Origin of the sequence: Streptomyces sp. NPDC093260, assembly GCF_040683715.1 — a bacterium.
GTDB classification, from domain to species: Bacteria; Actinomycetota; Actinomycetes; order Streptomycetales; family Streptomycetaceae; genus Streptomyces; species Streptomyces sennicomposti.
Genome location: NZ_JBFBEK010000001.1, coordinates 115,344 through 230,686 on the forward strand (window position 1 = coordinate 115,344; position 115,343 = coordinate 230,686).

The 115,343-nt window shown below is 73.4% G+C and carries 91 protein-coding genes (2 of these 91 cut by a window edge); 41 read left to right on the plus strand and 50 right to left on the minus strand.

Features of this window, described 5'->3' with window-relative positions; genetic code table 11:
* Positions 1–1,786 carry the 3' portion of a GH92 family glycosyl hydrolase gene (locus AB0N63_RS00395; protein ID WP_365521969.1) on the plus strand. 1,499 nt of this gene lie to the left of the window's left edge, so only the last 1,786 of its 3,285 coding nucleotides appear in the window; the start codon falls outside the window, past its left edge; it ends in the stop codon at positions 1,784–1,786.
* Positions 1,787–1,882: 96 nt separating this feature from the next.
* Here the strand turns inward: AB0N63_RS00395 and AB0N63_RS00400 are convergent, their stop codons facing one another.
* Positions 1,883–5,686 carry a GH92 family glycosyl hydrolase gene (locus AB0N63_RS00400; protein WP_365521972.1) on the minus strand — a complete coding sequence of 1,268 codons (3,804 nt, stop codon included), beginning with the start codon at positions 5,684–5,686 and terminating at the stop codon, positions 1,883–1,885.
* A 474-nt stretch (positions 5,687–6,160) separates the two neighbouring features.
* Between AB0N63_RS00400 and ngcE the strand changes: the two genes are divergently transcribed.
* The 9 genes from ngcE (at position 6,161) to AB0N63_RS00445 (ending at position 18,610) form a co-directional block, all read left to right on the plus strand.
* Entirely contained in the window at positions 6,161–7,606 is a 1,446-nt protein-coding gene (gene ngcE, locus AB0N63_RS00405; protein WP_365521975.1) for an N-acetylglucosamine/diacetylchitobiose ABC transporter substrate-binding protein, read from the plus strand.
* 82 nt (positions 7,607–7,688) lie between these two features.
* Positions 7,689–8,615 carry a sugar ABC transporter permease gene (locus AB0N63_RS00410; protein ID WP_365521978.1) on the plus strand — a complete coding sequence of 309 codons (927 nt, stop codon included), beginning with the start codon at positions 7,689–7,691 and terminating at the stop codon, positions 8,613–8,615.
* 2 nt (positions 8,616–8,617) lie between these two features.
* Positions 8,618–9,538, plus strand: a complete 921-nt coding sequence (locus tag AB0N63_RS00415) for a carbohydrate ABC transporter permease (RefSeq protein WP_365521981.1) — start codon at positions 8,618–8,620, stop codon at positions 9,536–9,538.
* 315 nt (positions 9,539–9,853) lie between these two features.
* Complete coding sequence (locus AB0N63_RS00420) at positions 9,854–11,053, plus strand: ROK family transcriptional regulator (protein ID WP_169436448.1); 1,200 nt, start codon at positions 9,854–9,856, stop codon at positions 11,051–11,053.
* A gap of 134 nt (positions 11,054–11,187) precedes the next feature.
* On the plus strand, positions 11,188–12,297 hold the full coding sequence (locus AB0N63_RS00425) for a sugar ABC transporter substrate-binding protein (RefSeq protein WP_365521984.1): 1,110 nt from the start codon (positions 11,188–11,190) through the stop codon (positions 12,295–12,297).
* A 200-nt stretch (positions 12,298–12,497) separates the two neighbouring features.
* The gene (locus AB0N63_RS00430) at positions 12,498–13,289 is read left to right on the plus strand and encodes an ATP-binding cassette domain-containing protein (protein ID WP_365521987.1); all 792 of its coding nucleotides are present in this window, start codon (positions 12,498–12,500) and stop codon (positions 13,287–13,289) included.
* A complete protein-coding gene (locus AB0N63_RS00435) occupies positions 13,286–14,575 on the plus strand; it encodes a sugar ABC transporter permease (RefSeq protein WP_365521989.1) in 1,290 nt (429 codons plus the stop codon). Before AB0N63_RS00430 ends, AB0N63_RS00435 begins: the two co-directional genes overlap by 4 nt.
* Before the next feature lie 324 nt (positions 14,576–14,899).
* Positions 14,900–16,831 carry a 1-deoxy-D-xylulose-5-phosphate synthase gene (dxs, locus tag AB0N63_RS00440; protein WP_365521991.1) on the plus strand — a complete coding sequence of 644 codons (1,932 nt, stop codon included), beginning with the start codon at positions 14,900–14,902 and terminating at the stop codon, positions 16,829–16,831.
* 216 nt (positions 16,832–17,047) lie between these two features.
* Complete coding sequence (locus tag AB0N63_RS00445; protein ID WP_365521994.1) at positions 17,048–18,610, plus strand: amino acid permease; 1,563 nt, start codon at positions 17,048–17,050, stop codon at positions 18,608–18,610.
* A 94-nt stretch (positions 18,611–18,704) separates the two neighbouring features.
* Here the strand turns inward: AB0N63_RS00445 and AB0N63_RS00450 are convergent, their stop codons facing one another.
* The 6 genes from AB0N63_RS00450 to AB0N63_RS00475 all read right to left on the minus strand — a co-directional run bounded on the left by AB0N63_RS00450 (position 18,705) and on the right by AB0N63_RS00475 (position 26,481).
* Positions 18,705–19,085, minus strand: coding sequence for an NTP pyrophosphohydrolase (locus tag AB0N63_RS00450; RefSeq protein WP_365521997.1), 381 nt, complete (start codon positions 19,083–19,085; stop codon positions 18,705–18,707).
* A 77-nt stretch (positions 19,086–19,162) separates the two neighbouring features.
* Complete coding sequence (locus AB0N63_RS00455; protein ID WP_365521999.1) at positions 19,163–21,292, minus strand: 3-hydroxyacyl-CoA dehydrogenase NAD-binding domain-containing protein; 2,130 nt, start codon at positions 21,290–21,292, stop codon at positions 19,163–19,165.
* Positions 21,289–22,509: an acetyl-CoA C-acyltransferase gene (locus tag AB0N63_RS00460; RefSeq protein WP_365522001.1), complete on the minus strand. Its 1,221-nt coding sequence runs from the start codon at positions 22,507–22,509 to the stop codon at positions 21,289–21,291. The genes AB0N63_RS00455 and AB0N63_RS00460 overlap by 4 nt, the downstream gene beginning before the upstream one ends.
* Before the next feature lie 592 nt (positions 22,510–23,101).
* On the minus strand, positions 23,102–24,397 hold the full coding sequence (locus AB0N63_RS00465) for a ribonuclease D (protein ID WP_365522004.1): 1,296 nt from the start codon (positions 24,395–24,397) through the stop codon (positions 23,102–23,104).
* A 326-nt stretch (positions 24,398–24,723) separates the two neighbouring features.
* Entirely contained in the window at positions 24,724–25,380 is a 657-nt protein-coding gene (locus AB0N63_RS00470; protein WP_019981737.1) for a response regulator transcription factor, read from the minus strand.
* A gap of 426 nt (positions 25,381–25,806) precedes the next feature.
* A complete protein-coding gene (locus tag AB0N63_RS00475; protein WP_365522007.1) occupies positions 25,807–26,481 on the minus strand; it encodes a DUF3000 domain-containing protein in 675 nt (224 codons plus the stop codon).
* A 125-nt stretch (positions 26,482–26,606) separates the two neighbouring features.
* Between AB0N63_RS00475 and hemE the strand changes: the two genes are divergently transcribed.
* Positions 26,607–27,677 carry a uroporphyrinogen decarboxylase gene (gene hemE / locus AB0N63_RS00480; protein ID WP_365522010.1) on the plus strand — a complete coding sequence of 357 codons (1,071 nt, stop codon included), beginning with the start codon at positions 26,607–26,609 and terminating at the stop codon, positions 27,675–27,677.
* Positions 27,678–27,812: 135 nt separating this feature from the next.
* On the opposite strand, the gene AB0N63_RS00485 is transcribed toward hemE, so the two are convergent.
* Positions 27,813–30,128 carry a glycosyl hydrolase family 18 protein gene (locus AB0N63_RS00485; protein ID WP_365522012.1) on the minus strand — a complete coding sequence of 772 codons (2,316 nt, stop codon included), beginning with the start codon at positions 30,126–30,128 and terminating at the stop codon, positions 27,813–27,815.
* A gap of 292 nt (positions 30,129–30,420) precedes the next feature.
* Positions 30,421–31,497 carry a YncE family protein gene (locus AB0N63_RS00490; protein WP_365522015.1) on the minus strand — a complete coding sequence of 359 codons (1,077 nt, stop codon included), beginning with the start codon at positions 31,495–31,497 and terminating at the stop codon, positions 30,421–30,423.
* A 370-nt stretch (positions 31,498–31,867) separates the two neighbouring features.
* Here AB0N63_RS00490 and fes point away from each other — a divergent pair, with 370 nt between their 5' ends.
* Positions 31,868–33,136 (plus strand): enterochelin esterase, encoded by a 1,269-nt coding sequence (fes, locus tag AB0N63_RS00495; RefSeq protein WP_365522018.1) that lies wholly within the window; start codon positions 31,868–31,870, stop codon positions 33,134–33,136.
* A gap of 782 nt (positions 33,137–33,918) precedes the next feature.
* On the opposite strand, the gene AB0N63_RS00500 is transcribed toward fes, so the two are convergent.
* From AB0N63_RS00500 to AB0N63_RS00530, 7 genes are read right to left on the minus strand one after another with little or no spacing between them, the layout of a single operon-like run.
* A complete protein-coding gene (locus tag AB0N63_RS00500) occupies positions 33,919–37,851 on the minus strand; it encodes an amino acid adenylation domain-containing protein (protein ID WP_365522883.1) in 3,933 nt (1,310 codons plus the stop codon).
* The gene (locus tag AB0N63_RS00505) at positions 37,848–38,075 is read right to left on the minus strand and encodes a phosphopantetheine-binding protein (RefSeq protein WP_365522021.1); all 228 of its coding nucleotides are present in this window, start codon (positions 38,073–38,075) and stop codon (positions 37,848–37,850) included. Before AB0N63_RS00505 ends, AB0N63_RS00500 begins: the two co-directional genes overlap by 4 nt.
* Before the next feature lie 5 nt (positions 38,076–38,080).
* Complete coding sequence (locus AB0N63_RS00510; RefSeq protein ID WP_365522023.1) at positions 38,081–38,713, minus strand: isochorismatase family protein; 633 nt, start codon at positions 38,711–38,713, stop codon at positions 38,081–38,083.
* Positions 38,714–38,726: 13 nt separating this feature from the next.
* The gene (locus AB0N63_RS00515; RefSeq protein WP_365522026.1) at positions 38,727–40,364 is read right to left on the minus strand and encodes a (2,3-dihydroxybenzoyl)adenylate synthase; all 1,638 of its coding nucleotides are present in this window, start codon (positions 40,362–40,364) and stop codon (positions 38,727–38,729) included.
* Positions 40,361–41,575 carry an isochorismate synthase gene (locus AB0N63_RS00520; RefSeq protein ID WP_365522028.1) on the minus strand — a complete coding sequence of 405 codons (1,215 nt, stop codon included), beginning with the start codon at positions 41,573–41,575 and terminating at the stop codon, positions 40,361–40,363. The genes AB0N63_RS00515 and AB0N63_RS00520 overlap by 4 nt, the downstream gene beginning before the upstream one ends.
* A gap of 57 nt (positions 41,576–41,632) precedes the next feature.
* A complete protein-coding gene (locus AB0N63_RS00525) occupies positions 41,633–42,439 on the minus strand; it encodes a 2,3-dihydro-2,3-dihydroxybenzoate dehydrogenase (protein WP_365522031.1) in 807 nt (268 codons plus the stop codon).
* Positions 42,436–43,422 carry an iron-siderophore ABC transporter substrate-binding protein gene (locus tag AB0N63_RS00530; RefSeq protein ID WP_365522034.1) on the minus strand — a complete coding sequence of 329 codons (987 nt, stop codon included), beginning with the start codon at positions 43,420–43,422 and terminating at the stop codon, positions 42,436–42,438. Before AB0N63_RS00530 ends, AB0N63_RS00525 begins: the two co-directional genes overlap by 4 nt.
* Before the next feature lie 186 nt (positions 43,423–43,608).
* On the opposite strand from AB0N63_RS00530, the gene AB0N63_RS00535 reads away from it, so the two are divergent.
* From AB0N63_RS00535 to AB0N63_RS00550, 4 genes are all read left to right on the plus strand, one after another.
* Entirely contained in the window at positions 43,609–44,667 is a 1,059-nt protein-coding gene (locus AB0N63_RS00535) for an iron ABC transporter permease (protein ID WP_365522036.1), read from the plus strand.
* Positions 44,664–45,941 carry an iron chelate uptake ABC transporter family permease subunit gene (locus AB0N63_RS00540; protein WP_365522039.1) on the plus strand — a complete coding sequence of 426 codons (1,278 nt, stop codon included), beginning with the start codon at positions 44,664–44,666 and terminating at the stop codon, positions 45,939–45,941. The genes AB0N63_RS00535 and AB0N63_RS00540 overlap by 4 nt, the downstream gene beginning before the upstream one ends.
* On the plus strand, positions 45,938–46,741 hold the full coding sequence (locus tag AB0N63_RS00545) for an ABC transporter ATP-binding protein (protein WP_365522041.1): 804 nt from the start codon (positions 45,938–45,940) through the stop codon (positions 46,739–46,741). Before AB0N63_RS00540 ends, AB0N63_RS00545 begins: the two co-directional genes overlap by 4 nt.
* Before the next feature lie 175 nt (positions 46,742–46,916).
* Positions 46,917–47,636 carry an FAD binding domain-containing protein gene (locus tag AB0N63_RS00550; protein ID WP_365522886.1) on the plus strand — a complete coding sequence of 240 codons (720 nt, stop codon included), beginning with the start codon at positions 46,917–46,919 and terminating at the stop codon, positions 47,634–47,636.
* A gap of 45 nt (positions 47,637–47,681) precedes the next feature.
* On the opposite strand, the gene AB0N63_RS00555 is transcribed toward AB0N63_RS00550, so the two are convergent.
* Positions 47,682–48,500, minus strand: coding sequence for a rhomboid family intramembrane serine protease (locus tag AB0N63_RS00555; protein ID WP_365522044.1), 819 nt, complete (start codon positions 48,498–48,500; stop codon positions 47,682–47,684).
* A 145-nt stretch (positions 48,501–48,645) separates the two neighbouring features.
* Here AB0N63_RS00555 and AB0N63_RS00560 point away from each other — a divergent pair, with 145 nt between their 5' ends.
* Positions 48,646–48,993 carry a hypothetical protein gene (locus AB0N63_RS00560; protein ID WP_365522047.1) on the plus strand — a complete coding sequence of 116 codons (348 nt, stop codon included), beginning with the start codon at positions 48,646–48,648 and terminating at the stop codon, positions 48,991–48,993.
* Between the two features lie 177 nt (positions 48,994–49,170).
* Here AB0N63_RS00560 and AB0N63_RS00565 read toward each other — a convergent pair whose 3' ends face one another.
* Both AB0N63_RS00565 and AB0N63_RS00570 read right to left on the minus strand, forming a co-directional pair.
* On the minus strand, positions 49,171–50,571 hold the full coding sequence (locus AB0N63_RS00565) for an FAD-dependent oxidoreductase (RefSeq protein ID WP_365522050.1): 1,401 nt from the start codon (positions 50,569–50,571) through the stop codon (positions 49,171–49,173).
* A 67-nt stretch (positions 50,572–50,638) separates the two neighbouring features.
* The gene (locus tag AB0N63_RS00570; protein WP_365522053.1) at positions 50,639–51,811 is read right to left on the minus strand and encodes a DUF4349 domain-containing protein; all 1,173 of its coding nucleotides are present in this window, start codon (positions 51,809–51,811) and stop codon (positions 50,639–50,641) included.
* A gap of 262 nt (positions 51,812–52,073) precedes the next feature.
* On the opposite strand from AB0N63_RS00570, the gene hemG reads away from it, so the two are divergent.
* Together hemG and hemQ are read left to right on the plus strand one after the other, a co-directional pair.
* Positions 52,074–53,540: a protoporphyrinogen oxidase gene (gene hemG / locus AB0N63_RS00575; protein ID WP_365522056.1), complete on the plus strand. Its 1,467-nt coding sequence runs from the start codon at positions 52,074–52,076 to the stop codon at positions 53,538–53,540.
* 4 nt (positions 53,541–53,544) lie between these two features.
* A complete protein-coding gene (hemQ, locus tag AB0N63_RS00580) occupies positions 53,545–54,276 on the plus strand; it encodes a hydrogen peroxide-dependent heme synthase (RefSeq protein ID WP_365522059.1) in 732 nt (243 codons plus the stop codon).
* An 81-nt stretch (positions 54,277–54,357) separates the two neighbouring features.
* On the opposite strand, the gene AB0N63_RS00585 is transcribed toward hemQ, so the two are convergent.
* From AB0N63_RS00585 to zapE, 12 genes are all read right to left on the minus strand, one after another.
* Positions 54,358–56,028 (minus strand): alpha/beta hydrolase, encoded by a 1,671-nt coding sequence (locus AB0N63_RS00585; RefSeq protein WP_365522062.1) that lies wholly within the window; start codon positions 56,026–56,028, stop codon positions 54,358–54,360.
* 231 nt (positions 56,029–56,259) lie between these two features.
* Entirely contained in the window at positions 56,260–57,057 is a 798-nt protein-coding gene (locus AB0N63_RS00590; RefSeq protein ID WP_365522065.1) for a TIGR04222 domain-containing membrane protein, read from the minus strand.
* A gap of 97 nt (positions 57,058–57,154) precedes the next feature.
* The gene (locus AB0N63_RS00595; RefSeq protein WP_365522068.1) at positions 57,155–57,955 is read right to left on the minus strand and encodes a DUF4142 domain-containing protein; all 801 of its coding nucleotides are present in this window, start codon (positions 57,953–57,955) and stop codon (positions 57,155–57,157) included.
* A 263-nt stretch (positions 57,956–58,218) separates the two neighbouring features.
* Positions 58,219–59,646, minus strand: a complete 1,428-nt coding sequence (locus AB0N63_RS00600; protein ID WP_365522071.1) for a DUF692 family multinuclear iron-containing protein — start codon at positions 59,644–59,646, stop codon at positions 58,219–58,221.
* A 345-nt stretch (positions 59,647–59,991) separates the two neighbouring features.
* Positions 59,992–60,723, minus strand: a complete 732-nt coding sequence (locus AB0N63_RS00605) for a peptidyl-tRNA hydrolase (RefSeq protein WP_365522074.1) — start codon at positions 60,721–60,723, stop codon at positions 59,992–59,994.
* 65 nt (positions 60,724–60,788) lie between these two features.
* Positions 60,789–61,016 carry a hypothetical protein gene (locus AB0N63_RS00610; RefSeq protein ID WP_365522077.1) on the minus strand — a complete coding sequence of 76 codons (228 nt, stop codon included), beginning with the start codon at positions 61,014–61,016 and terminating at the stop codon, positions 60,789–60,791.
* 60 nt (positions 61,017–61,076) lie between these two features.
* The gene (locus tag AB0N63_RS00615; protein ID WP_365522080.1) at positions 61,077–61,958 is read right to left on the minus strand and encodes a polysaccharide deacetylase family protein; all 882 of its coding nucleotides are present in this window, start codon (positions 61,956–61,958) and stop codon (positions 61,077–61,079) included.
* Between the two features lie 180 nt (positions 61,959–62,138).
* Positions 62,139–63,161 carry a slipin family protein gene (locus AB0N63_RS00620; protein ID WP_365522083.1) on the minus strand — a complete coding sequence of 341 codons (1,023 nt, stop codon included), beginning with the start codon at positions 63,159–63,161 and terminating at the stop codon, positions 62,139–62,141.
* Between the two features lie 146 nt (positions 63,162–63,307).
* A complete protein-coding gene (locus tag AB0N63_RS00625) occupies positions 63,308–64,813 on the minus strand; it encodes a SulP family inorganic anion transporter (protein ID WP_365522086.1) in 1,506 nt (501 codons plus the stop codon).
* Positions 64,810–65,385 carry a carbonic anhydrase gene (locus tag AB0N63_RS00630; RefSeq protein ID WP_365522089.1) on the minus strand — a complete coding sequence of 192 codons (576 nt, stop codon included), beginning with the start codon at positions 65,383–65,385 and terminating at the stop codon, positions 64,810–64,812. Before AB0N63_RS00630 ends, AB0N63_RS00625 begins: the two co-directional genes overlap by 4 nt.
* A gap of 180 nt (positions 65,386–65,565) precedes the next feature.
* Entirely contained in the window at positions 65,566–65,970 is a 405-nt protein-coding gene (locus tag AB0N63_RS00635) for a hypothetical protein (RefSeq protein ID WP_365522092.1), read from the minus strand.
* Positions 65,971–66,182: 212 nt separating this feature from the next.
* Complete coding sequence (gene zapE, locus AB0N63_RS00640) at positions 66,183–67,289, minus strand: cell division protein ZapE (RefSeq protein WP_365522095.1); 1,107 nt, start codon at positions 67,287–67,289, stop codon at positions 66,183–66,185.
* A 37-nt stretch (positions 67,290–67,326) separates the two neighbouring features.
* On the opposite strand from zapE, the gene AB0N63_RS00645 reads away from it, so the two are divergent.
* From AB0N63_RS00645 to AB0N63_RS00680, 8 genes are all read left to right on the plus strand, one after another.
* Positions 67,327–68,154, plus strand: a complete 828-nt coding sequence (locus AB0N63_RS00645; RefSeq protein ID WP_365522098.1) for a pyrimidine reductase family protein — start codon at positions 67,327–67,329, stop codon at positions 68,152–68,154.
* 448 nt (positions 68,155–68,602) lie between these two features.
* A complete protein-coding gene (locus tag AB0N63_RS00650; RefSeq protein WP_365522101.1) occupies positions 68,603–69,076 on the plus strand; it encodes an indole-3-glycerol phosphate synthase in 474 nt (157 codons plus the stop codon).
* Between the two features lie 73 nt (positions 69,077–69,149).
* Positions 69,150–70,541, plus strand: coding sequence for a UDP-N-acetylmuramate--L-alanine ligase (gene murC / locus AB0N63_RS00655; protein ID WP_365522104.1), 1,392 nt, complete (start codon positions 69,150–69,152; stop codon positions 70,539–70,541).
* A 14-nt stretch (positions 70,542–70,555) separates the two neighbouring features.
* Positions 70,556–70,963, plus strand: a complete 408-nt coding sequence (gene msrB / locus AB0N63_RS00660) for a peptide-methionine (R)-S-oxide reductase MsrB (protein ID WP_365522107.1) — start codon at positions 70,556–70,558, stop codon at positions 70,961–70,963.
* 205 nt (positions 70,964–71,168) lie between these two features.
* Positions 71,169–71,534: a DUF6479 family protein gene (locus AB0N63_RS00665; protein WP_019981783.1), complete on the plus strand. Its 366-nt coding sequence runs from the start codon at positions 71,169–71,171 to the stop codon at positions 71,532–71,534.
* A gap of 169 nt (positions 71,535–71,703) precedes the next feature.
* Positions 71,704–72,834 (plus strand): ABC transporter ATP-binding protein, encoded by a 1,131-nt coding sequence (locus AB0N63_RS00670; protein WP_365522111.1) that lies wholly within the window; start codon positions 71,704–71,706, stop codon positions 72,832–72,834.
* On the plus strand, positions 72,831–73,550 hold the full coding sequence (locus tag AB0N63_RS00675; RefSeq protein ID WP_365522114.1) for an ABC transporter permease subunit: 720 nt from the start codon (positions 72,831–72,833) through the stop codon (positions 73,548–73,550). Before AB0N63_RS00670 ends, AB0N63_RS00675 begins: the two co-directional genes overlap by 4 nt.
* Positions 73,547–74,215, plus strand: coding sequence for an ABC transporter permease (locus AB0N63_RS00680; RefSeq protein ID WP_365522117.1), 669 nt, complete (start codon positions 73,547–73,549; stop codon positions 74,213–74,215). The genes AB0N63_RS00675 and AB0N63_RS00680 overlap by 4 nt, the downstream gene beginning before the upstream one ends.
* A gap of 99 nt (positions 74,216–74,314) precedes the next feature.
* Here the strand turns inward: AB0N63_RS00680 and AB0N63_RS00685 are convergent, their stop codons facing one another.
* The 4 genes from AB0N63_RS00685 to AB0N63_RS00700 are packed head-to-tail and all read right to left on the minus strand — an operon-like array spanning position 74,315 to position 78,904.
* Complete coding sequence (locus tag AB0N63_RS00685; protein ID WP_365522120.1) at positions 74,315–74,920, minus strand: ATP/GTP-binding protein; 606 nt, start codon at positions 74,918–74,920, stop codon at positions 74,315–74,317.
* A complete protein-coding gene (locus AB0N63_RS00690) occupies positions 74,917–75,324 on the minus strand; it encodes a DUF742 domain-containing protein (RefSeq protein ID WP_365522123.1) in 408 nt (135 codons plus the stop codon). Before AB0N63_RS00690 ends, AB0N63_RS00685 begins: the two co-directional genes overlap by 4 nt.
* A 35-nt stretch (positions 75,325–75,359) precedes the next feature.
* A complete protein-coding gene (locus tag AB0N63_RS00695) occupies positions 75,360–75,836 on the minus strand; it encodes a roadblock/LC7 domain-containing protein (RefSeq protein ID WP_365522126.1) in 477 nt (158 codons plus the stop codon).
* Positions 75,833–78,904, minus strand: coding sequence for an ATP-binding protein (locus tag AB0N63_RS00700; RefSeq protein ID WP_365522129.1), 3,072 nt, complete (start codon positions 78,902–78,904; stop codon positions 75,833–75,835). The genes AB0N63_RS00695 and AB0N63_RS00700 overlap by 4 nt, the downstream gene beginning before the upstream one ends.
* Positions 78,905–79,239: 335 nt before the next feature.
* Here AB0N63_RS00700 and AB0N63_RS00705 point away from each other — a divergent pair, with 335 nt between their 5' ends.
* Positions 79,240–80,208, plus strand: a complete 969-nt coding sequence (locus AB0N63_RS00705) for an ABC transporter substrate-binding protein (protein WP_365522132.1) — start codon at positions 79,240–79,242, stop codon at positions 80,206–80,208.
* A gap of 263 nt (positions 80,209–80,471) precedes the next feature.
* On the plus strand, positions 80,472–81,929 hold the full coding sequence (locus AB0N63_RS00710; protein WP_365522889.1) for an aromatic amino acid ammonia-lyase: 1,458 nt from the start codon (positions 80,472–80,474) through the stop codon (positions 81,927–81,929).
* Positions 81,930–82,063: 134 nt separating this feature from the next.
* Here the strand turns inward: AB0N63_RS00710 and AB0N63_RS00715 are convergent, their stop codons facing one another.
* Positions 82,064–82,519, minus strand: coding sequence for a TerB family tellurite resistance protein (locus tag AB0N63_RS00715; protein ID WP_365522135.1), 456 nt, complete (start codon positions 82,517–82,519; stop codon positions 82,064–82,066).
* Positions 82,520–82,936: 417 nt separating this feature from the next.
* On the opposite strand from AB0N63_RS00715, the gene AB0N63_RS00720 reads away from it, so the two are divergent.
* From AB0N63_RS00720 to AB0N63_RS00740, 5 genes are all read left to right on the plus strand, one after another.
* Positions 82,937–83,584 carry a ScbR family autoregulator-binding transcription factor gene (locus AB0N63_RS00720; RefSeq protein WP_365522138.1) on the plus strand — a complete coding sequence of 216 codons (648 nt, stop codon included), beginning with the start codon at positions 82,937–82,939 and terminating at the stop codon, positions 83,582–83,584.
* Between the two features lie 120 nt (positions 83,585–83,704).
* Positions 83,705–85,996 (plus strand): germacradienol/geosmin synthase Cyc2, encoded by a 2,292-nt coding sequence (gene cyc2, locus AB0N63_RS00725; protein WP_365522140.1) that lies wholly within the window; start codon positions 83,705–83,707, stop codon positions 85,994–85,996.
* 47 nt (positions 85,997–86,043) lie between these two features.
* Complete coding sequence (locus AB0N63_RS00730) at positions 86,044–86,943, plus strand: PDZ domain-containing protein (RefSeq protein ID WP_365522142.1); 900 nt, start codon at positions 86,044–86,046, stop codon at positions 86,941–86,943.
* Positions 86,944–87,265: 322 nt separating this feature from the next.
* A complete protein-coding gene (locus AB0N63_RS00735) occupies positions 87,266–88,393 on the plus strand; it encodes an aminopeptidase P family protein (protein ID WP_365522144.1) in 1,128 nt (375 codons plus the stop codon).
* Positions 88,394–88,439: 46 nt separating this feature from the next.
* Positions 88,440–89,387: an aminoglycoside phosphotransferase family protein gene (locus tag AB0N63_RS00740; RefSeq protein ID WP_365522147.1), complete on the plus strand. Its 948-nt coding sequence runs from the start codon at positions 88,440–88,442 to the stop codon at positions 89,385–89,387.
* 131 nt (positions 89,388–89,518) lie between these two features.
* Here the strand turns inward: AB0N63_RS00740 and treZ are convergent, their stop codons facing one another.
* On the minus strand, positions 89,519–91,273 hold the full coding sequence (gene treZ / locus AB0N63_RS00745; RefSeq protein WP_365522150.1) for a malto-oligosyltrehalose trehalohydrolase: 1,755 nt from the start codon (positions 91,271–91,273) through the stop codon (positions 89,519–89,521).
* A 252-nt stretch (positions 91,274–91,525) separates the two neighbouring features.
* Here treZ and AB0N63_RS00750 point away from each other — a divergent pair, with 252 nt between their 5' ends.
* Positions 91,526–91,978 (plus strand): SSI family serine proteinase inhibitor, encoded by a 453-nt coding sequence (locus AB0N63_RS00750; protein ID WP_365522152.1) that lies wholly within the window; start codon positions 91,526–91,528, stop codon positions 91,976–91,978.
* An 85-nt stretch (positions 91,979–92,063) separates the two neighbouring features.
* Here AB0N63_RS00750 and AB0N63_RS00755 read toward each other — a convergent pair whose 3' ends face one another.
* The 3 genes from AB0N63_RS00755 to glgX form a co-directional block, all read right to left on the minus strand.
* Positions 92,064–93,314, minus strand: coding sequence for a M14 family zinc carboxypeptidase (locus AB0N63_RS00755; RefSeq protein ID WP_365522155.1), 1,251 nt, complete (start codon positions 93,312–93,314; stop codon positions 92,064–92,066).
* Positions 93,315–93,409: 95 nt separating this feature from the next.
* Positions 93,410–95,776 (minus strand): malto-oligosyltrehalose synthase, encoded by a 2,367-nt coding sequence (gene treY, locus AB0N63_RS00760; RefSeq protein WP_365522158.1) that lies wholly within the window; start codon positions 95,774–95,776, stop codon positions 93,410–93,412.
* Between the two features lie 136 nt (positions 95,777–95,912).
* Complete coding sequence (glgX, locus tag AB0N63_RS00765; protein ID WP_365522161.1) at positions 95,913–98,030, minus strand: glycogen debranching protein GlgX; 2,118 nt, start codon at positions 98,028–98,030, stop codon at positions 95,913–95,915.
* Positions 98,031–98,339: 309 nt separating this feature from the next.
* Between glgX and AB0N63_RS00770 the strand changes: the two genes are divergently transcribed.
* Together AB0N63_RS00770 and AB0N63_RS00775 are read left to right on the plus strand one after the other, a co-directional pair.
* Positions 98,340–99,578: an SAV2148 family HEPN domain-containing protein gene (locus AB0N63_RS00770; protein ID WP_365522164.1), complete on the plus strand. Its 1,239-nt coding sequence runs from the start codon at positions 98,340–98,342 to the stop codon at positions 99,576–99,578.
* Positions 99,579–99,706: 128 nt separating this feature from the next.
* The gene (locus AB0N63_RS00775) at positions 99,707–100,429 is read left to right on the plus strand and encodes a 3'-5' exonuclease (RefSeq protein ID WP_365522167.1); all 723 of its coding nucleotides are present in this window, start codon (positions 99,707–99,709) and stop codon (positions 100,427–100,429) included.
* Positions 100,430–100,667: 238 nt separating this feature from the next.
* Here AB0N63_RS00775 and AB0N63_RS00780 read toward each other — a convergent pair whose 3' ends face one another.
* Positions 100,668–101,531 carry an aminoglycoside phosphotransferase family protein gene (locus AB0N63_RS00780; protein ID WP_365522170.1) on the minus strand — a complete coding sequence of 288 codons (864 nt, stop codon included), beginning with the start codon at positions 101,529–101,531 and terminating at the stop codon, positions 100,668–100,670.
* A gap of 99 nt (positions 101,532–101,630) precedes the next feature.
* Between AB0N63_RS00780 and mgt the strand changes: the two genes are divergently transcribed.
* The gene (gene mgt, locus AB0N63_RS00785) at positions 101,631–102,875 is read left to right on the plus strand and encodes a macrolide-inactivating glycosyltransferase (RefSeq protein WP_365522172.1); all 1,245 of its coding nucleotides are present in this window, start codon (positions 101,631–101,633) and stop codon (positions 102,873–102,875) included.
* Between the two features lie 177 nt (positions 102,876–103,052).
* On the opposite strand, the gene AB0N63_RS00790 is transcribed toward mgt, so the two are convergent.
* Positions 103,053–105,311: an MMPL family transporter gene (locus tag AB0N63_RS00790; protein WP_365522175.1), complete on the minus strand. Its 2,259-nt coding sequence runs from the start codon at positions 105,309–105,311 to the stop codon at positions 103,053–103,055.
* Between the two features lie 255 nt (positions 105,312–105,566).
* On the opposite strand from AB0N63_RS00790, the gene AB0N63_RS00795 reads away from it, so the two are divergent.
* The 3 genes from AB0N63_RS00795 (at position 105,567) to AB0N63_RS00805 (ending at position 107,954) form a co-directional block, all read left to right on the plus strand.
* Positions 105,567–106,121, plus strand: coding sequence for a DUF1697 domain-containing protein (locus tag AB0N63_RS00795; protein ID WP_365522177.1), 555 nt, complete (start codon positions 105,567–105,569; stop codon positions 106,119–106,121).
* A 137-nt stretch (positions 106,122–106,258) separates the two neighbouring features.
* Positions 106,259–107,278, plus strand: a complete 1,020-nt coding sequence (locus AB0N63_RS00800; protein WP_365522179.1) for a 2-dehydropantoate 2-reductase — start codon at positions 106,259–106,261, stop codon at positions 107,276–107,278.
* A gap of 43 nt (positions 107,279–107,321) precedes the next feature.
* On the plus strand, positions 107,322–107,954 hold the full coding sequence (locus AB0N63_RS00805; RefSeq protein WP_365522182.1) for a DsbA family protein: 633 nt from the start codon (positions 107,322–107,324) through the stop codon (positions 107,952–107,954).
* A 179-nt stretch (positions 107,955–108,133) separates the two neighbouring features.
* Here AB0N63_RS00805 and AB0N63_RS00810 read toward each other — a convergent pair whose 3' ends face one another.
* The 8 genes from AB0N63_RS00810 to AB0N63_RS00845 form a co-directional block, all read right to left on the minus strand.
* Positions 108,134–108,874 (minus strand): sirohydrochlorin chelatase, encoded by a 741-nt coding sequence (locus tag AB0N63_RS00810; RefSeq protein ID WP_365522185.1) that lies wholly within the window; start codon positions 108,872–108,874, stop codon positions 108,134–108,136.
* Between the two features lie 6 nt (positions 108,875–108,880).
* A complete protein-coding gene (locus AB0N63_RS00815) occupies positions 108,881–109,771 on the minus strand; it encodes an ABC transporter permease (protein ID WP_365522188.1) in 891 nt (296 codons plus the stop codon).
* Positions 109,758–110,537, minus strand: a complete 780-nt coding sequence (locus tag AB0N63_RS00820) for an ABC transporter ATP-binding protein (protein ID WP_365522190.1) — start codon at positions 110,535–110,537, stop codon at positions 109,758–109,760. Before AB0N63_RS00820 ends, AB0N63_RS00815 begins: the two co-directional genes overlap by 14 nt.
* Positions 110,538–110,570: 33 nt before the next feature.
* A complete protein-coding gene (locus AB0N63_RS00825) occupies positions 110,571–111,683 on the minus strand; it encodes an aliphatic sulfonate ABC transporter substrate-binding protein (RefSeq protein WP_365522193.1) in 1,113 nt (370 codons plus the stop codon).
* A gap of 226 nt (positions 111,684–111,909) precedes the next feature.
* A complete protein-coding gene (locus AB0N63_RS00830; protein ID WP_365522196.1) occupies positions 111,910–113,265 on the minus strand; it encodes a GTP-binding protein in 1,356 nt (451 codons plus the stop codon).
* Between the two features lie 2 nt (positions 113,266–113,267).
* Positions 113,268–114,206, minus strand: a complete 939-nt coding sequence (gene cysD / locus AB0N63_RS00835) for a sulfate adenylyltransferase subunit CysD (RefSeq protein ID WP_365522198.1) — start codon at positions 114,204–114,206, stop codon at positions 113,268–113,270.
* On the minus strand, positions 114,203–114,763 hold the full coding sequence (cysC, locus tag AB0N63_RS00840) for an adenylyl-sulfate kinase (protein ID WP_365522201.1): 561 nt from the start codon (positions 114,761–114,763) through the stop codon (positions 114,203–114,205). The genes cysD and cysC overlap by 4 nt, the downstream gene beginning before the upstream one ends.
* A 4-nt stretch (positions 114,764–114,767) precedes the next feature.
* Positions 114,768–115,343: the 3' portion of a phosphoadenylyl-sulfate reductase gene (locus tag AB0N63_RS00845; RefSeq protein WP_365522203.1), read on the minus strand. Its footprint extends 135 nt past the window's final position; only the last 576 of its 711 coding nucleotides appear in the window; the start codon falls outside the window, past its right edge; it ends in the stop codon at positions 114,768–114,770.

Consider the following 115,343-nt stretch of genomic DNA (forward strand, 5'->3'; position numbering starts at 1 on the left):
GCGGCCCTCCCTCGACAAGTACCTGAAGCTGCACTACATGCCGTCCGTCTCCAACGCCTGGGGCGGCGCGGCGGAGACCCTGGAGATGTCCACCGCCGACTTCTCACTCTCCCAACTCGCCTCCGCGGCGGGACGGAAGAGCACCGCCCGGACCTTCGCCGAGCGCGCCCAGTGGTGGCAGAACAACTTCAACATCGCCGCGGACGACACCGGCGGCTACATCGCCAACCGCAAGGCCGACGGCAGTTGGGTCACCGGCTTCACCCCGGACACCGGCAACGGCTTCGTCGAGGGCACCGCGGCCCAGTACACCTGGATGGTCCAGCACGACCCGGCCGGGCTGTTCGCCGCGATGGGCGGCCGCGACAAGGCCCTCGCCCGTCTCGACGCCTTCTTCCACAAGGGCGACGGCAGCTGGGCCTTCACCGGGGCCGGCGGCGACAAGGCGGCCCTGGACAACGAGCCGTCCATCAACGTGCCGTACCTCTACGCCTACGCGGGCGCGCCCTACAGGACGCAGGAGACCGTCCGCGCGGCCATGCGGCAGCTGTGGACCACCGAACCGGGCGGCATCCCCGGCAACGACGACCTCGGCGCCATGTCCGCCTGGTACGTCTTCTCCGCGCTCGGCATGTACCCGCAGGTCCCCTCCCGCGCCGAACTCGTCCTCGCCTCACCGCTGTTCGAGCGAGCGGAGATCCACCGCCCGGGCGGCAACGACATCTCCGTCCACGCCACCGGAGCGGCGGCCGGCTCGCCGTACGTCCAGTCGCTGAAGGTGAACGGCCGCGGCAGCGACCGGCCCTGGCTCCCGGCGTCGTTCGTCCGGGACGGCGGGCGGCTCGACTACACCCTCTCCTCGACTCCGAACACCGCCTGGGGCAGCGCCCCGTCGGCCGCGCCGCCGTCCTTCCGGGAGGGCGAGCAGCCGTACCAGATCGGCGTCGGGCCGACCACGGCCACCCTCGCGCCCGGCGACAGCACGAAGATCGGCGTCCGCGCGCTGTCGCTGAGCGGCGGGCAGGGGCCCGGGGTGCGGTTCCGCGTCGAGGCCCCGGCCGGAGTCACGGCGACCCCCGCCGAGGGCACGGTGACCGGCGGCGCCCAGGAGATCACCCTGGCCGCCGCGCCGGGCGCCCCCCAGGGCTACTACGACGTCAAGGTCACGGTGACCTCGGACGGCCGGTCCTACGGGCAGCCGGTCGCCCTGACCGTCGCGGCCCCCGGCACCCTGCTCGCCGCCCGCGACAACACCGGCGTCTCCGACGACGAGGGCGACCACGACGAGGCCGACTACGACGGCGGCGGCTGGAGTTACTCCCGCCAGGCCCTGGCCGCCGCCGGACTCACGCCGGGCGGACAGGGCACGGTGGACGGACTGGCGTTCACCTGGCCGGCCGCCCCGGCCGGCCGCCCCGACAACGTCTCCGCCGCCGGTCAGGGCATCACGCTCGCCGAACCGGCCGCCGCGCTCTCCTTCGTCGGCAGCGCCGTCAACGGCGACCAGCGGGCCAAGGCCACCGTCACCTACACCGACGGCAGCACGGCCCCGGTCGACCTCGCCTTCACCGACTGGACCGTCGGCGGGGGCGGCGGCACCGTCCAGTACGGCAACCGGGTGATCGCCAGGACGGCGTACCGCAACGTCGCCGGGGCCGACAAGGACCCGGTGGCCACCTACGTGTTCGCCACCCAGCCCTTCGAGGCTCCCGCGGGCAAGCGGATCGCGTCGGTGGAACTGCCGGCCGACACCGATCTGCACGTCTTCGCCCTCGCGGTGAAGTGACCGGCACGCACACCGGCTGAGCGCACCGGCCGGCCGAGCACGCGGAAGGGGCGGGTCCCGGAAAGGACCCGCCCCTTCGTCACCCGGGAGCGCCCGTCAGGCCAGCAGCTCCACCTCCGCCAGCGTCGCGGGGCCGTCGAACACCAGCCGGTACCGGGTGCAGCCGCCCGGCGAGGCGATGGTGAACGGGCGGGTCTGCCTGTCCCAGGCGAAGGTCTCGCCCGAGCGCCGGTCCAGTGTCTTCCAGTGCGTGCCGTCCGTGGACCCCTGGAGCGTCCAGCCGGCCGGGGCCTTGGTGCGGTCGGCCGACGAGGTCAGCGTGTACTGGACGGCCTTGGCGGAGCCGGTCACCGGCAGGTCCACCGTGCTCACCGTGGCGTCCGTCGCCGAGGTGTCGTCGAACAGCGCTCCGTCGCCCTTCAGCACGTCGGCGCGGGGCGTGGGCGCCTTGTCGCCGGTCGTGATGGACACCGGTGCGGCGTTCTTGCCCGTGCCCCACTTCGAGGGCCGCGCGCCCATGTCGAACTCCAGCACACCGCCCTCGGACAGCAGCGAGTGCGGCAGGTTGGTGGAGTTCCACGCCTTGCCGTTGAACCGCACGCCCTGCACGTAGATGTTCTTCGCGCTGTTCTTCGGGGCCTTGACCACCAGGTCGTGGCCGTTCTCCAGGTGGACGGTGGCCTTGGTGAACAGCGGGGAGCCTATGGCGTACTCGCCGCTGCCCATGACCAGAGGGTAGAAGCCGAGCGAGGAGAAGAGGTACCAGGCGGACTGCTCGCCGTTGTCCTCGTCGCCGTGGTAGCCCTGGCCGATCTCGCTGCCCACGTAGAGCCGGGAGAGCACCTCGCGGATCTTCTCCTGCGCCTTGTAGGGCTCGCCGGCCGCGTCGTACATGTACGTGACGTGGTGGGCGACCTGGTTGGAGTGGCCGTACTGGCCCATCCGCACGTCCCGCGCCTCGGTCATCTCGTGGATGACGCCGCCGTAGGAGCCGACGAACTCGGGGGAGGCGGTCTCCGGGGTGGCGAAGTAGGTGTCGAGCTTGTCGCCGAGCGCCTTCCGGCCGCCGTAGAGGTTGGCCAGGCCCCGGCTGTCCTGCGGGGCGGTGAAGGCGTAGCCCCAGCCGTCGGTCTCCGTGTAGTCGTAGCCCCACACGCGCGGGTCGTACTTCGCGGAGTCCACGCGCCAGTCGCCCTGCGCGTCCTTGCCCTGGAAGAAGCCCGCCTTCGCGTCGAAGAGCTTCACGTAGTCCTGGGCCCGGTTGCGGAAGTACTGCGCCTCGTCCTTGTAGTGCTTCTGTCCGGTCTTCCTGTAGAGGGCCTCGCCCATCTGCGCGATGCCGTAGTCGTTGACGTATCCCTCCATCGCCCACGACAGGCCCTCGCCGGTGGCGGTGCTGGTGTAGCCGAGGAAGGGGGAGGTGCTCATGCCCTTGCGGCCGACGCCGGAGGACGGGGGCACCACGGTGGCGTTCTTCAGGGCCGCCTCGTACGCCGCCTTGGCGTCCATCGGGACGCCCTTGACGTAGGCGTCGGCGAAGGCCACGTCCGAGGAGGTGCCGGTCATCAGGTCGGCGTAGCCGGGGGAGGACCAGCGCGAGGTCCAGCCGCCGTCCTTGTAGCCCTGTACGAACCCGTCGACCATCTCACCGGCCTGGGACGGCGTCAGCAGCGAGTACGCCGGCCAGGTGGTGCGGTAGGTGTCCCAGAAGCCGTTGTTGACGTAGACCTTGCCGTCGACGATCTTCGCGCCGGTGTGCGTCGGCGTGTCCTGGCTCGTCATCGCCGAGAACGGGGAGGCGTACTCGTCCTTGCCGCCGACCTTCTCGAAGCCGGAGTTCGGGTACAGGTACAGCCGGTACATGCTGGAGTAGAGCGTGGTCAGCTGGTCGGGCGTGGCGCCCTGGACCTCGACCTTGCCGAGCAGCTTGTCCCAGGTGCGCTGGGCGCGCGCCTTGACGGTGTCGAAGGAGGTGCCGCCGGGGATCTCCTGCGCCAGGTTGTCCTTGGCCTGGTCGACGCTGATCAGCGAGGTGGCCAGACGCAGGGTGACGGTGCGGTCCTTGCCCGCATCGAAGCGCAGGTAGCCCTTGACGCCGGAGGCCGAGCCGTCCTCGACGGGCTTGTCGAACACGCCGTAGACGAACAGCCGGGTCGCTCCCGTGGACAGCCCGGACTTGACGTCCGAGTAGCCGGTGACGACGCCGTGCTCCTTGTCCAGGGTGAGGCCGGCCTGCTCGGTGACGTTGTCGAAGAGCACGCCGGCGTCGTCGCCCGGGTAGGTGAAGCGCAGGGCGGCGGCGTGGTCGGTCGGCGTCATCTCGGCCTTGAGGCCGTTCTCGAAGGTGACGCCGTAGTAGTAGGGGCGCGCGGTCTCGTTCTCGTGCCTGAACGCGAGCGAGCGGGCGGTGCGGTCGGTGGACGGGGTTCCGGCCGCGGCCGACGGCATCACCTGGAAGGTCTGCCGGTCGCCCATCCAGGGGCTCGGCTCATGGCTCGCGCTGAAGGCCTGGATCGTCGGCAGGTTGTCCGTGTTGTTCGCACGTGCGTATTCGTACAGCCAGCTCAGGGAGGACGCGTTGGTCACCGGCGTCCAGAAGTTGAAGCCGTGCGGCAGGGCGGTGGCGGGGAAGTTGTTGCCGCGCGAGAAGCTGCCGCTGGAGTTGGTGCCGCGGGTGGTGAGCGCGTAGTCGGACAGGTGCGCCTTGGGCTTGTCGGGCGCCGCCTTCCGGATCGTCACGTCGTCCAGCCAGCCGCGGAACTTCGCCGGGCCGGCGGGGGAGTCGTAGGCGAGCAGGACGCGGTCCACGGTCTTGCCGGCCGCGACCGAGCCGATGCGCGAGACGACGTTGTTCCACTGGTTGACGTAGAGCGTCTTGGCCGCGCCCTGTGCCTGCGGGCTCAGCCCGAACCCGTGCTGGTCGACGGCGCCGAGCTGGCTCAGATAGGTGCCGTCGGTGAAGGCGAGGTCGACGGCGACGTTCGTGGCGTCGTAGTCGCGGTCGCCGTCGGCCATCGACGGGTAGAGCCGGTAGGACAGGGCGGTGTCGCGGTCGACCTTGACATGGACGTCGAAGATCTTGTTGTACGAGTAGGCCCGGCCCTTGGCGGTGTGCCGGCCGGCGTAGCGCAGGGCGCGCTTGCCGGTGAAGCCGGCGCCGGACTTGGCGGTGGGCGAGCCGCTGGGACCGCGGTCGACCAGCGAGAGCATGTCCTTGGGTACCGAGCCGTCGCCGTCGCCCGTGGAGAACTGGACGTCGGCGAGCTGGAGTATGCCCGAGGCGCCGTTGTTCCCGGTGACCTCGAGCCGGAAGTGCTGGTACTCGGCCGGCGCGGCCAGATCGTACGTCTTCGTCTGGAACCGCTCGGCGAAGCTCTCGCCGGTGCGGGAGTCGACGCTCTTCCAGTCCTTGCCGTCGGCGGAACCCTGGAGGGTCCAGTCCCTGGGGTCCCGTTCGGCGTAGTCGTTGGCGGAGGTGAGGGCGTATCGGGTGATCTTGACGGGTGCGTCGAGGTCGAACTCGACCCAGCCGGTGGACTCGAAGGTGAGCCACTTGGTTCCCGACTCGCCGTCGACGAGGTTCTCCTTGACCTCGCCGCCGCCGGTGTTCTCACTGCTGGCCCGCAGGTCCGTGACGTGGTCGTCCACATTGCCCGGGATGCCGGTGCTGTAGCCGCCGTCCACGCCCGAGGCGCGCTTGGCGCCGCCGGGGGTGGTGTCGACGGTGTTCAGCCAGTCCGGCGCCGGGTCGCCCGCCTCGAACGAGGAGCTGAACTCGCGGTCGGCTCCCGGGGCCCTGCCGGGCAGGGCGATCGCCGCCCCCTGGGAACCGACGGCCATGACGAAGGCGGCCGTGAGGACGACCGCCGGGCTCCATCTGTGCCGTGCTCTGCGTTGCATACGAGGGCACCCTCCCTGGTCCCTGAGCACCGGACAACGTGCCGGACAACGTTGTCAAAATCGGCGCAAGCTCCAGTAGGGAGTCAAGTGACCAGTGGTGTCAAGGGTGTTGGGTGCGGCATTCGGGCGTGAAGTCGCGGATATTTCCGACGAGAGGCCCACAGGCGGTTCATATTTCCGCGAGGTCTCAACTCGGAAAAGACCGACAGGGAACCTTGTGTTCGATCTTGCTCCGCTGCCTGAAAGTGGACTATACCTGTCGGCGTCCGCGCAGCCGTTCTACCTGGCGGCGTGCGGTGCCGGGGGGAGCCGGAAAGGTGGTTCGGCGTGCGAAACGCGCCCGCCTCCTTGTTTTCTCCGCAATCCCGGTGGATGACGCACGAAGTACTTCCTGCACGACCCAGCTTGGCCTACCGCGGTGCCGGGGAGGATCCGGTTCACCGCCTGAGTCCTGGAGAAGGCGAGGACTTGCGCATGGGATCCACTTCCGCCGCACACCACGGGGGCGTCGGCCGCCGCGACCTGATCAAGAGGTCCGCGGCCCTGGGGCTGATCTCCGTACCCGCGATGAGCCTCCTGTCCGCGTGCGCCAGCGGTGGCGGCGACGGGCAGGACAAGGCCAAGGCGGGCAAGAAGACGGCGAAGAACCCGCTCGGCGTCAATGACACCGCGCAGATGGAATTCGTCCTGTTCGACGGCGGTTTCGGCAAGGAGTACGCCGAGGACGCCACGAAGATCTACCAGAGGAACTTCCCCAAGGCGAAGGTGAAGTTCGCCACCACCCAGAAGATCCAGTCCACTCTCCAGCCCCGCTTCAACCAGGGCAACCCGCCGGACCTCATCGACAACTCCGGCGCCGAGCAGATGGACATGGGCGTCCTGGTCGGCAAGAACCAGCTCGCCGACCTCACCCCGCTGCTGGACGCGCCCTCCTACGACGACCCGCAGAAGAAGGTCCGCGACACGCTGCGGCCGGGCATCGTGGAGATGGGCCAGTTCGACGGCAACCCGGTCTGGATCCTCTACTACGCCTACACGGTCTACGGCGTCTGGTACTCGCAGAAGGCCCTGGAGTCGCTGGACGCGACGTACCCGGAGACCTGGGACCAGATGCTCGCGCTGTGCGAGAAGGCCAAGAAGAAGGGCATGGCCGGCTGGACCTACGCCGGCAAGTACCCCTACTACCTCCCCTTCTCGCTCTACCCGATGATCGGCAAGGTCGGCGGCCGCGAGGTGCTGGACGCCATCGACAACCTGGAGCCGAACGCCTGGAAGCACCCGGCCGTCAAGGCCTGTCTCGAGGCGTACTACGAGCTGTACAAGAAGGGCTACATCCTCCAGGGCACCCCGGGCCTGGACCACATCCAGTCCCAGACCGCCTGGGCCAAGGGCAAGGCGCTGTTCATCCCGAACGGCTCCTGGGTGGAGAACGAGTCGGCGAACGTCATCCCGGCGGACTTCGACCTCGCCGTCTCGGCGCCGAGCGGGCTCGACGGCTCCGACAAGATGCCCTTCGGCACCATCTGGGCCTCCGGCGGCGAGCCCTTCATCGTCCCGGCCAAGGCGGCCAACACGGCCGGCGGCATGGAGCAGCTGCGGATCATGCTCAGCGAGGCGTCCTCCAAGAACTTCACGGCCAAGGTGAAGTCGCTGACCGCCTACAACGGCGGCACCGACGGCATCGACCTGACCCCGGGTCTGAAGTCGGGCGTGGCGGCGCTGGACAAGGCCGGCTCCAATGTGCTGAACCCGCGCCTGCAGGACTGGTACGTGCAGCTCCAGAAGGAGAAGATCGGTGTGGCCGGCCTGGGCGAGATGATGGCCGGCCGCGCCACCCCGGCGGAGACCATCAAGAAGATCCAGGGCTTCGCCGACGAGGCCGCCAAGGACACGTCGATCAAGCACTACAAGCATCAGTGAGGGTCCGTCGCCAGGGACCGCCCGGCCGGCGCCGGGCGGTCCCTGGCGACGCCGTCCGCCCTTCAGATCGGGGTCACCAGCAATGCAGCACGGCAAGTACCGGTTCATCGTGGGGTTCCTGGCGCTGCCCCTGGCGCTGTACGCGCTCTTCGTCGTCTGGCCGTTCATCCAGTCGATCTACTACTCCTTCACGGACTGGACCGGCCTGAGTCCCGACTTCAAGATGGTCGGCTTCGACAACTACAAGAGGATGCTCGACGACGAGATCTTCTGGAAGTCGCTTCAGCACAGTCTGCTGTTCGCGCTGGTGCTGCCGGTGGTGACGCTGAGCCTGGCGCTGTTCTTCGCCTTCATGATCAATATCGGCGGCCGGCGCCGGAAGGGCGGGCCGGTGATCACCGGCGTCCGCGGCTCCGGCTTCTACAAGATCGTCTACTTCTTTCCGCAGGTGCTGTCGATCGCCATCGTCGCACTGCTGTTCGCTTTCGCGTACAACCCGGACAGCGGAGCGATCAACTCGCTGCTGCGCGGGCTCGGGCTCGACAGCCTCCAGCCGCTGTGGCTCGGCGATCCGGACCTCGCCCTGTGGTGCGTGATGGCCGTGCTCGTCTGGTCGCAGGTCGGCTTCTTCGTGGTCCTCTTCTCGGCCGGTATGGCCTCCATCCCGGCCGATCTGTACGAGGCCGCGCTGCTGGACGGCGCCAGCCGCTTCACCACCTTCTTCCGGATCACCCTGCCGCTGCTGTGGGACACCGTGCAGTCAGGCTGGGTCTACATGGGCATCCTCGCCCTCGGCGCCGAGTCGTTCGCGGTCGTGCAGATCATGACGACCGGCCCCGGCGGCCCCGACTACTCGACCACCGTCATGGTCCTGTACGTGTACCAGAAGGCGTTCCGTGACGGTCAGGCCGCCTACGCCACCACGATCGGCGTCGCCCTGCTGCTGGTCACCCTGGCCTTCGCGGCCGTGGTGATGCGGCTGGGCCGACGCGAGCGGCTGGAGTTCTGAGCATGAAAACGACCGAGCCCCCCGCCCCCGTACCGGCCGAGCCGGCCGCCGTCGCCGAGGCCGGCGCTCCGGCCGGGGCCCCGTCCCGCAAGGCGAAGGAGGGCGGCGCCCTCAACGTCTTCTCGCACGGCATCCTGATCATCTGGGCGATCATGGTCGTGATGCCGCTGGTGTGGGCGGTGATGACGTCCTTCAAGAGCGACGGGGCGATCTTCGGCTCGCCCTGGGCGCTGCCCGACAAGCTGCACTTCGACAACTGGTCGCGGGCGTGGACCGACGCCCACATGAGTGACTACTTCCTCAACACCGTCCTGGTGGTCGGCGGCTCGCTCGTCGGCACCCTGGTGCTCGGGTCGATGGCGGCGTACGTCCTGGCCCGCTTCGACTTCCCGGGCAACCGATTCGTCTACTACCTCTTCATCGGCGGCATGAGCTTCCCGGTGATGCTGGCGCTGGTGCCGTTGTTCTACGTCGTGAACAACATGGGGCTGCTGAACACGATCCACGGCCTGATCCTGGTGTACATCGCCTACTCGCTGCCCTTCACGGTGTTCTTCCTGACCGCGTTCTTCCGCACCCTGCCGGCCTCGGTGGCGGAGGCCGCCTTCGTGGACGGGGCCTCGCACACCCGGACGTTCTTCCAGATCATGCTGCCGATGGCCAAGCCCGGCCTGATCAGCGTGGGGATCTTCAACTTCCTGGGGCAGTGGAACCAGTACATGCTGCCGACCGTGCTCAACACGGACCCGGACAAGCACGTCCTCACCCAGGGCCTGGTCCAGCTGGCCGTCAGCCAGGGTTACAAGGGGGACTGGTCCGGGCTCTTCGCCGGCCTGGTGATGGCGATGCTGCCCGTCCTCGCGGCCTACATCATCTTCCAGCGCCAGGTGGTGCAGGGGCTGACCGCGGGCGCGCTGAAGTAGCCCGGGGCCCCCAGGGCCCCCGCCACGGCCGCATTCCGCGTCCTTCGCGATCGAGCCGCCTCCGGTCCGCCGGGGGCGGCTCCGGCGTGTTCCGGGGGGCTCACCCGGCCCTGCCTCCGCGGCCGCCCCGGCGCGTCCGCATCACATCCGGGTCCTGTCGGCGGCGTGTCCGTATCACGCCCGCCCGGGTGTCTCCCCGTACCCGGAAACGGTTCAACCTCTTGACGGGAGGCAACCCGAACGGCTCATCTTAGAGTTCACTTGTTGGACATGGACGGGGCCTCACCGAAGCGGCCCCGCGCTCAGGAGGTCGTCGTGGAGACTCCAGGGTCGCAGTCATCGCTGCACCGAGCCAACCTGGAGCGGGTCGTACGTGCCGTGCGCCTTGCCGGATCCCTCACGCAGGCGGAGATCGCACGGACCACCGGTCTGTCGGCGGCGACCGTCTCCAACATCGTGCGGGAACTGAAGGACGGCGGAACGGTCCAGGTCACGCCCACGTCCGCGGGCGGCCGCCGGGCGCGCAGCGTCTCCCTGAGCGGGGACGCGGGCATCGTGATCGGGGTCGATTTCGGACACGCGCACCTACGGGTGGCGATCGGGAACCTGGCCCACCAGGTCCTGGCCGAGGAGTCCGAGCCGCTGGACGTGGACGCCTCCTGGGTGCAGGGCTTCGACCGGGCGGAAGAGCTGGTCAACCGCCTGATCTCGGCCACCGGCGTGGACCGGTCCAAGGTCGCCGGCGTCGGTCTCGGCGTGCCCGGCCCGATCGACGTGGAGTCCGGCACGCTCGGCTCCACCGCCATCCTGCCGGGCTGGGGCGGGATCAAGCCCGCCGAGGAGCTGCGGGGGCGCCTCGGCGTGCCGGTGCACGTGGACAACGACGCCAACCTCGGCGCCCTCGGCGAGCTGGTCTGGGGCAGCGGGCGCGGGGTGCGCGACCTGGCCTACATCAAGATCGCCAGCGGTGTGGGCGCCGGCCTGGTGATCAACGGCAAGATCTACCGCGGCCCCGGCGGCACGGCGGGCGAGATCGGGCACATCACGCTCGACGAGTCCGGCCCGGTCTGCCGCTGCGGCAACCGCGGCTGCCTGGAGACGTTCACCGCGGCCCGCTACGTCCTGCCGCTGCTCCAGCCCAGCCACGGCAGCGACCTGACCATGGAGGGCGTCGTACGGCTGGCGCGGGACGGGGACCCCGGCTGCCGCCGGGTGATCGCCGACGTGGGCCGGCACGTCGGCAGCGGGGTGGCCAATCTCTGCAACCTCCTCAACCCCAGCCGGGTCGTCCTCGGCGGCGACCTCGCCGAGGCCGGTGAGCTGGTCCTCGGGCCCATCAGGGAGTCCGTGGGCCGCTACGCCATCCCCAGCGCGGCCCGGCAACTCTCCGTGCTCCCAGGGGCACTTGGCGGCCGGGCGGAGGTGCTCGGCGCGCTCGCCCTGGCGCTGAGCGAAATGGGCGATTCGACCCTTCTGGACGGCGCGCTGACCGTCGCCGCGCCCGCCTTCACTTAGAGAACGGATGGCACCGTTGCCATCTCGTTAAGGATTTACTTCTTGACGTCGCACGTGTGGCCGAGTTGACTTCCTCGCACCTCGGCCGCAACGACGCGGCCTCGTCAGGGAGGTTTGAAGAAGTGAACACGCGTATGCGTCGTGCGGCCTTCGCCGTTGCTGCTGGTGCCATGGCCGTCTCGCTCGCCGCCTGTGGCAGCGCCAAGGAGTCCGGCGACAAGGGCGACAGCACCAAGAGCACCGCACCCAAGGGTGACGACATCACCGTCGGCCTGCTGCTGCCGGAGAACCAGACGGCTCGTTACGAGAAGTTCGACAAGCCGATCATCGAGAAGCAGATCGCCGCGCTGACCAACGGCAAGGGCAAGGTCGAGTACCTCAACGCCAAGCAGGACGCGACCCTCCAGTCGCAGCAGATCGACACGATGATCACCAAGAAGGTCGACGTGCTGATCCTGGACGCCGTCGACTACAAGGCCGTCGCGCAGGGCGTGAAGAAGGCCAAGGACGCCGGCATCCCGGTCGTCGCCTACGACCGCCTCGCCGAGGGCCCGATCTCCGCCTACACCTCGTTCGACAACGAGGAGGTCGGCAAGACGCAGGGCGAGGCCCTGCTGAAGGCCCTGGGCGGCAAGGCCAAGTCCGGCCAGATCGTCATGATGAACGGCTCCGTGACCGACCCGAACGCCGCGCAGTTCAAGAAGGGCGCCCACTCCGTCCTCGACGGCAAGGTGAACGTCGGCAAGGAGTACGACACCAAGGAGTGGAAGCCGGAGAACGCCAACGCCAACATGGAGGGCGCCATCTCCGCCCTCGGCAAGGACAAGATCGTCGGCGTCTACTCCGCCAACGACGGCATGGCGGGCGGCATCATCACCGCGCTCAAGGGCGCGGGCCTGAAGACCCTTCCCCCGGTCACCGGCCAGGACGCCGAACTCGCGGGCGTGCAGCGCATCGTGACGGGCGAGCAGTACATGAGCGTCTTCAAGTCGTACCCGCAGGAGGCCGAGACCGTCGCCAAGATGGCCGTCTCGATCGCCAAGACCGGCAAGATCGACAGCTCGCTGCAGACCAGCACCGTCGACAGCGGCACCGAGAAGGGCATCCCGTCCGTGATCGTCCCCGTCGTCTCGCTGACGAAGGACAACATCAACGACACGGTCATCAAGCAGGGTTACTACACCAAGGCCGAGATCTGCACGGCCAAGTACAAGGCCGCCTGCGACGCGGCCGGCCTGAAGTAGCACCTCCTGGGCCGCCCCCGGGGCGGCCCCGCTGACCTGCACGGAAGAGCGCGGCCACCGAGCGCGCGTCCGTGTCAGCACGTCCGGCGCCCCGCCGCCGACAGCCCCGCAAGCACAACGGCGGGGCGCCGGACGGAACGCACCCCCCTCACTCTTCTTGTTCAACCTCCCGCCGGGGTCAGGCTCAGGCGGCGAAGGAGATGGTTCACGTGTCCGCTACGCCCGTGCTGGCGTTGCGCGGGGTCTCCAAGCGATTCGGTGCCGTCCAGGCGCTCACCGACGTAGAGCTTGAGGTCCACGCCGGAGAGGTGGTCGCCCTCGTCGGCGACAACGGCGCCGGCAAGTCCACCCTTGTCAAGACGATCGCCGGCGTGCACCCCATCGATGACGGCGTCATCGAGTGGGACGGCAAGCCCGTCACGATCAACCGGCCGCACGACTCCCAGAACCTGGGCATCGCGACGGTGTACCAGGACCTCGCCCTGTGCGACAACATCGACGTCGTCGGCAACCTGTTCCTCGGCCGCGAGATCAAGCGCCGCGGCGTGCTGGACGAGGTCGAGATGGAGCGCCGCTCACGCGAGCTGCTCCAGACCCTGTCCATCCGCATCCCCAGCGTGCGCATCCCGATCGCCTCGCTCTCCGGCGGTCAGCGCCAGGTCGTCGCCATCGCCCGCTCGATGCTCGGCGAGCCCAAGCTGGTGATCCTCGACGAGCCGACGGCGGCCCTCGGCGTCGAGCAGACCGCCCAGGTCCTGGACCTCGTCGAGCGACTGCGCGAGCGCGGCCTCGCGGTCATCCTCATCAGCCACAACATGGCCGATGTGAAGGCCGTCGCCGACAAGGTCGCCGTCCTCCGACTCGGCCGCAACAACGGCGTGTTCGAGGTCAAGACCACCTCGCAGGAAGAGATCATCTCCGCCATCACCGGCGCCACGGACAACGCCGTGACCCGTCGTGCGGCGCGCACCACCGCGGAGGCTCGGAAGTGAGCATCGACAAGACCCAGGCCACCGCCGAAGCGGCCGTGGACGCGCCCGCCGCCGCCCCCGACGCGGCCCCCGCCGTCGACCCCCGACTGCTCGTGCGCGAGCAGGGTTTCGCCGGCTACGTCGGCGAGTTCAAGCGCAAGATCCGGGCCGGCGACCTCGGCGCGCTGCCGGTCGTCATCGGCCTCATCGTCATCTGCGCCATCTTCCAGAGCCTCGACTCGGCCTTCCTCGGCGCGGAGAACCTCAACAACATCTTCGTCGCCATGGTGGCCACCGGCATGATGTCGGTCGGCATCATCTTCGTGCTGCTGCTCGGCGAGATCGACCTGTCGGTCGGCTCCGTCTCCGGCGTCTCCTCGGCGATCATGGCCGTGATGAGCGTGACCCACGGCGTCAACGAGTGGGTGGCCGTCGTCACCGCACTCGCGGCCGGCGCGGTCATCGGCGCCCTGCACGGCTTCTTCTTCGCCCGGATCGGCGCGCCCGCGTTCGCCGTCACCCTGGCCGGCCTGCTGTTCTGGAACGGCTTCATGCTCCAGGTCCTCGGCTCCAACGGCACGATCAACATCGACGGCGACGGCGTGGTCGGCAAGCTCACCACGTACTACTTCTCGGACGTGGCCGCCGCCTACCTGCTGGCCGTCGTCGCGGTCGCCGGGTACTTCCTGTCCGCCTTCTTCGGCAACCGCCGCCGCGAGGCCGCCGGCATCCCGTCGCGCCCGCTGAGCGACATCGTGCTGCGCACGGTGCTGCTGGCGATCGCCGCGTTCGGCGTCGCGATCATCTTCAACCAGTACAAGGGTCTGCCGCTCGCGGTGCTGCTGTTCGCGATCGTGCTGGTGGGCACTGACTTCGTGCTGCGCCGCACGGCCTACGGCCGCAAGGTGTTCGCGCTCGGCGGCAGCGTCGAGGCGTCCCGCCGCGCCGGCATCAACGTCACCCTGGTGCGGGTCTCGGTCTTCGCCGTCGCGGGCTTCTTCGCCTCGGTCGGCGGTCTGTTCTGGGCCTCCAAGATCGCGGCCGCCAACCAGAGCGCCGGCTCCGGCGACCTGCTGATGAACGTGATCGCCGCCGCCGTCATCGGCGGTACCAGCCTCTTCGGCGGCCGGGGCCGCACCTGGAACGCGCTGCTCGGTGTGCTGGTGATCACCTCGATCCAGTACGGCCTCGCGCTGCAGGGCATCGCCACCCCGATCCAGTACATGATCACCGGTGGCGTGCTGCTCGCCACGGTCGTCATCGACTCGGTCACGCGCAAGACCCAGAAGTCGGCCGGCCGCGCCTGAGCGACCGCCGCGCAAGGAATGTGCCCGGCGCCGGGGGACGGCGCCGGGCACAGCCGCGTCCGGCCCCCGGCGGCGGACGGGCACAGCGGCGTCCGGCCCCGCGGGAGTGCCGGGTGCGGCCGTGTCCGGTCCCGGCGGGCGTGAGGCCGGTCACGGTTCAATGGTCAACGATTCTGGCGTGCGCAGGTCATGGGACCCCTCCCCGCGGGGTACAGCCGTTCGCGTGACCTGTGACCCGCCGCCCGGCCACCGGGCGCCGAGGCGGAACATTAGACTCGACAAGCCCGCCGAAAGCTCGATCAGCTCTACTGCAAGGAGGCACGGGTGCCGCTGCTGACCCGCATCAGGGGACCGCGCGATCTGGACCGGCTCAGCCTGGAGGAGCTGGACCAGCTGGCACAGGAGATCCGGACCTTCCTGGTCGACGCCGTCTCCAAGACCGGCGGCCACCTCGGGCCCAACCTCGGTGTCGTCGAGCTCACCATCGCCCTGCACCGCGTGTTCGAGTCCCCCAGGGACAAGGTCCTCTGGGACACCGGCCACCAGTCCTACGTGCACAAACTTCTCACCGGCCGTCAGGACTTCTCGAAGCTGAAGATGAAGGGCGGCCTGTCCGGCTACCCCTCGCAGGCCGAGTCCGAGCACGACGTCATCGAGAACAGCCACGCCTCCACCGTGCTCGGCTGGGCCGACGGCATCGCCAAGGCCAACGAGGTCCTGGAGCGCGACGCCCACGTCGTCGCGGTCATCGGCGACGGCGCGCTGACCGGCGGCATGGCCTGGGAGGCGCTCAACAACATCGCCGACGCCAAGGACCGCCCGCTCGTCATCGTCGTCAACGACAACGAGCGCTCCTACGCGCCCACCATCGGCGGCCTCGCCAACCACCTCGCCACCCTGCGCACCACCGACGGCTACGAGCGCTTCCTCGCCCGCACCCGCGAGGTCCTGGAGCGCACCCCCGTCGTCGGCCGGCCCCTGTACGAGACGCTGCACGGCGCGAAGAAGGGCCTGAAGGACTTCATCGCCCCGCAGGGCATGTTCGAGGACCTCGGCCTGAAGTACGTCGGCCCGATCGACGGCCACGACATCGAGGCCCTGGAGTCCGCGCTGACCCGCGCCAAGCGCTTCGGCGGCCCGGTCATCGTGCACTGCCTCACCGAGAAGGGCCGCGGCTACCAGCCCGCCCTCCAGGACGAGGCCGACCGCTTCCACGCCGTCGGCAGGATCCACCCCGACACCGGTCTGCCCATCGCCACCTCCGGCGCCGACTGGACCTCCGTCTTCGGCGAGGAGATGGTCAAGCTCGGCAAGGAGCGCAAGGACGTCGTCGCCATCACCGCGGCCATGCTCCAGCCGGTCGGCCTCGACAAGTTCGCCAAGGCCTTCCCCGACCGGGTCTACGACGTCGGCATCGCCGAGCAGCACGGCGCGGTCTCCGCCGCCGGCCTCGCCCACGGCGGACTCCACCCCGTCTTCGCCGTCTACGCCACCTTCCTCAACCGCGCCTTCGACCAGGTGCTGATGGACGTGGCCCTGCACAAGTGCGGCGTCACCTTCGTCCTGGACCGGGCCGGCATCACCGGCACCGACGGCGCCTCCCACAACGGCATGTGGGACATGTCCATCCTCCAGGTCGTCCCCGGCCTCAGGCTGGCCGCCCCGCGCGACGCCGACCAGGTCCGCGCCCAGCTGCGCGAGGCCGTCCAGGTCGACGACGCCCCGACCGTCGTCCGCTTCTCCAAGGGCGCCGTCGGTCCCGCCGTGCCCGCCGTGGGCCGCGTCGGCGGCATGGACGTCCTGCGCGAGCCCGGCACCGGCACCCCGGACGTGCTGCTCGTCTCCGTCGGCGCGCTCGCCCCGATGTGCCTTGAGATCGCCGGCCTGCTGGACAAGCAGGGCATCTCGACCACCGTCGTGGACCCGCGCTGGGTCAAGCCCGTGGACGAGGCCATGGCCCCCCTGGCCGAACGCCACCGCGTCGTCGTCACCGTCGAGGACAACTCCCGCGTCGGCGGCGTCGGCTCGGCGATCGCGCAGGCGCTGCGCGACGCGGGCGTGGACGTGCCGCTGCGGGACTTCGGCATCCCGCCGCGCTTCCTCGACCACGCCTCCCGCGCCGAGGTCATGGCGGAGATCGGCCTCACCGCGCCGGACATCGCCCGCCAGGTCACCGGTCTCGTCGCCAAGCTCGACGGGCGCTTCGAACGCCCGGCCACGGAGATCGACCAGACGGCGGAGCCGGCCCGCGACTGACGCCCCCGGCCGACCCGGCCGACCCGAACGGCTCCGGCCGCGCCCCCGGCGCCGCCGGAGCCGTTCGGGTCGGCCGGCGGGTCCGTCCGGGTGGCCCGCCACAGGTGGCGGAACCAGCGCGGCTGCGTGAACCTGCCAGTGCGGGGGCATACGCATCCCCAGCCCTCTCGATCATGTCGAGCCATGTCGAGGACGACGCGCGTGGGAGGTAGGCCCGTGAGCAATTCGCTGTTCCGGACGAAGAACGTCGAACAGTCGATCCAGGACACCGAGGAACCCGAACACGCGCTGAGGAAGTCCCTCTCCGCCCTCGACCTGACCGTCTTCGGCGTCGGCGTCATCATCGGCACCGGCATCTTCGTCCTCACCGGCACGGCCGCCAAGAACACCGCCGGCCCCGCCGTGGCCCTCTCCTTCGTCGTCGCCGGCGTCGTCTGCGCGCTGGCCGCGCTCTGCTACGCCGAGTTCGCCTCCGCCGTCCCCGTCGCCGGGTCGGCGTACACCTTCTCCTACTCCTCCCTCGGCGAGTTCCCCGCCTGGATCATCGGCTGGGACCTGGTGCTGGAACTCGCGCTCGGCACGGCGGTGGTGTCCGTCGGCTGGTCGGGCTACATCCACTCGCTGCTCGACAACGCCGGCTGGCACCTGCCCGGCTACCTCGCCGGGCGCGACGGCGCCTCCGGCTTCGGTTTCGACATCCTCGCCGCCGCCCTCGTCCTGGTCCTCACCGCCATCCTGGTCGTCGGCATGAAGCTCTCCGCCCGCGTCACCACGGTCGTCGTCGCGATCAAGGTGGCCGTCGTGCTCGTCGTCATCATCGCGGGAGCCTTCTTCATCAAGGGCGCCAACTACGACCCGTTCGTCCCGAAGTCCGAGCCGGTGCCCGCGGGCGGCAACCTCCAGGCCCCGCTCATCCAGCTGATGTTCGGCTGGGCGCCCTCCAACTTCGGCGTGATGGGCGTCTTCACGGCCGCCTCCGTCGTCTTCTTCGCCTTCATCGGCTTCGACGTGGTGGCCACCGCCGCCGAGGAGACCCGCAACCCGCAGCGCGACGTGCCGCGCGGCATCCTCGGCTCGCTGGTCATCTGCACCACGCTCTACGTCGCCGTGTCCATCGTCGTGACGGGCATGCAGAAGTACAGCAGGCTCTCCGTGGACGCCCCGCTCGCCGACGCGTTCAAGGCCACCGGGCACCCCTGGTTCGCGGGGCTGATCAGCTTCGGCGCCGCCGTCGGCCTGACCACGGTGTGCATGATCCTGCTGCTCGGCCAGGCCCGCGTCTTCTTCGCGATGAGCCGCGACGGACTGCTGCCCCGCTTCTTCTCGCACACCCACCCGCGGTTCCGCACCCCCTACCGCCCGACGATCCTCCTGGGCGTCGTCATCGCGATCGTCGCGGGCTTCACCAGCCTCAGCGTGCTGGCCGAGCTGGTGAACATCGGCACGCTGTTCGCGTTCGTCGTGGTCGCCATCAGTGTGATCATCCTGCGCAACACCCGCCCCGACCTGCCCCGGGCCTTCCGCACCCCCTGGGTCCCGGTCGTCCCGATCCTCTCGGTGTGCGCCTCCCTGTGGCTGATGGTGAACCTGCCCGCCGAGACCTGGGTCCGCTTCGCCGTCTGGATGGCGATCGGCTTCGTCGTCTACTTCGTCTACGGCCGCACCCACAGCCGCCTCGCGGAACGCGAACGGGCGGCGGGCAGGACCCCGGGCGCGCCGGGATCGCCCGGTGCGCCGGGACCGGACACGTCGGGCACCGGGAGCGGCGGGACGGCGTAACGGGGCGTCAGCGGGCCCTGGCCGCCGGTACGACGCCGTGGGTGCCGATGCCGTACGGCCGCTGCCGGCGGCGCCGTACGGGCCGTGCCGTGCCTCAGTCCCGCACCGCGCGCGGGCCCGCGACCTCGGCGCCGAGGTCCGTGACACGGCGCCGCAGCTCCCGGTCTGCCGTCACCACCACGACGGACCGGCCGCCCGCCCGTCCGACCAGCTCGACGATCAGGTCGTCGCCGCTGCCCGGCGCCGCCTCCACCCGCACCCCGGGCACCGGCTCCACCCCGCGCGCGGCGCCCTCCACGACCAGCACGATCTCCGCACGCTCGGCCAGGCGCGGCACCCCGTCGGCGGCCAGCCGGTCCCGCAGCCGCTCCGCTGCTCCCCGGCGGTCGCGCCACCAGCCGTCGGGCACCGACCCGACGGTGTTCGCAGCGTCCACGATCACGAGCAGGGCGGGGTCCTCGGGGCGGGTCTCCATGGTCCCAGCGTAGGCCCCCCCGGCCACGCGAAGAGGGCCCTCGCCGTGGCGGGGGCCCTCGTCACGTCCGGTGAGCGTTACGCCGGGACCGACGCGACGCCCGGCGCGAGGAACCGCTTGCCGGTCACCCGCTCCGACACACCCTCACGGTCCAGGTACGGCGTGATGCCGCCCAGGTGGAAGGGCCAGCCGGCGCCGGTGATCAGGCACAGGTCGATGTCCTGCGCCTCGGCGACGACGCCCTCGTCCAGCATCAGGCCGATCTCCTGCGCCACCGCGTCCAGGACACGGGCGCGGACCTGCTCCTCGGTCAGGACGGTGTCGCCCTGCTTCAGCAGCGCGGCGACCTCCGGGTCCAGCTCCGGCTTGCCGCTGTCGTAGACGTAGAAGCCGCGCTTGCCGGCCTCGACGACCGCCTTCAGGTTCGGGGAGACCGTGAAGCGGTCCGGGAACGCCTTGTTGAGCGTCTCCGAGACGTGCAGGCCGATCGCCGGGCCGACCAGCTCCAGCAGCACCAGCGGGGACATCGGCAGACCCAGCGGCTCGACCGCCTTCTCCGCCACCTCCACCGGGGTGCCCTCGTCGATGACGTTCTGGATCTCGCCCATGAAGCGGGTCAGGATGCGGTTGACCACGAACGCCGGGGCGTCCTTGACCAGGACCGCGGTCTTCTTCAGCTTCTTGGCCACCGCGAACGCCGTCGCCAGCGAGGCGTCGTCGGTCTGCTCGCCGCGGACGATCTCCAGCAGCGGCAGGACCGCGACCGGGTTGAAGAAGTGGAAGCCGACGACCCGCTCCGGGTTCTTCAGCTTCGACGCCATCTCGGTCACCGACAGCGAGGAGGTGTTGGTGGCGAGGATCGCGTGCGCCGGGGCGACCGCCTCCACCTCGGCGAACACCTGCTGCTTGACGCCGATCTCCTCGAAGACGGCCTCGATGACGAAGTCGGCGTCCGCGAAGCCCTCGGCCTTGTCCAGGACACCGGTCACCAGCGCCTTGAGGCGGTTGGCCTTGTCCTGGTTGATGCGGCCCTTGCCGAGCAGCTTGTCGATCTCGGCGTGGACGTAGCCCACGCCCTTGTCGATGCGCTCCTGGTCGATGTCCGTGAGGACGACCGGCACCTCCAGGCGGCGCAGGAACAGCAGGGCCAGCTGCGAGGCCATCAGGCCCGCGCCGACCACGCCGACCTTGGTCACCGGGCGGGCCAGGTTCTTGTCCGGGGCGCCGGCGGGGCGCTTGCCGCGCTTCTGCACCAGGTTGAACGCGTAGATGCCGGAGCGCAGTTCGCCGCCCATGATCAGGTCCGCCAGGGCCCGGTCCTCGGCGTCGTAACCGGCCTGGAGGTCACCGTCCTTGGCGGCGGCGATGATGTCCAGGGCGCGGTAGGCGGCCGGGGCCGCGCCGTGCACCTTGGAGTCGGCGATGAACCGGCCGCGCTCGACGGCCTGGTCCCAGGCCTCGCCGCGGTCGATGGCCGGACGCTCCACGGCGATCTCGCCCTTGAGTACGGCCGCCGTCCAGATCAGCGACTGCTCCAGGAAGTCCGCGCCCTCGAACAGGGCGTCGGCGATGCCCAGTTCGTAGACCTGCTTGCCCTTGAGCTGGCGGTTCTGGTTGAGGCTGTTCTCGATGACGACCGTGACGGCCTTGTCCGCGCCGATCAGGTTCGGCAGCAGCGTGCAGCCGCCCCAGCCCGGGACCAGGCCCAGGAAGACCTCCGGCAGGGAGAACGCCGGGAGGGCCGCGGAGACCGTGCGGTAGGTGCAGTGCAGGCCGACCTCGACGCCGCCGCCCATCGCCGCACCGTTGTAGTACGCGAACGTCGGCACGGCCAGCGCGGACAGGCGCTTGAAGACCTCGTGGCCGCCCTTGCCGATGGCGAGCGCGTCCTCGTGCCGCTTCAGCAGCTCGACGCCCTTGAGGTCGGCGCCGACCGCGAAGATGAACGGCTTGCCGGTGACGCCGACGCCGACGATCTCGCCGTCCGCGGCCTCCTTCTCGACCTGGTCGATCGCGGCGTTCAGGTTCGCCAGCGACTGGGGGCCGAAGGTGGTCGGCTTGGTGTGGTCGAAGCCGTTGTCCAGGGTGACGAGCGCGAAGCGCCCGGCGCCCAGCGGCAGGTCGAAGTGGCGTACGTGCGCCTGGGTCACGACCTCGTCCGGGAACAGCTCGGCCGCGCCCTTCAGGAGTTCAGCGGTGGTGCTCACTTGTCGCCTCCGTCGAAGTGCGGGTTCTCCCAGATGACCGTCGCGCCCATGCCGAAGCCGACGCACATGGTGGTCAGGCCGTAGCGGACCTGGGGCTGCTCCTCGAACTGGCGGGCCAGCTGCGTCATCAGCCGGACGCCGGAGGAGGCCAGCGGGTGGCCGAAGGCGATCGCGCCGCCGTACTGGTTGACGCGCTCGTCGTCGTCCGCGATGCCGTAGTGGTCCAGGAAGGCCAGGACCTGGACGGCGAACGCCTCGTTGATCTCGAACAGGCCGATGTCCGAGATGGACAGGCCCGCCTTGGCGAGTGCCTTCTCGGTGGCCGGGATCGGGCCGTAGCCCATGACCTCGGGCTCCACGCCGGCGAAGGCGTAGGAGACCAGGCGCATCTTGACCGGCAGGCCGTTCTCGCGGGCGAAGTCCTCGCTGGCGATGACGGAGGCGGTGGCGCCGTCGTTCAGACCGGCCGCGTTGCCGGCGGTGACCCGGCCGTGGACGCGGAACGGCGTCTTGAGGTTCGCCAGGTTCTCCAGGGTGGTGCCCGGGCGCATCGGCTCGTCGGCGGTGACCAGGCCCCAGCCGGTCTCGCCGCCCTCCGGGTTGGTGCGGCGCACCGAGACCGGCACCAGGTCGGCCTGGATCCTGCCGTTGGCGTACGCCTTGGCGGCCTTCTCCTGGGAACGCACGGCGTACTCGTCGGCGCGCAGCTTGGTGATCTGGGGGTAGCGGTCGTGCAGGTTCTCCGCCGTCATGCCCATGAACAGGGCCGACTCGTCGACCAGCTTCTCGCTGACGAACCGCGGGTTGGGGTCGACGCCCTCGCCCATCGGGTGGCGGCCCATGTGCTCGACGCCGCCCGCGATGGCGACGTCGTACGCGCCGAAGGCGACGGAGCCGGCGACCGAGGTGACGGCGGTGAGCGCGCCGGCGCACATGCGGTCGATGGAGTAGCCGGGGACCGAGGTGGGCAGGCCCGCGAGGATGCCGGCCGTGCGGCCGATGGTCAGACCCTGGTCGCCGATCTGGGTGGTGGCGGCGATGGCGACCTCGTCGACCTTCTTCGGGTCGAGACCGGGGTTGCGGCGCAGCAGCTCCCGGATCGCCTTGACGACGAGGTCGTCGGCGCGGGTCTCGTGGTAGATGCCCTTCGGGCCCGCCTTGCCGAACGGGGTGCGGACGCCGTCGACGAAGACGACGTCCCTGACGGTACGAGGCACGATGGCTCTCCTCCAGGGTGCGGGATGGCACTGCTGCGGCGCGCAGATGCTGAGCGCGCGCTCAGCACTCATGCTACTCGTGGGTAATGTGCCTGCACAGTCCCCCCGCCGGGAGCGGCGAAGGTCACACCGGGGGGCGGACGGCGCCCCTGCGCCCCCCTCACCCACCCACCCGCGCGACTGGGTGGGGTCAGGGCCCCGTCCCGGGGCCCCGCCCGGTCCTTGCGGAGGCTCCGCTCCCTGCACCCCCGGGGGTCGCACCTGTGCGTCGTCCGGCGCGGTGGGGGCGGGACGCCCGAGTGCCGGGGCTCGGCCCCGGCCCTCGGCGGGCGGGTCCCCGCCCCGGCCTTCGCCCGCCTGCCCGCCCTGCTCGGCGGGGACTGCGCTGCCCCCGGGGGCGCAGGGGACGGAACCCCCGCGGGCCCGGGGCAAAGTCCTGGGGCGGAACCTCGTTCCTCACCGAGTCGCGGGCGGGTGGGCGAAGCGCCTGTCCCCGCCCCCGGGTGCAGGGACGCGGGCTCCCCGAGCCCGCGGCGGGGCGCAGGCCCCGAGCCCCGCGGTGGGGCGGGGATCCCGAGCCCGCGGTGGGGTGCTACGCGTCCGTTGAGCCGCCCGTCAGGGCCTTGACCAGGGGCGGCGTCACCTGGTCGATCTGCCAGGGGCGGGCGCCCAACGCGGCCAGGGCCGCGGCGACCGAGTCCGTGTCCGCCGGTTTCGGGGGTTCCCAGCACAGGCGGCGGACGGTGTCGGGGGAGACGAGGTTCTCCTGGGGCATGTTCAGCCGCTCGGCCAGCGCCGTGACCGCCGCGCGGGCCGCGGAGAGCCGGGCCGCGGCGGCCGGGTCCTTGTCCGCCCACGCCCGCGGCGGCGGGGGACCGGTCACCGGCTGCCCCGGCTGCGGCAGCCCCGACTCGGGCAGCGCGCGGGCCCGGTCCACCGCCGCCTGCCACTGCTCCAGCTGGCGGCGGCCGACCCGGTGCCCGAAGCCGTTCAGCGCGGCGAGCGCGTGCACGTTGGGCGGCAGGGCGAGGGCGGCCTCCACGATGGCCGCGTCCGAGAGCACCTTGCCCGGGGAGACGTCCCGCCGCTGCGCGATCCGGTCCCGCAGCTGCCACAGCTCCCGTACGACGGCCAGCTGCCGCCGGCGCCGCACCTTGTGCATCCCGGACGTGCGCCGCCACGGCTCCTTGCGCGGCTCGGGCGGCGGTGCGGAGGCGATGGCGTGGAACTCCTGGAGGGCCCACTCCAGCTTGCCCTGCCGGTCCAGCTCCTTCTCCAGCGCGTCGCGCAGGTCGACGAGGAGTTCCACGTCGAGGGCGGCGTAGCGCAGCCAGGGCTCGGGCAGCGGCCGGGTGGACCAGTCGACGGCGGAGTGGCCCTTCTCCAGGACGAAGCCGAGGACGTTCTCGACCATCGCGCCGAGGCCGACCCGGGGGAACCCGGCGAGCCGGCCGGCCAGCTCGGTGTCGAACAGGGTGGTGGGCACCATGCCTATCTCGCGCAGGCACGGCAGGTCCTGCGTGGCGGCGTGCAGCACCCATTCGACGCCGGACAGCGCCTCGCCGAGGGCGGAGAGGTCGGGACAGGCGATGGGGTCTATCAGCGCCGTCCCCGCGCCCTCGCGGCGCAGCTGCACCAGGTAGGCGCGCTGGCCGTAGCGGTAGCCGGAGGCGCGTTCGGCGTCCACGGCGACGGGACCCGAGCCGGCGGCGAACGCCGCCACGGCCCGGTCGAGCGCGTCGGCGTCGGCGATCACGGGCGGAATGCCCTCGCGCGGTTCGAGCAGCGGAATCGGCGCCCCCGTGTCAGAAGTTCCGCCGTCGTCCGGAGGGGCGCCTCCGGTGGTTCGCAGTGAGCTGTCTGCTGCGGTTTCTTGGGCGTCGGTCACCTGTCAAGGGTATCCGTGGATGGACGGCGCCCGCCGACGGAACGTTCCGTCGGCGGGCGCCGGGGGGTCGTGATCCGGTCAGGTCGCCGATGCGTCCGGTTCACGGCCGGGACTGGGAGGACGGGACCGGCACCTCATGGGGACAGTGCGCGGCAACGCGGTAGGGCGGGATGTCGGACATGTGGCGAATGGATGAGGGACGGCGGGCGGACAGGTCGTGGAGCGGACGGCGGGGGCGTCGGCGGAGCGTTCGCGCCGGGTGGGGAAGGGGCGGCGAGAGCACCGGCGCCGGTTCGGGCAATCGGGTGGACGGAAGGGGTGGGAGGTCAGTGGATGATGCCGGTGCGCAGGGCGACGGCGACCATTCCCGCGCGGTCACCGGTGCCGAGCTTGCGGGCGATCCGGGCGAGGTGGCTCTTGACGGTCAGCGCCGACAGTCCCATCGAGACGCCGATCGCCTTGTTCGACTGGCCTTCGGCGACCAGCCGCAGCACCTCGACCTCACGGCCGGACAGCTCGCGGTAGCCGCCCGGGTGGCTCGGGGCACCCGGGGGGCGGCGGTGCAGACGGGCGGCGCCGATGGGGGCGGCGCCCGGGCGGGCGGGGAGCCCGACGTTGGTGCGGGTGCCGGTGACGACGTAGCCCTTCACACCGCCCGCGAGGGCGTTGCGCACGGCGCCGATGTCGTCGGCGGCGGACAGGGCCAGCCCGTTGGGCCAGCCGGCGGCGCGGGTCTCGGACAGCAGGGTCAGCCCGGAACCGTCGGGCAGATGAACGTCGGCGACGCAGATGTCGCGCGGGTTGCCGATGCGGGGGCGGGCCTCCGCGACGGACGACGCCTCGATGACGTCACGGACTCCGAGCGCCCACAGATGACGGGTGACGGTGGACCGGACGCGCGGGTCCGCCACGACGACCATGGCGGTCGGCTTGTTCGGGCGGTAGGCGACCAGGCTTGCGGGCTGCTCGAGGAGAACGGACACCAGGCCTCCTGGGGGGTGGGGGACGGGGCCGGCTTGTGGGGGGTCAAGCCGGTACGAACCGTGCTTGCAAGGTCACAGTCGTTTTCGGCACCAAACCTGTTGTCCTTTAGAGAATGATCACGATCTGGTGAGTAACAATGCGAGCAATTCGGACACGCTGTCGATCATCCGAAGGTCGAATCGGTTCACTCAGGGCCGTTCGGGGTCGCTACATGTCCGAAAGTGGTCGTATCGACAAAGTGACGGCAAGGAGCGGGTAAGGCCGGCACGGCCGTGCCCGGCGGCATCGCGCGGTCGCCCGGGAAGCGGCTCCCAGCGGCGGGCGGAGGCGACTCACGGCCGGCCGGGGACAGCACTCGGCCCGGACGGGAGATCCCGTCCGGGCCGAGTGCGTGAGTACGTGAAGGAGAGCAGCCGGCGCCGCGGTCAGCGCGACTGAGGACCGCGCCGCTGCGGCAGCGTCACCACCGAGGCGTCGCCCGGCCCGGCCGGCGGCAGGCCGGCGACCTGGGCGAGCAGATCCGACCAGGCGGCCAGGTGCGCCCCGGTGTCCGGCACCCCGCCGAGCCCCTCACGCGGCGTCCAGGACGCGCGGATCTCGATCTGCGAGGCGGCCGGCCGCGCCGCGAGCCCGCCGAAGTAGTGCGAGCTCGCCCGCGTCACGGTCCCGCTCGGCTCGCCGTACGTCAGGCCGCGCGCCTGGAGCGCCCCGGTCAGCCAGGACCAGCACACCTCCGGCAGCAGGGGATCGGCGGCCATCTCCGGCTCCAGCTCCGCGCGCACCAGGGTGACCAGCCGGAACGTGCCCCGCCAGGCGTCGTGCCCGGCCGGGTCGTGCAGCAGCACCAGCCTGCCGTCCGCGAGGTCCTGCTCGCCGTCGACGACGGCGGCCTCCAGCGCGTACGAGAACGGCGCGAGCCGCTTGGGCGGCGGCACCGGCTCGATCTCCACCTGAGGCCGCAGCCGCGCGGCCCTCAGCGCCTCCACGGCCGCCCGGAAGGGCGACGGGGCCTCGTCCGCCCTGTTCGCATGCGCGTCCCCCTCCTTCGCGTCGTCCATTCCGCCAGCGTCGTCCGACAGTCGTCCCTGAGCCGCAGCCATGCCGGGAAGATTAAGGGGAACGACGCCTTCGTGCAGGGCAAGACACCCCGCCGTGCCCGCCGGCGCCGCCCGGGGGCCCCACACCGCTGCCGTCGCGCCCCCGCGCTCGTGCGAGACTTGCCACCGTGAGTGCCAACGAGACGCATGCCGGCCACCAGCCGCCGACCGCCACCTACGACTCCGCCTTCCTCAAGGCGTGCCGGCGCGAGCCCGTGCCGCACACCCCCGTGTGGTTCATGCGGCAGGCCGGACGCTCGCTGCCCGAGTACCGCAAGGTGCGCGAGGGCATCGGCATGCTGGACTCCTGCGCGCGCCCCGAACTGGTCGCCGAGATCACCCTCCAGCCGGTCCGCCGGCACGACGTGGACGCGGCGATCTACTACAGCGACATCGTCGTGCCGCTGAAGGCCATCGGCGTCGAGCTGGACATCAAGCCCGGCGTCGGCCCCGTCGTCGAGCGCCCCTTCCGCACCCGCGAGGACCTGGCCCGGCTGCGCGACCTCACCCCGGAGGACGTCCCCTACGTCACCGAGGCGATCGGCCTGCTCACCGCCGAACTCGGCGCCACCCCGCTGATCGGCTTCGCCGGCGCCCCCTTCACCCTCGCGAGCTACCTCGTGGAGGGCGGCCCGTCGCGGACGTACGAGAACGCCAAGGCGATGATGTACGGCGACCCGCAGCTGTGGGCCGATCTGCTGGACCGGCTCGCCGCGATCACGGCCGGCTTCCTGAAGGTGCAGATCGAGGCAGGCGCGAGCGCCGTGCAGCTCTTCGACTCCTGGGCCGGCGCCCTCGCCCCCGCCGACTACCGCCGCTCGGTGCTGCCCGCCTCCGCGAAGGTCTTCGAGGCCGTCGCCGGCTACGGCGTGCCCCGTATCCACTTCGGCGTCGGCACCGGCGAACTGCTCGGCCTGATGGGCGAGGCCGGCGCGGACGTCGTCGGCGTGGACTGGCGGGTGCCGCTGGACGAGGCCGCGCGCCGAGTCGGTCCCGGCAAGGCGCTCCAGGGCAACCTGGACCCGACCGTGCTGTTCGCCTCCCGCGAGGCAGTCGAGGCCAAGACCCGCGAGGTGCTGGACGCCGCCGCCGGTCTGGAGGGCCATGTGTTCAACCTCGGCCACGGCGTGATGCCGGCCACCGACCCGGACGCGCTCACCCGCCTGGTGGCCTACGTGCACGAGCACACCGCCCGCTGAGGCGCGCGCCGGACACCTACGTGTGCTCCCGGGCGGGCGGTCCGCCGACCGCCCGCCCGGGAGCCGTTCATCCCGCGGGAGCCGCCGTACGCGGTGCGCGGCCCGCCGTACCCGGCGCCCGGCGCCGTCGCCGGGTTATTTCAGCCCGTCGTTCAGCGCGGTCATCAGCTGACCGTTCGCCGTGTCGCCGGACATCTCCCAGACGAAGCCGCCCAGCAGCCCCTTTGACTTGATCCAGGCCGTCTTCTTCCCGATCGACCAGGCGTCGTCGAACGTCCACCACTGGCCGCCCGGACCGGTGTAGCCGTACGTGGAGACGGACTGCTCGTCGTGGCGGACGGTCATGGCCGGGAAGCCGGTGATCAGGTTGTTGTAGCCGCGCACCCCGGCCTCGGTGTCGAACTGGCCGGGCGCCGCGCCGTTCGCGGCCTGCCACTCACCGGCCACCCCGCCGTCGGTCACCCCCTGCCAGCCGCGCCCGTAGAACGGGAAGCCCACCGTCAGCTTGCGGGGGTTGACCCCGGCGTCGAGATACACCCTGACCGCGTCCTCGATGCTGAAGTGGAAGGGGTACGGGTCCTGCGCGTCGGCGTACAGGTTGGAGCCGTGGCCGGTGCGGCCGGGCTCCCACGAGTTGTCGCTGCCGGCGCCGTGGAAGTCGTAGCCCTGCACGTCGGCGTAGTCGAGCGAGTCGAAGATGCGGCCGAGGTCCCAGCCGGCGGAGATCTTCGCCGGGTCGGCCGGGGTGAAGGCGGTCAGCAGCCGGTGTTCGCCGCCGAGCGCGTCGAGCTGCTTGCGGAACTCGGCGAGCAGCGCGGTCAGGTTCGCCTTGTCCTGGGCGCCGTAGTGGTTGCCCGGGTGTCCTTCGGAGCCGGGCCACTCCCAGTCGATGTCGATGCCGTCGAAGACGCCGGCGGCCGTGCCGGGGCCGCCCGCGCCGTTGTAGACGGGCAGATCGCCCTTGATCCACACGTCGACGCAGGACCTGACGAACTTCTCCCGCGAGGCCTGGGTGGCGGCGGCGTCCGAGAAGAACTTGGAGTACGTCCAGCCGCCGAGCGACACCACGACCTTCAGCTTGGGGTACTTGGCCTTGAGCTTCTTCAACTGGTTGAGATTGCCGCGCAGTGGGCCCCAGCCGTCGTCGGCGACGCCGTCCACCGACTGGCCGGCCGACATGGGCCGCGCGTAGTCGGCGTCCGCGTCGCCCGCGCCGGTGCCCTCGTCGGGGTCCTGCGGGTTGGCCAAGACGCCCTTGGTCACCCCGGCCTGGCAGGTGAGGTTGGCGGGATCGAGGTTCTCGAAGGCGTAGTTGACCACGTCGAGCTTGGCCGCGGCGCCCGAGGTGTCGAGGTTCTTCACGAAGTACTGGCGGCCGTAGATGCCCCACTGCGCGAAGTAGCCCACCTTGAGCTGCCTGCCCGCCCCGGCCACGTCGTCGGTGGTGGCCGTCACCGCGTTGGAGGCCGCCGAGGAGTTGTCGGCGGTGTCGCGGGCCCTGACGGTGAAGGTGTAGGCGGTGGCGGGGGAGAGACCGTCCACGGTGACCGTCGTGGTGTCCGCGCCGACCGTCCTGACCAGCGTGGCGCCGCGGTAGACGTCGTAGGCGGCCACGGCCACGTCGTCGGTCGACCTGTCCCAGGCCAGGCCGACGCCGGAGGACGTCCTGCCGGTGGTGCGCAGGTTGCCGGGCGCGGTGGGCGGTGTCGGGTCGGTCGCCGGGTCCACGGTCTTCACGGTGAGCGGGGCGCTCGCCGGCCCGGCGTTCCCGCGGGTGTCCCTCGCGCGCACGGTGAACGTGTAACTCGTCGCCGGAGCCAGGTTGTCGACGGTGGCCGAGGTGCCGGTCGCGGTGGCCACGACGGCCGAGCCGCTGAGTACGTCGTAGGAGGCCACGGCGTGGTCGCCGGCCTTCGCCGCCGTCCAGTCCAGGGCGGCCGAGTGCGCGGTGACCGCGGTCGCCTTCGGCGTGCCGGGCGCGGTCGGCGGGACGTCGGGAGTGCCGTCGCACTTGTCGCCGTTGACGGTGCAGCCCGTCGGGGCCCCGACCGGGCCGGCCGCGATGAACCAGTAGCTGTACGGCTCGGTGCTGCCGCCGGCCGGGACGCTCGCGTTGTAGAAGGCGTTCTTCACGGTGACGTGCCGCCCGGAGACGGTCGCGTCGCCGTTGTAGTGGCCGGTCACCGAGACCCCGGCCGGGAGGTCGAACTCCAGGCTCCAGCCGCTGACGGCGGCCGAGCCGGAGTTGCGGACGACGTAAGTCCCCTTCCACCAGGAGCCGTTGTCCTGGGTGGTGAAGGTCGCCGTCAGGGTCCCGGCCGCGTGGGCGGGCGCGGCGAGGGCGGTGAGCAGCGCGAGCGGCAGGAGCAGTGCGGTGCCGAGGGCGGTGAGGAGTGTGGTGCGCGGGCGTCCGGGTGACGTCGTGGATGGTGGTCTGCGCCGGTGGAACATGGCTCTCCCTGTCGTCGTGGGGTGGTACAGGGGTGAGGTGAACCGTGCGTGCGCGTTGTCCGTCCGGGTCTGTCCGGCGGAGCGCCCACAACGTAGAAGGTCTGGACCAATGCGTCAACGGGTTCCGTGGGCCGATTGGTCGAGACCACCGAATGGCTTGAAACGGTCGCACGGTCGCGCGTGTCGGCGTCGCTCACGCGCGGAGTCCGGCTCCCCGAGGGGGAAGCCGGACTCCGGTTCGTTCGGGCGGGGTGTCGGCCCCCGCGGCCCCGTGCCCTTGCGGTCCTGTGACTCAGCGCGCGATACGGATGCGGTACGCCTGGTCCCGGCCCTCGGGGCCGGCGCCGGACTTGTCCAGCACATAGGCGGTGCCCTGGTCCACGGTGACGTGGTTGGGGTTGGCACCGGTGGCCAGCGTCTCCACGACGGCGCCCTTGCGCGGGTCGACCACCGAGACATCGGCGTCGGCGCGGTTGACCACGAGGACGCGGCCGGTGCGCGCGTCGGCGGCCACGGACAGCGCGCCCGCGCCCGTCGGGATGGTCCTGGCGACGGACCTCTCGCGCAGGTCGACCACGGAGACAGCGCCCGCGGCCTGGTCGGCGGCGTAGGCGGTGCGGCCGTCGGCGGACAGGGCCACCGAGATCGGGCCGTCGCCGGCCGGGATGAACACCGGGGCCTTGGCGAACGGGGAGACCGCGATCAGCCGGTCGCCGTTGAGGTCGGCCGCGTACACCGTGCCGGTGCGCTCGTTGACGGCGAGGCCGGCCGGGCCGGCGCCCTCGACGGTGACGCGCTTCTTCTCCTTGAAGGTGCGGGTGTCGAAGGCGACCACGCTGCCGTCGCCGAAGCCGCTGGCCCAGGCCAGGTCGTGCCGCTCGTCCACGACGACCTCGCGGGCGTGGGCGACGTTCGGCAGGGACACCAGGTGCTTGCCGGTGCGCTGGTCGTAGACGGCGACGGAGTCGTCGCGGGTGTTCGTCGTCCAGACGGTGTTGTGTTCGTCGTCCACGGCGACGCCGTAGACCGCCTCGACGGCACCGGTGGCCGCGTCGGTGACCGGCGGTGTGTACGTCGCCTTCACCGCCAGGGTCCTCGGGTCCACCTTGAGCAGCGCCGAGGAGGAAACCGGCGGACGGCCCACGGCGGTGGTCGCCCACAGCACGTGGTTCCGCTCGGAGTACGCCGACTGGTACAGGCCCTTGGCGAGCGGCGCCGAGGTGACGGTCGAGGCGGGGGCGGGCTTTAGCGGGTGGCCGGTGTGCGCGGAGGCGGTGCCGGTGAGCGCGAGCACGCTGCCCGAGGCGAGGGCCACGGCGATGGCGCTGATGCGGCGGACTCGGCGGACCTGGCGGGTGGCTGCGGACATGCTGCGTCGATCTCCTCGGGGTCAGGACCTCCCCATCAGGGGGAGGGGGACGGCGTTCAACTTAGCTTAGGCTTGCCTAACTTTTGATTTCCGGGGGTGTGGCGGTGGTCACAGCCCGCTGTCGCGGCGGGTGAACTGACGCGCCGTCGTTGCGGGCATGCCTCCAAGGGGCGCTCCGCACGCGCGTGTCGAGTGGGCGGCCCGGCCGGGGGCGGCCGGCCGCGAAGTGCGGTCACCGGAGGGATCGGTGTCTCTGTGACCTCTGCCCCGATGGGCGGGAATCGGGGCGGCCGGTCCGGTTCGGCGCCGCCAAGGTAAGGTATACCTAAGTCGATCGCCGTAGTGTCCCGTGCACCGGAGCCGCCCCGCCATGCCCCTGACCGCGCCGCCCGAGGGCGACCTCCAGCACCCGCCCCGCCTGGCGCGCCCCGACGCGCTGCCGCTGCTCGACGCACCGCCCTTCGCCCTGCCCGGACCTGACGGCCTGGCGGACTTCTGGGCGGACGTACGCCGCCGCGGCACCCCACTGGTCTCCCCGGACCCATGGGGCAGCGCCGGTCACCGGGCGGTCACCTTCCTGTGGCGCGGCACCTCCACGACCCGCGCGGTGCAGGTGCTGCCCAACAAACTCGGCGACCCGCGCGCCCCCGAGGGCAACCTCATGCGGCACGTGGCCGGAACCGACGTGTGGCACTGGACCCTGCGGCTGCGCGCGGACTGGCGCGGTACGTACGACCTCTACGTGGACGAGGGCGACGGTCCCGCGCCGGGCGAGCCGGGTCACTGGCCGTGGCTGCGCACCCGGGTCAGGACCGACCCGTACAACTCCCGCACCCTGCCCAGGCGCTGGGGCGGGCAGCCGGTCGGCTACGCGGAACTCCCCGGCGCGCCGAGCGCGGTGGACTGGCAGCCGCGTCCGGGCGTGCCGCGGGGCACGGTGACCGAACACGTGGTGGCGAGCGAACTCCTCGGGGACAGCAGGCGCGTATGGCTCTACGAGCCCGCCGCCGAACACGCCGGACGGGCCACCGCCCAGGGGCTCCCGGTGCTGGTGCTGCTGGACGGCGAGCACTGGCAGCCGAGGCTCGGTCTCGCCCGTCTGCTGGACAACCTCATCGCGGACGGCCGCGTACCGCCCCTCGCGGCCGTGCTCCCGGAGTCCCTGGACGCGGGCACCCGCTGGGCGCAGTTGACCTGCCGGCCGGAGTTCGTGGCTTTCCTGGAACGGGAGTTGCTGCCCTGGGCGGCCAGGGTGCTGCCCCTCACCGGGGACCCGGCGCGCACGGTCGTCGCCGGGCAGAGCCTCGGCGGCCTCACCGCCGCCTACGCCGCCGCGCACAGCCCGCACCGCTTCGGCAACGCGCTGGTCCAGTCGGGCTCGTTCTGGTGGCCCAACGGCCCTGGGGCGGAGTGGCTGACGAGTGAACTGGCCGCCGTGAAGCGGTTGCCGATCCGGTTCTGGCTCTCCTTCGGCGAGCAGGAGTGGGTGGCCCTGCCCGCCGCCCGCCGCCTGCGCGACACGCTGGCCGCGGCGGGCTACGACGACGCGGTGTACCGCGAGTTCAACGGCGGCCACGACTATCTGTGCTGGCGCACGGAACTGGCCGACGGTCTGGTGGGGTTGCTGGGCGACGGCTGAGCCGTGGCCGCCGGTCCCACTCGGCTCGCTCCGCTGCCCCGGAGCCGCCCGGCCTCCGCCCGCCCCGGCCTGGACCCCCGTTCCCGCCCGGACCCCCGTTCCCGCCCGGACCCCCGTTTCCGCCCGGACCCCCGTTTCCGCCCGGACCCCCGTTTCCGCCCGGACCCCCGTTTCCGCCCGGACCCCCGTTCCCTCTGGACCTCCGTCCCCGCCCGGCCGGTCCCCGATCCTGGCCGAACGCCGGTTCCAGTCCGGCCCCCGGTGCCGCCGGGTCCCGCGCCGGGCGGTCTGGTCGGCACGGTCCTGCCGGGTCGCACCCGGCGTCCCGCCTGCCCGGTCAGCCTGCTCGAAGGCGGACCGGGCGATGGGACCGGCCCCCGTCGTCCCGCCAGCCCGGGGCAGCCGGGTGCGGTGCCGTCGGCCCGGTCCGGTCCCGTACGGCGCAGGCCGCCGCGTGGCCCGGCGGGGGCGTCACCTCCGGGAGCCGCCGGCCGGGGAGTGGGGCGGGCCGCCGCCTCGTGCCGCCCGAGCGGGCGGCGGCACACGGCGGCGGTTCCGCGGTCTGCCGGAGCAGCCGTACCGGCCGTACGTGTCGCCCGGCCGCCGGATCGGGCGGCGGGCCTCCCGCCGGCGACCCGGACCACGTCCGGAGCCCCGGCGGGCCCGCCACCGCGTCCGAGTGACGGCCCGCGGTCACCGGGACGGCCTCCGGCCACCGCGACCGCCCCGTCCGCCGCGACCGCCCCGGTCGGACGGGCCCGGCGCGACGGGGCCGGGCTCTCTCACCCGTCCAGTTCCTTCAGCCGGGCCGACAGGACCGACACGATCGTCTCCAGGCGGGCCTCGCCCAGGAGGCGCGGGTGGGTGCAGTCCAGGTCGTGGTTGTCGATGGTCCCGGCGACGTGCGGGCGCCAGGCCTCGCGGGTCAGCCAGTCCTCGGCGCGCGGCGCGGCGGCGGTGAAGAACAGCACGTCGCCGTCGAAGCGCCGGTGCCGGTGCTCGCGCATCATCCGCGCGTGGTTCGGCACGATGTCCACGATCCGCGCCAGGGTGCGGTCACCGAGCCCGGCCAGCGGGCTGCCCGCCCGGCGCAGGGTGGCGAGGACGTCCTCGCGGGTGCGTTCGCCCGCACGCTCGAAACCGGCCATCCGCAGCACCGCGGTCAGCGCGTCGCCCTCCTCGGGCGCGGGCCGCTCGCGCCACTGCTCGGCCGGGAAGGCGTCCAGCAGCGCCAGCAGATCGACCCGCTCACCGGCCTCCCGCAGCAGCACGGCCACGGTGTGGGCGAGGACGCCGCCCACCGACCAGCCCAACAGCCGGTAGGGGCCGTGCGGCTGGATCTCACGGATGCGCGCCGCGTAGTCCTCCGCCTCCTCCTGGAGCGTGCGCGGCAGCGGCTCGTCGCCGGCCAGGCCGCGGGCCTGGATGCCGTACAGCGGCTGGTCGGGGCCGAGCCGGGCGGACAGCCCGGCGTAGCACCAGGCGAGGCCGCCGGCCGGGTGGACGGCGAACAGCGGGGTCCGCCCGCCGCCGGCGCGCAGCGTCAGGACCACGTCGAGGGCGTCCCCGGCGGCCGGTGCCGGGGCGCCCAGCCGGGCGGCGAGCGCGGCCGGGGTGGGCGCCTCGAACAGCGAGCCGATCGTCAGCTCGGCGCCGAACTCCTCCCGCGCCCGCGCCACCAGCCGCACCGCGAGCAGCGAGGTGCCGCCCAGGTCGAAGAAGGTGTCGTCAGGGCCGACGTGGTCGAGGCCGAGCACGGCGGCGAAGATCCGGGTCAGCGCCGCCTCACGGGCGTCGGCCGGTTGCCGGCCCCGCCCGGACCCGGTGAACACGGGCGGCGGCAGCTCGCGCCGCTCCAGCTTGCCGCTGGGGCTGAGCGGGAACGCCGCCAGGGCGACGACGGCGGACGGCACCATGTGCTCGGGCAGTTCGCGCGCCGCAGCGGCCCGTACGGCGGCCGGGTCGGCGCCGCCGGTGACGTAGCCGACGAGGAGTTGCTCGCCGGGCCGGTCCTCGCGCACCAGCGCGCACGCGCCGTCCACGCCGTCCTGTGCGGCGAGCACCGCTTCGATCTCGCCGAGTTCGATGCGCTGGCCGCGCAGTTTGACCTGGTGGTCGGTGCGGCCGAGGTACTCGACCTCGCCCTGCGCGGTCCAGCGGGCCACATCGCCGGTGCGGTACATCCGGCTGCCCGGCGGGCCGAACGGGTCGAGGACGAACCGCTCCGCCGTCAGCTCCGGGCGGTGCAGATAGCCGTCGGCCAACTGCCGCCCGGCAAGGAACAGTTCGCCGGGCACTCCGGGCGGGCAGGGCCGCCCGGCGGTGTCCAGGACGTACAGGCGGGTGTTCCACACCGGCCGGCCGACCGGCACCGGGCCCGCGTCCGCCGGGTCGCAGGCGTGGTACGTGACGTCGACGGCGGCCTCGGTCGGGCCGTACAGGTTGTGCAGCTCGACGTCCGGCAGGGTGCGCGCGAAGACCTGGGCGCTCTCACGGGGCAGCGCCTCGCCGCTGCAGAACACCCGGCGCAGCGATCCGGCGCAGTCGGCGGCGGCCGGCTCGGCGAGGAACACCTGGAGCATGGACGGCACGAAGTGGCAGGTTGTGACGGCCTGTTCGCGGATCAGCCGGGCCAGCTGCGCCGGGTCCTTGTGCACACCCGGCTCGGCCACCACCAGCGCCGCGCCCTCGCGCAGCGGCCAGAAGAACTCCCACACCGACACGTCGAACGACGACGGCGTCTTCTGGAGCACCCGGTCCTCGCCGGTCAGACCGTAGGCGTGCTGCATCCAGCGCAGCCGGTTGTCGATCGCCGAGTGCGGCACGACGACGCCCTTGGGGCGGCCGGTGGAACCGGAGGTGTAGATCACGTAGGCCGGGTGGGCGGGGGTCAGGGCGCGCGGCGGGTTCACCCGCGACCGCTCCGACACGTCCAGCGTGTCCAGCGCCACCAGCGGCACCCCGGCGTCCTGCGGGAGGCGGCCGGCGCGGTCGGCGATCACGCAGACCGGAGCCGCGTCCGCCAGCATGTACGCCAGTCGCCGCGCCGGATAGTCCGGGTCCAGCGGCAGATAGGCGGCGCCTGCCTTGAGCACCGCGAGCAGGGCGACGACCAGCTCCGCCGAGCGCGGCACGGAGACCGCCACGACCGCGCCCGGCCGCGCGCCGAGCGACTGGAGGTGGTGGGCCAGCCGGTTGGCGCGCTCGTCGAGTTCGCGGTAGGTGAGGCGGGTGTCGCGGAACACCAGCGCGGTCGCGCCCGGGGTGCGGGCCGCCTGCGCCTCGATCGGGCCGATCAGCGTGGTCGGCGGCACGGGTTGCTCGGTGCGGTTGAACTCCTCCAGCACCAGGGCGAGTTCCTGCGGGGTGGCGATGTCCAGGCCGCCCGTGGGCCGGTGCGGGTCGCCGACGGCGATCCGGTCGAGCAGGTGCAGGAACCGCTCCTGGTGGGCGGCGAGCGCGTCGTCGTCGTAGAGCGCCGGGTTGCCGTCGTGGTCGATGGCCAGGCCCCGGCCGTCGGCGCGGTCGTAGACGTTGACCGTCAGGTCCTCGACCGGCCCCGCGGACAGATTTCGGGCGCGGGCGGGCGAGCCCGCGAAGTCGATGCCGTAGTCGAACGGCATGACGTTGACCAACGGGCCGACCAGGGCCCGCTGTTCGCCGAGCATACCGAGGTCACGGCGGATGTCCTCGTAGCGGTAGCGCTGGTGGCGGCGCACCTCGCGGATGCAGAGCACCACCTGCCGCACCAGGTCCGCGAAGGTCGCCTCGGGGGTGACGGCGAGTCGCAGCGGCAGCACGTTCATCACCATGCCCGGCACGCGCAGCGCGGCGCTGCCCAGCCGGCACATCATCGGCATCCCCAGCACCACGTCCGCCCGGCCGGTGGCCCGCGACACGTACAGCGCCTGCGCGGCGACCAGCACGTCCGGCCAGGTGGCGCGCAGCCTCGCCGCCAGCTCGCGCAGCCGCCCGGTGGCCTCCGGCGACAGCCGGGCGCTGCGGCGGCGGAACGTGCGCGAGGGCAGCGCACCCCGGCCGGCCAGGCGCGGCGCCTCCGGTCGGTCCGCGAACGCCGCGGCCCAGTGGGCGCGGTCGGCCGCACACCTCTGCGAGGCGCGGTACGCCGCGTCGTCCTCGACCAGGTCGGTCAGGCGCCCGAACCGGCAGGCCGGCGGCCGCTCGCCGCGGGCGAGCGCGGTGTGCACCTCGGCGGTGCGGCGCACCAGCAGCGAGTAGCCGTAGCCGTCCATGACGAGGTGGTGGATGCGCTGGTACCACAGCCAGCGTTCGTCGCCGACGCGGAACAGGGCGTGCCGGAACAGCGGCCCGGCCGCCAGGTCGGACGGCTCGGCCAGATCGGCGCGCATCCAGGCCAGCGCCTGACTCTCAGGATCACTCGCCTCACGCACGTCCCGTACGGTCAGCGGGAGTTCGACGTGCGACCGGACGTACTGGCGCGGCCCGTCGGGGCCGTCCTCGACGCGGACGCGCAGCGCGTCGCTCTCCGCGACGACCTGCCGCAGCGCCTGCGCGAACACGGCCGGGTCCAGCGGGCCGTCGATCTCCAGGCACTCCGCCGTGTTCTGCGCGGGGCTGAGCGGGTCGAGGGCCTGCGCGTACCACATGCCCGACTGGGCCGCGGTCAGCGGAAGCGGGGTCTCGGGCGAGGCCGTGCCGGCCGGTCCGGGGCCGTCGGCGAGCACGGCCCTCATGAGGTCCCCAGCAAGGCCGCCCACGCCTCCACGGTGGGCTGCTCGGCGAGATCGGCGAAGTCGGCGGTGACGGCGTGCTCGCGGCGCCAGCGCTCCAGCAGCGCCATGACGCGCACCGAGTCCAGGCCGTAGTCGACCAGGTTCTCGTCGGCGGGTATGTCGGCCGGGTCCTCGCCGAGGCAGTCGGCGACGTCGGCACGGATCCGTTCCCGGGTGAGGGCCATGCCGCTCACACCTCCTCGAAGAGCGTGTCGGTGGTGGTGACGACCGCGCAGCGGCCGGCGGCCCAGCGCAGGGCCATGTCGTGCTCCTCGCGGGAGAAGTCGGCGACGGCGTCGGCGACGACGAACGCCCGGATGTCCCGCGACCACGCGTCGGCGGCCGTCATCATGACGCCGATGTGCGCGTACACGCCGACGATCGCCAGCTGGTCGCGGCTCCACGCGCGCATCCGCTCCTCGAGGTCGGTGCGGACGAACGCGCTGTACTTCCACTTGGTGAGCGTGATGTCGCCCGGCTCGGGCGCGACGGCCTCGGGCACGGCCAGCACCTCGGGGTCGTCGGCGACGCCGGGACCCCAGAAGTCCAGCTGAAGGCCGCGCTGCTGAGGCGTCTGCCCGCCGCGCTGCGCCGAGTACACGACCGGCACGCCGAGCCGGCGTGCCTCCTTCAGGAGCCGGGCGGTGTTGCCGAGCATGCCGGTCAGCGGCTCCCGCCCGGCCGGGAAGGCGGACAGGAAGTGCTGCTGGAGGTCGTGCACCAGCAGCACGGCGCGCGCCGGGTCCACGGTCCAGGACACGCGGTTCGCGGGCAGTTCGGCCGGGGCGGGCAGGGGATAGGAGGGGATCTTCGGAAGTGCCATGGTGGAGGGCCTCTCAGCGCTGCTCGGCGGACGAACGCAGCTGCTTCTTGCTGATCTTGCCGATGCCGGTCTGCGGGAAGGCGTCGACGAACTCGACCAGGTCGGGAACCTTGTAGGCGGCGACGCCGCGGTCGCGGACGAACCGCTTCACCGCGACGGGTCTGAGCGGTTCGGCGCCCTCGCGCAGGATCACGTAGGCGAGGGTGCGTTCGCCCAGGTACTCGTCCGGCACCGCGACCAGGGACACGTCGTGCACGCAGGGGTGGGCGAGGATGATGTTCTCGATCTCCTCGGCGGCGACCTTCTCACCGCCCCGGTTGATCTGGTCCTTGGCCCGGCCCTCCACGACGAGATGACCGCTCGGGGTGCGCCGCACGATGTCGCCGGTGCGGTAGAAGCCGTCCTCGGTGAACGCGGTCCGGTCGTGCTCGGGCGCCCGCCAGTAGCCGCGGATGGTGTACGGGCCGCGGGTGAGCAGATGCCCGAACTCGCCCTCCGGCACCTCCCGGTCGGCGTCGTCCACGATGCGTATCTCGTCGTCGGGCGAGAGGGGCCGGCCCTGCGTGGTGACGACCGTCTCCGGATCGTCGTCCAGGCGCGTGTAGTTGACCAGCCCCTCGGCCATCCCGAACACCTGCATGAGGCGGCAGCCCAGGGCGGGCTCCAGACGGCGCGCGGCCTGCTCGCTGTACTTGGCGCCGCCGACCAGCACCAGTTCCAGGCTGGACAGATCGTGCGCGGTGCTCGCCGCCGCGTCCGTCCACACCAGGGCGAGCGGCGGCACCAGCCCCGTCATGGTGATCCGCTCCCGCTCGATCAGCCCGAACGCGGTCGCCGGATCGGGCTCGGGACACAGCACGGCCGTACCGCCCGCATACAGCACGCCCAGCCAACCGGGCGAGCTCATGGGGAAGTTGTGCGCGGCCGGCAGCACGACGAGGAAGCGGGTGTCCGCGTCCACGCCGCAGATCCCGTTGGAGCCGCGCAGCGAGTAGATGTAGTCGTCGTGGGTGCGCGGGATCAGCTTGGACACGCCGGTCGTGCCGCCCGACAGCTGGAGGAACGCCAGCTCGTGCGGGGCCGGCCCGGGGAGCGGGCCGGCCGGCTCGCACGGCACCTCCGCCAGCGCGGTGTGCGCGCCCGGGGCGCCGGCCACGAACACGTGCTTCAGGCTCGGCGTGCTCTCCCGCACGCGGGTGGCCAGGTCCCGGTGGTCGTACCCGCCGAGCACATCGGGGATGACGTAGGCGACGGCCTCGGAGAAGGCGCAGAAGTGGCCGATCTCGGTGTCCCGGTGGGCGGGCAGCGCGTACACCGGCAGCGCGCCGATCCGGAACAGCGCGAAGACGACCTCCGCGAACTCGCCGACGTTCGGCAGTTGTACGACCACCCGGTCGCCGCGGCCGATGCCACGCGCCGCGAACCCGGCGGCCAGCCGGTCGGCCGCCTCGTCCAGCTCCCGGTAGGTCCAGGTGCGGCGCTCGGGGGCCGGGTCGACCAGCGCGATCCGGTCGGGATGTGCGGCGGCGCGCTCGCGCAGCATCCCGCCGAACGTCTCGCCGCGCCAGTGGCCGGCCGCGCGGTAGCGCTCGGCGAACTCCTCGGGCCAGGTGGGCGCGTCCACGCCCGGGGTCAGAGCGTCGGCGGTCACAGCGCGGCTCCCACGGCGTCCAGGAAGGTACGGAACTTGGCGGCGGTCTCGGCGGTCTCCGCCTCGGGCGAGGACTGCGCGACCACACCCGCGCCCGCGAACAGCCGCAGCGTGCGGCCCTCCGCCTCGGCGCAGCGGATGGTCACCACCCACTCGCCGTCGCCGTCGGCGTCCTGCCAGCCGACCATGCCGGCGTAGGCGCCCCGGTCGAAGGGCTCCGACTCGGTGATGACGGCGCGCGCGACGTCCGTCGGCGTGCCGCACACGGCCGGGGTCGGGTGCAGCGCGCGGGCCAGGTCGAGCGCGGTGACCCCGGGCCCGGCGATCTCGCCGGTGACCGTGGTGGACAGGTGCCACATGGTGGCGGTGCGCACCAGCGTGGGCCGCTCGGGAACCTCGAGGCGCCCGCACAGCGGGGCCAGCGCCCGCCGTACGGCGTCCACCACGACCGCGTGCTCGTGCAGGTCCTTGGGCGACTCCAGCAGCGCCACCGCGCGGCGCACGTCCTCGGCCAGGTCGGCGCTGCGCGGCGCGGACCCGGCCAGCGGGTTGGCCGTCAGCTGGTCGCCCCGCCGGGCGACGAGGAGTTCGGGGCTGGCGCCGATCAGGGTGCGGCCGGGGCCGGAGGGCACCGCGAAGGTGTAGCCGGACGGGTCGCGGCGGGCCAGCCGGCCCAGCATCGCCGGCAGGTCCGGGTCCGTCGGCGCGGTCAGCTCCAGGGTCCGGGCGAGGACCACCTTGTCGAACTCGCCGGCCCGCATCCGGGCCACCGCTGCGGCCACCGCGGCCCCGTACGCCTCGGGCGGGGGCCACTCGCGCACCTGCCAGCCGGCGCCGTCGGCCGCCCGCGGCGCGGGCAGCGCGATCAGCGGGTCCTCGGCCAGCGGGGCCGCGCCGCGCACGGTGGCGGGGACGGCGAGGCAGGCGGGGGCGTCCGGGGCGAACGGCACGGCGCCGAGCACCAGCGGCGCGGGGCGGCCGGGACGGCGCAGCCCGGCCAGCAGTTCATTCACCCGCCGTGTCAACGGCCGCTCGTCATGGGGGACTTCGGCGACGGTGCCGTGGGCGAGCAGGGTGCGCCGGGGAGTGGCGAGGAAGCGGTCGGCGCCGGCCCGGTAGTCGTCCAGCAGGGCGACGGCGGCGCCGGGGACGTGGTCGGCGGGTGCGGTGGATCCGGCGGCGAGGCCGGGTTCGCTCACGGGTGCGGTCATCGGGACTCCAGGGTGGGGGAAGCCGGGACTGCGTCGGGACTGCGCGGAACGGCGGGATCAGGCCCGCAGGGTCGCGCCGCCGTCCACGTACAGGTCGTGCAGGGTGATGTGGCGGGCGCGGTCGGAGACGAGGAAGGCGACCGCCTCGGCGACGTCGGACGGCTCGGCGACGCGGCCGAGCGGGATGCCGGTGCGGTAGGCGGCCGGGTCGCCCTCGATGACGGCGCGCCGGCCGCTCTCGGCGCCGCCGGGGGACGCCTCCCACATCGCGCGCTGCATCTCGGTGAGGGTGGAACCGGGGCAGACGGTGTTGCAGCGCACGCCGTGCGCGGCGACCTCCAGACCCAGGCACTTGGTGAACATCACAGTGGCGGCCTTGGAGGCGGCGTAGGCGGCCATGCCGCTGCGGGGGACGCCCGCCGCGTTGGAGGCGACCGTGACGATGCTGCCGCCGCCCCGCGCGGTCATCCGGCGGGCGACGGCCCGCGAGACGTGGAAGACGCCGTTCGTGTTGACCGCGAACACGGCCGTCCAGTCGGCGTCGGTGAGGTCCACCACGGGCGCGCCGCGCAGGATCCCGGCGACGTTGACGGCGATGTCGAGGGGGCCGAGCGTGTCCTCGGCCTCGGCGACCACCGCCTGCACCGCGCCGGCGTCGGTGACGTCCAGCGTGCGGGCGGTGACCCGGTCGCCGAACCGCTTAGCGAGCGACTCCGGTTCGGGGGCGGCGAGGTCGGTGGCCAGCACGCGCGCGCCGCGCTCGGCGAGCGCCTCGACGACGGCCGCGCCGATGCCCCGGCCCGCGCCGGTCACCAGGGCGACACGGCCCGCGAGTTCCTGTTCCGTGCCCTGTCCGGCGCTCACTTGACCATGGCCTTCCGGAGGTCGTCCAGCACGGAGACGGCGGCCTTCGCGCCGCCCAGGCTGGTCCACTCGGAGCCGTCGACGACGGTGGCGTGCTTCTCGCGGACGGCGTTGAGCTGCTGGTACGCGGGCTTCTCGGCGAGCTGGTCGAGCAGCCTCGCGTCCGGACCGGCGGACGACAACGTGCCGATGAACAGCCAGTCGCCGTCGATCTCCTTCAGGTTCTCGTCGCTGATCGGCGTCGAGTGGCCCTCGCCCTTCCGGTTCTGGACGCCGGGCCGCTTGAGACCGAGGTCGTTCAGCACGTCGCTGATGAACACGCCCTGCTGCATCACGGCGGTGCCCTTGGCGGAGTAGCGGGCGACGGACACGGTGGCGCCGGCCTGCGCGCCGAGGTCCTTCTTCAGCGCGGCGGCCTTGGTGTCGTAGTCCGCGAGCAACTTCTCGGCCTCGTCGGCCTTGCCGAGCGCCTGCCCGGTCAGCTCCAGGGACTTCTTCCAGCTCTTGCTGTCGTCGATGGTGACGAGCGTGGGCGCGATCCTCCTCAGCTGCGACAGCACCTGTCCGTCGGCGAGCTGGCCGGCGAGGATGACATCGGGCTTGGCCTGGACGACCTTCTCGATGTCCGGGCCGGTCACCGCGCCGACCACGGGTATGCCCTTCGCCTCCGCGCTCAGGTATGCGGGGGCGCCCTTCTGCCCGCGCCCGGCGGTCAGGCCGACCGGCTTGACGCCGAGGGCGAGCGCGGAGTCCAGGTCCATCTCGCTGAGCGCGAGGACCCGTCGGGGAGCGGCCGGCACCTTCACCTTCGCGCCGGTCGCGTCGGTGACCGTCGTGGTGCCGCCGTTGCCCGCGGACCCGCCGCCCGACGAGGAGTCGTCGTCCGAGGAGCCACAGGCGCTGAGGACGAGACCGCACGCGACGGCCAGGGCGGCGGCCGCGGTGCGGCGGGTGGCGGGGGTGGAAAGGCGGGGCGCCGTCATGGCCTGAAATCTCCGTTGCTCGACTGTCGCGGCCCGCGGGATGCGGTCGCGATCCGGCGCGCCGGCCCGTTCAGGCATGCGGAAAGGCCGGCACCCGGGGACACGGGTGCACGGACCGCACGCCGCCTGACGGCGCGGCACTTAGGTTAGGCTAACCATATGCTCACTCCGAGGGGGTCGTCGCTCATGAAATCCGGAACCGGACGGCCCACGGGTCCACCCGCCCGTGGCCGCACCGCCGTTCCGGCCGCCGCGGTCCTCCTCGTGTCCCTGCTGGTCCTGTGCCTGCTCTCGCTGCTGATCGGCACCGGCAGCAGCTCGCCGGCCCGCGCCTGGGACTACCTGGCCGGCGCCCCCTCGGCCCGCGCGGATCCCCAACTGCGCCTGGCCGTCGTGGACGTACGGCTGCCGCGCACCCTGGCCGCCGTCACGGTCGGTCTCTGCCTCGGCACCGCGGGCTGCCTGCTCCAGGCGGCCACCCGCAACCCGCTCGCCGAGACCGGACTGCTCGGCGTGAACTCCGGGGCCGCGTTCGCCGTCGTGGTGGGACTCACCTTCTTCGACGCCTCCTCGCCGACCGCGCTGCTGGTGTGGGCGCTCGGCGGCGGTACGGCCGCGAGCGCCGTCGTCCTGCTGCTGGCGGCGAGCGGACGTGCCGCCGGGTCGCCGCTGAGGCTGGTGCTGGCCGGGTCGGCGCTCGGCGCCACCTTCCACGGCATGACCTCCTACGTCCTGCTCGGCACCCAGTCCACCTTCGACGTCTACCGCTACTGGACGATCGGCTCGCTCGCCGGCGTCCGCACCTGCGAACTCCTGCCGCTGCTCCCGCTGGTGGCGGTCGGCCTCGCCGTCGCGCTCGGCTGCGCCCGACCGCTGGCCGCGCTCGGTCTCGGCGACGACAGCGCCCGCTCGCTGGGCCACCACCCCGGCCGGGTCCGCCTGGTGGTCGCCGGCGCGGTCTCGCTGCTGGCCGGCTGCGCCGTCGCCGTCGCCGGCCCGATCGCCTTCCTCGGCCTGCTCGCCCCGTACGCCGCCCGCGCGGTGGCCGGCGCGAGCATGTCCGGCCGGCTCGTCCTGTCGGCGCTGATCGCCGCGGATGTGATGATCGTCGCGGACCTCCTCGCCCGGGTCGTCATCCGGCCCTGGGAGGCCCCGGTGAGCGTCCTGCTCGCCTTCGTCGGCGGCCCCCTCCTCGTCTGGATCGCCCGCTCCTCCCGCCTCTCCACCGCCGGAGCCACGTCATGACCCCGCCGACTCCGCCCGCTTCGCCCACCCCGCACGTGCCGCACCGCGGCGACACCGAGGAACAGGGCGGCGGGGCCGCCGAACCGCCGTCGGCGGCCGGGGAGCCGGGGACGTCCGCCCGGAGCGCCGAACCGCCGTCGGCGGCGGGCGCGTTGACCCAAGACAGTGCGGAGCGCACGTGCGCCCCGGAGGACACCCCGGGCCCCGAGGACACCCCCGCCCCCGCCACGCCCCTCGTGCCCGAGGACAGTCTCGTCCTGCGCGGCGGGACGTTCTCCTGGCTCTTCCCGCGGCGCGGCGCACTCGTCGCCGTGCTGCTGGCGCCGTTGCTCGTGGTGCTCGTCGCGCTCGCGGTGACGGCGAGTTCGACGGGGATGAGCCCGCGCGACACGCTGTCCGGGCTGCTCGGGACGGGCGACTCCGGCACCGTCATGATCGTGCGGGACTTCCGGCTGCCGCGCGTGTGCGTCGGCGTCATGGTGGGCGCCGCCCTCGGCATCGCGGGCTGCCTCACCCAGACCCTGGCCGGCAACCGCCTGGCCACCCCCGACCTGATCGGCGTCAACGAGGGCGCCACCGCCGCGGTGGTGGCCACCGCCGCCGGTTCCTCGACCGGCATGATCGGCGACTGGTGGCTCGGCCCGCTCGGCGCCGTCGCCGCCGCCGTCCTGGTGGTGCTGTGCGCGGGCGGCGCGGGCAGCGCCGGCTACCGCGTCCTCGTCGTCGGCATCGGTGTCTCCACCCTCGTCGGCGCCGTGGGCGACCTCATCATGTCCCGCGAGAACGACAACACCGCGGGCGGCGTGTTCCTCTGGGCCGTCGGCAGCCTCAACGGCCGCGACTGGCACGTGGGGACGCCCCTGCTGATCGTGCTGCTGTCCCTGCTGCCGCTCGCCCTCGCCGTCGGCCACCGCCTCCAGCTCCTGCGCTTCGACGACGACACGGCGGCCTGCCTGGGCGTGGACCTGCGCCGGCTGCGCGCCGCCGCGCTCGCGCTGGCCGTCGCCCTGGCCGGCGTGGCCGTCGGCGTGGGCGGCCCCATCGCGTTCGTCGCCCTCGCCGCCCCGATCATCGCCGCCCGGCTGAGCGGGCCCACCCGGGTGCCGGTGCTCGGCTCCGCGCTCACCGGCGCCGCGCTGATCACCGCCGCCGACGCCCTCGGCCGGGTCGTCGCCCCCGTCGAACTCCCCGTCGGCGTCGTCACCAGCGTCCTCGGCGGCCCCTTCCTCCTCTGGGTCCTCTTCCGCACGGACTCCACCACCGGAAAGGCATGACCACCCCCATGACCGACGCCCACCCCGGCCTCCAGGTGCGCGGCCTGCACGCCGGACACCCCGGCCGGCCAGTCGTCCAGGACGTCGACCTGACCGTCCCCGCCGGGCACGTGGCCGCGGTCGTCGGACCCAACGGCTGCGGAAAGTCGACCCTGTTGCGCACGATCGCCCGGCTGCACCGCCCCACGGCGGGCGCCGTACTGGCGGACGGCGCCGACATCTGGGAGCTGACACAACGGCAGGCCGCGCACCGCGTGGCCCTGTTGCCGCAGTCGCCGCGCGCGCCGGAGGCCGTCACCGTCGCCGGACTGGTCCGCTACGGCCGCCACCCGCACCAGGGGCTGCTGCGCCAGTGGTCCCGCGAGGACGAACGCGCCGTACGCGACGCCCTGGAGGCCACCGGCACCACCGGACTCGCCGGCGAGCGGGTGGACCGGCTCTCCGGCGGCCAGCGCCAGCGCTGCTGGCTCGCCATGGTGCTCGCCCAGCACACCCCCCTGGTCCTGCTCGACGAACCCACCAGTGCCCTCGACCTCGGCCATGTGGTCGACGTACTGGAACTCGTACGCGAGGTCGCGACCTCGGGCCGTACGGTGGTCATGGTGCTGCACGACCTGGCCTCCGCCGCCCGCTACGCCGACACCCTGATCGCCATGAAGGACGGCCGCGTCGTCGCCCAGGGGCCGCCGAAGCATATCGTGGACGAGGCGCTCGTCAAGGAACTCTACGACCTGGAGGCCGACATCCTGCGTGCCCCCGGCGACGCCTGCCCGGTCGTCGTCCCCCGGGCACGCGGCTGACGCACCCGCGCCCGCCGCACGCACGACCCCCTGAAGCGGCCCCGTCGAACAGGCGCACACCACGCCCGTGTGAGCCCTGTACGCGCCCCCACCCGTGCGGCCAAGATGCGCCGTGCCGACGGGCAAGGGGCCGAGAGCTGTCCGTCCGAGTCCCCAGAAAGGCAGTGTGGCTGAGGTGTTGGTACGTCTGCCCAAGACCGTGGAGCAAGCGCGGGAGCACCTGACCGGGGGAGCGGTGCCGATAGGCGGCGCGACCCTCGTCTGGGCCACCTGGCAACGCGACGGTTTCCCCGAACAGGCCATGTCGCTGCGCGAGTTGCCGCAGGCCAACGTCATCGGCCCGGAGGAACTGGGCGGCGCGGTGGTCCTGAGCCGCATCGACGACCGGGTCCCGTACGTCCTGCGCGCGGCGGCAGGCACGGTCGGCACCGGCGCGGTGCGCCGCGCGGCCACGGTCGGCGGCAACCTCGCCGGCAGCGCGCTGCGCTGCCTGCTGCCCGCCGCCCTGGTGCTGGAGGCCCGAGCGACCGTACTGGCCTCGCACGGCGTCTACGAGACCGATCTCGCCGAGGTGACGGCCAAGCGCCCGCTCCTGCTCGGCCTGCGCTGGACCGCGCCGGTCGCCAGCGCCTACCACAAGGCGCCGGGCGAGGCGGGCGGCGAACCGCCCCTCGTCGTCGCCACGGCCCTGCACACCGGCGCCGACGGCCGTCACCGCCTGCGCGCGGCCGTCCGCGACGGCTACGAGGTCCTGACGGCCACGGCGACCTACGGCCCGGACGCCCCCCGCCCCCTGGACGAACTGCGCGAGACCCCCTTGGCGGACGTCCCCGGCACCTGGGACCTCCTCACCGAACAGGTCACCACCCTCGTGGCAGCCGCCCCGCACGACTGAGCACCGGGCGAGGCGCCGCGCCCCGCCTCTCCGGGCGGGCGGCCGTCACCACCCCGGCCGCGCCCGCCGTCCGAACAGCAGGCCCTGGGGTTCGGGCGGCGGCGGGGTGCCGGGGCGCAGCGGCAGGGCCAGCAGCATGCCCGCGACGAAGCCGACGACATGGGCGGTGTACGCCACCGTGCCCGCCTCGGAGACGGCGTCGCCCGCCGAGTAGAACGCCTGGAGCACGAACCAGAAGCCCAGCACGATCCAGGCGGGCAGCCTCAGCGGCAGGAAGACCAGGAACGGCACGAGCACCCACACCCGGGCCCGCGGGAACAGCACCAGATACGCCCCGCAGACCCCCGCGATCGCTCCCGAGGCGCCGATCAGCGGCTGGCCGGAGCCCGCGTTGAGCAGCGCGAACCCGTACCCGGCGGCGTACCCGCACGCCACGTAGAACAGGGTGAAGCGGATGTGCCCCATCCGGTCCTCGATGTTGTTGCCGAAGATGAAAAGGAACAGCATGTTCCCCAGCAGGTGCAGCCAGCTGCCGTGCAGGAACATCGAGGTCAGGACGGACAGTGCGGGCGACTTGTCGTACGCCGGCGGCCCCAGCACACAGCCCGGACCGTGCACGCCCACCCCGGTCTCCCCGGTCGGCACCAGCGCCGGCAGCCGCCCGTGGATCACCTCACGGGGGACCAGGGCCCAGTGCTCCGTGAACGCGTGCAGATGGCACAGCTGGGCGAGTGTGCTCTGTCCCGTCGCGGAACCGCCCACGGCGGGCGACAGCAGGAACACCACGAAGTTCGCGACGATCAGGGCGTACGTCACCCAGGGGGTGCGCCGCGTCGGGTTCAGATCATGGACGGGGATGACCACAGGGAAGTACTGCCCCCGATGCGCCCGCCGAACCGGTCGGGGCCGCACGTGAACACGGCCGCCCGTTCGTCCGTATGTTCCCCCGACCGCCCGCGGCACGGCGAGCAGGCCCGCGGGGACGACGCGACGAGGCGAGGTACAGGCGATGAGCGACGGAGTTGGCCCCGCGGTGCACGCCCTGCCCGACGGCGAGGCGGAACTGTCCCTGGTGGTGCGGCTGCCCTGGGAGGACGTGGCCCGGCTCGGCCAGGAGGCCGGGCGGCTTGCGGCCCGGCTGCAGCGGCCGGTGACGCTGGACGAGGCCGCCGGGCACCGGCTGCGCTCGACCCCGCTCGGCGCCCACGCCAAACCGGCCGGAGCGCAGCCGCCCGCGGTCACCGGGGCCTCCTCCGGCACGGCGGCCGTGCCCCCCGCGTCGGTCTCCGCCCTCCCGACCCGCCCCCCGGCCGAACCGGCCGCCCGGCCGATGGACCGCATGGGCGGAACGGCCTAGGTGTACTGACCCGCAGGGTTGTTGACGCGGGTGATGGGTGGGTGGCCGTCGAGTGCGGTGTGGCAGCGGTGGTGGTTGTAGGTGTGGAGGGACCGGGACCGGCAGACGCCGTACGTCGCACCCGCACACGCGACCCGTGCGCTGTGCGACCCGCCCTTCGTGGGACCGTCCGGCGGGTCAGCCCGCCGCGTGGTCCCACGGCTCGCGGATCTTCGCCGCCGCCTTGCGCGCGGCCACCAGGACCGGGTCCCACACCGGCGAGAACGGGGGTGCGTAGCCCAGGTCGAGCGCCGTCATCTGCTCCACCGTCAGTCCGGCGGTCAGCGCGACCGCCGCGATGTCCACCCGCTTCGCCGCGCCCTCCCGGCCCACGATCTGCACGCCCAGCAGCCGCCCGGTGCGGCGTTCGGCGAGCATCTTGACCGCCATCGGCGAGGCGCCCGGGTAGTAGCCCGCGCGGCTCGTCGACTCGATGGTGACGGTCTCGAACTGGAGGCCGACCCGGCGGGCGTCCTTCTCCCGCAGTCCGGTGCGCGCGATCTCCAGATCGCACACCTTGCTCACCGCCGTGCCCACCACACCGGGGAAGGTGGCGTAACCGCCGCCGACGTTGGTGCCGATGACCTGGCCGTGCTTGTTGGCGTGGGTGCCGAGCGCGATGTGCCGCTGCTGGCCCGAGACCAGGTCGAGCACCTCCACGCAGTCGCCGCCGGCCCAGATGTTCTCGTGGCCGCGCACCCGCATCGCCCGGTCGGTGAGCAGACCGCCGTGCGCGCCGAGCGGCAGCCCGGCCGCCCGCGCCAGCGCCGTCTCGGGGCGTACGCCGATGCCCAGCACCACGACGTCCGCCGGGTATTCGGCGTCTTCGGTGGCCACTGCCCGGACCCGGCCGTCCTGGCCGGTCAGCACCTTGGTGACCTCCGCCTCGCCGACCATGGTGATGCCGAGGCCCTCCATCGCCTCGCGCACCAGACGGCCCATGTCGGCGTCGAGCGTGGTCATGGGCTCCGTGCCCCGGTTGACGACCGTCACCTCGTAACCGCGCCGGATCAGCGCCTCGGCCATCTCCACGCCGATGTATCCCGCGCCGACCACCACCGCCCGGCGGCCACGCGCGCGGGCCAGGCTGTCCAGCAGCGCCTGGCCGTCGTCCAGCGTCTGCACGCCGTGCACCCCGGGCGCGTCGACGCCGGGCATGGCGGGGCGGATCGGCCGCGCCCCCGTCGCGATCACCAGCTTGTCGTACGACGTCCAGGACTCGGCCCCGGAATCGACGTCCCGCGTGCGGACACGCCCTGCGGCCACGTCGATCTCCGTGACCTCGGTGCGCATGCGCAGATCGATGCCCCGCGCGCGGTGCTCCTCGGGGGTGCGGGCGATCAGCCGGTCCCGTTCCTCCACGTCGCCGCCCACCCAGTAGGGGATGCCGCACGCCGAGTACGAGGTGAAGTGGCCGCGTTCGAACGCCACGATCTCCAGCTCGCCGGCCCGGCGCAGCCGCCGCGCCTGCGACGCCGCGGACATCCCCGCGGCGTCGCCGCCGATCACGACCAGTCGTTCCGTTGACTCCGCTGTCATACGAACACGCTAATCCCACGCGGGACTTCATCCGGGCCCGCCCCGCCCCCTCGGCCGGGCGCGCGCCCTACTCGCCGTCCGGGCGCGCCTCGTGCTCGCCGTCCGCCCGCGGGGTCTGCGTCTCGTCGGCGCGCTCGGCCTGCGGCCCCTCGGCCGTCCGGCCGCCCGGCCCTCCGGCCGCGGACGGAGCACTCGGCCGCACAGTCGCCCCCGGAGGAGCCGTCGCGGTCGCCGGAGCCGCCGGAGCTGTCGGAGCCGCCGCGTGGACCGGACGCGTCGCAGGCGCAGGCGTCGCGCCCTGCCGGGCGCCCGGCAGCGGCCCCACCGCGGTCATCGCGGGCACGGCCGGTGCGGCGGCACGGCGGGGCGACCGGCGCCGTACCAGCCGCCACGCGACCACGATCACCGCCGCCGCGACGGCGAACGGCAGCACCGCGCCGACCGCCAGCGCTGTCCACCGCACCCCCGTGACGAACACGTGCCAGCCGCCCGACACCGCGTCCCCGAACCCGGGCTCGTCGTCCGCGGCGGCGTCGTCCCGGTGCACCGCCGTGCCGGACAGCGACAGGGTGATGGTGGCCAGGCTCGTACGGTCCTTCAGGGACGCCTGCCGGGCGAGCAGCGACTCCAGATCGGCCTCGCGGCGGCTCAGCTCGCTCTCCAGCGCGACCACGTCGCCGATCTTCCCGGCCCGCTCCATCAGGGCGCGGACCCGTGCGACGCTCGTCCGCTGCGACGTGATCCGGCTGTTCACGTCGACGACCTGGTCGGTGACGTCCTCGGCCTTCGCCGTGCGCTCCAGGAGCTTGCCCGTGCCCTGAAGGGCGGTGAGCACGGCGTCGTACCGGTCGGCGGGCACGCGCAGCACCACGCGGGTCTGTTCGTGCCCGTCCTCGTCGCGGGTGGTGTTCTCGTCGCCGACGTAGCCGCCCGCGTTCCCGACGGCCGCACGGGCCGCGGCGAGGGCCTTGGCGACGTCCTTGACCTCCACGCTCAGGGCGGCGGTGCGCACGATATGAGCCGTCGTCAGCTTCGGCGCCGCAGTCGCCTTCGCGCCCTCGGCGCCACCGCCACCGCCGCTCTCGGCGCCGCCGCGGTACGCGTCCTTGGCGGCGCTGCCGGCCGCGGCCTTGTCCGAGGAGCTGTCGCCGCCCGCGCCGCACCCGGTGAGCGTGAGGGCCGCCGCCAGGAGCAGCCCGGCCAGGGCGGAGGCGGGCCGGACGGAACGTCGTAGGTGCATCTGGGTCCCCCCGAGGGTCGTCGTGACCGGCTGACGCACCTTCGACGCCCGGACACGGCGGAACGTTGGCGGAGGACGGTCCCGAAGAGGTCACGGTCGGGACTCGCGCCGGACACCGCGCCGACCGGCGCACCGGTACGGCGCACCGGCGCGGGAACCAGAGCGCCGCCCCGTACCGCCTCCCGCGCGCGGGACCACCGGCTCCCGACCAGGACCGTCGGGCCCGGCCGCGCTGTCGGCGGTGTCTGAGAGAGTGGGGGCCATGAGCGCAACGGGTACGGACAGCACGGGGCACGTCGTCGTCATCGGGGCCGGGATCGCGGGCCTGGCCGCCGCGCACCGCCTGCTGCAACGCGGGGCGCGGGTGACCGTGCTGGAGGCCTCCGACCGGGTCGGCGGCAAGCTGCTGCCCGGCGAGATCGCCGGCGTGCGCGTCGACCTGGGCGCCGAGTCGATGCTGGCCCGCCGCCCCGAGTCGGTGGCCCTCGCGCGTGAGGCGGGTCTCGGGGACGCGCTCCAGCCGCCGGCCACCGCCTCCGCCTCGATCTGGACCCGCGGCGCGCTGCGCCCGATGCCCAAGGGCCATGTCATGGGTGTCCCGGGCACCGCCGCCGCGCTCGCCGGGGTGCTCTCCGAGGAGGGCCTGGCCCGGATCGGGCGCGACGCCGACCTGCCCCGCACCGAGACCGGCGACGACGTCGCCGTCGGCGAGTACGTCGCGGCCCGCCTGGGCCGCGAGGTCGTCGACCGCCTGGTGGAACCGCTGCTCGGCGGGGTCTACGCCGGCGACGCCTACCGCATCTCCATGCGCTCCGCCGTTCCCCAGCTCTTCGAGGCCGCGCGGCGGCACGACTCGCTCACCGAGGCGGTCCGCGACATCCAGGCCCGCGCCGCGGCCGGCGCGCAGCAGGCCGGACCGGTCTTCATGGGCATCGAGGGCGGCATCGGCAGGCTGCCCCTCGCGGTCGCCGCGTCGGTGCGGGCGCGCGGCGGCGAGATCCTGACCGCCAACCCCGTCACCGCACTGCGCCGCCGGGCCGACGGCGGCTGGCGGATCACCGCCGGGGACCGGGTGCTGCACGCCACCGCGGTCATCGTGGCCACGCCCGCGCCGGCCGCCGCCGACCTGCTGGCCGCCGAGTCGCCGGCCGCCGCGGCCGAACTGCGCGCCGTCGAGTACGCCTCCATGGCGCTGGTCACCCTCGCCTACCGCCGCTCCGACGCCGACGCCGCCCTGCCCGACGGCAGCGGCTTCCTGGTGCCCCCCGTCGACGGACGGACCATCAAGGCGTCCACCTTCGCCTCCCGCAAATGGGGCTGGATCGCCGACGAGGACCCGGACGTCATGGTGCTGCGCACCTCCGTCGGGCGGTACGGCGAGACGGAGATCCTCGACCGCCCCGACGCCGACCTGGTCGAGGTCTCGCGGCACGACCTGCGCGAGGCCGTCGGCCTGACCGCCGCCCCGCTGGAGGCCCGGGTCACCCGCTGGACCGACGGGCTGCCCCAGTACCCGGTCGGCCACCACGCGCGCGTGGCCCGCGTGCGCGAGCACGTGGCGAAGCTGCCCGGCCTCGCGGTGTGCGGCGCCGTGTACGACGGCGTCGGCGTCCCCGCCTGCGTGGCCAGCGCGTACGCCGCCGTCGACCAGCTCGGCGGCGACCTGAGTGCCGTGCGGGAACTCACCGCCGCCCCGGTGCAGAGCCTGCACGGCGGAGCGGGAGAATAGCCCCATGAGTGACGAAGCCTCCATCACCGAGTCCGGCCGGATCCCGAACAAGGGCAAGCTGGCAAAGGACCTCAACGAGGTCATCCGCTACACGCTGTGGTCCGTCTTCAAGCTGAAGGACGTACTGCCCGAGGACCGCACGGGTTACGCCGACGAGGTGCAGGAGCTGTTCGACCAGCTCGCCGCCAAGGACGTGACGATCCGCGGCACCTACGACGTCTCCGGGCTGCGCGCCGACGCCGACGTCATGATCTGGTGGCACGCCGAGACCAGCGACCAGCTCCAGGAGGCGTACAACCTCTTCCGCCGCACGAAGCTCGGCCGCGCTCTGGAGCCGGTCTGGTCGAACATGGCGCTGCACCGCCCCGCCGAGTTCAACCGCTCGCACATCCCGGCGTTCCTCGCCGACGAGACGCCCCGCGACTACGTCAGCGTCTACCCCTTCGTGCGCTCCTACGACTGGTACCTGCTGCCCGACGAGGACCGCCGCCGCATGCTCGCCGACCACGGCAAGATGGCCCGCGGCTACCCGGACGTGCGCGCCAACACCGTCGCGTCCTTCTCCCTCGGCGACTACGAGTGGATCCTCGCCTTCGAGGCCGACGAGCTGCACCGCATCGTCGACCTGATGCGTCACCTGCGCGGCTCGGAGGCCCGCCGGCACGTCCGCGAGGAGGTCCCGTTCTTCACCGGCCGCCGCAAGGACGTGGCCGACCTGGTCGCCGGCCTGGCCTGACGACCGCACGGCGCGCCGCGGAGCCCCCGTCCGCTCCGCGGCGCGCCCCGGCCGGGCAGGCGGCCGGGGCGGCAGGCCGGATCACTTCCCGGGCCGCTGCCCCGCGTCGGACCTCGCCTTCAGCGCGTCGCGCATCTCCCGCTTGCGCCGGTCCCGGAAGGTCGGCTCGTGCGGCCGTGGCTCCGGGTGCGCGGCGCAGGCCGCGTCCAGGGCCGGGACCCTGCCCTCCAGCAGATACGCGTCCAGATACGCGTTGACGCACCGGTTCGGCCCGTAGCCGACGCCGTGCGCGCCCGCGCCCCGCTCGGTCACCAGCACCGAACCGGCCAGCCGCCGCCGCAGCTCCACCGCGCCCTCGTACGGCGTGGCGGCGTCCCGCTCCGCGGCCAGCAGCAGCGTCGGCGGCAGCTCGCCCGGCGCGGTCCGCACGTCCAGGGGCCGCTGCCGGGGCACGGGCCAGTAGGCGCACGGCAGGTTCATCCACACATTGCCCCACGTCTCGAACGGCGCCGTCCGCGCCAGGCGCGTGCTGTCCCGGTCCCACACCGCGAAGTCGGTCGGCCAGGGCGCGTCGTTGCACTCCACGGCGGTGTAGACGGCGGTGCCGTTCTCCGCCTCCTTCGCCCCCTCCACGACCGGAGCGGCCATCGCGACCAGCGCTTTGTCGTCGCCCTTCAGATACGCCGACAGGGCCTCGGCGCTGCCCGGCCAGAAGTCGTCGTAGTACCCGGTGTTCAGCAGCGCGGAGTGCAGCTGGCCCGGCCCCACGGTGCCGCCCGCCGGCTTCGCGGCCAGCCGCCCGCGGGCCTTCTCGTACGAGGCCTGCACCGCCTCCGGCGTCCGCCCGAGCCGGTAGGCGTCGTCGTGCCGGGCCACCCACTTCTTGAAGTCCGTCCAGCGGCCCTCGAACGCGGCCGACTGCGCCATGTTGGCGCGGTACCAGACCCGGGCCGGGTCGGGGTTCACCACCGAGTCGAACACCATCCGGCGTACGTGCGAGGGGAACAGCGTCGCGTACAGCGCGCCGAAGTAGGTGCCGTAGGAGGCGCCCATGAAGGTCAGCCGCCGCTCGCCCAGCGCCGCCCGCAGCACGTCCAGGTCGCGGGCGTTGTCGAGGGACGTGTAGTGGCGCAGGGCGGAACCCGCGCGCCGGACGCAGCCGCGTGCGTACGCCTTGGCCTCGGCGACGCGTTGCTTCTTGTACGCCGCCGAGGGGTGCGTCGGCGCGGGGGTCGGCGCCTTGAGGAAGTCCTTGGTGTCCTGGCAGGACAGGGGGGCCGAGCGGCCGACGCCGCGCGGGGCGTAGCCGACGAGGTCGTAGGCGGCGGCGACCCGCTTCCACTCGGGCAGCAGGCCGATCAGCGGGAAGGACATGCCGTCGGCGCCCGGACCGCCCGGGTTGAACACCAGGGCGCCCTGGCGGGGCACCGGGCGCCTGCCGTCGCGCGGGTCCTTGCGGGTGGCCGGCGCCCGGCTGACGGTGAGCTTGATCTGCTTGCCGTCCGGGTGGGCGTAGTCCAGGGGCACGGCCACCGTGCCGCACTCCAGCGCGGTGGGCAGGTTCCTGGCCTCGGGGCACGCGCCGAAGCGGATGCCGGCCGCCTCGGCGCGCGCCGCGGCCACCACCGTGCCGTGAAGCTCCGCCGTCCCGCCGGGCACCGTCCGCGCGCTCGCGGGGGCGCCGCCGGCCGGGGCGGCGAGGACGGTCAGGACCAAGGAACCGGCGGCCGTGCAGACGGCGGCTGCTCTCATCGCGTATCCCCTTCGGCGCGCGGCGGCTTCGCTGCCCGGCGGCAGCGGTTCGAGGGCCGGCGGCAACAGAAGGGATGTTTGGTGGGCCCGATGACCGAGGCAAGCACCGGACACCCGGTGTCGCGGCCAATGCGCCCGACGCGCCCCGCCCGAGCGCGCACGCCGTCCGGCGCGCCCCCGCGCCCCGTACCCGGCGCGGCGACGCCCCCAGGTCGCGGGACGCGCGGCCGGCTACTCCCGCCAGGGCTGGTCGCGGTGGGTGAAGGCGGCCCGCAGCTCCGGTTCGCCGATCGCGCGGATGCCCCGTACGGCCACGGAGGCGAGGTACGAGCGCTCGTCCCCGGGACCGTCCTCGGCGTGGTCCGCGCGCCGGGCCAGCGTCCCGAGCAGCCGCTGCCCGGCCGGGGACGCCCAGGGCGAGTACGGATGGATCTCGATGCGGGCGATGGCCAGACAGCTCAGGGTGAGCGCGAGAGGCAGCGCGAACCAGAGGGAGACCAGAGCGCGCGGCATCCCGGTCGGGCCGGGCATCAGCAGCGCGGTCGCGCCCAGCGCGAGGACGACGAAGGCGGCCCCCCGCACCTGGCGGACCCCGGCCGCGACGTTCGCCGAGGACTCCTCGGGCACCGCCAGACCCGCGTTGACCAGCCGGTCGGCGAGGCCGCGCACCGAGTCGGCGGCGGCCAGGGCGGCCCGTACCGGCGCGATCCGGGACTGGCCCTCCGGGCCGATCGCCCCTATCGCCGACCGCTCCATCTCGTCCCGGCCGCGCGGGTCCACGACGGTCGCCCAGCCGGTGTGCGCGAGGAGGAGCCGGCGCTGACGCGCCATGGAGACCAGGGTCACCTCGGCGACCCGGGCCGGACCGCCGGACAGGAACGCGGCCTCGTACAGCGTCAGCTCGTGGTCCCGGCCCGTGGTCGCGGGGCCGGCGTCCCAGGCCGCCGCGCGTACGGCGGCCAGACACAGCCGGGTGCACGTCACACCGGCGACGGCCCAGGCGGGCAGCAGCAGAAGTACCCAGAACATGACAAGTTTCTATGCCAGTGGCCCGGGAAACTCCATGCCCTGTTCACATGCCGGACCAGCTGTGGCCGGTATGTGACTTTCCGTTTGTTCCCCGAGGTCAGGGAGTCGGCGCGGGTGACGGGGGAGGCGGGCTGGAGGCGGCCGGCGGCAGGGTGAACGTCGGCGACGCCGGCGCCCCGGACGGCATGACGGGCACGACGTCGCCGGGGCCCACCGCACTCGGCACGGCGGTCGGGGCGGCGGCGTCCGTCGGAGCGGGACCGGCGGCCAGGTCCCGGGCGACGGAGGCGTAGTCGACGTACCCGGTGGCCTCCAGGACCCTGATGTGGTCCAGGACCGTCGTGTTCGCGTCGTCGGCGAGGGCGCGCACCAGCGAGTTCCGGGTGCTCGCCCGCACCTGGGCGACCAGTTCGAAGACCCTGCCGTGGGCGAGCCGCGCGATGTTGACGAACAGCCGGTCGTACTCCTCGCCCTGCGCCTGGTCCAGGGTGGTCAGCCACTCCCTCTGCTGCGCGGTGGGCTCGTTGGGCAGCGGCAGTCCGAGCCGGGCGGTCACCTCGCGCACCCGCCGATCGAGGAAGGTGTGCCCGTCCACGAGGTGCCGGCCCGCCGTCCGTACGGCCTCGGTGGTGCCCCGCTGCTCGGCCTGCTGCCCGGCGGGCGCCTCCCACAGCCCGGCGAGCCGGACCGTGGTGAGGAAGTCGTGGTCCTGCTCGGACAGCGGCCCGTACGGCGTCGCCACGGTCCGCGCGCTCAGCGGCTCCGGCGGCGCCGGAGGCCGCTCCGCGTACGACCAGAGCGGGACGAGCAGGGCCACGACGGTGCCGGCCAGCACCGTGATGATGATCCCGGTGCCGCTGAGGATGCCTCGGCCCTGCACGGGCGGTCGCGGTCGCATGGGTGCCTCCTGTCACGGCACCGCACGTCAGTGCGCTACGGGGGTGAGTGAAGGGTTGGCATATTACTTCGGCTGCGCCGGGCGCCCGGAATCCAGCGGTGTCGCATCGGACACACGGACGGCACGCGGTACGGCGCTCGGCGGCCGGAGGCGGAAGCGGCGCCGGGCCGCCGGGCAGGACAGGCCGCTGGAGGGAGACGCGGGGCTGCCAGGGGCGGGCCCGGGGACCGCCGGGGCGGGCACCGCGACCGCTGCGGACGGAGTCAGCGGCGCAGCAGGACGCGCCGGGCCGCCCAGGCCGCCCGCACCGCCGGCCGGTGGGACCGGGGCGCGGGACCGGACCGCTCCAGCCACCAGGCGCGCAGCGCCCGCCGGGCCTGCCGGTCGTCCGGCTCCCCGGCGCGCAGCAGGAACGCCGCGAACTCCATCGCGTCCAGCCGGTAGCCGCCGCTCATCGGGTGCGCCTGCGCATAGGCCAGGAACGCGGACCGGTAACCGGCCCCGAGGATCACCGGCAGCTCCGGCGCGATCTTGGCGACCACGTCCGCCCGCTTGGCCGCCAGCGCCCGGGCCTGCACCGCCAGACGCACCCGGTCGAACCCCTCCGGCGCGGGCGTCCCCGCCACCAGCGCCGACAGCAGCGCGGTCTGCGCGAGCCCGAGCCGCTGCCGGGTCGCCTCGGCGACGGCGCACTCCGGTGCCGTGGCCCCGGGTTCGCCGGTCACCGGTTCACCGGCCTCGGGCGCGACGGCTTCGGACGTGGCGGCCTGGGGCGCGGCGACCACCCGGGGCGGGCGGCCCCCGGCGGTCGCGCGACCGGCTCCGGCCGGCCGGCCGACGACGTCCGCACGAGCGGCGGCGACCGTACGTCCCAGCTCCACCGCCTTCCCGATCGCGGCCAGCTCCCGCTCCAGCTCGCCCGGTCCGGGGAAGTTCTCGTCGCGCTCCAGCAGGACCCCGGGCGGGGTGACACGGGAGGCGAGGTCGGTCAGGATGCCGAGGACCGGCTCCGGGACCGGGTGCGCGTGGCTGTCGTGCCAGACCCCGTCCCGCTCGAACCCGCCCGCCACATGGACGTACGCGAGGGCTTCGAGGGGGAGTTCGGCCAGCGCGCGGGCCGGGTCCTCGCCCTGGTTGACGTGGTTGGTGTGCAGGTTGGCCACGTCGATGAGCAGCCGTACGCCGGTGCGGTCGGCCAGTTCGTACAGGAACTGCCCCTCGGTCAGCTCCTCGCCCGGCCACGACAGCAGCGCGGCGATGTTCTCCACGGCCAGTGGCACGGGCAGCGCGTCCTGCGCGATGCGGACGTTCTCGCACAGCACGTCCAGGGCGTCGCGGGTGCGGGGCACGGGCAGCAGGTGTCCGGCCTCCAGGCGCGGGGAGGCGGTCAGTGCGCCGCCCGCCCGCACGAACGCGATGTGTTCGGTCACCAGGGGCGAGCCCAGTGCCAGCGCCCGCTCGGCGAGCGCGGTCAGCCGGCCGTCGTCGGGTCGTTCGGCCCCGCCGAGGCCGAGCGAGACGCCGTGCGGAACCACGGTCACCCCGCGCGCCCGCAGCCGCTTCAGCGACTCCGGCGGGTGGTCGGGGCACAGGTTCTCGGACACGACCTCGACCCAGTCGACGTCCGGCATCCGCTCCACGGCGTCCGCGATCTCCGGCCGCCAGCCGATCCCCGTCCCCAGCCGCTGCATCGTCTCGTCACCCCTCTGTCCCCCCGGGCCCGGGCGTCGCACGCCCGGGCATCATGACACGCGCATGATGCGCGTGAGGGGGGTATGGCCCCGGCGACGGCCCGCGAATCCCGCGCGCCGCGCCTTCAGAGCAACATCTGAGGTTCGGCCGGGACCGCAGCCCGGACCGCAGGACCGAGGCGGTCTCACCGGCCCGCAAGGTCTCACCGGCCGCACGGCGACCGCGGGACTCCGCCGGCCCAGCACGACCCCGCGGGCCCGCACGACCCCGCGGGCCCCTCTGCTCCGGCGAGCCCCGAAGGCCCCGGGCCCCGAACGTCCCCGTCGCGCTCCGCCGACGGCGGGCTACCGCAGCGCCGGATGGTCCGCGACCACCGTGCACGAGCCCGGCGCGATCTCCGTGAACCCCGCGTCGCGCACCACCGGGAGGCCGCTCGTGGTCAGCCCCGCCCAGCGGCCGGGAGCGGCGGTGCGCACCGCGAGCGGGTACCCGGCCTCGCGCCAGGCGGCCCGCTGCCGCGGCGTCAGCTCCCACCAGGCGAGCTGTGCGCCGTGCCCGGCCTGGGCCATCGCCTTGCCGGCGGACATCTCCAGACCGGGGTTGAGCCAGAGCACCGGGACGTCCGGCCCGGGCTCGGCGGGCGGCTCGGGGTCGTCCAGGTCGGTGCCGGAGACCTGGAGCTTGGCGAGGTCCTTGGGCCAGCCGTCCAGCGGGACCGGCGGGAAGACCCGCACCTCCGCCGCCTGCCCGGTGACCGTGATGCCGGGCAGCGCCTCGGCCCGCCGCCACTCCGCGCCACGCGCCCGGCGCACCACCTTGCGGATCCGGGCGTCCTGCCAGTCCCGCACGGCCCGCGCCCACTCGCCCTCGCCGAGGGAGCGCTCGTCGCCGAGCAGCACCAGCACCGCGCGGGCCGCCGTCTCCAGCGCGTCGGTCCGGGCCGGGGGTGCGGCGCGCTCGATCCGTACGACCAGCGGCAGGACGAACTGGGGAGCCTGGTCGCGGGTGCTCGGCCCGAACCGGAAGGGGCTGTTCCCGGGGACGGTGGTGGCGGTGGTGGTCTCGTCGGTGCTCACGCCCACCAGTCTGCCAGCCGGTGACCGGCCGGCCCCGGCCTGCTCCGGCCCGGGGGCTCACCCGCTCACCCGGAGCAGGCGGTGCGCTGCGCCTCCTGCCACTCGCAGACGGGGCAGAGCGTGATCCCCTTGTACGACTCCGGGTACTCCGTGGGCTTCCGGCACAGCACGCACTCCGCGTACGGCGGCCCGTCGGCCTTCGGCGGCCTGGCGGTGTCGATCAGGCAGTAGTCGCCGTCGTCACCGCCGCCGTCCGTGGCGGTCCCGGCGCGTCGTTCGTCGTCCTCGCTCATGACTCCAGCGTAGGACGGCAGGACCGCTGCGCCGCGGGGCCGGGCGGCCGCCGGGGGCGGTCAGGCGTGGCCGCTGGTCGCACCGATCAGCTCGGACACCTTCACGAACCGGTAGCCCTTCGCGCGCAGCTGCGGCACGACCGTGCGCACGACGTGCTCGGTGGTCGGGGCGGCGCTGCGGGTGCAGTGCATGACGACGACCGAGCCGGGCTTGACCCCGTCGAGCACCTGCCGGGCCACCGCGTCGGCGTCCGTCGCGAACGCGTCGCCGCTCACCACGTCCCACTGCACGGCGGTGACGCCGAGCGGGCCGAGGGCGCGCAGCACGTCCTTGTCGTAGCAGCCGCCGGGAAAGCGCAGATACGGCATCGGGTGCGGGACGCCGGCCTTCTGGAACGCCGCGTACGCGCGCTCCACGTCCTCGCGGACGCCGTCCTCGGAGATGGTCGGCAGACCGTAGCAGTCGTCGGTGAAGGCGTAGTGGCTGTAGGTGTGGTTGGCGAGTTCGAAGAGCGGGTCGGAGCCGATGGCGCGGGCCTCGTCGGGGTAGGTCTCGGCCCACTTGCCGGTCATGAAGACCGTGGCCGGCACCTTCAGCGAGCGCAGGGCCGCGACGAGCCCCGGGTTGTCGAAGTGCTCGCCCGCCTTGGCCCGCGGCCCCTCGTCGGCGGTCATGTCGGCGTCGAAGGTGAACGCGACCGTCTTGCCGCCGGTCCGCGGCCCGTTGGTGAAGACGGGGGTCAGCCCGCCGGGCCCGGGGGTCAGGGTCGGCGGCTTGGCGGGGGCGGTGGCGGAGGGCTTGGCGGGGAGGCGCTCGGACTTGGTGGGGGCCGGGTGTCCGGCGTGGGGGGCCTGCGTGGTGGTGGAACCGCAGGCGACGAGGGTGGTGAGGGCGGCGCTCAGGGCGCAGGCGGCGGTGATTCGTCGTACAAGTGAGATCACCGGACGAATTTAGGCCGCCCAGCAGTCATATGAACGGCACCACGACCGGGGGGGCGGCGCGGTCACCCGGCCGGTGGGCATCCCGGGGCCGGCGCGGTCGGTGCGCGTCCGGGGCGAGGGCCGCCGGGCACGGCCGCCGCCGCGGGGCGCTGCCGGGTCCGGTCCGTCGCGGCCGGTCTCTCACCGCTCCGATCGCTGCTGCTCGGGCTCGGCGGGCTCGGATGCGGCCCGCGCTTCCGGCTCCGGGGCGCGGGAAACGGGCCCGCCCTCGCCCTCGGGTTCCGCTTGGAGCGCGGCGGCGTCGGCCGCGGCCCGTACGGGGGTGACGGAGGCCGCCTCGGCGACCGGATGCGCCGGGGTGAAGGGCTGGGAGCCGTTGGCGAGCGGCCTCGGCGGCTCGGGTGCCGGCGCCGGTGCGGCCGGAGGCGGTGCGGCCGGGCCCGGCTGCTGGGCCTTCTCCAGGAAGCGCAGCAGCTCCACCGGGAAGGGCAGCACCAGCGTGGAGTTCTTCTCGGTGGCCACGGCGGTCACCGTCTGCAGCAGCCGCAGTTGCAGCGCGGCGGGCGTGTCCGCCATCTGCTGGGCGGCCTCGGCGAGCTTCTTGGACGCCTGGAGCTCGGCGTCCGCGTTGATGATCCGGGCCCGCCGCTCCCGGTCGGCCTCGGCCTGCCGGGCCATGGAGCGCTTCATCGTGTCGGGCAGGGACACGTCCTTGATCTCGACGCGGTCGATCTGCACGCCCCAGCCGATGGCCGGGCTGTCGATCATCAGTTCAAGGCCCTGGTTGAGCTTCTCCCGGTTGGACAGCAGGTCGTCCAGGTCGCTCTTGCCGATGATCGAGCGCAACGACGTCTGCGCCATCTGGGAGACCGCGAACCGGTAGTCCTCCACCTGGATGACGGCGTTGGCCGCGTCGACCACCTTGAAGTAGACGACCGCGTCCACCCGCACGGTCACGTTGTCCCGGGTGATGCCCTCCTGGGCGGGGATCGGCAGCGTGACGATCTGCATGTTGACCTTGTAGAGCCGGTCCACGAACGGCACGATCATCGTGAAGCCGGGCGAACGCACCGCCCCCGCGAACCGGCCGAGCCGCAGCACCACCCCGCGCTCGTACTGCTTGACGACCCGCGCCGCCCCGGCGACGTACACGAGCCCGGCACAGCCGGCGGCGATCACGGCGGTCAGTACGTCCTCGACCATGATGACGACTCCTCGGCAGGTCGCCGATGCGCCCCAAGCGGCGCCTGCTTCAACGATAGGCCCGGTCCGACCACCCGGTCGAGCCGTCGGACCGACCGCCGGGGCGCCCCGGCGGTCGCCCGGCCGGGACCGCCGGGGCGCCGCCGTCAGCCCGGCGGCGCGGGCAGCCGCGCCGGCTCCGTGCTCAGCCGCACCGGTTCGGTGCCCGCCGCGCTGTGCCGCTCGGCCCAGTTCTCCAGCGCCGTACGGCAGGCGTGGTCCAGGTGGTGCAGTCCGGCCAGGTGCAGTTCGACGGGCCGGTCCTGGGGCAGCGCCTCCAGGCTGTCGAGGATGCGCGGCAGGCGCAGGAAGGTCGCGTTGCCCGACAGGTACGCCTGCACCGGGCCGGCGCCCTTGTCGACGACCTCCAGCTTCGCGTGCGAGGCGTCCCAGGCGGTCTTGGCCACCGACAGGGCGAGGCCGATCAGCACCCCCTCGAACATGTTCACCACGACGATGGACACGGCCGTGACCACCAGGATCACCGCCTCCCCCCGGTGCCCCCGCCACAGCGACGCGAGCTGGCGGAAGGGGATGAGCTTCCAGCCCGCGTGCACGAGGATGCCCGCGAGCGCGGGCAGGGGTATGAGGGCGAGCGCCGACGGCAGCAGCGCCGCGAACACCAGCAGCCACACCCCGTGCAGCACCCGGGAGGCCTTGGTGCGGGCCCCGGCCCGGACGTTGGCGGAGCTGCGCACGATCACCGCGGTCATCGGCAGCGCGCCGAGCAGCCCGCACACCGCGTTGCCCGCGCCCTGCGCCATCAGCTCTTTGTCGTACCGGGTGCGCGGCCCGTCGTGCAGCCGGTCCACGGCCGCCGCGCTGAACAGGCTCTCCGCCGAGGCGATGAGGGCGAAAGCGGCGACGGTGCCGTAGAGCGCGGGGCTGGCGAGCTCGCCGAAGGCCTCGGCCCCGGGCGGCTGGACCGCGTCGAGCAGCCCCTGCACCCGCACGGTGGCCACCGGGAGATCGAGGAGCCGGGCGGCGAGCGCGGCCAGGAGCACCGCGGCGAGTGCCCCCGGCACCGCCCGTACCCGCCGGGGCAGCCGGGGCCACAGCACGAGGACCGCGACGGTGCCCGCGCCGACCGCGAGCGAGGCGGGTGCCCGGCTGCCGGCGAGGGCGTCGGCCAGCGCCCCCGGCAGCCCGGTGATCTTGTCGATGCCGGACGCCGGGGCCTTCAGACCGGCGGCGGCGTACAGCTGGCCCGCGATGATCACGAGGCCGATGCCGGCCAGCATGCCCTCCACCACCGACACCGAGATGGCCCGGAACCAGCGGCCGAGCCGCAGCGCGCCCATGGCGAGCTGGAGCACCCCGGTGGCGAGCACGAGCACGCCCAGCGCGGGCAGCCCGAACTCGCGCACGGCCTCGAACACCAGCACCGTCAGACCGGCGGCCGGGCCGGACACCTGAAGGCTGCTGCCGGGCAGCAGTCCGGTGACGATGCCGCCCACGATGCCGGTGACCAGGCCGAGTTCGGCGGGCACTCCGGAGGCGACGGCCACGCCGACGCACAGCGGCAGCGCGACCAGGAAGACGACGAGGGAGGCGGCGAAGTCCTGCCGCAGGAAGGGGAACCTGGCTATGGCGCGGGACACGGCGGCGCTCACAGGGCCGTGAAGAGGTCGGACTGCGGGCGGTGCGCGAGGACGGCGCCCGTGTGCACCTCGTAGTACCAGGCGTGCAGGTTCAGCAGGCCGTCCGCCAGCTTGCGCTCCACGCACGGGTAGGAACGCAGCCGCAGCATCTGCGCCAGGGCGTGGTTCTGCACGGCCTCCGCGACGCACGGGTCCTCGGCCGGGCCCGACGGCAGCGGCGTCGCGCCCGTCAGCCAGTCGCGGACGGCCGGTACCGCGTCGAGGTCGTCGCCGCGGACCAGGGCGCCGACGGCGCCGCAGTGCGAGTGGCCGCAGACGACGATGTCGCGCACCCCGAGCACCTGCACGGCGTACTCGACGGTGGCCGCCTCGCCGCTGGGGCGGTCCGCGTACGGCGGGACGATGTTGCCCGCGGTGCGCAGCTCGAACAGCTGGCCGGGGCGGGCGCCCGTGATCAGGGCCGGGACGACCCGGGAGTCGGAACAGGTGATGAACAGGACCTCGGGGGACTGGCCGGCGGCGAGTGCGGCGAACTCCTCGGGGCGCTGTCCGAAGGTACGGGCGTTGTCGATGAGGGGTTGCATGAGACTCCTCCTGGCGCGCGGCGGGGCGCGCGTCGGGCGTGCACGACTGACGTGGGGGAGAGGGACCGCTGAGGTGGGGAGAGGAACCGCTCACGCAGGCGGAAGAGACCGCTCACATGGGCGGGAGGGACCCGCTGAGGCGGGCGGAAGGGGCCGTGGGGCGGGAGACCGCCCCGCCGGTCAGCGGCGGAAGACCTGGAGCGCGGCCGGGGTACGGCCGGGGGCCGGTCTCGATGCGCGGGCGTACCCGGCACCGGGCGCCGCCGCCTCGTGGGCGGCGGTGTGGCCGGGGCCGGGCGCGGGGGGTTCGGGGGTGCGGGGGCCGGAGTCGGAGGTCCGGTGGCGGTCACGCGGGACGCGCAGGGGCCCGGTGGGGCCGTGGCCGGCGGGACCGCAGTCGCGGCCGCCGGCGCGCTCCTCGCGCGGCGCGGCGCCGGTGGGCGCCGTGGGCGGCCGCTCCTCGGCCCGGACGTGACCGAATGTCTGTGCGGATGCGAAGGAAGGGGAGGGCGCGGAGAAGGGCAGCGCCAGCAGTGCGGCGGCGAGGAACGCGAGCACGGTCCTGACCGCTGGGCCTCGCCTCATGCGCCCCCCTCCGCACACCCGATGTCTCTCGTAACGACCAAGACTTGGTCAATGAATGGTCAAGAGACACGGTAGCGGTGCGGAGTCGTTTGCAGGGTCAACGGCACGTTACGTGGTCGAGAGCGCCCGAAAAGCGCGGGTTGTTTGGCGCGATCCGATCTCCCGGCGGGCCCTCGGGCGCCCGCTGTCCGGCCGGTGCCCAGCCGTCCGGCTCAGGCGCCGCCCTCGACGAGCCCCTTGGCGTCCCGGGCGAGCGCGGTCAGCCGCGATATCGCGCGGAAGTACTTCTTGCGGTAGCCACCGTTCAGCATCTCCTCACTGAACAGCCGGTCGAAGGGCACCCCGGAGGCGAGGACGGGCACCTCGCGGTCGTAGAGCCGGTCGGCGAGCACGACCAGACGCAGCGCGGTCGACTGGTCCGGCACCGGCCGCACCCCGGTCAGGCAGACCGCCCCGACTCCGTCGGTCAGCGCGCCGTAGCGGCTCGGGTGCACCTTGGCCAGGTGGTCCAGGAGCTGCGGGAAGTCGTCCAGCGAGGCGTGCGCGGAGGCGTGGGCCGCCTTGGTCACCTGCTCGTCGCTGAACGGCGTCGGCGCCTCGGGCAGTCCGCGGTGGCGGTAGTCCTCGCCGTCGATGCGCAGCGCCCTGAAGTGCGCGGACAGCCCCTGGATCTCGCGCAGGAAGTCGGCCGCCGCGAACCGGCCCTCGCCGAGCTTGCCCGGCAGCGTGTTGGAGGTGGCGGCCAGCGCGACGCCGGCGTCGACCAGGCGGCCCAGCAGCGTGGAGACGAGCACCGTGTCGCCCGGGTCGTCCAGCTCGAACTCGTCGATGCACAGCAGCCGGTGGCCCGACAGGGTCTCGACCGTCTTCTGGAAGCCGAGGGCGCCGACGAGGTTGGTCAGCTCCACGAACGTGCCGAACGCCTTGCGGTCGGGCTCGGCCGGGGTGGCGTGCCACAGGGAGGCCAGCAGATGGGTCTTGCCGACGCCGTAGCCGCCGTCGAGGTAGACCCCGCGGGGGCCGGCCGGCGTCTTGGGCGCCTTGCTCCGGCCGAAGCCGAACAGACCGCGCCTGCCACCGCCCGCGGACGCCCCGTCCAGCCCGGCGGCGAAGCCCTCCAGGACCCGCACCGCCTCCGTCTGGCTGGGCTGGTTCGGGTCCGGGATGTACGTCGCGAAGCGCACCGCGTCGAAGCGCGGCGGCGGCACCATCTCGGCGACCAGCCGGTCCGCCGGTACGTGCGGCTCGCGGGCGCACAGGGAGAGCGGGGCGGCTTCGGTCACGGGGCTGGTCCCGGCGGCGGCTGTGGAAGAGGACACGGTTCCCCATGGTAAGCGGCGTGGAACACTGCACGGCATGCGACGCCTGTTCCCTGTGACCGACGAAACAGCAGCCCAGGACCCGGGCCGGGACCGTACGGCCGATCGCGCCGGCGCGGCCGGCGCCGCGGCGGACCGGGAGTGGTCCCTCGCCGAGCTGGCCGCCGCCTACGCCTACCCGGCGCCGGACAGGCGGGGCGGCGAGCCGTGGCTGCGGGCCAACATGGTGTCCACGCTGGACGGCGCCGCCCAGCACGAGGGCCGCTCGCAGCCCATCTCCAGCGCCGCCGACATGCGGATCTTCGGCACCCTGCGGGCTCTCGCGGACGTCGTGGTGGTCGGCGCGGAGACCGTACGGCAGGAGGGGTACCGGCCCGCCCGCGCGCGTGCGGAGTTCGCCGCGCTGCGGGAGGCGGCCGGGCAGGGGCCCGCCCCGGCGATCGCGGTCGTCACCGCCGGTCTGGAGCTGGACTTCTCGCTCCCGTTGTTCACCTCGCCGCCGGTGCCCACGCTGGTCCTGACCGGCGCGGCCGCGAACCCGGACCGGATCGCCGAGGCCGAGCGGGCCGGCGCCCGGGTGGTGATCGCCGGCGACGGCGTCGGCATCGACCCCGTGCGGGCGCTACGGGCCCTGGCCGCACTGGGGCACACCCGGCTGCTCACCGAGGGCGGCCCGCGGCTGCTCGGCCAGCTGGTGGCCTCCGACGTCCTCGACGAGCTGTGCCTGACCGTCTCCCCGATGCTCACCGCGGGCGACGCCCAGCGCATCGCGGGCGGCCCCGCGGTCGCCGTCCCGCGCCGCTTCGCCCTCGCCTCCGTCCTGGAGGAGGAGGGATTCCTGTTCACCAGCTACCGGCGGGCGTGACGGCCCCGGCGGCCGGCACCCCGGGTCACCGACGCACCTGCCCCCGCCAACCGAACACCCGCCCCGCGTCACCTGGCGCACCCGGCGTCGTCGCGCCTCCGCGCCCCTCTGTCCGCGTAGCGCACCGCGCCCGCCGGCCGCGCGCCCTGCGCGGGTCGGGAGCGGCGGGCAGGCGGCGGGGGAGCGGTGGACCGGAGGAGTTTCCGACCAGGGAGGACGCGCCGGCGCACGGGGACCTCACCCCGGCGTTCCTCGTCCCGCCGGGGCGTTCACGTCGGCGCACCGGAGCGCGGCAACCGGAGTCGCTCATTCCGCTTACTTGGTGACGGGTACACCAATTCCCGGCGATACGTGCGCGATCACGGGGCAGGATGGTTTCTGCGGGGGCTGGTTCCGGCCCACGGAGGCAGTGCGAGGGCATGGGCCCTCCGAGGAGAAAGGGCGCCCGGTGTTCACAAGCGTACTGATGATCGAGAAGGCCCTGACATCCGCCGACGTGGAGTTCGTCACCACCCTGCACGGGGACGAGCCGGTCTTCTTCCATGTGCTGCTCCAGCCCCGTGGCGACCAGGCCGACCGGCTCCTTCGGGCCATCGACGACATCGCGCTCGGCGAGATCGACGAGGCCGCCCGCGAGGGCGGGACCCCGGAGGGCGAGGAGGCCAGGGGCCAGGGCGAGCAGGCCCTGGACGTGTCCCTGCGGGCGCTGCGCGCCTCGGGCCGGGAGGCCGCGGGACGGCTGGTCGAGGACCATCCGCTGGATGCCCTCAAGGCCCTGGTCGCCGAAGTCGGCGCCGACGAGGTGATCGTCCTGACCGACCCGCACTACGTGGAGGAGTTCTTCCACCGCGACTGGGCCTCGCGCGCCCGCCACCAGGTCGGCGTACCGGTCCTGAAGCTGTTCTCGCACAGCAAGGCTTAGGCTGGGGCGGCGCCCCGCGCAGGCGGCGCGCGCACCGTCGTACCGCAGCCGCACCACCTGGGGAGAAAAGCGCATGGCACCCGGCCTTCCAACCGCCATGGACCGACCGCACTTCATCGGCATCGGCGGGGCCGGGATGTCGGGGATCGCCAAGATCCTCGCCCAGCGCGGCGCCCGGGTGACGGGCAGTGACGCCAAGGACTCCGCGACCGCCGACGCGCTGCGCGCGCAGGGCGCCACCGTGTACGTCGGGCACGCGGCCGAGCACCTCGCGGACGACGCGAGCTGCGTCGTCGTCTCCTCGGCGATCCGCCAGGACAACCCGGAGCTGGTCCGCGCGGCCGAGCTGGGCATCCCGGTCGTGCACCGCTCCGACGCGCTGGCCGCGCTGATGGCGGGCCTGCGGCCGATCGCGGTGGCCGGCACCCACGGCAAGACGACCACCACCTCCATGCTGGCCGTCTCCCTCACCGAGCTGGGCCTGGACCCGTCGTACGCCATCGGCGGCGACCTCGACGCCCCCGGCTCCAACGCGCTGCACGGCACGGGCGAGATCTTCGTCGCCGAGGCGGACGAATCGGACCGCAGCTTCCACAAGTACGCCCCCGAGGTCGCCATCGTCCTCAACGTCGAGCTGGACCACCACGCCAACTACGCCTCGATGGACGAGATCTACGAGTCCTTCGAGACCTTCGCCGGGAAGATCGTCCCCGGCGGCACGCTGGTGATCTCCGCCGACCACGACGGCGCCCGCGAGCTGACCCGGCGCCTGGCCGGCTCGGTGCGCACGGTGACGTACGGCGAGTCCGCCGACGCCGACGTGCGCGTCCTGTCGGTCGTGCCGCAAGGCCTGAAGAGCGAGGTCACCGTCCTGCTGGACGGCGTCGAGCTGACCTTCGCGGTGTCCGTGCCCGGCCGGCACTACGCGCACAACGCCGTCGCCGCGCTGGCCGCCGGAGCGGCCCTCGGCATCCCGGCCGCCGAGCTGGCCCCCGCCCTGGCCGCCTACACCGGCGTGAAGCGGCGCCTCCAGCTCAAGGGCGAGGCCGCCGGCGTCCAGGTGATCGACTCCTACGCCCACCACCCCACCGAGATGACCGCCGACCTGGAGGCGATGCGGGCCGCGGCGGGCGGCGCCCGGATCCTGGTCGTCTTCCAGCCGCACCTGTTCTCCCGCACCCAGGAGCTGGGCAAGGAGATGGGCCAGGCGCTCACCCTCGCCGACGCCTCCGCCGTGCTGGACATCTACCCGGCCCGCGAGGACCCGGTCCCCGGCGTCACCAGCGAGCTGATCATCGAGGCCGCGCGGGCCGCCGGCGCCGATGTGACGGCCGTCCACGACAAGGCCGAGGTCCCGGACGTGGTCGCGGGAATGGCGAAGGCCGGTGATCTCGTTCTCACCATGGGCGCGGGCGACGTCACCGACCTCGGCCCGCGCATCCTGGACCGACTGACCGAGAACTGAGGGGCTGAGGGCTCATGTCGTACGACGTGGAGAAGCCGGACGAGCAGTGGCGTGCGGAGCTGACCCCGGCCGAGTACGCGGTGCTCCGCCAGGCCGGCACGGAGCCCGCCTTCCAGGGCGAGTACACCGACACCAGGACCAGGGGCGTGTACTCCTGCCGGGCCTGTGGCGCGGAACTGTTCACCTCCGACACCAAGTTCGAGTCGCACTGCGGCTGGCCGTCCTTCTTCGACCCGAAGGACACCGACGCCGTGGAGCTGCTGGAGGACCGCTCGCACGGGATGGTGCGCACCGAGGTCCGCTGCGCCCGCTGCGGTTCGCACCTCGGACACGTGTTCGAGGGTGAGGGGTATCCCACCCCGACCGACCAGCGCTACTGCATCAACAGCATCTCCCTGCGGCTGACCCCGGCCGAGGGCTGAGCGGCGGCACCACCACGGTGGGCCGGGGCGGCGACCGCCCCGGCCCACCGTGCTGTGCGGAGCCCTACGGGGCCCTGCGGGACCGGGCCGGACCAGATCCACACCGCTTGGCGGCGCCTGACCGAAGTGGGACAATGTGGGGCAGAGGTGGTGTCACCGGCACCACCGCTCCTTATGGACACCTCCGCAGAGGCGGGTGGAAAACATGGTCACAGCCTCCTATGTCGTACTGGCCGCGGGACCGCACGTGTGGGCGGTCGTCGGCGCCTTCGTCGGCGGACTCGTCATCGTGTGCGCGCTGCTGTGGGCCGTCGGGATGGGCATCGGCGTGATGCGCCGGGAACCGGACCGGCCCGAGGCGGACGAGCAGCCGCGTCTTCCGGTCACCGGCGCCATCGAGGAGATCAGTGAGATGCGCGAGCCGGACGAGGTGGAGTGCGAGGACGGCAAGCGCCTCCTGCCGCACGAACTGCACGCCGCCGGTACCCGGCGCAGCGACGACCAGCACCGGCACCGCTGGGCGCCCGGCGGCAGCGGCTCCTTCGGCAGCGGGGGCCCCGGCGCCCACTGACGCCCCACCTCGCCTCCGGATACGGGGCGGTCCTGCGAACAGGGCCGCCCCGTAGGGGTGCTCGCCGACCGCCCCGACCCGGGACGTCTAGACTCTTGGCGCAACGGCCCGCGTGACCGTGGCCGAGAGCGGGCAGCTACTGCCAGACACCCGAAGGGTATTCGGCGTCTTGATACGCATAGATTCAGTCACCAAGCGGTACCCGGACGGCACGGTGGCGGTCGACCGGCTGTCGCTCGACATACCGGACCGCTCGATCACCGTCCTCGTCGGACCGTCCGGCTGCGGCAAGACCACCACCCTGCGCATGATCAACCGCATGGTGGAACCGAGCGAGGGAGCCATCCTCCTCGACGGCGCCGACATCAGGAAACAGCCCGTCAACACCCTGCGCCGGTCGATGGGTTACGTCATCCAGAACGCCGGCCTCTTCCAGCACCGCACCATCGTCGACAACATCGCCACCGTGCCCCGGCTCCTCGGCTGGAGCAAGCAGAAGTCCCGTGCCCGGGCGGCGGAGCTGATGGAGCGCGTCGGCCTCGACACGGCGCTCGCCAAGCGCTACCCCTACCAGCTCTCCGGCGGCCAGCAGCAGCGCGTCGGCGTGGCCCGGGCGCTCGCCGCCGACCCGCCGGTCCTGCTGATGGACGAGCCCTTCTCCGCCGTCGACCCGGTCGTCCGCAAGGGACTCCAGGACGAGCTGCTGCGCATCCAGGACGAGTTGGGCAAGACGATCGTCTTCGTCACCCACGACATCGACGAGGCCGTCAAGCTCGGCACGATGGTGGCCGTCCTGCGCACCGGCGGCCGCCTCGCGCAGTACGCGCCCCCCGCTGAGCTGCTGAGCGAGCCCGCCGACGCGTTCGTGGAGGACTTCCTCGGCACCGACCGCGGCATCCGCCGGCTGTCCTTCTTCGGCAGCGGCGCACTGGAGTTGAGGACCGAGCCGATCGTCGCCGTCGACTCCACCGCCGAGCAGATCGCCGCCCGAGCCGCCGGGGACGTGCCCTACCTCCTCGTCACCGGCCTCGACGGCAGGCCGCTGGGCTGGAGCGCACCCGAGGACCTCACCGCCGGCGCGGTGGACACGGACCGGCTCCTGTCCTGCGGACGCCCCTTCGCGCACGGCGAGGAGTCCCTGCGCGCCGCCCTGGACTGCGCCGTGCTCTCGCCCACCGGCTGGGCGGTCGCCGTGGACGGCACCGGCCGGGCGGTCGGCGTCGTCTCGCAGCAGACCATCGGCGAGGCCATCCGGGGCGCCCACGCCGAGGGGCGTGCCGAGGCGAAGGCCGCCCGATGAACCGCTTCTTCGACCTCCCGAGCGACCTCCAGCACGACTGGTTCGGCCTGATCGGGCTGCATCTGCGCGAGGCCCTGCTGCCGGTCCTGGCCGGCCTGGTGCTCTCCCTGCCGATCGCCCAACTGTGCGTGCGCTTCCGCTGGTTGTACGCGCCCGTCCTGGGTGTGACGACGATCCTGTACGCCATCCCGTCGCTGGCCGTCTTCGTGGTCCTCATCGACTACACCGGACAGACCGAGCTGACCGTGATGATCCCGCTCGCCGTCTACAGCCTGGTGGTTCTCGTCCCGGCCATCGTGGACGGCGTCCGCTCGGTGCCGCAGGAGACGCTCGCCGCCGCCACCGCGATGGGCCTCGGCCCGGTGCGGCGCTACTTCCAGGTGCAGTTGCCGATCGCCCTGCCCGCCATCATCGCCGGACTGCGGGTGGCCGCCGTCTCCAGCATCTCCCTGGTCAGCGTCGGCATGCTGATCGGCAACCAGGGCGCGCTCGGCAACCTGCTCAACGACGCCAACATCTACCACCGGCCCGAACTGGCCTGGAACTCCGTGCTCACCACGGCGGCCCTGGCCATCCTCGTGGACGCCGCCCTGGTCCTGCTGCGGCTGGTGCTGACCCCGTGGATGCCGCGCGGCGCCGGCCGGCGCGGGTCGAGGACCGCCGCCGAGGTCCGGCCGGAGCCGGCCGCGTCCGCCGCCGAGGAGGCCGCCCGGTGAACGTGCTGCACTTCGTCAACGCCTTCTTCAGCGACGGCGCCCACTGGCACGGCTACGACGGCATCCCCACCCGGCTGGCCGAGCACATCCGCTACTGCCTGATCGCGCTCGCCGTCGCCGCCGCCATCGGACTGCCGGTCGGCCTGGTCACCGGGCACTACGGCCGCGGCGGCAACGCCCTCGCCCTCCTCGCCACCGCCGCCCGCGCCCTGCCGAGCTTCGGCCTGCTGGTGCTGATGACCATCATGGTCGGCTTCGGCCTGCTGCCGGTCATGGTCCCGCTGGTCGTCCTCGCCGTCCCGCCGATCCTGGTCACCACCTACGAGTCGATGCGCTCCGTGGACCCCTCGCCGGTGGACGCCGCCCGGGGCATGGGCATGCAGGAGTCGCGCATCCTGCTCCAGGTCGAACTGCCCGTCGCGCTCCCGCTGATCCTCAGCGGTCTGCGCTCGGGCGCCATCCAGATCGTCTCCACGGCGACCATCGCGGCCTACGTCGGCATCGGCGGCCTCGGCCGCTACATCATCGACGGGCTCTACCAGCGCGATTACGAGAAGGTGGTGGGCGGCGCGAGCCTGGTCGCCGCGCTGGCGCTGGCCACGCTGGTGCTGTTCTGGGCCGCGGACCGGTTCACGGTGTCCCGGGGGGTGCGGCGCGGGGCGTGAGGGACGCGGCGGGGGGGGGCGTTGGCGCTGCCCTGCGCCCCCCACGGACCGTCGGGCGGCCGGGCCACGGCCTGTCCCCTGTCCTGGGCGGACCCACGCTCAGCCGCCGTTCGCCGCCAGCGCCGACTCCAGGACGACCAGCAGGGCGTCCCGTACGGAGGCGCGCTCCCGGGCGTCGAAGACGACCAGCGGGACGTGCTCGGAGACGTCCAGCGCCCAGCGGACGTCCTCCAGGGAGTGTTCCAGCCGGCCGTCGAAGGCGTTGAGCGCCACCGCGAACGGGATGCCCCGGTGCTCGAAGTAGTCGACGGCGGCGTAGCAGTCGTCCAGCCGCCGGGTGTCGACGATGACGAGCCCGCCGACCGCGCCCTCCACGATGTCGTCCCACATGAACCCGAACCGCTCCTGCCCGGGCGTGCCGAACAGGTACAGCTTCAGCGTCGGGTCGATGGTGATGCACCCGAAGTCCATCGCCACCGTGGTGGTGGTCTTGCGCGGGGTGTGGGTGAGGTCGTCCACGCCCGCCGCGACCTCGGTGATGGCGGCCTCGGTGGTGAGCGGCTCGATCTCGGAGATGGAGCCGACGGCGGTGGTCTTGCCCACGCCGAAGCCGCCCGCGATCACCATCTTTACGGGCAGCGGCGGACGGACGGCGGGCTGGTCGCCCGCGGGGACCCCGCGGACGAGTTGTTCGGTCGGTGTCACGGAGTAACCCCCCGGGAGTCGGGGATGGCCCGCAGGCCATCGATAACCCTGCGCAGGACGGACGCGTCGTGGGTGGCGCCGGTGTCGGGCACGTGCACCGTCAGATGGCCGGCGGCGCGCAGGTCCTCGGCGAGGATGCGCACCACGTTCAGGTGCAGCCGCAGCCGGGCCGCCAGTTCCGCGATGGACTGCGGCCTGCGGCAGGCGGAGACGATGTCGTGCTGTTCGAAGGAGAGAGCCTCCAGCGCCGCGAGACCGGCGACGGTGGCCACCACCTGGGTCTCCACCGGCACCGGCCGGCCGGCCGCGGTGGGCGCCACCCGGCCGGCGGTGACCAGGAACGGCCGCACGGCGGGAGCGGGGCCCACCGGGTCGGGGCCCGGGGGCGCGGGGCCGTCCGCCATGGGTCCTTCTTCCTTCCTCGGCCGGCCTCGGCCGGTCAGCGCCTGGCCGCGGCGCCGACGCTGTTCTTCAGTTCGAGCACCAGCTGCGGACTGAGCGCCGCGCCGGCGCGGTTGGCGAACAGCGTCATCTCGTAGGCGATGTTGCCGAGCTTGGCCTCCTTGTCGGTGACCACGCCGAGCACCGCGCCGCTGCCGATCGCGGAGACCAGGACGTGGCCGCCCTCGAGGTCGATGATGACCTTGTTGAGGGCGCCCAGGCGGTAGTTGCCGGAGGCCCCGGCGGCCAGGCTGGTGATGCCGGAGACGATGGCGGCCAGCCGCTCGGAGTCGGCGTGCTCGCGCAGTTGCGAGACGGCGATCAGGAGTCCGTCGGAGGAGACGGCGATGGCGTCCACGACGCCCGCCGTCTCGGTCGCGAAGCGGTTGAGCAGCCAGGTGAAGTCTGCTGCGGCGGCCTGCAGATCGGTCGGCGCGGTGCCTTCCGTCGGGTTGTCACCTGTCGACGTGCTCACTGCTCGGCTCCTTCCGGGAGGTCGTTCCGGTGCTGCGTACGGGGAGTGTCGGTGGGGGCGGTGTCCGACGCGTCGGGCGGCTCGGGCCTGCGGTGGGCGCCGGTGTCGCGGTGGGCGCGCTCCACCGCGGCCTCGAACTCCTCCAGCGCGGACCGCACGGCGTCGGCGTCGGCCTGCGGCACGGGCGCGCGCGCCGCCTGCGCGGCGGCGCTGTCGGCGGTCGTCCGCAGGGTGGCGCCGCGCACGCGCCGCCGCAGGGGGCGGGAGCCGGCGTCGGCGGCGGTGCCGGGGGCGGCGCCCGGTCCGGCACCGGGCATGGTGCCGGGCGCACCGCTGGGCACGGTGCCGGGGGTGGTGCGGGGTGCGCCACCGGGAGTGGTGCCCGGTACGGGGCTCGGCGCGGCACCGGGAGTGGTGCCGGGCGCGTGGCTCGGCGCGGTGTCCGCGGTGGCACGGGGCGCGCTGCCCGGAGTGGCACCGGGGGCGGCAGCGGAGGCGCCGCCGTGCGCGCCACCGGGGACGGCGCCCGCCGCGGTGCGGGGCGCGTCACCCGAGGTGGAGCCGGAGGCGGCGCCCGGGACCGGGCCGCGGGTGGCGCCGGGTGCCGTGCCGTGAGCTGTGCGGGGTGCGGTGTCCGTTGTCGTTGCGGACGGGGTGGACTCCGTGCGGGCGCGGGGGATGAACGGGAGCGGACCGCCCGGGACGCCTTCGTCCGGCGCGGTCTCGCGCCGGGGGACCCGGCGGGGGAGCGGCCGCGCCTGACCGTCCCCGTCACCGGCGCGGGCATGCTCGTCCGCCTCGGCGGCGAGCGGCGCGGCGGGGACCGCCGGGTCCGCGGCGGTGCCCGGTACTGCGGTCTCCGGTACGGCCGGGTGCGGTGGGGCCGGGCTCGACGCTCCCGCCTGCGGCGTGGCCGAGCCGGAGGCGGCCGCGTTCTCCACGGCTGCCGGGCTCGGTGCGGGCGGGCGCGCGGCGGGGACCTCGGCGGTGGCGGAGGCCGGCCGGTCGGTCGCGCCGGGCGCCGGGCCGGCCGGGGCGCCGTGGCCGGCGGCCTCCGGCCGGGCGGCCGGGACGGCGGCGTCCACCGCGCTCATCGTCAGCAGCAGCGAGGAGGGGATCAGCACCTCGGCCGTCACGCCGCCGCCCGGAGTGCGGGAGAGGGTGACGCCCACCTCCCAGCGGCGGGCGAGCGCGCCGACCACGAACAGGCCCAGCACCTTCGTCGGCACGACGTCTAGCCGTTCGCGCCGGATCAGCCGGGCGTTCTCCTCGGCCAGGCGTTCCGCGCTCATTCCCAGGCCGTGGTCGGCGATCGCGATGGACGCGCCCTCGCCGCCGTGCCGCACACTGACCTCGACCGTGCTCCCCTCGGGGGAGAACGACACGGCGTTCTCCAGGAGTTCGGCCACCATCAGCGTGAGGTCGCCGATGATGTCCGGCTCCACCATGACCTCGGTCTCGGCGTACAGCCGTACCCGCTGGTAGCCCTCGATCTGACCGAGCGCGGCGCGCACCACGTTGGTCAGAGCGGTGGGACCGGAGTCCAGGACCGTCTCGCGGATGCCGGCCAGCAGCATCAGGCTGTCGGCGTTGCGGCGCAGCCGGACGGCGATGTGGTCGATGGAGTAGAGGCGCTCCAGCAGCGCGGGATCGGTCTCGCCGCGCTCCACCGCGTCGATCAGCGCAAGTTGACGTGTCGTCAGGTTGCTGACGCGGCGGCCGACGTTGCCGAACATCTCGCCGACGTTGCGGCGGCTGAGCACCTGCCGCTCCAGCAGCGCGGCGGCGGTCGTCTGCACCTGGTTGAACGCCTCGGCGAGGTCGCCGATCTCGTCGCGCGCGGTGACCGGCACGTCCCGCAGCCGCGGCGGGCCGCTGTCGTCGGCGTCGTCGTCGGCCACCCGCGCCAGTTCCCGGCTGGTGGCGGCGGACACCTCCTGTGCCGCACCGGTGAGCGCCTGCACGGGCCGGATGACCGAGCGGCGTACGGCGACCGAGAAGGCGAGCCACAGCAGGAAGCCGACGAGGGCCGAGGCCAGCAGCGCGGCGGCCCGCCACCAGGCGTCGGAGGAGGCGTCGTCGGCGGAGTCGGCGATCTCGTCGATCAGCGAGGAGGCGATCTTCAACCGGTTCGCGGCCTGTTCGGGGTAGGCCCGGTAGTCGGCGAGCGCGTCCTGGAACGCGCGCCGCACCTCCTCGGGGCTGTTGGCCTGCAAGGCGCTGGGGTCGATCTGGAGCTCGGCGTACGCCTCGGCGATCTCGCGCTGCGCGGCGCTGTGCTCCATCTCCGCGAGCCGGTCGGCCTGTTCCTGGGTGGCGAACCGGGCGAAGCGGTCGGCCTGGTAGAGGTACAGGTCGTAGGAGCCGACCGCGGCGGTGAACTCGATGAGCGCGTTGGTGTCGCCGGTCGTCGCCGAGAAGACACTGGTCTCGAAGGAGCTGTGGGCGGCGTCGGCGCGCAGCAGGGAGTCCAGCAGGTTGCCGGTGAAGGTGGCCGCGAGCGCCGCGTTGCGGTCGAGGCCGAGACCGTCGATCAGGGACCTGGCGGCCCCCGTGTAGGCGGGGTCGATGTTGTCCGCGGGCAGGTAGCTCTGCTCGATGGTGTCGCGCAGGCTGCTCAGACCCTCGATCTCCTTGAGGGCCTGCGCCTCGGTGTCCGGCAGTCGGTCGCCGAACGTCCGTCGTACGACCGCGACCTGGGCCTTCACGGCGGCCTGCGCCCTGCGGTAGGCGACGGCCGAGGGGCGGCCGTCGGCGCCCGCGGCCTCGTAGCGCACGGAGAGCAGGACGGCCTGCTGGTGCTCGGCCTCCACCCGGTCCACCAGGGCCGCCACCTGGGCGCTGTCGCGCACCAGTTGGGCCGCGGCGGCCGCGTCCCGGGCCTGGCCGGCCTGGCCGGTGATGAGGTAGGCGAGCAGGAGGGCCACCACGGCGAGCGGCACCCCGACCAGGACGTTGAGCTTGCGCCGGAAGGGCCACCGGTCGGCGAATCCCCGGATGCCGCGACTGCCGGGCGGCGTGGGCGGCGGGGCCGACCGGTCGGGCGCGTCCACCTGGCTCGTGGACACCGGGCCTCCTTCGAAGGGTGTCTCCACCCGGAACGGACGTGACGGCGTTGACGCGTGGGCGCCGAAGCGGCCCCTGCGCACCGCTGTGGCCGACGTCGACTCCGGTGAAATCTACCGTTCCGGCGGGCGGACCCGGCTCGTCCCATGTCAAGAATGGGTTACGAAGCGTCCGTACGAGCTTCACAACTGACCGTCGATCGAAGCCAATCGGTGACCCGGTGGCCCTTGACTGACCGAGAAGCGGCTGGATTGGATCAGTACGGTGCGGCACCCGCATGCCGCGCGCACCCGCCACCGCCATGCCCTCACCAACCTCTGAGCCCGGAACGGGAATTGTGACTCCTAACGCGAAGAACACCAGGTCCAGCACGAGGCACACCGGCGCGCTCGCCGTCGCGCTCGCCGCCACCGCGGCCCTGGTCGCCGGGTGTTCGTCGTCCTCCGACGGCGATTCCGGCAGCGACCCGCTCAAGGGCGGCGGCAAGGCGAGCGGCGACAGCGTCGTCGTCGGGTCCAACAACTTCGCCGAGTCCATCCTGCTCGCCGACATCTACGGCGAGGCGCTGAAGGCCAAGGGCGTCAAGGTCACCTACAAGCCCAACATCGGCAGCCGCGAGACCACGTACGGGCTGCTGAAGAACGGCTCGATCACCGTGCTGCCCGAGTACAACGGCGCACTGCTGGCCTACCTCGACAAGGACGCCGCCCCGCAGTCGGTCGCCGCCACCACGGCCGCGATCAACGCCAAGCTCGACCCCAAGCTGACGCTGCTGGACCCGGCGCCGGCGCAGAACAAGGACTCGGTCACGGTCAACGCCGACACGGCGAAGAAGTACGACCTGACCGAGAAGTCCACCATCGCCGACCTCAAGGCCGCCGCCAAGGACCTGGTCATCGGCGGCTCGCCGGAGTTCCAGACCCGCCACCAGGGCCTCGAGGGCCTGAAGACGGTCTACGGCGTGGAGTTCAAGTCCTTCAAGGCGCTGGACGCGGGCGGCCCGCTGACCCAGGCGGCGCTGAAGAAGAACACCGTGCAGGCCGCTGACCTGTTCACCACGGACACGACCATCGCCAAGGAGAAGTTCGTCGTCCTCCGGGACCCGAAGAACCTCTTCGGGTTCGAGAACGTCCAGCCGCTCGTCTACAAGAGCGCACTCGACCAGAAGGGCGTGGACGCGCTCAACGCGGTCTCCGCCAAGCTGGACACGGCCACCCTGCTCGACCTGGACACCCAGGTGCAGCAGCAGAACAAGGACCCGATGGACGTGGCCCAGGCCTGGCTGAAGTCCGCCGGACTGATCTGAGCCGCCACCGGCACGAGCGGACACGGCACGTGGACACGACCGCGGACGGCAGGGACCGGACGCCCGCGGCCTCCCCCGGCGGGGAGGCCCGGCCCGGCCGTGCCGACGGCGAAGCGGCCGCCCCGCGCCACGGCGACGTCTACGTGGTCCCCGGCGACGGGACCATCCACGTCTTCCGGGGCCCGGGCACCGGCCCCGGCCGCGAGCACGGCGACGGCGACGGCGACTCCGCCCCGGACCCGGCCGCCCGGGACGAAGCCGTTTTGGACGAGGTCGTCCTGGACGGCCGCGGGCTGGAGCCGGCCGAACTGGTCCGCATCGCCGACGGCGCGGCCGTGCCCGTCGTCCCGCCCGAGGCGTACGAGCGGGCGCACCGCTCCTGGCGGGCGGCCGACCGGCTCGCCGTCACCGGCCGCCTGTACGGGCGCGGCACCGGCGTGGGCGCCCACCGCTCGGTGCCGGTGGCCGCCGGGGACGAGGCCGCGCACGGGCTGCGGCTGCTGCGCAGCCACGCGGGCGGCGCGGGTGCGGTCCTCCCGGTCCGGCAGATCCGCGCCCTGCTCGCTGTCCGCGCCAACCAGCTGCTGGCCGGCGGCTCCGGCATCCAGCCCGCCTTCGTCACCGCCCTCACCGAGGCCCTGCGCCTCGGCGTCCACCCCGCGGTCAACGAGTACGGCGGTCTCGGCACCGGCGATCTGACCGCCCTCGCCCAGATGGGCCTGACCCTGATCGGCGAACGCCCCTGGCACCGCGACCGGGGGTCCGCCGCCCCCGCCGAACTGCCCGCCCCGGTCGTACCGCGGCCCGGTGACGCGCTCGCGCTGCTCAGCAGCAACGCGCTCACCCTCGCCCAGGCCGCGCTCGCCTGCCACGACCTCGAAGTACTGCTGCGGGCCACGCACGCGGTGGCGGCCCTGTCGCTCGCGGCGGTCTCCGGCTCCCTGGAGGCGTACGCCCCCGAGGTGCACGCCCTGCGCCCGTACCCCGGCGTCGCCCGCGCCGCGGCCGAGGTGCGGCGGCTACTGGACGCACCCGGCCGGGCGCCCCGGCCGGGCCGCCGGATCCAGGACCCGTTCGGCTTCCGGGCCTTCCCGCAGGCGCACGGCCCCGCCCTCGACGCCGCCGCCGCACTGCGCCGCATCGTCGGCACGGAGGTCAACTGCCCTTCGGAGAACCCGCTGATCGCCCCCGACGGCACGGCGGCCCACCACCACGGCGGCTTCTACGCGGCCCCGGTCGGCCTCGCCCTGGACGCGCTGAACCTCGCCGTCCTCCAGACCGCGCAGTTCTCCGCCGCCCGGCTCACCGCACTCGGCCGCCCGGACCTCACGGGGCTGCCCGCCTTCCTCGCCGTCGGGCCGGCCGGCAGCTCGGGCACGATGATCCTGGAGTACACCGCCCACTCGGCCCTGGCCGAACTGCGCCACTGCGCCGCGCCCGCCTCCGCCGGGCACGCCGTGCTCTCCCACGGCCTGGAGGAGACCGCCAGCTTCGCCTCCCAGGCGGCCCGGCAGACCCTGCGCGCGGTGGACGCCTACGGCACCGTACTGGCCTGCGAACTCGTCGGCGCCGTCAGGGCGTTGCGGCTCCATCCGGAGCCGCCGTCCGTCCGTGCGTTCGCCGTCGCGGACGCCGCGCTGCCGACGGGCGTCGAGGACCGCTCGCTGACGGCGGACGTGACGGCCGCGACGCAACTGCTGCGCACCCTGGCCGAGATCTGAGCCTCCCGGCCGGGAGGCGCACCCCGGCCGGGACGCGCACCCCGGCCGGCCGGGGTACCCCCGGGCCGGGCCGGCCGCCGGATGCGGCCGCCCCGGCCGGAGCCGTCCCGTACCGCCCGCGGGGCGGCCTTGCCTCAGAGGTCGAACTCGTGCGGCGGCAGGTCCAGCGCGTAGCAGGCCTCGCGGACCACGGCCTGCTCGGTCTTGTCGAAGTCGCCGTCCGCGCCGCCGATGACGATGCCGATCTGGACGACGGCCCGGGCCTCGGCCGGCTTCTTCTTGGCCTTGGCGATCTCCTGGAGGACGCTTACCTTGCCGAAGGCGAAGTCGGCGGTCAGCTTGTTCAGGTTGTCCTCGAAACGGCGGCGCAGGTCGTCCGCGGGGAAGTTCTGCAGGACCTCGTTGGTGGCGATCAACTGGGCGACGCGCTGCCGCTCCGAGGGGTCCACGGTGCCGTCGGCGGCGGCCACGAGCGCGCACATCGCCATGCTCGCGTCGCGGAACGCGCCGCTCTTGAGGTCGTTCTTCTTCGCCACCAGCTGGGTCTGCATCTGCGTCGCGGAGTCCTTGATGCGGTCCCACAGGGCCATGTGCTCTCCAAGTGTCGTGTCAGCCCCGTACGGAACGGGCCGTACGGGCGTGGTGCGTGTTCCGGTCTGTTTCTACAGCAACGTAGAAACTGGCGGCGGCCGGGAAAAGTTCCTGCGCCGCCCACCGGTTCGCGCGACCCGTGACACGGGGCCGCGCCGGCCGTGCGGGCGCCCCCCCCGGGGCGCGGCGCCGCTCCGGTCCGCGGGAAAGTTGTTCACAATGCAAATGTCGTGACCGCGGGCGCCTTCCCCGGGGTGAGCGGCCGGCGCGGTGGACGGGACACGGCGACCGAGGTCATGGCCGGGTCAACTGCTCCTGTCGGCACACTTGTCGGGAGTGTCGCGGCGTGGGTTATCGTGTGTATGCAGCAAACGAAACTGCACGCCCGTGCGTCATCACCCTGGAGTGCTCTGTCCATGCCGAGGCAGTTACGCGCCGAGCAGACGCGCACGGCCATCATCACCGCGGCCGCCGACCTCTTCGACCGGCGCGGGTACGAACGCACCAGCCTCGGCGACATCGCCGAGCACGCCCGGGTGACCAAGGGTGCCCTGTACTTCCACTTCGCGGCCAAGGAAGACCTCGCCCAGGCCATCATGGAGGCGCAGTCCAGGGCCGCGTGCCAGGCGGTGCGCGAGGTCGACGGGCGCGGCTGCCCCTCGCTGGAAGCCCTGATGCGCATCACCTTCGCGCTCACCCGGCTCTCCGTCGAGAACCCGATCGCCCGCGCCGAACTCCGGCTCGTCACCGGGGGAGTGGCGGTGCGTCCGCCGCTGCGCCACCCCTTCACCGAATGGCTGGAACTGGTCACCCGCAAACTCCTCGGCGCCGTCCGGGAGGCCGACGTCCACCCGGACATCGACGTGCACGCCGCCGCGCACTCCCTCGTCTCCTTCCTCGTCGGCGCCCGGCTCGCCTGCCGGCCCCTGGAGCCGGTGGCGCGGCTGCCGCGCCGGATCACCGAGATGTGGCACCTCGTGATCCGCGGCCTGGTCCCGGTCCCCCGCCGCCCCCGCTATCTCAGCCTCGCCACCCAACTGGCCCGCGAGGCCCGAGCCGTGTGACCCGTCGCACCGCGAACCACCGTCGCCGCAGGGGGGGGCCTTTCGCCGTCGATTCACGCGATGGTGTGATCACCGGGGGGCGGGCGGATGCGGCCGGAGTGTCCCGGGTAGGGCCGGGCCATGACGCAGCAGCCCTTCGAACTCCCGCACTTCTACATGCCGTATCCCGCGCGGCTCAACCCGCACCTCGACGAGGCCCGCGCCCACTCCACGCAGTGGGCGCGCGAGATGGGCATGCTGGAGGGCTCCGGCATCTGGGAGCAGGCCGACCTCGACGCGCACGACTACGGACTGCTGTGCGCCTACACCCACCCCGACTGCGACGGACCCGCGCTCTCCCTCATCACCGACTGGTACGTGTGGGTCTTCTTCTTCGACGACCACTTCCTGGAGACCTTCAAGCGCGGCCAGGACCGTGCCGGCGGCAAGGCCTACCTGGACCGGCTGCCCCTGTTCATGCCGCTGGACCTCGCCGCCCCCGTGCCCGAGCCGCAGAACCCCGTCGAGGCGGGCCTCGCCGACCTCTGGGCGCGCACCGTGCCGTCGATGACCGAGGACTGGCGGCGGCGGTTCGCGCTGGCCACCGAGCACCTGCTGAACGAGTCCATGTGGGAGCTGTCCAACATCAACGAGGGGCGGATCGCCAACCCCGTCGAGTACATCGAGATGCGCCGCAAGGTCGGCGGCGCACCCTGGTCGGCGGGGCTCGTGGAGTACGCGACGGCCGAGGTCCCCGCCGCGGTCGCCGGATCGAGGCCGCTGCGGGTCCTCATGGAGACCTTCTCCGACGCCGTGCACCTGCGCAACGACCTGTTCTCCTACCAGCGCGAGGTGGAGGACGAGGGCGAGAACAGCAACGGCGTCCTCGTCCTGGAGACCTTCTTCGGCTGCACCACCCAGGAGGCCGCCGACGCCGTCAACGACGTCCTGACCTCCCGGCTGCACCAGTTCGAGCACACCGCGCTCACCGAGGTCCCCGCCCTCGCGGCGGAGCACGGCCTCACCCCCGACCAGATGGCGGCGGTCGCCGCGTACACCAAGGGCCTCCAGGACTGGCAGTCCGGCGGACACGAATGGCACCTGCGCTCCAGCAGGTACATGAACAAGGGCGCCCGCCCCGACAACCCCTGGCAGCGCCCCACCGGACCGGGCGCCTCCGCGGCCGACGTGCGCGCGCTGCTCGCGGCGGCCGGCGCCGAACGCCTGCGCGCCTACACCCATGTGCCGTACCAGAAGGTCGGCCCCTCCCGCCTCCCCGACTTCCGCATGCCCTACCCGCTGGCGCTCAGCCCGCACCTGGACCGCGCCCGCGCCACCCTGCTCGACTGGTGCCACCGCATGGGCATCCTGGAGGAAGGCGTGTGGGACGAGGACAAGCTCGCCGCCTACGACCTCGCCCTGTGCTCCGCCGGCCTCGACCCGGACGCCACCCCCGAGGCGCTCGACCTCAGCGCCCAGTGGCTCGCCTTCGGCACCTACGGCGACGACTACTACCCGCTGGTCTACGGCCACCGCCGCGACCTGGCCGCCGCGAAGCTGACCACGGCCCGGCTGTCCGCGTGCATGCCCGTCGACGGCGAGGAGGCGGTCGCGCCCCTCGACGCGATGGAGCGCGCGCTGACCGACCTGTGGGCGCGCACCACCGCCGGGATGACCCCCGACCAGCGCCGCACCCTGAAGCACGCCATCGACTCGATGACCGAGAGCTGGGTGTGGGAGCTGGCCAACCAGATGCAGAACCGGGTGCCCGACCCCGTCGACTACCTGGAGATGCGGCGCGCCACCTTCGGCTCCGACCTCACCCTGAGCCTGTGCCGGATGGGCCACGGCCCGGCGATCCCGCCCGAGGTCTACCGCGCGGGCCCGGTCCGCTCCCTGGAGAACGCGGCCATCGACTACGCCTGCCTGCTCAACGACGTGTTCTCGTACCAGAAGGAGATCGAGTACGAGGGCGAGATCCACAACGCGATCCTCGTCGTGCAGACCTTCTTCGGCATCGACTACCCGGCCGCGCTCGCCGTCGTCCACGACCTGACGACCCAGCGCATGCGCCAGTTCGAGCATGTGGCCGCCCATGAACTGCCCGTCGTCTACGACGACTTCGGGCTGTCGGAGGAGGCCCGTGCGGCGATGGAGGGTTATGTCGCCGATCTGCAGAACTGGATGGCCGGCATCCTGAACTGGCACCGGCAGGTGGACCGTTACAAGGACGAATGGCTGTCCCGCCGCGCCCACGCCTTCCTTCCGGACCGTCCTCCGACGGCCCCGGCCGTGCCGGGCCGCCCTCCGCTGCCGGTCGGTCCGGCCGTGCCGGTTCCGTCGGAGGGGTCGGCGGCGTCGGCTCCGCCGGCCGGCCCGTCGGGGCTCCGCCTGCCCGTCCATCCGCCGGCCCCCGTCCTGCCGGTCGGCTGAACCGTCCCGCGCGATCCGGCGGGCTGAGCCCGGCCGGAGGAGAACCGATGGAACACACCGTGTTGCGCCCGAAGCCCATGCCCGGCCGGGAGCCGGTCGGGGGCGGGGCGCCCACCGCCGACCGGCTCCCGCCCGCCGCCGCGCCCCGGCGCGGCCGTCGTGCGGCGGCCGTCGTGACCGTTCTGCTGGCCGGTCTGCTCCTGCTCCTGGCCGGGATCGGCCTCGGCACGGTGGCCGGGACGGTGATCGGCCTGACCCGCACGGCCGGGCACGGGCCGCCCTGGCCGGTGGCGGTGCCCGGCCCGCCGTCGGCCGGGTCCGGCCCGGCGGGTTCCGGTGCGGCGCGCACGGGCCCGTTCGCTCCCGGCGTCCCGTCGGCGGGACCCGGCCCGGCGGGTACGGGGCCGGTCGCGCCCGGCACCGCGTCGGCCCGGTCCGGCCCCACGGACACGGGCGCGTCGGCGGGCTCCCCGGCCGCCGGAGGCCCGGCCGTCGGCCCGTCCGCGGCCGACTCCACGGCCGGTGACCGGCCGACCGCGGGCTCCACGACCGGTGACCCGCCCGCCGCGGGCTCCACAGTCCCCGACTCCACGACCGCGCACGGCCGAACAGCAGGCGCCCCGGCCACCGGCGCCGCGGCCGTCGGCTCCCCGGCGACGGCGCGCTCCGTGCCGTCGCCCCCGCGGACGGCTCTCGGGATCGAGACGGCGGACGACGCCGGCCCCGGCGCACGGGTGACCGCCGTCCGGACCCCCGGACCCGGCTCCGCGGCGGGGCTGGTCCGCGGGGACGTGCTGCTCGCCTTCGGCGGCGCCCGGGTCGCCTCGGCGGCCGACCTCTCCCGTGCCGTCGCCCGCGCCCGCCCGGGCCACGCGGTGACCGTGGCGGTACGCAGCCGCGACGGCCACCGCCGCCGGCTGACGCTCACCCCCGGCGTCGCCCCCTGACACCCCCGAACGCCGGCGGCCTCCCGCCACCGGACGTCGCCCACGCCCCTCGCCGAGCGCCGCTCCCACTCCCCGGCCGAGTACCCCCACGCCCCTCGCCGAGCGCCGGACGCGCCCCCCGGCCGGGCGACGGCCACGACCACCGCCGCACCCCCGCCCACTACTATGTCCCCCGAAACCACTGGTCGCGTGTCCGTCCGACCGGCCGGGCCGGAAGCTGCCGCGGACGAGTGAGGCCGATCGGCTCGCGCGGCCTCGTGCGTGCGGGCAGGATGCTGCCCGTAGCCCCACAGCGCACGCCCGACCGCACAGGGAGGCCTGGATGACCGGCACCGCGCCCGCGCCCTTCACCGCCGACGACTACCGGGCCCGGATGGACCGCGCGGCCCGGGCCGCCGCCGACGCCGGACTCGCCGGGCTGCTGGTGGCCCCCGGACCGGACATGGTCTGGCTCACCGGCTACGCGCCCACCGCCGTCACCGAACGGCTCACCCTGCTCGTCCTCGCCCCGGGCCAGGACCCCGTCCTCGTCGTGCCCACCCTGGAGGCCCCGGACGCCGAGCAGGCCCCCGGCGCGCCCGCGCTGACCCTGCGCGACTGGACCGACGGCAAGGACCCCTACGCCGTCACCGCCGCCCTCCTCGACCGTGCCGGCCGGTTCGGCATCAGCGACAACGCCTGGGCCATGCACCTGCTCGGCCTCCAGCAGACGCTGCCCGGCACCGCCTACACCTCCCTCACCACCGCGCTGCCCATGCTGCGCGCCGTCAAGGACGCGGCCGAGCTGGAGCTGGTGGCGGCTGCGGCGGCCGCCGCCGACGCGACGTTCGAGGAGATCCGCAAGGTCCCCTTCAGCGGTCGGCGCGAGTCCGAGATCGGCGCCGAACTCGCGGGGCTGCTGCGCCTGTCCGGGCACTCGCAGGTCGACTTCACGATCGTCGGCTCCGGGCCCAACGGCGCCAATCCGCACCACGAGATGGGCGACCGCGTCATCGAGCGCGGTGACATGGTCGTCCTCGACTTCGGCGGTCTCAAGGACGGCTACGGCTCCGACACCACCCGCACCGTCCACGTCGGTGAACCCACCGACGAGGAGCGCCGCGTGCACGACCTCGTGCGCGAGGCCCAGGAGGCCGGCTTTCGCGCCGTACGCCCCGGCGTCGCCTGCCAGGAGATCGACCGGGCCGCCCGCGCCGTCATCGCGGAGGCCGGATACGGCGAGTACTTCATCCACCGCACCGGCCACGGCATCGGCGTCACCACGCACGAGCCGCCCTACATGATCGAGGGGGAGGAGCAGCCCCTCGTGCCCGGCATGTGCTTCTCCGTGGAGCCCGGCGTCTATCTGCCCGGCCGGTTCGGGGTGCGCATCGAGGACATCGTGACCGTCACCGGGGACGGCGGCCGCCGGCTCAACGACACCACCCGCGAGATGGTCCTGGTGGACTGACCGGCCCGGCCGCCCCCACCCGTTACCGACACGACACGGCGCGACGATGACCCAGGCACCGACACCCACCGCGGACACCGTCCGCCGGCTGGTCCGCACCCTCCTCGCCGACGGCGCGGACACCGCCGCAGGCCCCGACGTCCGGCCCGTCGCCGAGGACGGCGGCCCCTGGACCTGGTGGGTCGGCGCCCGCCATGTGCTGCGCCTCGCCCCCGACCGTGACACCGCCCTGCGCCAGCGGCGCGAGCTGCGGCTGCGCGATCTGGCCCGCCCCCATGTGCCGGTGGCGGTGCCGGCGAGCGTCGCGCACGGCGAGTGGGCGCCCGGCCTGACGTACACGCTGGACGGGCGGATCGCCGGCGGTACGGCCGGGCAGCAGGTCTCCGCGCTGGGAGAGGACGATCTGGCCGGGCTGCTCAGCGGGCTGCGCGAGGTGCCCGCCCGGCAGGCCGGGACGCTCGGGGTGCCGCGGACCGCGCCCCGCTCCCTGGAGGCGCTGCGCCGGATGGCCGCGCACGCCGCCGAACAGCTCGGCAAGGCCGACGAGTTCGACCCCACGCGGATGGCCCAGCTCGCCGGTCCGGCCGCGGCGCAGCTCGCCGCCCAGCCGAACACCGCGGTGCTCGTCCACCACGGCCTGACCGCCGACCATCTGGTGGTCGGCGCCGACGGCCGGGTGCGCGGCGTGCTGGGGTGGGGCGAGGCGGTGATCGGCGATCCGGCCGAGGACATCGCCGCCCTGGCGCGTGCCGTCCGGTCCCCGGCCGCCGTGCGCGCCGCCACCCTCGCCGGGTACGGCGCCCGTCCCTGTCTGCGCGGACTGTGGCTGGCCCGCTGCGACACCGTGATCCGCCTCGCCGAACGCCTCGAAGGCCGCGACGACGCCCCGTTGCCGCTGCTGCGGACCGAGCTGCGGCACGCCTGGGAGGCGATCCTGCTGGAGCGGGTGACGGAGTTCCGCGACGAGGCGGACGGCCCGGCCGGGGAGCCGTGACCGGCCCCGGGTGGCCCGGCCGCCCGGCGGGTCGAGGCCCGGACGGCCGGTGTACCAGGGCCCGGCCGCCCGGCGGATCAGGGTCCGGGCGGCCGGTCGTCAAGGCCCTGGCGGCAGGTCGTGAGGCGTCCTCACTCCTGGGCCAGCACCACGCACGACTGGCCCGGCACGTGCAGCACGCCGTCCTCGCCGGGCGCCGTCACCGGCTCCCAGGCCGCCAGTACCCGGACCGGGTGGGTGCCCAGCGGGATCGCGGCCGGTTCCTCGCCCAGGTTGACCGCCACCCGGACGTCCCCGCGCCGGAACGCCAGCCAGCGGCCCTCCTCGTCGAAGGCGACCTTCGTGTCCGCGAGGTCGGGGTCGGTGAGGTCGGGCTGTTCGCGCCGCAGGGCGGTCAGCCGGCGGTACCAGTCCAGCATCCGCGCGTGCGGCTCGCGCTCCGGTTCGCTCCAGTCCAGACAGGAGCGGTTCCGGGTGGCCGGGTCCTGCGGGTCGGGTACGTCCTCCTCGGCCCAGCCGTGCGCCGCGAACTCCCGCCGCCGGCCCCGGCGCACCGCCTCGGCCAGCTCCGGGTCGGTGTGGTCGGTGAAGTACTGCCACGGAGTGCCGGCCGCCCATTCCTCGCCCATGAACAGCATCGGCGTGAACGGCGCCGTCAGCGTCAGCGCCGCCGCGCAGGCCAGCAGCCCGGGGGAGTCAGAGAGCAGGGAGGACAGCCGGTCGCCCTGCGCCCGGTTGCCGACCTGGTCGTGGGTCTGGCTGTAGCCGAGCAGCCGGTGCCCGGCCACCCGGGTCCGGTCCAGCGGCCGCCCGTGCCGCCGCCCCCGGAAGCTGGAGTAGGTGCCGTCGTGGAAGAAGCCGCCGGTCAGCGTCTTGGCGAGGGCCGCCAGCGGGGCGCGGGCGAAGTCGGCGTAGTAGCCCTGGGACTCGCCGGTCAGGGCGGTGTGCAGGGCGTGGTGGAAGTCGTCGTTCCACTGCGCGTGCAGGCCGAGGCCGCTCTCCGCGCGCGCGGTGACCAGCCGGGGGTCGTTGAGGTCGGACTCGGCGATCAGGAACAGCGGCCGGCCCAGGCTCGCGGCGAGCGTGTCCACGGCCGCGGACAGCTCCTCCAGGAAGTGGCACGCGCGCGTGTCCACCAGCGCGTGCACCGCGTCCAGGCGCAGCCCGTCGATGCGGTAGTCGCGCAGCCAGGCCAGCGCGCTGCCGATGAGGAAGTCCCGCACCTCGTCCGAGCCGGGCGCGTCCAGGTTGACGGCCGACCCCCACGGGGTGTGGTGCGTGTCGGTGAAGTACGGGCCGAACAGCGGCAGATAATTACCGGAGGGGCCGAGGTGGTTGTGGACCACGTCCAGTACCACGCCCAGGCCCAGTTCGTGCGCCCGGTCCACGAACCGCTTCAGCCCCTCCGGGCCGCCGTAGGGCTCGTGCACCGCCCACAGCGAGACGCCGTCGTAACCCCAGCCGTTCGTGCCGGGGAAGGGGCACACGGGCATCAACTCGACGTGCGTGACGCCCAGTCCGACCAGGTGCTCCAGGCGGGCGGCGGCCGCGTCGAAGGTGCCCTCGGGCGTGTACGTGCCCACGTGCAGCTCGTAGAGCACCGCGCCCGGCAGTGCGCGCCCGGCCCACTCGCCGGTGCGCCACGCGTGGCGGGCGTGGTCGACGACGGCGCTCAGCCCGTCCGGGCCGTCCGGCTGCCGCCGCGACCGCGGGTCGGGCAGCACCCGCCCGCCGTCCAGCGCGAACCCGTAGCGCGAGCCGTCGCGCGCCGCGGCCTCGCCGGTCCACCAGCCCGCGCGTTCCGGATCGCGCTCCAACGCGCGTGTGACGTCGTCGCACTGGAGCGTGACGTGATCGGCCTGCGGTGCCCACACCTCGAACTGCACGGACGGTTCCCCTTCGTCTGCTCACCGTGATGTAGCCCGTCCATGGTGCGCCAAACGAGATCAATCCGCTTCCGCATCCGCCCTTTTGCGGCGGGTGTCGCCGGTTCCGCCCCACCGTGGTCGCTTCCCGTTCATTCCGGGCACACCGGCCGGCCGCCCGGGAAGCGGGAACTGACCGGGCGTCACGCGCGTGCGCTCCCGTTCGAGTGACCGGGGCTGGGGAGCGCGGGCCGTCGTGCCGATACCCCGGGCATGAACCACTTCACCAGGACGACGGCCCTGCTGCGGCGCGGCGCGACCACGGCGGCGGCCGTCCTGCTCGCGGCCCTCCCCGTCCAGGCCGCCCACGCCGCCCAGGACTCGCACCCGCGCCCCCGGCACTCCGCCGACCAGAGCGACTGGCTCTACGTCACGGTCAGCCATGGCGACGACGCCCGCACCGGCGACAGCCGGGGCGCCCTGCTGCGCTGCGAGCCGCCCCAGGGCCACCCGCACGCCGCCGCGGCCTGCGACCAGCTCCGCTCGGCGCACGGCGACATCCGCGTCATCCCGCACAAGGAGGTGTTCTGCTCGATGATCTACGCCCCCGTGACCGTCCAGGCGCGCGGCCAGTGGCAGGGGCGCGCGGTCGACTACACGGAGACCTTCCCCAACGCGTGCGTGATGAAGGCCCGTACGGGAGACGTGTTCGCCCTGGATCAGTGACCTCTCGAACCGGTGTCCGGACGCGAAGGAGCGTCCGGACACCGGCCGGAGAAGAGGACCTCCGGGCAAGCGGAGGATCGTTTCATCAGATCATCAGCTCCCGAGCGTGGTGGGCTGCCGCCAGGACCGTACGGCTCTGGTGCTCGACCTGGTGGTCCAGGGGCACCCAGCGAGCCCGGAACCGGGCCGCGAACGCCGCGCTCCACGCCGCCACCAGGCGTTCCAGCTCGGGCACGGCGGGGTCGCCGGCCACCCGCAGCACCCGCAGCAGCATCGCCGCCGCCCTCAGCGGCAGCCGGCGGCCGAACGCGTCCACGCTGCCCACGTACGACATCGTCGTCTCGGCGGGCGGGACGCGCACCCAGTCCGCGGCCAGGCCCGGCACCAGACCGAGTCCCCAGCGCGCCGCCCGCAGCAGTGGTCCCTCGGGGCCGTCCAGCCGGGGCACCGCCTCGGCGAGCACCGCCTCCACCCGCCCCGCGTCCCGCAGCAGCCGGTCCGCCAGCCGCCGCTGCGCCCCGGCCGGGTCCGGGTGCGGGACCGGGTCGTCGACCAGATCGCTCGCCCACATCGGCACCTCCACCACCGCGGTCATCCCGCCATGCCGGTGCGCCTCGTACCAGGTGCTGTGCCGGGCGTCGTCCGGCAGGCTCGGATACGCCGGATCCGTGCCCGGCGCGGGCATCACCCGGACCCCGGGACCGGAGACGGGCCAGCCCGCCGCGTCGCAGGCGCCCGTCTCCACCGGGATGTGCAGCTCGGCGGCCGACTTGCGGAACGGTTCGGCGAGGCCGGGCACGTCCCGGGTCAGCTGCACCCAGCTGCCGCCCAGTTCGGTGCCGTGCAGCGACACCTGGAGGTAGGGCCGCAGCGCGGCCACGACGGAGGTCAGCGCGCGCGTCTCCGGCGGCAGCAGCTCGGGCGGCAGCACGGAGGGCGACCACTCCGGCTGCTCGGGACCGGCGGGCCGGAAGAAGCCGAGGTGGTAGTCGTACAGGCTGCGCGGGGCCGGCGTCACGTGCAGGCTCGCCCCGTCCGGGTCGGCGCACAGCAGGAAGTGCCAGGAGACCCCGGACCGCAGCCGGGGGTCGTCCACCACCCGGCGCACCAGCGAGAGCAGGGTGGCGCCACCGGTGGGCTCGTTGGCGTGGGCGCCGGCGACCACCAGCACGGCCCGCCGGGCGTGCCCGACGGACAGCAGGTGCAGCGGCCTGCCCGCGCGGGACGCGCCGACCTCCTCCAGGCCGCACAGACGCGGGCGGTGCGCGGCCAGTTCCCGAACCGCCGTCACCAGTTCGGGAACGCTGGGGTAGCGCGGTTCCGGCAGCAGACTCACCCCCGTACTCGTCCGCCAGGCTTCGCAATCGCAGTACCCCACGGACGCGGACGGCTGTCAAGAACGCCCAGCCGCCCGCCGCCTGCCCGGGCCGGTCACTCGGTCCCGGCCGGCTCCGCCACGCGCTCCAGCAGTGCCACCGGCAGCCGTTCGAACAACTCCGCCACGCGTGCGTGCCCCTCGAACTCACGTTCCGGCGCCAGCGTGTCGGCCCACCGGCCCGGCGGCAGCGCCAGCCGCGTCCCGCGCCAGCCGCCCGCCTCGGCCAGCCGCAGCGACAGCCGGGTCACGGCCGTCAGCACCTGCCCGGACCGCGTGAACGCCAGGCAGTGCTCCGCCGCAGGCCCCTCGGCCGCCAGCGGCTCGTACGTCGCCTTGTCGCCGAAGACCTCAGGGCGGCGCGCCCGCAGCCGCAGCGCCGCCGCCGTCACCGCGCCCTTCTCGCCCGGGTCGGGCGGCGGGAAGTGCGCGGGGCGGCGGTTGTCCGGGTCCACCAGGGCCCGGTACTCGGCCTCCGTGCCCTGGTAGACGTCGGGCACGCCCGGCATCGTCAGGTGCACCAGCGCGGTGGCGAGGACGTTGGCCCGGATGTGCGGCTCCAGCTGCCGGCGGAAGGCGGCCACCGGCTCGCCCGCAGCCCCGCACGGCCCCTCGGCGACGAACCGCGCGACCGCCTCCTCGTACGAGGGCTCCTGCTCCGTCCAGCTCGTGTACAGGCCCGCCTCGCGGACGTGCTTGAGCAGCGCCTCCCGCACCCGCCCCGCGTCCGCCGGGCCGAGCCCGAACACCGTCTGCCAGGCCGCCCACGCCAGCTGCGCGTCCGGCGCCTCGGCCCCCGCGCCGGACACCCCGGCCAGCAGCTCCGCCCACTGCCGCGGGCACTCGGTCAGCACCGCCAGGGCCGCCCGTACGTCCGCGCTGCGCTTGGTGTCGTGCGTGGAGACCACGGTCCCGGTAGCCGGCCAGTCGCGCTGCACGCGGGCGCAGTACGCGTGGAAGTCCTCCGGACCCACCGCCGGGCGTCCGGGCTCGCCGCCGACCTCGTTCGCCGACAGCAGCGGCACATAGCGGTAGTAGGCGGTGTCCTCGACGGACTTGGCGCGCAGCGCGGAGGCGGTCTGGGCGAACCGGGTGCGGAACTCGACGGCGTCCGGTCCGGTGCCCGCGCGGCCCAGCACCAGATCGCGCACCACGTCCACCGCCTCGCCCTCCTCGGGCACCGCGAAGGCCCGCTTGGCCTCGGCCGCGGCCTCCTCGGTGACCACGGCGGAGGCGTCCACGGAGGCGTAGGGCCGGTACACCCGGAGGCGGACCAGCAGTTCGCGCAGCGCGGTGCGCAGCGCCCAGGGCGCGCGGTCGCGCAGCGCCGGATCGGGGGAGCCGGCGCACACCCGGTGCGCGGCGCGGGTCAGCCGGTCCGCCTCGGCGGCCAGCTCGTGCGTGATCACCTCGTACGCCGCCTGTCGTGCCGTCGCCGCCCAGTCGCCACCGCGGTCGGTCTGCGGGGCGGCGAAGCGGCGGTAGGCGGCGCGGAGTGCGGAGCTCCCCTCCGGGTCGGCGAACAGGCCGTCCACGTGGCGCAGGGCGTCGTAGCCGGTCGTGCCGGCCACCGGCCAGGCGGCGGGCAGGTGCTCGCCGTCGGAGAGGATCTTCTCCAGGACGGTCCACCGGCCGCCGGTCGCCGTGTGCAGCCGGTCCAGATAGGCGTCGGGGTCGGCGAGGCCGTCGGGATGGTCCACGCGCAGGCCGTCCACCACGCCCTCGCCGAGCAGCTGGAGGATCTTGGCGTGGGTCGCCTCGAACACCTCCGGGTCCTCCACCCGCACCCCGATCAGCTCCGAGATGCTGAAGAACCGCCGGTAGTTCAGCTCCGTGCGGGCCAGCCGCCACCACGCCAGCCGGTACCACTGCGCGTCCAGCAGCTCGGGCAGCGGCAGCCTCTCCGTGCCGGCGCGCAGCGGGAAGACGTGGTCGTAGTAGCGCAGGACGTCGCCGTCCACACGCAGCTCGCCGGTCACCTTGCCGACCGGACCGCCGAGCACCGGCAGCAGCACCTTGCCGCCCTGCGCCTCCCAGTCGATGTCGAACCAGCGCGCGTACGGCGAGGCGGGTCCCTCCCGCAGCACCTCCCACAGGGCGCGGTTGTGCCGGGGCGCCACCGCCATGTGGTTGGGCACGATGTCCACGACCAGACCGAGCCCGTGCCCGCGCGCCGTGCGGGACAGCGCCCGCAGCCCCTCCTCGCCGCCGAGTTCGGCGCGCACGCGCGCGTGGTCGACGACGTCGTAGCCGTGGAGGGAGCCGGGGACGGCCTCCAGGACGGGGGAGAGGTGCAGATGCGAGACGCCGAGCGAGGCCAGGTACGGCACGGCCGCCTCGGCGGCGGCGAACGGGAACTCGGGCTGGAGCTGGAGCCGGTAGGTGGCCGTGGGCACGACGGGTACGGTGCGCTCGGGTGTCATGCAGAGCTACGTACCCGCCCGGCCGCCTTTCGTGCCGCCCGCCGGTCAGGTGCTCGTCTCCCCACCCGGGCGGCCGAGCGGCTCACCCGGACGGGGGACGACAGGCAATCACCCGAACGGGTGAGCTTGGGGTGGGTCAGGCCGGCCGCTGGAGCACGGTCATGCTGCGGTCCTCAAGGGTTAGCCGGTCGCCTGCGCGCACCTTGCGCCCGCTGTCGGCGGCCAGCGGCCGGTCCCGTGCGGTGTCCACCACCACCTGCCACTGGCGGCCGTGGTCCACCGGCACCACGAAGTCGAGCGACTTGGGCGCGGCGTTGAACATCAGCAGGAACGAGTCGTCGGTGATCCGCTCACCGCGCTGGCCCGGCTCCGAGATGGCGTTGCCGTTGAGGAACACCGTCAGCGCAGAGGCGCGCGCCGAGTCCCAGTCCCGCTGCGCCATCTCCTTGCCCTCCGGGGTGAACCACGCGATGTCGGACAGGTCGTCGTGGGTCCCCTCCACGGGGCGGCCGTGGAAGAAGCGGCGCCGGCGGAAGACCGGGTGGTCCCGGCGCAGGGCGGCCATCGCCCGGACGAACTCCAGCAGCTCCTCGTCCCCGCCCTCGCCCTCCGGCCAGCGCACCCAGGACAGCTCGTTGTCCTGGCAGTAGGCGTTGTTGTTGCCCCGCTGGGTGCGGGCGAACTCGTCGCCGTGGCTGATCATGGGCACGCCCTGGGAGAGCATCAGCGTCGCGACGAAGTTGCGCATCTGCCGCGCCCGCAGCCGCAGCACGCCCTCGTCGTCGGTGTCGCCCTCCACGCCGCAGTTCCAGGACCGGTTGTGGCTCTCGCCGTCGCGGTTGTCCTCGCCGTTGGCCTCGTTGTGCTTGTCGTTGTAGGACACCAGGTCGTGCAGGGTGAAGCCGTCGTGGCAGGTGACGAAGTTGATCGAGGCCAGCGGGCGGCGGCCGTCGTCCTGGTAGAGGTCGGAGGAGCCGGTCAGCCGGGAGGCGAACTCCGCCAGCGCCCGCGGCTCGCCCCGCCACAGGTCCCGCACCGTGTCGCGGTACTTGCCGTTCCACTCGGTCCACAGCGGCGGGAAGTTGCCCACCTGGTAGCCGCCCTCGCCCACGTCCCACGGCTCGGCGATCAGCTTCACCTGGGAGACCACCGGGTCCTGCTGCACCAGGTCGAAGAACGACGACAGCCGGTCCACCTCGTGGAACTGCCGGGCGAGCGTGGCCGCCAGGTCGAAGCGGAACCCGTCCACGTGCATCTCGGTGACCCAGTAGCGCAGCGAGTCCATGATCAGCTGGAGCACGTGCGGGGACCGCATGAGCAGCGAGTTCCCGGTGCCCGTGGTGTCCATGTAGTAGCGCGGATCGTCCGTGAGCCGGTAGTACTGCGGGTTGTCGATGCCCTTGAAGGACAGCGTCGGGCCCAGGTGGTTGCCCTCGGCGGTGTGGTTGTAGACCACGTCGAGGATGACCTCGATCCCGGCCTCGTGCAGCGCCCGCACCGCCGACTTGAACTCCAGTACCTGCTGGCCGCGGTCGCCCCAGGAGGCGTACGCGTTGTGCGGGGCGAAGAAGCCGATGGTGTTGTAGCCCCAGTAGTTCGACAGGCCCATGTCGACCAGCCGGTGGTCGTTCACGAACTGGTGTACGGGCATCAGCTCCAGCGCCGTCACGCCCAGTTCGGTCAGGTGCTCGATGATCGCCGGATGCGCCAGGGCGGCGTAGGTGCCGCGCAGTTCCTCGGGCAGCCCCGGGTGGCGCATGGTGAGGCCCTTGACGTGCGCCTCGTAGATCACCGTCTCGTGGTAGCCGCGGCGCGGGCGCCGGTCGTCGCCCCAGTCGAAGTACGGGTTCACCACGACCGACGTCATGGTGTGCGGCGCCGAGTCCAGGTCGTTGCGCCGCTCCGGGTCGTCGAAGTGGTAGCCGTACACCTCCTCTCCCCAGTCGATCGCCCCGCTGATCGCACGCGCGTACGGGTCGAGCAGCAGCTTCGCGGAGTTGCAGCGCAGTCCGCGCTCCGGGGCGTACGGGCCGTGCACCCGGAACCCGTACCGCTGTCCCGGCATGACTCCCGGGACGTACGCGTGCCGGACGAACGCGTCGCTCTCCCGCAGTTCCACCGCCGTCTCCGAGCCGTCGTCGTGCAGCAGACACAGCTCTACTCGGTCCGCGGCCTCCGTGAAGACCGCGAAGTTGGTGCCGGCGCCGTCGTACGTGGCGCCGAGTGGATACGCCTCTCCAGGCCAGACCTGCATGGACACGACTCTTTCAGGTGTGCGGCGCCGGGGTGGCGCCCTGACCCCGAGTGTCCCCGAAAGTGAGGGCGCCACCTATGACTTCTGCGGGTGCGTCGCCCGGGGCGGCGCTCCTTCCTGCCCGGGACGGTGCCCGTCAACGCTATGAATAACCTCACTCCACCCCCGCGGACGGACCGGAACGGACGGAAAGCGTGGGGAAGTTGAGAAAGGAGCTGCCCATCCGGCTGCACCGCGGACCGCTCCCGGAGTACCCTTCCTTGATCGTTGGGACGGGGAGGCTCCGGGGGAGCGGAAGGCGGTGCACGGGTGGGCTCGGGAGGCCTGGAGCTGCCCCCTGGTGACGAGGGTCACGAGGGGAACTCCGCAGACGTCCCGCCCGGTGCGGTGTCCCTGGCCCGGCCGATGGACGCCGGCGCCATCGGCCCCGAGCTGGACTGGGACGCCGACGTCTGGCGCGAGGTGCGCACCCGCGCCCAGCGGGCCGGCCGGGCCTACATCTGGCTGAACCTGGTCGAACAGCGGCTGCGCGCCGTCGTCGCCGCCGTGCTGCGGCCCGTGTACGAACCCGTCCACGGCGAGGACTGGGTGGTCGCCGCCGCAGGCCCGGCCGGCCAGGAGTGGGCCCAGCGCGCGGTCGCGGTGCGCGAGGTCAGCCGCCGCAAGGGCTATCTGCTCGACCCGGCCGACGACAACGTCATCAGCTTCCTCACCCTGCCCCAGCTGCGCGAGCTGATGGTGCAGCACTGGCCCTGCTTCGAGCCCTACCTGGACGACCGCCGCGACGTCGAACTCGCCCTGGACGAGCTGGAGGTCACGCGCAACGTCGTCTCCCGCAACCGGGCCCTGTCCGAGGCGGTGCTCGCCCAGGCCGAACGCGCCTCCGCGCGCCTGCTGGAGATCCTCGGCGCCGGCGGCGACGTCCCCTCCGCCCGGCGGCTGCCGGTGGACGCGGTGGAGGACCTGATCGGCGACCGGTACGCCGACGTGGTCGCCGTCCACCCGGACCGGGTGCGGCTGCTGCGCCAGTTCCCGGCCGAGGACATCTTCGGCGGCGCCCGCCGTCTGGACGCCATCGGCATCGGCCTCAACCTGCTCGTGCAGAACTTCTCCGGCCGCCGCCTGGTGCGGCTGGCCGAGTCCGGCTGCCGGGTGCGGCTGCTGTTCCTGAACCCCGCCTCCAGCGCGGTCAAGCGGCGCGAGCGCGAACTCGGGCTCAAGCGCGGCGAGCTGAGCCGCTCGGTGGAGATGAACATCCTGCACATGCGCCGGGTGCGGGCCCGGTTGCGCGACCCGGGCGCCTTCGAGATCCAGGTCTACGACGAGACGCCGCGCGTCTCCGCCTACCTGGTGGACGGCGACGGCTCCGACGGCATCGCGGTCACCCAGTCCTATCTGCGGCGCAGCCGGGGCATGGAGGCGCCGGTGTTCGTCCTGCGCAACGGCAGCCGGGTGGTCAAGTCGGGCGAGGTGGGCGAGGGCGGCCTCTTCGCCGCCTACCGTGAGGAGTTCGAGACGATGTGGGTCGATTCGCGCCCGGTGTCCTGAATCATCCGTCGGTCCTGGCTTGTGAGGGTACGGGCGGGGCGGTAAGCGGAACGCGGTCCTCTGATTGTCAGTGGCCCGTGCGAAGGTGAGAGCAACTGGGGGAGAGCACCACGAGAAGGGGGGCCGCCATGGGCTGGCACCAGGAGCTGCTGATCGGCTTCGACCTGGAGACGACGGGGACGGATCCGCGGGCGGCGCGCATCGTCACGGCAGCCGTGATCGAGGTCCGGGACGGAGAGCCGGCCGGGCACCGGGAATGGCTGGCCGACCCGGGCGTGCCCATACCGCCGGACGCGGTCGCCGTACACGGCATCAGCACCGAGCGGGCCGCCGCCGAGGGGCAGCCCGCCGACCGGGTCGCCGACGCCGTCGCCGAGGCTCTGACCGGCTACTGGCGGGCGGGGGTGCCGGTCGTGGCGTACAACGCCGCCTTCGACCTGACCCTGCTCTCCGCCGAACTGCTGCGGTACGGGCTGCCGTCGCTCGCCGACCGCCTCGGCGGCGCGGAGCCGGGTCCGGTCGTGGACCCGTACACCATCGACCGCTGGGCCGATCGTTACCGGCGCGGCAAGCGCACCCTGGAGGCGGTGTGCACGGAGTACGGCGTCGTGCTCGGCGCCGCCCACGACGCATCGGCCGACGCCCTCGCCGCGGCCCGCCTGGCCCGCGCGATAGCCGTCCGGCACGCCAAGGTGGCCGCCCTCGGCCCGGCGGAACTGCACCGCTCCCAGATCCAGTGGCACGCCAGCTGGGCGGCGGACCTCCAGACCTTCCTGCGCGGCAAGGGCGACCCGACGGCGGTGGTCGACGGGGCGTGGCCCCTGCGGGAACTGACGGAGGCGCGGGTCTAGGGTCTTTCGTGTGGACCAGGCCGGATCAGGGAGCGGGGTCTGGTGACGGGGGCGCCTCCCACGCCGTTCAGGGGCCGCGTCCCCGGTACGGCACGCCGGGGCGGCCCGACGGGGGCGAGCCGGGCCGCGGGCGGTGCGTCTGCCGGGGCGACGCCGGCGGCGGCGTGGGGCCGAGCCGCCCCCGGCGACGTCCGTCCGCGGGGCGGACGAGTGGGTACGGCGTCGTCGGCGTTCGCGGTCAGAACGGGTACCAGCGGACCGATTCGTCGCCCTCGCGCAGGGACGCCACCCGGCGTTCGAACTCGGTCAGGGCCTTGGGGTTCGCCGGTGCGTGCTGGGCGACCCAGGCGCAGCTCGCCGTCTCCCGGGCGCCGCGCAGCACCGAGCAGCCCGCCCACTCCCGCACGTCCCAGCCGTACGCCGCGGTGAAGGCGTCGTACGTCTCGGCGGGCAGTCCGTAGCGGTCCCGGGACAGGGTCATCACCACCAGGTCGTGCTCGCGCAGATCGGCGGAGAAGGTCTCCAGGTCCACCAGGACCGGGCCGTCCGGTCCGATGTGCACGTTGCGCGGCAGCGCGTCGCCGTGGATCGGTCCGGGCGGCAGGTGCGGGACGAGGGCGGCGGCCGCCGCCGCGAACCCGTCGCGCCGCTCGCGCAGATACGCCGCGTCCGCCGGATCGATCGCGTCGCCCGCGAGCCGCAGCCAGCGCTCCACCCCGCCGAGCAGTTCGCGCGGCGGCAGCGCGAAGCCGGGGGCGGGCAGCGCGTGCACGGCGCGCAGCAGCTCGGCGAGGTCGCGGGGTTCGGCGGGGCGCACCGGGTCGGGCAGCCGGTGCCACACGGTCACCGGGTGCCCCTCGACGAGCAGCGCCTCGTCCTCCGCGGCGCGCACCGCCGGGATCCCGGCGTCGGCCAGCCACCGCGCGATCCGCAGCTCACGCCGCGCGCGGTCCAGCAGTTCGGCGTCCCGGCCCACCTTGACGACGAGATCCCCGGCGGCGAAGACCGCGTTCTCGCCGAGCGCGAGCAGTCGCGCCCCGTCCGCCGCCCCGGCCACCACGTTCGCCGCCGCCAGCACGCCCCGCGCCCGTGCCTCGTCCATCGTCCGCCTCCCTGTCCGTCGTCGTCCGGCGGTGGCTGTCGTCCTGTGCCGCCGGACGGTCAGTGTCGCATCCGCACTGGTGGGAGGCGTGCGCGGTTAATGCATTGTACGAGACGTCTCGTCTCGCCTAGAGTCTCGGGCATGACCAGTCGCGCTCATATCGCCATGTTCTCCATCGCCGCCCACGGCCACGTGAACCCCAGCCTGGAGGTGATCCGCGAACTCGTCGCCCGGGGCCACCGGGTGACCTACGCGATCCCCCCGCTGTTCGCGGAGAAGGTCGCCGAGACCGGCGCGGAGGTCAAGCCCTGGCACTCCACGCTGCCCACGCCCGACGACGACCCGTCCGCCTGGGGGACGACGCTCCTGGACAACGTCGAGCCGTTCCTGAACGACGCGATCCAGGCCCTGCCCCAGCTGATCGACCTCTACGACGGCGACGAACCGGACCTCGTCCTGCATGACATCACCTCCTACCCGGCCCGCGTCCTCGCCCACCGCTGGGGTGTGCCCGCCGTCTCCCTCTCGCCCAACCTGGTCGCCTGGGAGGGGTACGAGGAGGAGGTCGCCGAACCGATGTGGGCCGAGCCCAAGAAGACCGAACGGGGCCGCGCCTACTACGCCCGCTTCGAGTCCTGGCTGCGCGAGAACGGGGTCACCCTGCACCCCGACGACTTCGCCGGCCGTCCCGACCGCTCGCTGGTCCTGATCCCCAAGGTCCTCCAGCCGAACGCCGACCGGGTGGACGAGCGCGTGTACTCCTTCGTCGGCGCCTGCCAGGGCGACCGCCTCGCGCAGGGCGCCTGGGAGCGGCCCGCCGACGCGGAGAAGGTGGTGCTCGTCTCACTCGGCTCGGCCTTCACCCGGCAGCCCGCCTTCTACCGGGAGTGCGTCAAGGCCTTCGGCGAGCTGCCCGGCTGGCACACGGTGCTCCAGATCGGCAAGCAGGTGGACCCGGCCGAACTGGGCGAGGTGCCGGACAGCGTCGAAGTGCGCACATGGGTACCGCAGTTGTCGATCCTGCGCCAGGCCGACCTGTTCGTCACCCACGCCGGGGCCGGCGGCAGTCAGGAGGGGCTGGCCACCGGTACGCCGATGATCGCCGTACCGCAGGCCGTCGACCAGTTCGGCAACGCCGACGTGCTCCAGGGCCTCGGCGTCGCCCGGCACCTGCCCACGGAGGAGGCGACCGCCGAGGCGCTGCGAGCGGCCGCCCTCGCCCTGGTCGACGACCCGGAGGTGGCCCGCCGGCTCAAGGAGATCCAGGCCGGCATGGCCGAGGAGGGCGGCACCCGGCGGGCGGCCGACCTGATCGAGGCCGAACTGCCCACGCACCGTCGCTGAACCGGCGGCGCGGCGCGGCACCGTTCGACCGGCGGTGCGCGACGGCATCGTGCACAGCACAGCACGGCACCGTGCAAAAGGGCGGGACCCGCCGGCTCGTACGCAGCCGGCGGGTCCCGCCTTTCCGCGTCCGGGATCAGTACCCCGGTCCGTGCTCCGGATCCGGAGTACGGAGGCTCACACCCCCAGCCGCTCACCCTCCCGCGGCGCGGGCCGCACGGGCGGTGCGGCCGCCGGCTCCGAAGACTCGTCGTGCGTGAGGTCGGGCAGCCGGTGCAGCCACTTGGGCAGGTACCAGTTGCGCTCGCCCAGCAGCGACATCACCGCCGGCAGCAGTACCCCGCGGATGACCGTGGCGTCGATGAGCACCGCCGCCGCGAGGCCGACGCCCATCTGCTTCATCGACTGCATGGACAGCGTCCCGAAGATCGCGAACACGGCGACCATGATGACCGCGGCGCTGGTGACGACGCCCGCCGTGGTGACCACCCCGTGCTGGATGGCGTCCTTGGTGCTGCGGCCGCGCATCCGTGCCTCGCGGATGCGGGACACCACGAACACGTGGTAGTCCATCGACAGCCCGAACAGGATCACGAAGAGGAACAGCGGCAGCCAGGTGACGATCGCGCCGACGCCCTCCGCGCCCACCAGCGAGGCGCCCCAGCCGTGCTGGAACACGGCGACGAGGATGCCGTAGGCCGCGCCCACCGACAGCAGGTTGAGCAGGATCGAGGTGATCGCGACCGTCAGCGAGCGGAAGGACAGCAGCATCAGCAGGAAGGCGAAGACCACCACGAACGCGAAGACCGGGAGGACCGAGCCGAGGAGCTGGTCGTTGAAGTCGACCGAGCCGGCGACCTGGCCGGTGACGGGCGCCTGGACACCGTCGACCTTGCCGAGCGTGGCGGGCCGCACCTCGTCGCGCAGCTTCTTCAGGCTCTCGCCGGCCCGGTCGAAGTCGGAGCCGCCGACCAGCGGGACGGAGACGAAGGCGATGTTCCTGTCCTCGTACAGCTTGACGTCCACCGGACCCTGCGACGCGCCCGAGGAGACGGCCCGCTCCTGGAACGCGGCCAGCGCCGAGCGCACCTCGGGAGCCTTGATGTCCTTGGCGCTGACGATCACCTGGGCCGGTTCGGAGCCGCCGGGGAAGGCGTCGTTGACGCGGTTGTAGGTCTGCACGATGGGCAGCGAGTCGCCGAACTCCTGGTCCAGCGTGAGCTGCGAGGTCTTCATGCCGAGCGCCGGAGCGGCGACCGCCAGCAGCGCCCCGACCGCCACGACCACGCCGACCACCGGCCGGGCCAGCACCCGCCGCAGCACCGCGGTCCAGAACCGGCTGCCCTGGTCGCCCGCGGTGGTGCGCCGACGCCTGAGGAAGGGCAGCCGCCCCTTCTCGACCCGCTCGCCCAGCAGCGACAGCAGCGCCGGCAGCACGGTCACCGACCCCACCATGGCGACCGCCACCACGATCAGCGAGGCCAGGCCCATCGCCTCGAACTCGGCGATCCCGGTGAAGAGCATGCCCGCCATCGCCACGCACACGGTGACGCCGGAGACGACGATCGCCCGGCCGCTGGTCGCGGCGGCGATGCGCAGAGCGGTGGCCGCGTCCCGCCCGGCGGCCCGCTCCTCGCGCTCGCGGCGCAGGTAGAACAGGCAGTAGTCGACGCCGACGGCCATGCCGACCAGCAGCATCACGGAGTTGGCCGTGTCGCTCATCGGCTGGAGATGGCTGACGATGCCCATCAGACCCATCGTCGCCATGATCGCCGTGATGGCCAGCGCCACCGGCAGCAGCGCGGCCACCAGCGCGCCGAATGCGATCAGCAGGATCCCGAGTGCCACCGGCACGGCGGAGTACTCGGCCTGCTGGAAGTCGTCCCCGAAGGCGTCGGCGTACTGCTTCTGCATGCTCGCGCCGCCGATCTCCTCGATCCGCAGCGACGTGTGCTCCTTCTGGACGCCCTCGACGGCCTTCAGCACCGGCTCGATCCGATCGCCGGCGGTCTCCGCGTCCCCGCGCACGTCGAACTGCACCAGCGCGCTGCGGCCGTCCTTCGACACGGTCTTCGTGTCGTACGGCGACTTCACGTCCGTGACCCGGCCGGTGGCGCCGACGGCCTTCACCACGTCGGCGACGGCGGCCCGGAAGGCGGCGTCACCGGCCCGCACGGAGCCGTCCCGGCTCTGCACGAGGACGGTCTCGCTCGCCGGTTCCCTGATCCCCGCGTCCTCGATGATCTTCGCGGCGGTGTGCGTCTCGCCGCTGAGCTGGTCGCTCTCCTTGACGTCGACCCGGCCCGCGGCCGAGCCGAGTCCCATCGCCAGCACGACGAACAGCACCCAGACACCGACCGCCGCCCACCGGTGCCGGGCGCTCCAGCCGCCGGCCCGCGCGGCGACGCCCCGCACCCCTGATCCTCGGTTCCCCATGACGGGCTTGCCCCCTCCAGGCCCGGTCACCAGGCCCCTGCGCGGCGCCGGCCCCCTGCCGCCGCCTTCCGCAACGACGCTACGGTCCGCGCGCGGACCGCTCGTCGTGCTGCCCGGTGAACCGAGGCCGGCGCCCCTCCTCCGTTCGTACGCCCGCCCCTCCGCACTGGGGAGGACAGCGGCCCCTTACACCTACCCCCGCTTCTCGGGGGCGGTGATCAGGGTGACCGGCCCAGGCCGCTCTACGCTGGGCGGATGACGACGTACGCGGCGCTGCTGCGCGGGATCAACGTGGGCGGCAACAAGAAGGTTCCGATGGCCGAACTGCGCGCCCTGCTGGAGGAGTCGGGGCTTGGCGCTGTGCGCACCTACCTCCAGAGCGGCCAGGCCGTCTTCACCAGCGAGCACGGCGACGAGGAGGCGCTGGCGGCGGAACTGACGGCCGCGATCGAGCGGCGGTTCGGCTTCCCGGCCGGGGTGATCGTGCGCGGCCACGACTATCTCCGGGCGGTCGCCGAGGCCTGCCCGTTCCCGGCCGCCGACCTCCAGCCCAAGCAGCTGCACGTCACCTACTTCTCCGTCCCCGTCGACGCGGCCCGTTTCGCCGGGATCGACCAACCGGCCTTCCTGCCCGAGGAGTTCCGCCTCGGCGACCGCGTCCTCTACCTGTACGCCCCCGACGGCCTCGGCCGCTCCAAACTCGCCGAGCAGCTCTCCCGGCCCCGCCTGACCAAAGACCTGACCGCCACCAGCCGCAACTGGAACACCGTCCTCAGACTCGTGGAGATGACGGCCCCCGCACAGCCCTGAGCCGTCCGGCTCGCGCACGGCCGAGCCGTCCGCCGGCATCGCCCGAGCCACCCGCCGGCGCGCCCCTGAGCCGCTCCCCGGGGCACCCCTGCCGGGCCGGGACCGCACCCGGACCGGCGCCGTGGGAGGCTTCCCGCATGCGCTACGTCATCATCGGAGCAGGAGCGGTCGGCGGGGCCGTCGGAGGCCGGCTGGCCCAGAGCGGACGCGAGGTGGTGCTGGTCGCGCGCGGTGCCCACCTCGCCGCGCTGCGCGGCGGCGGACTGCGCCTCAAGGTGCCCGAGGGGGAGCTGACGCACCGGCTGCCCGCCGTGTCCGGGCCGGACGAACTCGGCGTGCTGCGCGCCGACGACGTCCTGGTCCTGGCGGTCAAGACGCAGGACGCCGAGGCGGCGCTCGCGGCCTGGGGCCCGGCCCCGGTCGAGGGCGGCCGCACCGCCGCCGAGCGGCTGCCGCTGCTGTGCGCGCAGAACGGCGTGGAGGGCCAGCGGATCGCGCTGCGCCGCTTCCGGCACGTGTACGGCGTCTGCGTGTGGCTGCCCTCCGCCCACGTCGAACCCGGCGTCGTCTCGGCCGCCGGCGCCCCGCTCACCGGCATGCTGCACCTCGGCCGCTACCCGCACGGCACCGACGGGGTCCTGCGTGACATCGCCGCCGACCTGGAGGCCGCGCACTTCGAGGCGCCCGTCGTGCCGGACGTGACCCGCTGGCAGTACGCGAAGCTCCTCGGCAACCTCGCCAACGCCGTCGAGGCCCTGACCGGCCCCCTCACCGGCGAGGCGGCGCGGAACCTGTACGAGAGGGTGCGCGCCGAGGGCGAACGCGTGCTCACCGCCGCCCGCATCCCGTACGCGAGCGCCGCCGAGCTGCGCGAGAAGCGCGGCGACAAGGTCACCCTGGTGCCCCTGGACGGGGCGGGGCGTGGCGGCGGCTCCTCCTGGCAGTCCCTCACCCGCGGGACCGGCACCATCGAGGCCGACCACCTCAACGGCGAGATCGTCCTCCTGGGACGGCTGCACGGCGTCCCCACCCCGCTGAACGAACTGCTCCAGCGCCTGGCCAACGCCTATGCCCGCGAACACCGGCCGGCCGGGTCCCTCCCGGTGGCCGAACTGGTCCGGCTCGCGGACCAGGCGGAGCAGGAAAAGAACGGCTGATTGGGCCGGGACCCGCCGCCGGGACCCCACTAGCGTCCACGGCATGAGCGACCCCGTACCCGAGACCGCGGCCGCGGCCCGCGTCGACTTCTTCTTCGACCCCGCCTGCCCCTTCGCCTGGATCACCTCCCGCTGGCTGCTGGAGGTCGAGCGCGAACGCCCACTCGACCTTCGCTTCCACGTCATGAGCCTGTACCTGCACAACATCGGCAGTGAACTGCCGGACTGGTACCGGGACCTGGTCGACAAGTCGATCGGTCCGGTGCGCGTCGCCACGGCCGCCGCCGAACTGCTCGGCGAAGGGGTGTTGCGGGACCTGTACACCGCCTTCGGCACCCGGATCCACGAGGGGGGCGAGAAGGACCTCGACGCGGTCGTCGCCGGGTCCCTGGCCGAACTCGGCCTGCCCGCCGAACTCGCCGCCGCCGCCCACGATCCCGCCCAGGACGACGCCGTACGCCGCGGCCACGAGGCCGGCGCCGAACCGGAGTCGGGCGGCTACGTCGGAACGCCCACGCTCCACGTCGACGGCGCCGTGTGGTTCGGCCCGGTGCTGCGCGCCATTCCGCGCGGCGCGGAGGCCGCCCGGCTCTTCGACGCCTTCCGGGTCCTGGCCGGACACCCGGACCTCTTCGAGCTGAAGCGCACCCGCACGGGCTCCCTGTGCTTCGACTGACCCGGCGCGCGCCTCGTCCGTCACGCTCCGTGAGGCAGTGACACCTGAGCGCCGCCCGGCGCTGAACGAAGTGAACCGAGGACCGGCCCAGCCCACCGGGCGCGGGCCGACGCGCCCGTGGGCCGGCGCCACGGGGGAGCGCCGGCCCACGGACGTACGAGCACCTCAGACGGGGCGGCTCACGCGCCGACCGCAGCCATCAGCGGCCGCCGCGCCGCGTCGTACCGCTGCAGCAGCACCCGCGCCACCTCCGGCGCCGGGCCGAGGACGTCGGCCAGGGCGTCCGCGTCGGCCGCGCCCCGCGCGATGCGGTCCGGCAGGAAGCCGGGGGCCAGCACGTACGGCGCGACCGCGACCTTCGCGCAGCCCAGCGCGCGCAGTTCGCGCACCGCGTCCTCGGTGCGCGGAAGGGATGCGGAGGCGAACGCAGGTCGCACGGCGCACCAACCGGTGTGCCGCCACTCCCGCGCGACGTCTGCGATCACTGCGATCGCCTCCGGGTCACTGGACCCCGCCGAGGCCAGCACGACCCCGGTCGAGGACTTGTCTGCGGAGGACAGCCCCGCCTCCCACAGCCGGCGCTCCAGGGCCGCAGTCAGCAGCGGGGACGGCCCCAGCACGTCGGCCTGCCGGATCCGCAGCCGGGCCGGCGCCGCCCGCAGCACCGCCGGGATGTCGGCCTTGGCGTGGAAGGCGCGGGTCAGCAGCAGCGGCAGCGCCACCACGTCTCGTACGCCGTCGGCCGCCAGGGACTCCAGCACGCCCGGCACGGAGGGCACGTTGAAGTCCAGGAAGCCGGTCTCCACGCGCAGGTCCGGGCGGGCCGCCCGCACCCGCCGGACCAGGGCATGCACGGTCGCGGCGTGCCGCGGGTCGCGGCTGCCGTGGGCGATGACCAGGAGAACCGGCTGAGTGATCATGGCAGTTCAGCTCTTCACGAACAGGCCGCGGCTGCGCAGCACCCACCGCTCCAGCGGACTGAAGATCAGCAGGTCGATGGCGATGCCGACGAACAGGATCAGGATGATGGCCTCGAACACCATGGACATGGAGCTGGCGTTGCGGCCGTTCTCCAGCAGGGCGCCCAGGCCGATGCCGAGATCGGGCGAGGAGGCGATGATCTCCGCCGCCATCAGCGAGCGCCAGGAGAACGCCCAGCCCTGCTTGAGCCCGGCCAGATAGCCCGGCAGCGCGGCCGGCAGGACGATGTGCCAGGCGCCCTTCAGCCCGGTCGCGCCCATCGTGCGGCCCGCCCGCAGATACAGCGGCGGCACCTGGTCGATGCCGGAGACCAGGCCGTTGGCGATGGACGGCACCGCGCCGAGCAGGATCACCGCGTACATCATCGAGTTGTCCAGGCCCAGCCAGATCACGGCCGGCGGAACCCACGCCACCGACGGCAGCGACTGGAGACCCGACAGGACCGGGCCGATGGCGGCGCGCACGAACTTCACCCGGGCCACCAGCAGTCCCAGCGGGGTGCCGATGGCCAGCGCGAACAGGAAGCCCAGCAGACCGCGCGAGACGGACGTCCAGATGTAGTCGAGCAGGGTGCCCTGGAGCCAGGCGTCCTTGAACTCGGCGCCCACGTCGGACGGCGAGGGCAGCTTGGTCGGGTCGTCGACCACCTTGAAGGTGATCAGCGCCTGCCAGGCCAGCAGGACCACCACCACCGCCACGACGGGCGGGAAGATCTTGTTGACGAACGTCTGCCGGAACGTCGTGCGCGCGCTCTCGACGGTGTCCAGCGCGTCGAGCCCGGCCTCGACGCCGGCCAGTCCGGCGCCCTGCGCCGTCTTCGTGTCAGTGCTGGCCATGGCGGCGGATCTCCCCACGCAGGACTTCGGTGATCTCCAGGGACAGCTCCGCGACGGGCGCGTCCTCGATCCGGCGCGGCTGCGGGATGTCCACGGTCCACTGCCGGGCGACCCGGCCCGGACGGGAGGACAGCAGCACCACGCGCTGCGCGAGCCGCACCGCCTCGCGCACGTTGTGCGTGACGAACAGGACGGAGACGCCGGTCTCCTGCCAGATCCGGGTCAGCTCGTCGTGCAGCACGTCCCGGGTGATGGCGTCCAGGGCCGCGAACGGCTCGTCCATCAGCAGCAGGTTGCTCTCCTGGGCGAGCGCCCGGGCCATCGCCACCCGCTGGCGCATACCGCCCGACAGCTCGTGCACCCGCTTGCCGTACGCGCCCTGCAGCCGGACCAGTTCGAGAAGTTCCTCGGCCCGGCCGCGGCGCTCCGGCTTGGCGACGCCCCGCAGTCTCAGGGCGAGTTCGATGTTCTTTCCCGCGGTCAGCCACGGGAACAGGGCGTGCTCCTGGAACATCAGGGCGGGGCGGCCGTCCGTGGTGATGGAGCCGGCGGTGGGCCGGTCCAGGCCCGCCACCAGGTTCAGCAGCGTGGACTTGCCGCAGCCCGAGGCCCCCAGGAGCGTGACGAACTCGCCCGGGGCGACATCGAGGCTGATGTCGTCCAGGACCAGCTGCTGCCCGCCCGGAGCCGCGAAGGACTTCGAGACGTTCTCAAGGCGCGCCGCGTGCTCTACGGACTCGGCGGCCTTGGCGAAGGTCGTGGCCATGGTCGTCACCTCCTGGGAACTCTTCGGCTACGGCTACTTGACGCCGAGGCCGGCGTCGCTGACGGTGGGCTCGCCCTCGGCCTTGAGGACCTTGTTCAGGACGGTGAGGTCGTAGATGCCGTCCAGCTTGGGCTGCTTGAGCAGACCGGCCTTGACCGCGTGCTTCGCCTCGGTGTCGAGGGTGGCGGCCAGCGGGTCGTCGATGATCTGGATGGACTTCCACGCCGGGTCCAGGATCTTGGCCGGCAGCGCCTTGCCGGAGTCGACGGCCAGCTGCTTGTTGGCCGCCGCCTTCGCCTCGTCCGGGTTGGCGTTGATCCACTTGTTGGTCTCGACGGACGCCTTCAGCACCGCCTCGACGGCCTCCGGGTGGTCCTTGAGGAAGCTCTGCCGCACGATGATGTTCGTGATCACGAACTTCTTGTCCGGCCACAGCGTGGACTCGTCCAGGAGCACCTTGGCGCCCTCGGAGACCAGCTTGGACGCGGTCGGCTCCGGCACCCAGGCGCCGTCGACGGAACCGGACTTGTAGGCGTCCGGGGTGACCTTGTTGTCGCTGCGGACCACCGACACGTCGCCCTTGCCGCTCTGCGGGTCGACCTTCCAGCCCTGCTCGGCGATCCAGTTGAGGAACGCCACGTCCTGGGTGTTGCCCAGCTGCGGGGTGGCGATCTTCTTGCCCTTGATGTCCTTCAGGGACTTGATCTTGTCCGGGTTCACCACCAGCTTGACGCCGCCGGAGGCCGAACCGCCGATGATCCTGAGGCTCTTGCCGTCCGACCTGGTGTAGCCGTTGATCGCGGGGGAGGGGCCGATCCAGCCGATGTCGATGGAGCCCGAGTTCAGCGCCTCGATCTCGGAGGGGCCGGCGTTGAAGATCTGGTACTTGGCCTCGGTCGCCCCGAGCGACTTCTGGAAGAAGCCCTTCTGCCGGCCCACCAGGGCGGAGGCGTGCGTGATGTTGCCGAAGTAACCGATCTTGACGGAGTCGAGTCCGTCGATCTTCTTCGCCCCGGCGGCGACCTTCTGACCGGCGTCGTCGTCCTTCTTCTCCGAGCCGTAGCTGCAGGCGGTCAGCGCGAGGAGGGGCAGGGCGACGGCCGCCGCGAGACCGCGGCGGAGTATGGCGGAGGTGTTGACAGGCACGGGAGGCTGTCCTCTCGGAGGCCCGGCGGTCACGGTCTCTCAGGTCGTGGCCGGGAGGTCGGCAGGTCTTCGTCTGCTTCGGCGGTGGGGGGTGAGGGCGCGCAGGCAGTGCGCGTACGTCAGCGCACACATCGGGCCACTCCGCCCTGTCCGCTGCCGACGGCGCCGCTGCCGACGCGGCCGCCCTCCTTGGCGAACGTCGAGTAGAAATCCGAGGAGTTCATGCTCAGAAGTCCCAGCCGTCCTCGTCGTCGGCGTCCTTGACCGGCTCCGGCGCGGCGAACGACTCGCCGACCATGCCGGCGGTCAGCGTGGTGCCGTCGGCGGGGTCGATCAGGATGAACGAGCCGGTGCGGCGCGAGTCGGCGTAGGCGTCGACCGGCAGCGGCTCGGCGGTGCGGATCTTCACCCGGCCGATGTCGTTGGCGACGAGCTGCCCCGGGTGCGGGTGCAGGGACAGGTCGTCGAGGGTGAGCCGGGACGGGATGTCCTTGACGATCGCCTTGACGGTGCGGGTGCCGTGTTTGAGGAGCACCCGGTGGCCGACGGTCAGCGGCGCGTCGGCGACGTGGCAGACGGTCGCCTCCACGTCCTGCGTGGTCGCCGGCGCGTCCTTGCTGGGCACGATCAGGTCGCCGCGCGAGACGTCGATGTCGTCGGCCAGCAGCACCGTCACCGACTGCGTCGTCCAGGCCACCTGCACCGGCTCGCCGAGCAGGTCGATGCCGGAGATCTTCGAGGTGCGTCCGGAGGGCAGGACGGCGACCTCGTCGCCGACCCGGAACGAACCGGCGGCGATCTGGCCGGCGTAGCCCCGGTAGTCGGGGTGCTCGGCGCTCTGCGGGCGGATCACGTACTGCACGGGCAGACGGGCGTGGCAGTGACTCAGGTCGTGGCTGACCGGCACCGTCTCCAGGTGCTCCAGCACGGTCGGGCCGCCGTACCAGTCCATGACCGCGGACGGCTCCACGACGTTGTCGCCGGCCAGCGCGGAGATCGGGATGGCGGTGACCTCGGGCACGCCCAGCTCGGTCGCGTACGCCGTGAACTCCTCGGCGATCTGAGCGAAGACGGCCTCGCGGTAGTCGACGAGGTCCATCTTGTTCACGGCGAGGACCACGTGCGGCACCCGCAGCAGCGCGGCGATCGCGGCGTGCCGGCGGGTCTGCTCGACCACGCCGTTGCGGGCGTCGACCAGGATCACCGTCAGCTCGGCGGTGGAGGCGCCGGTGACCATGTTGCGGGTGTACTGCACATGGCCCGGCGTGTCGGCCAGGATGAACCGGCGGCGCGGCGTGGCGAAGTAGCGGTAGGCCACGTCGATGGTGATGCCCTGCTCGCGCTCGGCGCGCAGGCCGTCGGTGAGCAGCGCGAGGTCGGGGGCGTCCTGCCCGCGGCTCGCGGAGGCGCGCTCGACGGCCTCCAGCTGGTCGGCGAGGACCGACTTGGAGTCGTGCAGCAGCCGGCCCACCAGGGTGGACTTGCCGTCGTCGACGGACCCGGCGGTGGCGAACCGCAGCAGGGTGGTCTCCGACAGGTGCTCGACCGACAGCGGCTCGGCGGGTTCGATGGTGCTGGACATGGCTAGAAGTACCCCTCGCGCTTGCGGTCTTCCATCGCGGCCTCGGAGAGCTTGTCGTCGGCGCGGGTGGCGCCGCGTTCGGTGAGCCGGGAGGCGGCGATCTCGGCGATCACCTGCTCCAGCGTCACCGCGTCGGAGTCGACGGCGCCGGTGCAGGACATGTCGCCGACCGTGCGGTAGCGCACCAGCCGCTTCTCGACGCTCTCGCCGTCCTTGGGGCCGCCCCAGTCACCGGCGGTCAGCCACATGCCACCCCGCCGGAACACCTCGCGCTCGTGCGCGAAGTAGATCGACGGCAGCTCGATGCCCTCGCGCGCGATGTACTGCCACACGTCCAGCTCGGTCCAGTTGGACAGCGGGAAGACGCGGACGTGCTCGCCTGGCGCGTGCCGGCCGTTGTACAGGTTCCACAGCTCGGGGCGCTGGCGGCGCGGGTCCCACTGGGAGAACTCGTCGCGCAGCGAGAACACCCGCTCCTTGGCGCGGGCCTTCTCCTCGTCGCGGCGGCCGCCGCCGAAGACCGCGTCGAACTTCGCCGACTGGATCTTCTCGGTGAGCGGCAGCGTCTGGAGCGGGTTGCGGGTGCCGTCCGGGCGCTCCTTGAGCACACCCCGGTCGATGTAGTCCTGCACGGAGGCGACGTGCAGGCGCAGCCCGTGCTCGGCCACGGTCCGGTCGCGGTACTCCAGGACCTCCGGGAAGTTGTGCCCGGTGTCCACGTGCAGCAGCGCGAACGGCACCGGCGCCGGCGCGAACGCCTTCAGCGCCAGGTGCAGCATCAGGATCGAGTCCTTGCCGCCGGAGAACAGGATCACCGGGTTCTCGAACTCGCCCGCGACCTCGCGGAAGATGTGCACCGCCTCGGACTCCAGCGCGTCCAGGTGGGTCAGGGCGTACGGGCTGCCCGTGCCCTCGCCGGTCTCGGCGACGGTGGTCGTCATGCCAGTCCCCTTTCGCTGAGCAGGGCGTACACCGACGCCGCGGACTCCGGCACGCTCTGGTGCTGCGACTCGATCCTGAGGTCCGGAGCCTCGGGCTCCTCGTAGGGGTCGTCGACCCCGGTCAGCCCGGTCAGTTCGCCGGCGGCCTGCTTGGCGTACAGGCCCTTCACATCGCGTACGGAGCACACCTCGACCGGTGTCGCCACATGCACCTCGACGTACGCGGTGCCGTTCTCCTGGTGGCGTTTGCGCACCGCGTCCCGGCTGTCCGCGTACGGCGCGATCACCGGGACCAGGGCCAGCACGCCGTTGCGGGCGAGCAGTTCGGCGACGAAGCCGATGCGGTGGACGTTGGTGTGCCGGTCCTCGCGGCTGAAGCCGAGGCCCGCCGAGATGAACTCGCGGATCTCGTCGCCGTCGAGCACCTCGACGCGGTGGCCCTCCTCGCGCAGCCGGCCCGCCAGCTCGTGCGCGATGGTGGTCTTGCCGGCACTCGGCAGACCCGTGAGCCAGACGGTGGCTCCGGTCGTCACGTGTGTCTCCTGTATGTGTGTCATCGTCTCAGCCGTGCAGCCCGCACTCGGTCTTGGCGCGGCCCGCCCAGCGCCCGGCCCGGGCGTCCTCGCCCTCCAGCAGGCGGCGGGTGCAGGGCGCGCAGCCGACGGAGCCGTAGCCGTCCGTCAGCAACGGGTTGGTCAGCACGCCGTGTTCGGCGACGTAGGCGTCCACGTCGTCCTGGGTCCAGCGGGCGATCGGGGAGATCTTCACCTTGCGCCGTTTCTCGTCCCAGCCGACGACCGGGGTGTTCGCCCGGGTCGGGGACTCGTCACGGCGCAGCCCGGTCGCCCATGCCTGGTAGCCGCGAAGGCCCTGCTCCAGCGGGCGGACCTTGCGCAGTGCGCAGCACAGGTCGGGGTCGCGGTCGTGCAGTTTCGGGCCGTACTCGGCGTCCTGTTCGGCCACCGTCTGCACGGGGGTGATCGTGACGACGTTGACGTCCATCACGGCCTCCACCGCGTCCCGGGTGCCGATGGTCTCCGGGAAGTGGTAGCCGGTGTCCAGGAACACCACGTCCACCCCGGGCATGGCCCGGGCGGCGAGGTGGGCGACGACCGCGTCCTCCATGGACGAGGTCAC

Excerpts from the sequence above, each read along its gene's own strand:
- AB0N63_RS00400 (WP_365521972.1), bottom strand. The coding sequence starts at position 5,686 with ATGCAACGCAGAGCACGGCACAGATGGAGCCCGGCGGTCGTCCTCACG.
- ngcE (WP_365521975.1), top strand. The coding sequence starts at position 6,161 with ATGGGATCCACTTCCGCCGCACACCACGGGGGCGTCGGCCGCCGCGAC.
- AB0N63_RS00410 (WP_365521978.1), top strand. The coding sequence starts at position 7,689 with ATGCAGCACGGCAAGTACCGGTTCATCGTGGGGTTCCTGGCGCTGCCC.
- AB0N63_RS00415 (WP_365521981.1), top strand. The coding sequence starts at position 8,618 with ATGAAAACGACCGAGCCCCCCGCCCCCGTACCGGCCGAGCCGGCCGCC.
- AB0N63_RS00425 (WP_365521984.1), top strand. The coding sequence starts at position 11,188 with ATGCGTCGTGCGGCCTTCGCCGTTGCTGCTGGTGCCATGGCCGTCTCG.
- AB0N63_RS00430 (WP_365521987.1), top strand. The coding sequence starts at position 12,498 with ATGGTTCACGTGTCCGCTACGCCCGTGCTGGCGTTGCGCGGGGTCTCC.
- AB0N63_RS00450 (WP_365521997.1), bottom strand. The coding sequence starts at position 19,085 with ATGGAGACCCGCCCCGAGGACCCCGCCCTGCTCGTGATCGTGGACGCT.
- AB0N63_RS00475 (WP_365522007.1), bottom strand. The coding sequence starts at position 26,481 with ATGGCTGCGGCTCAGGGACGACTGTCGGACGACGCTGGCGGAATGGAC.
- AB0N63_RS00485 (WP_365522012.1), bottom strand. The coding sequence starts at position 30,128 with ATGTTCCACCGGCGCAGACCACCATCCACGACGTCACCCGGACGCCCG.
- AB0N63_RS00490 (WP_365522015.1), bottom strand. The coding sequence starts at position 31,497 with ATGTCCGCAGCCACCCGCCAGGTCCGCCGAGTCCGCCGCATCAGCGCC.
- fes (WP_365522018.1), top strand. The coding sequence starts at position 31,868 with ATGCCCCTGACCGCGCCGCCCGAGGGCGACCTCCAGCACCCGCCCCGC.
- AB0N63_RS00500 (WP_365522883.1), bottom strand. The coding sequence starts at position 37,851 with ATGAGGGCCGTGCTCGCCGACGGCCCCGGACCGGCCGGCACGGCCTCG.
- AB0N63_RS00505 (WP_365522021.1), bottom strand. The coding sequence starts at position 38,075 with ATGGCCCTCACCCGGGAACGGATCCGTGCCGACGTCGCCGACTGCCTC.
- AB0N63_RS00510 (WP_365522023.1), bottom strand. The coding sequence starts at position 38,713 with ATGGCACTTCCGAAGATCCCCTCCTATCCCCTGCCCGCCCCGGCCGAA.
- AB0N63_RS00520 (WP_365522028.1), bottom strand. The coding sequence starts at position 41,575 with ATGACCGCACCCGTGAGCGAACCCGGCCTCGCCGCCGGATCCACCGCA.
- AB0N63_RS00530 (WP_365522034.1), bottom strand. The coding sequence starts at position 43,422 with ATGACGGCGCCCCGCCTTTCCACCCCCGCCACCCGCCGCACCGCGGCC.
- AB0N63_RS00535 (WP_365522036.1), top strand. The coding sequence starts at position 43,609 with ATGAAATCCGGAACCGGACGGCCCACGGGTCCACCCGCCCGTGGCCGC.
- AB0N63_RS00540 (WP_365522039.1), top strand. The coding sequence starts at position 44,664 with ATGACCCCGCCGACTCCGCCCGCTTCGCCCACCCCGCACGTGCCGCAC.
- AB0N63_RS00545 (WP_365522041.1), top strand. The coding sequence starts at position 45,938 with ATGACCACCCCCATGACCGACGCCCACCCCGGCCTCCAGGTGCGCGGC.
- AB0N63_RS00560 (WP_365522047.1), top strand. The coding sequence starts at position 48,646 with ATGAGCGACGGAGTTGGCCCCGCGGTGCACGCCCTGCCCGACGGCGAG.
- AB0N63_RS00565 (WP_365522050.1), bottom strand. The coding sequence starts at position 50,571 with ATGACAGCGGAGTCAACGGAACGACTGGTCGTGATCGGCGGCGACGCC.
- AB0N63_RS00570 (WP_365522053.1), bottom strand. The coding sequence starts at position 51,811 with ATGCACCTACGACGTTCCGTCCGGCCCGCCTCCGCCCTGGCCGGGCTG.
- hemG (WP_365522056.1), top strand. The coding sequence starts at position 52,074 with ATGAGCGCAACGGGTACGGACAGCACGGGGCACGTCGTCGTCATCGGG.
- hemQ (WP_365522059.1), top strand. The coding sequence starts at position 53,545 with ATGAGTGACGAAGCCTCCATCACCGAGTCCGGCCGGATCCCGAACAAG.
- AB0N63_RS00585 (WP_365522062.1), bottom strand. The coding sequence starts at position 56,028 with ATGAGAGCAGCCGCCGTCTGCACGGCCGCCGGTTCCTTGGTCCTGACC.
- AB0N63_RS00590 (WP_365522065.1), bottom strand. The coding sequence starts at position 57,057 with ATGTTCTGGGTACTTCTGCTGCTGCCCGCCTGGGCCGTCGCCGGTGTG.
- AB0N63_RS00595 (WP_365522068.1), bottom strand. The coding sequence starts at position 57,955 with ATGCGACCGCGACCGCCCGTGCAGGGCCGAGGCATCCTCAGCGGCACC.
- AB0N63_RS00600 (WP_365522071.1), bottom strand. The coding sequence starts at position 59,646 with ATGCAGCGGCTGGGGACGGGGATCGGCTGGCGGCCGGAGATCGCGGAC.
- AB0N63_RS00610 (WP_365522077.1), bottom strand. The coding sequence starts at position 61,016 with ATGAGCGAGGACGACGAACGACGCGCCGGGACCGCCACGGACGGCGGC.
- AB0N63_RS00620 (WP_365522083.1), bottom strand. The coding sequence starts at position 63,161 with ATGGTCGAGGACGTACTGACCGCCGTGATCGCCGCCGGCTGTGCCGGG.
- AB0N63_RS00630 (WP_365522089.1), bottom strand. The coding sequence starts at position 65,385 with ATGCAACCCCTCATCGACAACGCCCGTACCTTCGGACAGCGCCCCGAG.
- AB0N63_RS00635 (WP_365522092.1), bottom strand. The coding sequence starts at position 65,970 with ATGAGGCGAGGCCCAGCGGTCAGGACCGTGCTCGCGTTCCTCGCCGCC.
- AB0N63_RS00645 (WP_365522098.1), top strand. The coding sequence starts at position 67,327 with ATGCGACGCCTGTTCCCTGTGACCGACGAAACAGCAGCCCAGGACCCG.
- murC (WP_365522104.1), top strand. The coding sequence starts at position 69,150 with ATGGCACCCGGCCTTCCAACCGCCATGGACCGACCGCACTTCATCGGC.
- msrB (WP_365522107.1), top strand. The coding sequence starts at position 70,556 with ATGTCGTACGACGTGGAGAAGCCGGACGAGCAGTGGCGTGCGGAGCTG.
- AB0N63_RS00665 (WP_019981783.1), top strand. The coding sequence starts at position 71,169 with ATGGTCACAGCCTCCTATGTCGTACTGGCCGCGGGACCGCACGTGTGG.
- AB0N63_RS00675 (WP_365522114.1), top strand. The coding sequence starts at position 72,831 with ATGAACCGCTTCTTCGACCTCCCGAGCGACCTCCAGCACGACTGGTTC.
- AB0N63_RS00690 (WP_365522123.1), bottom strand. The coding sequence starts at position 75,324 with ATGGCGGACGGCCCCGCGCCCCCGGGCCCCGACCCGGTGGGCCCCGCT.
- AB0N63_RS00715 (WP_365522135.1), bottom strand. The coding sequence starts at position 82,519 with ATGGCCCTGTGGGACCGCATCAAGGACTCCGCGACGCAGATGCAGACC.
- AB0N63_RS00720 (WP_365522138.1), top strand. The coding sequence starts at position 82,937 with ATGCCGAGGCAGTTACGCGCCGAGCAGACGCGCACGGCCATCATCACC.
- cyc2 (WP_365522140.1), top strand. The coding sequence starts at position 83,705 with ATGACGCAGCAGCCCTTCGAACTCCCGCACTTCTACATGCCGTATCCC.
- AB0N63_RS00730 (WP_365522142.1), top strand. The coding sequence starts at position 86,044 with ATGGAACACACCGTGTTGCGCCCGAAGCCCATGCCCGGCCGGGAGCCG.
- AB0N63_RS00735 (WP_365522144.1), top strand. The coding sequence starts at position 87,266 with ATGACCGGCACCGCGCCCGCGCCCTTCACCGCCGACGACTACCGGGCC.
- AB0N63_RS00740 (WP_365522147.1), top strand. The coding sequence starts at position 88,440 with ATGACCCAGGCACCGACACCCACCGCGGACACCGTCCGCCGGCTGGTC.
- AB0N63_RS00750 (WP_365522152.1), top strand. The coding sequence starts at position 91,526 with ATGAACCACTTCACCAGGACGACGGCCCTGCTGCGGCGCGGCGCGACC.
- treY (WP_365522158.1), bottom strand. The coding sequence starts at position 95,776 with ATGACACCCGAGCGCACCGTACCCGTCGTGCCCACGGCCACCTACCGG.
- glgX (WP_365522161.1), bottom strand. The coding sequence starts at position 98,030 with ATGCAGGTCTGGCCTGGAGAGGCGTATCCACTCGGCGCCACGTACGAC.
- AB0N63_RS00775 (WP_365522167.1), top strand. The coding sequence starts at position 99,707 with ATGGGCTGGCACCAGGAGCTGCTGATCGGCTTCGACCTGGAGACGACG.
- AB0N63_RS00780 (WP_365522170.1), bottom strand. The coding sequence starts at position 101,531 with ATGGACGAGGCACGGGCGCGGGGCGTGCTGGCGGCGGCGAACGTGGTG.
- mgt (WP_365522172.1), top strand. The coding sequence starts at position 101,631 with ATGCATTGTACGAGACGTCTCGTCTCGCCTAGAGTCTCGGGCATGACC.
- AB0N63_RS00790 (WP_365522175.1), bottom strand. The coding sequence starts at position 105,311 with ATGGGGAACCGAGGATCAGGGGTGCGGGGCGTCGCCGCGCGGGCCGGC.
- AB0N63_RS00795 (WP_365522177.1), top strand. The coding sequence starts at position 105,567 with ATGACGACGTACGCGGCGCTGCTGCGCGGGATCAACGTGGGCGGCAAC.
- AB0N63_RS00800 (WP_365522179.1), top strand. The coding sequence starts at position 106,259 with ATGCGCTACGTCATCATCGGAGCAGGAGCGGTCGGCGGGGCCGTCGGA.
- AB0N63_RS00805 (WP_365522182.1), top strand. The coding sequence starts at position 107,322 with ATGAGCGACCCCGTACCCGAGACCGCGGCCGCGGCCCGCGTCGACTTC.
- AB0N63_RS00810 (WP_365522185.1), bottom strand. The coding sequence starts at position 108,874 with ATGATCACTCAGCCGGTTCTCCTGGTCATCGCCCACGGCAGCCGCGAC.
- AB0N63_RS00815 (WP_365522188.1), bottom strand. The coding sequence starts at position 109,771 with ATGGCCAGCACTGACACGAAGACGGCGCAGGGCGCCGGACTGGCCGGC.
- AB0N63_RS00820 (WP_365522190.1), bottom strand. The coding sequence starts at position 110,537 with ATGGCCACGACCTTCGCCAAGGCCGCCGAGTCCGTAGAGCACGCGGCG.
- AB0N63_RS00830 (WP_365522196.1), bottom strand. The coding sequence starts at position 113,265 with ATGTCCAGCACCATCGAACCCGCCGAGCCGCTGTCGGTCGAGCACCTG.
- cysD (WP_365522198.1), bottom strand. The coding sequence starts at position 114,206 with ATGACGACCACCGTCGCCGAGACCGGCGAGGGCACGGGCAGCCCGTAC.
- cysC (WP_365522201.1), bottom strand. The coding sequence starts at position 114,763 with ATGACACACATACAGGAGACACACGTGACGACCGGAGCCACCGTCTGG.